At 63.3% G+C, this 86,522-nt stretch carries 84 protein-coding genes and 1 pseudogene; 46 read left to right on the plus strand and 39 right to left on the minus strand.

The genetic code is table 11. The features are described 5' to 3' along the window. Positions 1-156 precede the first annotated feature (156 nt). The 6 genes from recC to F6X59_RS15655 all read left to right on the plus strand — a co-directional run bounded on the left by recC (position 157) and on the right by F6X59_RS15655 (position 11,766). Positions 157-3,621: an exodeoxyribonuclease V subunit gamma gene (recC, locus tag F6X59_RS15630; RefSeq protein WP_152956992.1), complete on the plus strand. Its 3,465-nt coding sequence runs from the start codon at positions 157-159 to the stop codon at positions 3,619-3,621. Then, positions 3,618-7,289 (plus strand): exodeoxyribonuclease V subunit beta, encoded by a 3,672-nt coding sequence (gene recB, locus F6X59_RS15635; protein WP_152956993.1) that lies wholly within the window; start codon positions 3,618-3,620, stop codon positions 7,287-7,289. Before recC ends, recB begins: the two co-directional genes overlap by 4 nt. Continuing rightward, complete coding sequence (recD, locus tag F6X59_RS15640; RefSeq protein WP_152956994.1) at positions 7,286-9,361, plus strand: exodeoxyribonuclease V subunit alpha; 2,076 nt, start codon at positions 7,286-7,288, stop codon at positions 9,359-9,361. Before recB ends, recD begins: the two co-directional genes overlap by 4 nt. 72 nt (positions 9,362-9,433) lie before the next feature. Beyond that, entirely contained in the window at positions 9,434-10,000 is a 567-nt protein-coding gene (locus F6X59_RS15645) for a YfiR family protein (protein WP_152956995.1), read from the plus strand. Continuing rightward, entirely contained in the window at positions 9,997-11,271 is a 1,275-nt protein-coding gene (locus tag F6X59_RS15650) for a diguanylate cyclase domain-containing protein (RefSeq protein WP_152956996.1), read from the plus strand. Before F6X59_RS15645 ends, F6X59_RS15650 begins: the two co-directional genes overlap by 4 nt. Before the next feature lie 3 nt (positions 11,272-11,274). After that, a complete protein-coding gene (locus tag F6X59_RS15655; protein WP_372240404.1) occupies positions 11,275-11,766 on the plus strand; it encodes an OmpA family protein in 492 nt (163 codons plus the stop codon). Between the two features lie 141 nt (positions 11,767-11,907). Here the strand turns inward: F6X59_RS15655 and F6X59_RS15660 are convergent, their stop codons facing one another. Beyond that, complete coding sequence (locus F6X59_RS15660) at positions 11,908-12,858, minus strand: LysR family transcriptional regulator (RefSeq protein ID WP_152956997.1); 951 nt, start codon at positions 12,856-12,858, stop codon at positions 11,908-11,910. A gap of 132 nt (positions 12,859-12,990) precedes the next feature. Here F6X59_RS15660 and F6X59_RS15665 point away from each other — a divergent pair, with 132 nt between their 5' ends. Continuing rightward, on the plus strand, positions 12,991-14,517 hold the full coding sequence (locus F6X59_RS15665) for a CoA-acylating methylmalonate-semialdehyde dehydrogenase (RefSeq protein WP_152956998.1): 1,527 nt from the start codon (positions 12,991-12,993) through the stop codon (positions 14,515-14,517). Between the two features lie 10 nt (positions 14,518-14,527). Then, positions 14,528-15,418: a 3-hydroxyisobutyrate dehydrogenase gene (gene mmsB / locus F6X59_RS15670; protein WP_152956999.1), complete on the plus strand. Its 891-nt coding sequence runs from the start codon at positions 14,528-14,530 to the stop codon at positions 15,416-15,418. A 479-nt stretch (positions 15,419-15,897) separates the two neighbouring features. On the opposite strand, the gene F6X59_RS15675 is transcribed toward mmsB, so the two are convergent. The 4 genes from F6X59_RS15675 to dmeF all read right to left on the minus strand — a co-directional run bounded on the left by F6X59_RS15675 (position 15,898) and on the right by dmeF (position 19,067). Further along, entirely contained in the window at positions 15,898-16,875 is a 978-nt protein-coding gene (locus tag F6X59_RS15675) for a hypothetical protein (protein WP_152957000.1), read from the minus strand. A 10-nt stretch (positions 16,876-16,885) separates the two neighbouring features. Beyond that, positions 16,886-17,374: a type VI secretion system tube protein Hcp gene (locus F6X59_RS15680; RefSeq protein WP_152957001.1), complete on the minus strand. Its 489-nt coding sequence runs from the start codon at positions 17,372-17,374 to the stop codon at positions 16,886-16,888. A gap of 295 nt (positions 17,375-17,669) precedes the next feature. Then, positions 17,670-18,014, minus strand: coding sequence for a cupin domain-containing protein (locus tag F6X59_RS15685; RefSeq protein WP_003258412.1), 345 nt, complete (start codon positions 18,012-18,014; stop codon positions 17,670-17,672). Positions 18,015-18,110: 96 nt separating this feature from the next. Continuing rightward, positions 18,111-19,067: a CDF family Co(II)/Ni(II) efflux transporter DmeF gene (dmeF, locus tag F6X59_RS15690; protein WP_152957002.1), complete on the minus strand. Its 957-nt coding sequence runs from the start codon at positions 19,065-19,067 to the stop codon at positions 18,111-18,113. A gap of 71 nt (positions 19,068-19,138) precedes the next feature. Here dmeF and F6X59_RS15695 point away from each other — a divergent pair, with 71 nt between their 5' ends. After that, positions 19,139-19,414: a metal/formaldehyde-sensitive transcriptional repressor gene (locus F6X59_RS15695; protein ID WP_110639471.1), complete on the plus strand. Its 276-nt coding sequence runs from the start codon at positions 19,139-19,141 to the stop codon at positions 19,412-19,414. A gap of 148 nt (positions 19,415-19,562) precedes the next feature. Here F6X59_RS15695 and F6X59_RS15700 read toward each other — a convergent pair whose 3' ends face one another. Beyond that, complete coding sequence (locus F6X59_RS15700; RefSeq protein WP_152957003.1) at positions 19,563-20,477, minus strand: LysR substrate-binding domain-containing protein; 915 nt, start codon at positions 20,475-20,477, stop codon at positions 19,563-19,565. Positions 20,478-20,555: 78 nt separating this feature from the next. Between F6X59_RS15700 and F6X59_RS15705 the strand changes: the two genes are divergently transcribed. Beyond that, positions 20,556-21,320: a sulfite exporter TauE/SafE family protein gene (locus tag F6X59_RS15705; RefSeq protein ID WP_152957004.1), complete on the plus strand. Its 765-nt coding sequence runs from the start codon at positions 20,556-20,558 to the stop codon at positions 21,318-21,320. Here the strand turns inward: F6X59_RS15705 and F6X59_RS15710 are convergent. Beyond that, positions 21,310-21,624 carry a putative quinol monooxygenase gene (locus F6X59_RS15710; protein ID WP_152957005.1) on the minus strand — a complete coding sequence of 105 codons (315 nt, stop codon included), beginning with the start codon at positions 21,622-21,624 and terminating at the stop codon, positions 21,310-21,312. The two genes, F6X59_RS15705 and F6X59_RS15710, sit on opposite strands and share 11 nt — an antisense overlap. A gap of 157 nt (positions 21,625-21,781) precedes the next feature. Between F6X59_RS15710 and F6X59_RS15715 the strand changes: the two genes are divergently transcribed. The 3 genes from F6X59_RS15715 to ggt all read left to right on the plus strand — a co-directional run bounded on the left by F6X59_RS15715 (position 21,782) and on the right by ggt (position 25,084). Continuing rightward, positions 21,782-22,372: an NAD(P)H-dependent oxidoreductase gene (locus F6X59_RS15715; RefSeq protein WP_060508731.1), complete on the plus strand. Its 591-nt coding sequence runs from the start codon at positions 21,782-21,784 to the stop codon at positions 22,370-22,372. A gap of 30 nt (positions 22,373-22,402) precedes the next feature. Further along, positions 22,403-23,299 (plus strand): LysR family transcriptional regulator, encoded by an 897-nt coding sequence (locus F6X59_RS15720; protein ID WP_372240405.1) that lies wholly within the window; start codon positions 22,403-22,405, stop codon positions 23,297-23,299. A 117-nt stretch (positions 23,300-23,416) separates the two neighbouring features. Further along, a complete protein-coding gene (ggt, locus tag F6X59_RS15725) occupies positions 23,417-25,084 on the plus strand; it encodes a gamma-glutamyltransferase (protein WP_152957007.1) in 1,668 nt (555 codons plus the stop codon). A 57-nt stretch (positions 25,085-25,141) separates the two neighbouring features. Here ggt and F6X59_RS28990 read toward each other — a convergent pair whose 3' ends face one another. The 3 genes and pseudogenes from F6X59_RS28990 to F6X59_RS15735 all read right to left on the minus strand — a co-directional run bounded on the left by F6X59_RS28990 (position 25,142) and on the right by F6X59_RS15735 (position 28,151). After that, complete coding sequence (locus F6X59_RS28990) at positions 25,142-26,005, minus strand: methyl-accepting chemotaxis protein (RefSeq protein ID WP_372240407.1); 864 nt, start codon at positions 26,003-26,005, stop codon at positions 25,142-25,144. After that, positions 25,997-27,061: pseudogene (locus tag F6X59_RS28995) on the minus strand (methyl-accepting chemotaxis protein); the annotation flags it as partial. The gene F6X59_RS28990 and the pseudogene F6X59_RS28995, both read right to left, overlap by 9 nt. A gap of 196 nt (positions 27,062-27,257) precedes the next feature. Continuing rightward, complete coding sequence (locus tag F6X59_RS15735; RefSeq protein ID WP_152957009.1) at positions 27,258-28,151, minus strand: neutral zinc metallopeptidase; 894 nt, start codon at positions 28,149-28,151, stop codon at positions 27,258-27,260. 188 nt (positions 28,152-28,339) lie between these two features. On the opposite strand from F6X59_RS15735, the gene pcaH reads away from it, so the two are divergent. Together pcaH and pcaG are read left to right on the plus strand one after the other, a co-directional pair. Next, positions 28,340-29,059 carry a protocatechuate 3,4-dioxygenase subunit beta gene (gene pcaH / locus F6X59_RS15740; protein ID WP_051100860.1) on the plus strand — a complete coding sequence of 240 codons (720 nt, stop codon included), beginning with the start codon at positions 28,340-28,342 and terminating at the stop codon, positions 29,057-29,059. 10 nt (positions 29,060-29,069) lie between these two features. Continuing rightward, positions 29,070-29,675: a protocatechuate 3,4-dioxygenase subunit alpha gene (gene pcaG / locus F6X59_RS15745; RefSeq protein WP_152957010.1), complete on the plus strand. Its 606-nt coding sequence runs from the start codon at positions 29,070-29,072 to the stop codon at positions 29,673-29,675. A gap of 133 nt (positions 29,676-29,808) precedes the next feature. On the opposite strand, the gene trmA is transcribed toward pcaG, so the two are convergent. From trmA to F6X59_RS15760, 3 genes are all read right to left on the minus strand, one after another. Continuing rightward, positions 29,809-30,894 carry a tRNA (uridine(54)-C5)-methyltransferase TrmA gene (trmA, locus tag F6X59_RS15750; protein WP_152957011.1) on the minus strand — a complete coding sequence of 362 codons (1,086 nt, stop codon included), beginning with the start codon at positions 30,892-30,894 and terminating at the stop codon, positions 29,809-29,811. Then, positions 30,891-32,186, minus strand: a complete 1,296-nt coding sequence (locus F6X59_RS15755) for an NCS2 family permease (RefSeq protein WP_110639459.1) — start codon at positions 32,184-32,186, stop codon at positions 30,891-30,893. The genes trmA and F6X59_RS15755 overlap by 4 nt, the downstream gene beginning before the upstream one ends. Positions 32,187-32,345: 159 nt before the next feature. Beyond that, positions 32,346-33,566, minus strand: coding sequence for an MFS transporter (locus tag F6X59_RS15760; protein ID WP_152957012.1), 1,221 nt, complete (start codon positions 33,564-33,566; stop codon positions 32,346-32,348). Positions 33,567-33,944: 378 nt separating this feature from the next. On the opposite strand from F6X59_RS15760, the gene F6X59_RS15765 reads away from it, so the two are divergent. Genes F6X59_RS15765 through F6X59_RS15775 form a run of 3 tightly spaced genes read left to right on the plus strand, consistent with a single transcriptional unit; the run spans position 33,945 to position 36,557 of the window. Next, positions 33,945-35,381 (plus strand): cytochrome ubiquinol oxidase subunit I, encoded by a 1,437-nt coding sequence (locus tag F6X59_RS15765; RefSeq protein WP_152957013.1) that lies wholly within the window; start codon positions 33,945-33,947, stop codon positions 35,379-35,381. A gap of 3 nt (positions 35,382-35,384) precedes the next feature. Then, complete coding sequence (cydB, locus tag F6X59_RS15770; RefSeq protein ID WP_079226526.1) at positions 35,385-36,392, plus strand: cytochrome d ubiquinol oxidase subunit II; 1,008 nt, start codon at positions 35,385-35,387, stop codon at positions 36,390-36,392. A 12-nt stretch (positions 36,393-36,404) separates the two neighbouring features. Next, entirely contained in the window at positions 36,405-36,557 is a 153-nt protein-coding gene (locus tag F6X59_RS15775; protein ID WP_152957014.1) for a DUF2474 domain-containing protein, read from the plus strand. Positions 36,558-36,587: 30 nt separating this feature from the next. On the opposite strand, the gene F6X59_RS15780 is transcribed toward F6X59_RS15775, so the two are convergent. Both F6X59_RS15780 and F6X59_RS15785 read right to left on the minus strand, forming a co-directional pair. Beyond that, positions 36,588-37,712, minus strand: coding sequence for a methyltransferase (locus F6X59_RS15780; RefSeq protein WP_152957061.1), 1,125 nt, complete (start codon positions 37,710-37,712; stop codon positions 36,588-36,590). A 93-nt stretch (positions 37,713-37,805) separates the two neighbouring features. After that, entirely contained in the window at positions 37,806-38,516 is a 711-nt protein-coding gene (locus F6X59_RS15785) for an autoinducer binding domain-containing protein (protein WP_152957015.1), read from the minus strand. A gap of 213 nt (positions 38,517-38,729) precedes the next feature. Between F6X59_RS15785 and F6X59_RS15790 the strand changes: the two genes are divergently transcribed. Then, positions 38,730-39,506, plus strand: a complete 777-nt coding sequence (locus F6X59_RS15790; RefSeq protein ID WP_152957016.1) for a ferredoxin--NADP reductase — start codon at positions 38,730-38,732, stop codon at positions 39,504-39,506. A gap of 32 nt (positions 39,507-39,538) precedes the next feature. Here the strand turns inward: F6X59_RS15790 and mscL are convergent, their stop codons facing one another. After that, complete coding sequence (gene mscL, locus F6X59_RS15795; RefSeq protein ID WP_152957017.1) at positions 39,539-39,958, minus strand: large-conductance mechanosensitive channel protein MscL; 420 nt, start codon at positions 39,956-39,958, stop codon at positions 39,539-39,541. Positions 39,959-40,134: 176 nt separating this feature from the next. Between mscL and radA the strand changes: the two genes are divergently transcribed. Continuing rightward, entirely contained in the window at positions 40,135-41,502 is a 1,368-nt protein-coding gene (radA, locus tag F6X59_RS15800) for a DNA repair protein RadA (RefSeq protein WP_152957018.1), read from the plus strand. A 61-nt stretch (positions 41,503-41,563) separates the two neighbouring features. Here the strand turns inward: radA and F6X59_RS15805 are convergent, their stop codons facing one another. Next, entirely contained in the window at positions 41,564-43,081 is a 1,518-nt protein-coding gene (locus F6X59_RS15805; RefSeq protein WP_152957019.1) for a nucleobase:cation symporter-2 family protein, read from the minus strand. Positions 43,082-43,341: 260 nt separating this feature from the next. Next, complete coding sequence (locus F6X59_RS15810) at positions 43,342-43,707, minus strand: PilZ domain-containing protein (protein ID WP_152957020.1); 366 nt, start codon at positions 43,705-43,707, stop codon at positions 43,342-43,344. Positions 43,708-43,872: 165 nt separating this feature from the next. Here F6X59_RS15810 and F6X59_RS15815 point away from each other — a divergent pair, with 165 nt between their 5' ends. The 3 genes from F6X59_RS15815 to yjiA all read left to right on the plus strand — a co-directional run bounded on the left by F6X59_RS15815 (position 43,873) and on the right by yjiA (position 47,206). Next, positions 43,873-45,939, plus strand: a complete 2,067-nt coding sequence (locus F6X59_RS15815; protein ID WP_060508693.1) for a carbon starvation CstA family protein — start codon at positions 43,873-43,875, stop codon at positions 45,937-45,939. A 13-nt stretch (positions 45,940-45,952) separates the two neighbouring features. Further along, a complete protein-coding gene (locus F6X59_RS15820) occupies positions 45,953-46,150 on the plus strand; it encodes a YbdD/YjiX family protein (protein WP_054887128.1) in 198 nt (65 codons plus the stop codon). A gap of 78 nt (positions 46,151-46,228) precedes the next feature. Continuing rightward, entirely contained in the window at positions 46,229-47,206 is a 978-nt protein-coding gene (gene yjiA, locus F6X59_RS15825) for a GTPase (protein ID WP_346653559.1), read from the plus strand. On the opposite strand, the gene F6X59_RS15830 is transcribed toward yjiA, so the two are convergent. Further along, positions 47,166-48,653, minus strand: a complete 1,488-nt coding sequence (locus tag F6X59_RS15830; protein ID WP_152957021.1) for a methylenetetrahydrofolate reductase C-terminal domain-containing protein — start codon at positions 48,651-48,653, stop codon at positions 47,166-47,168. The genes yjiA and F6X59_RS15830 overlap by 41 nt on opposite strands. 229 nt (positions 48,654-48,882) lie before the next feature. On the opposite strand from F6X59_RS15830, the gene F6X59_RS15835 reads away from it, so the two are divergent. After that, entirely contained in the window at positions 48,883-49,692 is an 810-nt protein-coding gene (locus F6X59_RS15835; RefSeq protein ID WP_152957022.1) for a 5-methyltetrahydropteroyltriglutamate--homocysteine methyltransferase, read from the plus strand. On the opposite strand, the gene F6X59_RS15840 is transcribed toward F6X59_RS15835, so the two are convergent. The 5 genes from F6X59_RS15840 to F6X59_RS15860 all read right to left on the minus strand — a co-directional run bounded on the left by F6X59_RS15840 (position 49,693) and on the right by F6X59_RS15860 (position 55,160). Then, the gene (locus F6X59_RS15840) at positions 49,693-50,871 is read right to left on the minus strand and encodes an acetyl-CoA C-acetyltransferase (protein ID WP_152957023.1); all 1,179 of its coding nucleotides are present in this window, start codon (positions 50,869-50,871) and stop codon (positions 49,693-49,695) included. It abuts the gene before it with no gap. Between the two features lie 154 nt (positions 50,872-51,025). Continuing rightward, the gene (locus F6X59_RS15845; protein ID WP_152957024.1) at positions 51,026-52,135 is read right to left on the minus strand and encodes an agmatine/peptidylarginine deiminase; all 1,110 of its coding nucleotides are present in this window, start codon (positions 52,133-52,135) and stop codon (positions 51,026-51,028) included. Positions 52,136-52,138: 3 nt separating this feature from the next. Beyond that, positions 52,139-53,224, minus strand: coding sequence for an extracellular solute-binding protein (locus F6X59_RS15850; protein ID WP_152957025.1), 1,086 nt, complete (start codon positions 53,222-53,224; stop codon positions 52,139-52,141). A gap of 2 nt (positions 53,225-53,226) precedes the next feature. Further along, positions 53,227-54,123, minus strand: a complete 897-nt coding sequence (gene aguB, locus F6X59_RS15855) for an N-carbamoylputrescine amidase (protein WP_152957026.1) — start codon at positions 54,121-54,123, stop codon at positions 53,227-53,229. Then, positions 54,120-55,160 carry an agmatine/peptidylarginine deiminase gene (locus F6X59_RS15860; RefSeq protein WP_152957027.1) on the minus strand — a complete coding sequence of 347 codons (1,041 nt, stop codon included), beginning with the start codon at positions 55,158-55,160 and terminating at the stop codon, positions 54,120-54,122. The genes aguB and F6X59_RS15860 overlap by 4 nt, the downstream gene beginning before the upstream one ends. Positions 55,161-55,295: 135 nt before the next feature. Here F6X59_RS15860 and F6X59_RS15865 point away from each other — a divergent pair, with 135 nt between their 5' ends. The 3 genes from F6X59_RS15865 to F6X59_RS15875 all read left to right on the plus strand — a co-directional run bounded on the left by F6X59_RS15865 (position 55,296) and on the right by F6X59_RS15875 (position 58,482). Then, entirely contained in the window at positions 55,296-56,153 is an 858-nt protein-coding gene (locus tag F6X59_RS15865; protein WP_152957028.1) for a LysR substrate-binding domain-containing protein, read from the plus strand. A gap of 130 nt (positions 56,154-56,283) precedes the next feature. Further along, a complete protein-coding gene (fabV, locus tag F6X59_RS15870) occupies positions 56,284-57,495 on the plus strand; it encodes an enoyl-ACP reductase FabV (RefSeq protein ID WP_152957029.1) in 1,212 nt (403 codons plus the stop codon). A 78-nt stretch (positions 57,496-57,573) separates the two neighbouring features. Then, positions 57,574-58,482 (plus strand): alpha/beta fold hydrolase, encoded by a 909-nt coding sequence (locus F6X59_RS15875; protein WP_152957030.1) that lies wholly within the window; start codon positions 57,574-57,576, stop codon positions 58,480-58,482. Between the two features lie 31 nt (positions 58,483-58,513). Here F6X59_RS15875 and F6X59_RS15880 read toward each other — a convergent pair whose 3' ends face one another. The 4 genes from F6X59_RS15880 to F6X59_RS15895 form a co-directional block, all read right to left on the minus strand. Beyond that, entirely contained in the window at positions 58,514-58,855 is a 342-nt protein-coding gene (locus F6X59_RS15880; RefSeq protein ID WP_261941555.1) for a HopJ type III effector protein, read from the minus strand. Continuing rightward, positions 58,848-59,144 (minus strand): DUF1244 domain-containing protein, encoded by a 297-nt coding sequence (locus F6X59_RS15885; protein WP_152957032.1) that lies wholly within the window; start codon positions 59,142-59,144, stop codon positions 58,848-58,850. The genes F6X59_RS15880 and F6X59_RS15885 overlap by 8 nt, the downstream gene beginning before the upstream one ends. 9 nt (positions 59,145-59,153) lie before the next feature. Beyond that, a complete protein-coding gene (folM, locus tag F6X59_RS15890) occupies positions 59,154-59,846 on the minus strand; it encodes a dihydromonapterin reductase (protein ID WP_152957033.1) in 693 nt (230 codons plus the stop codon). 76 nt (positions 59,847-59,922) lie between these two features. Continuing rightward, positions 59,923-60,483: an antibiotic biosynthesis monooxygenase gene (locus tag F6X59_RS15895; protein ID WP_152957034.1), complete on the minus strand. Its 561-nt coding sequence runs from the start codon at positions 60,481-60,483 to the stop codon at positions 59,923-59,925. A gap of 219 nt (positions 60,484-60,702) precedes the next feature. Here F6X59_RS15895 and F6X59_RS15900 point away from each other — a divergent pair, with 219 nt between their 5' ends. Continuing rightward, positions 60,703-61,635 carry a MerR family transcriptional regulator gene (locus tag F6X59_RS15900; RefSeq protein ID WP_152957035.1) on the plus strand — a complete coding sequence of 311 codons (933 nt, stop codon included), beginning with the start codon at positions 60,703-60,705 and terminating at the stop codon, positions 61,633-61,635. Here the strand turns inward: F6X59_RS15900 and F6X59_RS15905 are convergent. Together F6X59_RS15905 and F6X59_RS15910 are read right to left on the minus strand one after the other, a co-directional pair. Further along, positions 61,620-62,240, minus strand: a complete 621-nt coding sequence (locus F6X59_RS15905) for a hypothetical protein (protein ID WP_152957036.1) — start codon at positions 62,238-62,240, stop codon at positions 61,620-61,622. The genes F6X59_RS15900 and F6X59_RS15905 overlap by 16 nt on opposite strands. 60 nt (positions 62,241-62,300) lie before the next feature. After that, the gene (locus F6X59_RS15910; protein ID WP_103449064.1) at positions 62,301-62,729 is read right to left on the minus strand and encodes a PAS domain S-box protein; all 429 of its coding nucleotides are present in this window, start codon (positions 62,727-62,729) and stop codon (positions 62,301-62,303) included. A 105-nt stretch (positions 62,730-62,834) separates the two neighbouring features. Between F6X59_RS15910 and F6X59_RS15915 the strand changes: the two genes are divergently transcribed. Further along, positions 62,835-63,290, plus strand: a complete 456-nt coding sequence (locus F6X59_RS15915; protein ID WP_152957037.1) for a flavodoxin — start codon at positions 62,835-62,837, stop codon at positions 63,288-63,290. A gap of 28 nt (positions 63,291-63,318) precedes the next feature. Here F6X59_RS15915 and F6X59_RS15920 read toward each other — a convergent pair whose 3' ends face one another. Further along, positions 63,319-64,197 carry a LysR family transcriptional regulator gene (locus F6X59_RS15920; protein ID WP_152957038.1) on the minus strand — a complete coding sequence of 293 codons (879 nt, stop codon included), beginning with the start codon at positions 64,195-64,197 and terminating at the stop codon, positions 63,319-63,321. A 99-nt stretch (positions 64,198-64,296) separates the two neighbouring features. Between F6X59_RS15920 and F6X59_RS15925 the strand changes: the two genes are divergently transcribed. The 3 genes from F6X59_RS15925 (at position 64,297) to F6X59_RS15935 (ending at position 66,441) form a co-directional block, all read left to right on the plus strand. Continuing rightward, entirely contained in the window at positions 64,297-64,683 is a 387-nt protein-coding gene (locus F6X59_RS15925; protein ID WP_110639429.1) for a CidA/LrgA family protein, read from the plus strand. After that, positions 64,673-65,359 carry an LrgB family protein gene (locus F6X59_RS15930; protein ID WP_152957039.1) on the plus strand — a complete coding sequence of 229 codons (687 nt, stop codon included), beginning with the start codon at positions 64,673-64,675 and terminating at the stop codon, positions 65,357-65,359. Before F6X59_RS15925 ends, F6X59_RS15930 begins: the two co-directional genes overlap by 11 nt. A 176-nt stretch (positions 65,360-65,535) precedes the next feature. Next, complete coding sequence (locus tag F6X59_RS15935) at positions 65,536-66,441, plus strand: alpha/beta fold hydrolase (protein WP_152957040.1); 906 nt, start codon at positions 65,536-65,538, stop codon at positions 66,439-66,441. A 259-nt stretch (positions 66,442-66,700) separates the two neighbouring features. On the opposite strand, the gene F6X59_RS15940 is transcribed toward F6X59_RS15935, so the two are convergent. Then, a complete protein-coding gene (locus F6X59_RS15940) occupies positions 66,701-67,483 on the minus strand; it encodes an IclR family transcriptional regulator (RefSeq protein WP_152957041.1) in 783 nt (260 codons plus the stop codon). A gap of 114 nt (positions 67,484-67,597) precedes the next feature. Here F6X59_RS15940 and hmgA point away from each other — a divergent pair, with 114 nt between their 5' ends. Genes hmgA through maiA form a run of 3 tightly spaced genes read left to right on the plus strand, consistent with a single transcriptional unit; the run spans position 67,598 to position 70,839 of the window. Further along, positions 67,598-68,899 carry a homogentisate 1,2-dioxygenase gene (gene hmgA / locus F6X59_RS15945; protein ID WP_152957042.1) on the plus strand — a complete coding sequence of 434 codons (1,302 nt, stop codon included), beginning with the start codon at positions 67,598-67,600 and terminating at the stop codon, positions 68,897-68,899. 3 nt (positions 68,900-68,902) lie between these two features. Continuing rightward, complete coding sequence (gene fahA / locus F6X59_RS15950) at positions 68,903-70,195, plus strand: fumarylacetoacetase (RefSeq protein WP_152957043.1); 1,293 nt, start codon at positions 68,903-68,905, stop codon at positions 70,193-70,195. 11 nt (positions 70,196-70,206) lie between these two features. After that, positions 70,207-70,839 (plus strand): maleylacetoacetate isomerase, encoded by a 633-nt coding sequence (maiA, locus tag F6X59_RS15955; RefSeq protein ID WP_152957044.1) that lies wholly within the window; start codon positions 70,207-70,209, stop codon positions 70,837-70,839. Here the strand turns inward: maiA and F6X59_RS15960 are convergent. Beyond that, positions 70,833-71,639 carry a SirB1 family protein gene (locus F6X59_RS15960; RefSeq protein ID WP_152957045.1) on the minus strand — a complete coding sequence of 269 codons (807 nt, stop codon included), beginning with the start codon at positions 71,637-71,639 and terminating at the stop codon, positions 70,833-70,835. The genes maiA and F6X59_RS15960 overlap by 7 nt on opposite strands. A gap of 123 nt (positions 71,640-71,762) precedes the next feature. Between F6X59_RS15960 and F6X59_RS15965 the strand changes: the two genes are divergently transcribed. After that, the gene (locus F6X59_RS15965) at positions 71,763-72,782 is read left to right on the plus strand and encodes a Glu/Leu/Phe/Val dehydrogenase dimerization domain-containing protein (RefSeq protein ID WP_085675006.1); all 1,020 of its coding nucleotides are present in this window, start codon (positions 71,763-71,765) and stop codon (positions 72,780-72,782) included. Between the two features lie 20 nt (positions 72,783-72,802). On the opposite strand, the gene F6X59_RS15970 is transcribed toward F6X59_RS15965, so the two are convergent. Then, entirely contained in the window at positions 72,803-73,678 is an 876-nt protein-coding gene (locus F6X59_RS15970; protein ID WP_152957046.1) for a WYL domain-containing protein, read from the minus strand. 349 nt (positions 73,679-74,027) lie between these two features. Between F6X59_RS15970 and F6X59_RS15975 the strand changes: the two genes are divergently transcribed. Continuing rightward, a complete protein-coding gene (locus F6X59_RS15975) occupies positions 74,028-74,285 on the plus strand; it encodes a hypothetical protein (protein ID WP_152957047.1) in 258 nt (85 codons plus the stop codon). A gap of 129 nt (positions 74,286-74,414) precedes the next feature. On the opposite strand, the gene F6X59_RS15980 is transcribed toward F6X59_RS15975, so the two are convergent. Then, positions 74,415-74,681, minus strand: coding sequence for a YebG family protein (locus tag F6X59_RS15980; RefSeq protein ID WP_152957048.1), 267 nt, complete (start codon positions 74,679-74,681; stop codon positions 74,415-74,417). Between the two features lie 297 nt (positions 74,682-74,978). Between F6X59_RS15980 and F6X59_RS15985 the strand changes: the two genes are divergently transcribed. Beyond that, positions 74,979-75,449: a phosphate-starvation-inducible PsiE family protein gene (locus F6X59_RS15985; RefSeq protein WP_346653576.1), complete on the plus strand. Its 471-nt coding sequence runs from the start codon at positions 74,979-74,981 to the stop codon at positions 75,447-75,449. Positions 75,450-75,452: 3 nt separating this feature from the next. Here F6X59_RS15985 and F6X59_RS15990 read toward each other — a convergent pair whose 3' ends face one another. Then, positions 75,453-75,755 (minus strand): DUF3509 domain-containing protein, encoded by a 303-nt coding sequence (locus tag F6X59_RS15990; protein ID WP_152957049.1) that lies wholly within the window; start codon positions 75,753-75,755, stop codon positions 75,453-75,455. Between the two features lie 125 nt (positions 75,756-75,880). Then, positions 75,881-76,228, minus strand: a complete 348-nt coding sequence (locus F6X59_RS15995) for an HPF/RaiA family ribosome-associated protein (protein WP_152957050.1) — start codon at positions 76,226-76,228, stop codon at positions 75,881-75,883. Between the two features lie 270 nt (positions 76,229-76,498). Between F6X59_RS15995 and F6X59_RS16000 the strand changes: the two genes are divergently transcribed. The 6 genes from F6X59_RS16000 (at position 76,499) to F6X59_RS16025 (ending at position 82,725) form a co-directional block, all read left to right on the plus strand. Then, entirely contained in the window at positions 76,499-76,804 is a 306-nt protein-coding gene (locus F6X59_RS16000) for a DUF3649 domain-containing protein (protein ID WP_152957051.1), read from the plus strand. After that, positions 76,801-78,378 carry a PepSY domain-containing protein gene (locus F6X59_RS16005; RefSeq protein WP_152957052.1) on the plus strand — a complete coding sequence of 526 codons (1,578 nt, stop codon included), beginning with the start codon at positions 76,801-76,803 and terminating at the stop codon, positions 78,376-78,378. The genes F6X59_RS16000 and F6X59_RS16005 overlap by 4 nt, the downstream gene beginning before the upstream one ends. Next, positions 78,372-78,698 (plus strand): DUF3325 domain-containing protein, encoded by a 327-nt coding sequence (locus F6X59_RS16010; RefSeq protein ID WP_152957053.1) that lies wholly within the window; start codon positions 78,372-78,374, stop codon positions 78,696-78,698. Before F6X59_RS16005 ends, F6X59_RS16010 begins: the two co-directional genes overlap by 7 nt. Before the next feature lie 4 nt (positions 78,699-78,702). Then, on the plus strand, positions 78,703-79,254 hold the full coding sequence (locus tag F6X59_RS16015) for an RNA polymerase sigma factor (protein WP_152957054.1): 552 nt from the start codon (positions 78,703-78,705) through the stop codon (positions 79,252-79,254). Then, positions 79,251-80,231, plus strand: coding sequence for a FecR domain-containing protein (locus tag F6X59_RS16020; protein WP_152957055.1), 981 nt, complete (start codon positions 79,251-79,253; stop codon positions 80,229-80,231). Before F6X59_RS16015 ends, F6X59_RS16020 begins: the two co-directional genes overlap by 4 nt. 103 nt (positions 80,232-80,334) lie before the next feature. Continuing rightward, positions 80,335-82,725 (plus strand): TonB-dependent receptor, encoded by a 2,391-nt coding sequence (locus F6X59_RS16025; RefSeq protein ID WP_152957056.1) that lies wholly within the window; start codon positions 80,335-80,337, stop codon positions 82,723-82,725. 15 nt (positions 82,726-82,740) lie between these two features. Here F6X59_RS16025 and F6X59_RS16030 read toward each other — a convergent pair whose 3' ends face one another. Continuing rightward, positions 82,741-83,616: an AraC family transcriptional regulator gene (locus tag F6X59_RS16030; protein ID WP_152957057.1), complete on the minus strand. Its 876-nt coding sequence runs from the start codon at positions 83,614-83,616 to the stop codon at positions 82,741-82,743. A 147-nt stretch (positions 83,617-83,763) separates the two neighbouring features. Between F6X59_RS16030 and F6X59_RS16035 the strand changes: the two genes are divergently transcribed. Beyond that, complete coding sequence (locus tag F6X59_RS16035; RefSeq protein WP_152957058.1) at positions 83,764-84,666, plus strand: DMT family transporter; 903 nt, start codon at positions 83,764-83,766, stop codon at positions 84,664-84,666. Positions 84,667-84,756: 90 nt separating this feature from the next. Beyond that, positions 84,757-86,304: a glucosyltransferase domain-containing protein gene (locus F6X59_RS16040; RefSeq protein WP_178120096.1), complete on the plus strand. Its 1,548-nt coding sequence runs from the start codon at positions 84,757-84,759 to the stop codon at positions 86,302-86,304. A 6-nt stretch (positions 86,305-86,310) separates the two neighbouring features. On the opposite strand, the gene F6X59_RS16045 is transcribed toward F6X59_RS16040, so the two are convergent. Continuing rightward, positions 86,311-86,522 (minus strand): NAD(P)-dependent oxidoreductase (locus F6X59_RS16045; RefSeq protein WP_306109985.1); only part of this gene is annotated, 212 nt, incomplete at its 5' end.

Genomic DNA, 86,522 nt, shown 5'->3' on the forward strand with positions numbered 1-86,522 from the left:
TTTCCCCATGTGAGAGTAGGTCATCGTCAAGATTCATTTCGCAAAACCCCTATCTGCGCATGCAGGTAGGGGTTTTGTCTTTTCTGGCTTTTACTGGGGCCAGTATCGGCAGCCAGCCGTGATATCGTTCCCCATTCTTCTCCCAGGGACTTTCCCATGCCCAACACCACCTCACTCCAGCCTGGTTTCATGATCGTCCACGGCAACCGCCTGGACGACCTGCGCAGTCTGGTGGTGAGTTGGATGCGCCGCTATCCGCTGGCACCGCTGGAAAACGAAATCGCCCTGGTACAGAGCAACGGCATTGCCCAATGGCTCAAGCTGGCCCTTGCCGAGGACCCACAGGACGATGACATGGGTGGTTGCGGTATTGCTGCTGCCCTCGAAGTGCAACTGCCCGGTAGTTTCATGTGGCAGCTGTACCGCAAGGTGCTCGGGCGCGACGAGATCCCTGAAGTGTCGTTGCTCGACAAGGCACCGCTGACCTGGCGCCTGATGCGCCTGCTGCCAGCACTGATCGAGCGCCCACATTTCGAACCGCTGCGCCGCTTCCTCACTGATGATAATGACCTGCGCAAGCGCTATCAGCTGGCCGAGCGCCTGGCCGACCTGTTCGACCAATACCAGGTCTACCGCGCCGACTGGCTCAAGGACTGGGCAGCCGGCGAGCACATCCTCAATACCGCCCGTGGTGAGCGCAAGCCCCTCGCCCCAGGCAACCGCTGGCAGGCCGAGCTGTGGCGAGCATTGCTCGAGGATGTCGGTGAACAGGGCATGGCGCAAAGCCGGGCAGGGGTGCATCAGCGCTTCATCGAACGCATCAACAGCCTGGACACCGCACCTCACGGGCTCCCTTCGCGGGTCATCGTGTTCGGCATTTCTTCTTTGCCTGCCCAAGCATTAGAGGCACTTGCCGGTTTGTCCCGGTTCAGCCAGGTATTGCTCTGCGTTCACAACCCCTGCCGCCACCATTGGGCGGACATCGTTGCCGACAAGGACCTGCTGCGTCACCAGTACAAGCGCCAGCAGCGCAAGCAAGGCATGCCCATGCAGTTGGATGACGAATCGCTGCATCAGCATGCCCACCCGCTGCTGGCTGCCTGGGGCAAGCAAGGCCGCGATTACATCAACCTGCTGGACAGCTATGACGACCCTGGCAGCTACCAGGGCGTATTCAGCGACGGCCGTATCGACCTGTTCAGCGAAGGCCAGCCCACCACGCTGCTGAACCAGTTGCAGGACGATATTCTAGAATTGCGCCCGCTCGCTGAAACCCGTGAGTTGTGGCCCGAGGTCGACCTGGCCAAGGACCGCTCGGTGCGTTTCCACGTGGCGCACAGCCCGCAGCGCGAGGTGGAAATCCTCCACGATCAGTTACTGGCCCGCTTCAGTGCCGACCCTACGCTACGGCCACGTGACGTCATCGTCATGCTCCCGGCAATCGACACTTACGCGCCGCATATCCGTGCGGTGTTTGGGCAATTGCAGCGCAGCGACCCGCGCTACATCCCGTTCACCCTGACCGACCAAGGCCAGCGGGGCCGCGATCCTCTGCTGATTGCCCTGGAACACCTGCTCAAGCTCCCGGACAGCCGCTTCGCCGTCAGCGAAGTGCTCGACTTGCTCGACGTCCCGGCGGTCCGTGCGCGTTTCGGCATCCGCGAAAGCGACTTGCCCACCCTGCACCGCTGGATCGAAGGCGCGGGTATTCGCTGGGGTTTGAATGCCGACCAGCGTGCCACCCTCGGGTTGCCCCAGGGCCTGGAGCAGAACAGTTGGCGCTTTGGCCTGCGGCGCATGCTGCTGGGGTACGCAGTGGGCGTGGGTGAGGGATGCGACGGCATCGAGCCCTACGATGAAATCGGCGGCCTGGATGCCGCCTTGATTGGGCCCTTGGTAGCGCTGCTCGATGCCCTGGAGGTAGCCAACCAGGCCTTGTCCCAGCCCGCCACTGCCAGCGAGTGGGGCGAACGCCTCAACGCTTTGCTGCAAGTGTTCTTCCTCGCCGAGGAGGAGCACGACGAATATCTCTTGATGCAACTGCAAGAATTGCGCGATCGCTGGCTGGAAGTCTGCGAAACCGTAGGCCTGCAGGACCAACTGCCCCTCACGGTGATCCGCGAGGCCTGGCTGTCGGGCCTCGATGAGGGCAAGCTGTCCCAGCGTTTTCTCGCCGGCTCGGTGAACTTCTGCACCTTGATGCCAATGCGGGCAATTCCTTTCCGCGTCGTCTGCCTGCTGGGCATGAACGATGGCGACTACCCGCGTGCCCAGCCGCCGCTGGACTTCGACCTGATGGCCAGCGACTACCGTCCCGGTGATCGTTCACGTCGCGAGGACGACCGTTACCTGCTGCTCGAAGCGCTGCTGTCGGCACGTGACCAGCTCTATATCAGCTGGGTGGGTCGTAGCATTCGTGATAACAGTGAGCGACCGGCCTCGGTGCTGATCGGCCAGCTGCGCGATCACCTGGCTGCCGGTTGGCGCCTCAAGGGCGATGCTGACGGCGAGCAACTGCTCCAGGCATTGACCCAGGAGCACCCGCTGCAGCCTTTCAGTGCGCGCTATTTCCAGAAGGGCAGTGCGCTGTTCAGCTATGCCCACGAGTGGCAATTGCTGCACCAGCAGACCACTGACGACGAGCAGCCAGACCTTGGCCTGCCACCTTACGTCAGCGATGAAGCGCTGACGCTGAACCAGTTGCAGGACTTCTTGCGTCACCCAGTACGGCATTTCTTCAGCCAGCGCCTGAAAGTGTTCTTCGAAGCTCTGGAAGCGCCCACGCCAGACGAAGAGCCATTCGTCCTCGACGCATTGCAACGCTACAGCGCCAGCGAAAGCCTGCTGGGCGCCGCCCTGAGCGACCCGGACAACGCCGAACGCGCACTGCAGGCCCAGGCCCGCCGCCTGCAAGCCTGCGGCATGCTGCCCCTGGCGGGGTTTGGTGAACTGCTGCAGGCCGAACTGATCCAGCCTTTGCCCGATCTGCTGCAACGTCATCGCCAACTGTTGCAGCGTTGGCCAACGGTGGTCGACGGCGCGCTGCCGATCCATTTCAAACATGCAAACCATCGTCTTGAGGGCTGGCTGGGCCGGGTCTATCAGGCCGACGATCAAAGCCTGTTGAGCATCACCACGGTGCCCAACACCATCAGCGCCGGGCGCAACAACCTCAAGTGGCACCGCCTGATTGCCAGCTGGGTGATGCACCTTGCCGCCTGCGCCGCGGGTTATCCGCTGCACAGCGCACTGCTGGCCAGTGACATCACACTGCTGCTCGCCCCCTTGCCGCAGGCTCAGGCTGCCGAACAACTGGGGCACCTGCTGGTAGCGCGCCAGGCGGCGATGAATGCACCGCTGCCTGTTGCTGCCAAGACCGCCTTTGCCTGGCTGGCTCAGGACGATCCGGACAAGGCCCAGGCCGCCGCTGCCCGTGCCTATGAGGGGGACGGGCGCACCAGTTTCGGCGAGCGTAGCGAAAGCGTTGCGCTGGCCCGGCAGTTCCGCGATTTCGCCGCGCTCAGCGCCGACGAAACCTTCGAAGGCTGGTGTGAAGCCTTGTACCGCCCCCTGTTCAGCGCCGCCTGGCAAGCCCAGGGCAATCCGGAGAGTGAAGCATGACCCAGGCCCGTCCCCTGGCATTGAGTTTTCCCCTGCATGGCAGCCAGCTGATCGAAGCCAGTGCCGGCACGGGCAAGACGTTCACCATTTCTGCGCTGTACCTGCGCCTGATCCTTGGCCACGGCGGTGAGCAAGGCTTTGGCCGCGAACTGCTGCCGCCGCAGATTCTCGTGGTGACCTTCACCGACGCCGCCACCAAGGAGCTGCGCGAGCGTATCCGCGCCCGCCTGGCCGAGGCTGCGCGCTTCTTCCGCGGCGAGCTGGAAGGTGGCGACCCGCTGTTGCACCAGCTGCGCGACGACTATGCCGAAGAATACTGGCCACGCTGCGCCAATCGCCTGGAAGTCGCTGTGCAGTGGATGGATGAAGCAGCGGTATCGACCATCCATGGCTGGTGCCAGCGCATGCTCCGCGAGCATGCCTTCGACAGCGGCAGCCTGTTTACCCAGAGCCTGGAAACCGACCACAGCGACTTGCTCGGCCAGGTCATGCGCGATTACTGGCGGCGCTTTTGCTATGGCATGCACGGCGAAGCGCTGAACTGGGTGCGCAGCCATTGGGTCAGCCCCGATGCCCTGCTGCCGCGCATCCGCCCGCTGTTCGGCCGTGTGCGTGCACAGCAGGACGAAGCCGAACCGCAAGCGCTGATCGATGGCGCGCTGCAACAGCGGGTCGAGCAGTTGCGCCAACTCAAGGCGCCTTGGGCGCAATGGGCGCATGAGCTGCAGCAGATCTGCCGCGACGCCGTGGCCGCGAAACAGGCCGATGGCCGCAAACTGCAGGCGCGCTTCTTCGAGCCCTGGTTCGAGAAACTGCGCACCTGGGCCGGTGATGAACAAGAGGTGGAGCTCGACCTGGGTACCGGCTTTACCCGCCTGACCCCGGCCGGGATGGCCGAAGCCTGGAAAGCCGGTGATCCGCCCGACCATCCGGGGCTGCAGGCCATGCAGAACCTGCCGCAACAGCTGCAAGCCCTGGTCAGCCCGGAAGCGCGTTTGCTCGAACACGCAGCGGCCTGGGTTGCGGCGCGCTTCGAAGTGGAAAAACGCCGCCGTGCCGAAATGGGCTTTGACGATATGCTGCTACGCCTGCAGCAGGCGTTGGGCACGGAGTCGGGCGAACGCCTGGCGGCGCTGATCCGCGAGCAGTTCCCGGTGGCGTTGATCGACGAGTTCCAGGACACCGACCCGGTCCAGTACGGCATCTTCGAAAGCATCTATCGCATCAGCGAGAACAACCCGGAAACTGGCCTGTTCATGATCGGCGACCCCAAGCAGGCGATCTACGCCTTCCGTGGCGCCGATATCTACACCTATCTGTCGGCCCGGCGCGCCACCGCCGGCCGGCTGCATAGCCTGGATACCAACTACCGTTCCAGCCAGGCGATGGTCGCGGCGGTCAACCAGGTGTTCCTGCAGGCCGAAGCCCGCGAGTTGGGCAAGGGCGCCTTCCTGTTCCGCGAAGCCGACGACAACCCGTTGCCGTTCGTCGAGGTTCGCGCCAAGGGCCGCAGCGAACGCCTGCTGATCGACGGCGAGGCGTGTGCGGCACTGCAATGCTGGCAGCTGGAGAGCGAAGAGCCGGTTTCCAGCACGCTCTACCGTCAGCAGCTCGCCGCCAGCTGCGCGAGCCATATCGTTAGCGTATTGAATGGCGGCCAGCGCGGGGTAACCGGCTTCAGCGATGACCAGGGCGGGCTGCGCCCGTGCCAGCCTTCGGACATCGCCATCCTGGTGCGTGATGGCCATGAAGCGCAACTGGTGCGCAGCGAACTTGCCGCCCGCGATGTGCGCAGCGTGTACCTTTCCGACAAGGATTCGGTATTCGCCGCCCAGGAGGCCCATGACTTGCTGGCCTGGCTCAAGGCCTGTGCCGAGCCGGACTCCGAACGCCTGCTCAAGGCCGCACTGGCCAGCCTGACCCTGGAGCTGTCGCTGGCTGAACTTGATCAGCTGAACCAGGACGAGCGGGTATGGGAAGGCTGGGTCATGCGTTTCCGTCGCTACCGTGAGATCTGGCAGCGCCAGGGAGTGCTGCCCATGCTGCGGCACCTGCTGCACGACTTCGAACTGCCGCGCATGCTGATCGGCCGCACGGATGGCGAACGGGTGCTGACCAACCTGCTGCACCTGGCCGAATTGCTGCAGCAGGCGGCCGGCGAGCTCGACGGTGAACAGGCGCTGATCCGTCACCTGGCCGAGCACCTGGCCAACTCCGGCCAAGCTGGCGAAGAACAGATCCTGCGCCTGGAGAGCGACGAGCAATTGGTCAAGGTGGTGACCATCCACAAGTCCAAGGGCCTGGAATACCCGCTGGTCTACCTGCCGTTCATCTGTACCAGCAAGCCGGTGGACGGCAGCCGCCTGCCGCTGTCCTGGCACGACAGCCTGGGTAATGCACAGTTGACGCTGACGCCCGATGCAGCGCAGATCGCCCTGGCCGACGAAGAACGCCTGGCCGAAGACCTGCGCCTGCTCTATGTAGCCCTGACACGTGCCCAGCACGCCTGCTGGCTGGGGGTCGCCGACCTCAAACGCGGTAACCAGAAGAGCTCGCAGCTGCACCGCTCGGCGCTCGGTTACCTGCTCGGTGGCGGCCAGGCACTGCCTGGCTCGGAGCAACTCAAGACGTGGCTGCAGCACTTGCTGGCAGGCTGCGAGACTATTGCCTGCCCGGCACTGCCGGAGGCTGGCGATGAGCGCTACCGTGGGTCCCAGGCCGAGCACGAGCTGTTACCCGCGCGCAAGCCACGGCGGGCTGCCGCCGAGCATTGGTGGATCGCGTCCTACAGTGCCTTGCGCGTTGGCGAACAGACCCTCGGCGCCGACAGCTCGCAGGCCCAGCAACTGCTCGATGACGAAGTTGCCGATACCCAGCTGATTCGCGAAGTGCCTGCCGAGGGTGGCGACATCCATCGCTTCCCTCGCGGCCCCAACCCGGGCACCTTCCTCCATGGGCTGCTGGAGTGGGCCGGCCGTGAAGGCTTTGCTGAAGTCGCCGGTAACCCCAAGCTCATCGAGCGTACGGTTGGCCAGCGTTGCAACCGCCGCGACTGGGCCGGCTGGATCCCGACACTCAGCCAATGGCTGCAGCGCCTGCTCAACGAGCCCATGCCGGCCGGCCCTTCGCAGCTGAAGCTGGCGCAATTGCAGCATTACCAGATCGAGATGGAGTTCTGGTTCGCCAGCCACAACGTCGACGCCGAGCAGCTCGACCGCCTGGTAGCCCGGCATACCCACCCCGGCGCAGCTCGCCCGGCTGCGCAGCCGACGGTGCTCAACGGCATGTTCAAAGGCTTCATCGACCTGGCCTACGAGCTCGACGGGCGCTACTACGTGGCGGACTACAAGTCCAACTGGCTCGGCCCGGACATCCAGGCCTACGACACCCAGGCGATGGAAAAAGCCATCCTCGAACATCGCTATGACCTGCAGTACGTGCTTTACCTGCTGGCCCTGCATCGCCAGCTGCGGGCACGGCTACCTGATTACGATTACGACCGCCATGTCGGCGGTGCCCTGTTCATCTTCCTGCGCGGCGCCAGCAGCAGTGGCCACGGTGTATATTTCGCCAAACCGCCACGCGAGCTGATCGAGGCCCTCGACGCGCTGTTCCGTGGCGTGCACGCGCCCGAACAACAGGACCTGTTTGCCGGAGCCGCGCCATGAGCCGAACCCTCGACGATCTCTTGCCTACGCCACTGCACGCTGAGCACCTGCTGGCCCTGGCCCCCCAGCACAACAGTGCGGACCTGTTGCAGTTGCTCGATCGCTGGGTAGAGCGGGGCTGGCTGCGTGCGCTCGACCGGGCGTTCGTCAGCTTTCTTGAAGAGCGTGCCCCGGGCAGCGACCCGTTGCTCTTGCTGGCGGCAGCACTGGCCAGCCACCAACTAGGCCACGGGCATGTCTGCCTCGACCTGCAACAGACCCTCGCCGAGCCGGATTTCGCCCTGTCGCTACCGCCGGAAGGCGATGCCCTGACCGGCCCGTTGCTGTTGCCCTCGCAACTGCTGGCCAACCTCGGCCTGCCCACCTGGCTGCAACGCATTGCCGCCAGCCAGCTGGTGGCGGCTGGCGATACGCCGGGCCAGCATGCGCGCCCGCTGGTGCTCAGCGGTCAACGCCTGTACCTGCGCCGCTACTGGAGCTATGAGCGGCAGATCGACCAGACCCTGCGCCAACGCCTGAGCCAGGACGAAGCGGCCCCGGCCGACCTGCCTGCGCGCCTGGCGCAGTTGTTCGACGAAGGCGCCCTGGCTGGCCAGGTGGACTGGCAGAAGCTCGCCTGCGCGCTGGCTACCCGTGCAGGCTTCAGCATCATCACCGGCGGCCCCGGCACCGGCAAGACCACCACGGTGGTGCGCTTGCTGGCACTGCTGCAGGCGCCTGCGGTGGAGCAGGGCAGGCCGTTGCGCATTCGCCTTGCCGCGCCGACCGGCAAGGCCGCCGCACGCTTGACCGAGTCCATCGGCCAGCAGGTTGAAAGGTTGCAGGTCAGCGCCGAGGTGCGCGGGCAGATCCCCACCGACGTCAGCACCGTGCACCGCCTGCTCGGCAGCCGCCCAGGCTCGCGGCACTTCCGTCACCATGCCGGCAACCCGCTGCCGCTGGATGTGCTGGTGGTCGACGAAGCGTCGATGATCGACCTGGAGATGATGGCCAACCTGCTGGAGGCATTGCCGCCCAAAGCACGGTTGATTCTGCTGGGGGACAAGGACCAGCTGGCCTCGGTCGAGGCGGGCGCCGTGCTCGGCGACCTGTGCCGGGATGCCGAAGAGGGCTGTTATTCGCCCGCGACCCAGGCCTGGCTGGAGCAGATTGGTGGTCAATCGCTGGCCGCCAGTGGCCTGAAAGCCGGCGATGCGCAACGCAATCCTTTAGCCCAGCAGGTGGTGATGCTGCGCTTCTCGCGACGTTTTGGTGAAGGCAGTGGTATCGGCCAGCTGGCGCGCCTGGTCAACCGCCAGGAGGCCCTGGCGGCACGCGACCTGCTGAGCATGCCGCCAGCAGACGTGTTCGGCCTGGCGCTGCGCGGCGAGCAGGATCGGGCCTTCGACCGCCTGATTCTCGACGGCCTCAACCGCGGTATCGAAGGGCCTCAGGGCTATCGCAGCTACCTGCGCGCCATTGGCCGCTATCGCCCGGCACCGGGCAGCGCATTCGATGATCCGCGCTGGGAGCAGTGGGCCGCCAAGGTGCTGCACAGTTTCGAAGACTTCCAGCTGCTGTGCGCCGTGCGCAAGGGCGCCTGGGGTGTCGAAGGCCTCAACGAGCGGGTGGCGCGGGTGCTGCACAACGCCGGGCTGATCGACAGCCAGCAGCCCTGGTATGAAGGCCGCCCGGTGCTGGTGACGCGCAACGACTATGGCTTGGGCTTGATGAACGGTGACATCGGCATCGCCCTGCGCCTGCCGGATGAGCACGGTGAAGCGCTGCTGCGAGTGGCTTTCCCGCGCAACGACGGCAGTGGTGGGGTGCGCTTCGTCCTGCCCAGCCGTCTCAACGAGGTGGAAACCGTTTACGCCATGACCGTGCACAAGTCCCAGGGCTCGGAGTTCAGCCACACCGCGCTGGTACTGCCGGATGCGCTCAACCCGGTGCTGACCAAGGAGCTGGTGTATACCGGTATCACCCGGGCCAAGCATTGCTTCAGTTTGATCGAACCGCGCCAGGGCATTTTCGAGGAAGCGGTGCTGCGCAAGGTACGGCGTATTTCCGGCCTCATGCTCGAACAGGTCTGACGCTCCTACGGATAGCTAGCGTTGTGCTATCGTTGCGCCGACTTCAGACAGGATTTTTGAGAGAATTCTCACATGACAGGCGCCAGGGAGTGGTTGACAGGCTGTGCGCTTTCGCTGCTGCTAGTTGCCCTGTCGCTTTCGGCCGGTCCCGTCCAGGCGGACGGTTCGGCCACCTCCGCTCAGGCCCAGCAACGTGCCAGGGCGGTAACCCAGGTGGTCCTGGGTATCCTCAGCTATGCGCGCTGGCCGACCGAGCCAGTGCCCCTGCGCCTGTGCCTGGTCGGCCCCACCGAATATGCCGACGACCTGATCAAAGGCAACGTGCAGAATTCTGGCCAACCCTTGCAGGTACGCCGCCTGCTGGCCGACGACCGGCAGGTCGCCCAGGCCTGTGACGCCGTGTACATCGGCAAGCTTGACGATGCCCAGCGCGACCGCCTGTTCCAGGCCGTCAGTGGCCACCCGGTACTGAGCATCAGCGAAGCCGACGACCCGTGCACGGTGGGTAGCCTGTTCTGCCTGCGCGTCGGCGATCAGCAGGTCGCTTTCGAGGTCAACCTCGACTCCGTGGCACGTTCCGGTGTGCGCATCCATCCCAGCGTGTTGCAGCTGTCACGGCGTCGCGGAGCTGTGCCATGAAGCGCTCGGCCAGGAAGGCTGGCGTGCGTCCAACCTTGCGCTCGGTACTCGGCCGTGGCCACCTCAGCGTGGCCCTCATGGCGGTGGGCCTTGCTGGTATCTCGCTGACCCTGCTCGGCGTGCTGGCCCTGCGAGCCTACGCCAACCACAACCTGCACCTGATTGCCCGCTCGATCAACTACACCGTCGAAGCCGCCGTGGTGTTCGACGACAGCGCAGCGGCTAACGAGGCGCTGGAACTGATTGCCAAAACCGAAGAAGTGGCGGACGCCAAGGTATTCAACAACGATGGGGAGCAGCTGGCGCACTGGCAGCGCCGCGAAGAAGGCGTGCTCGGGCACCTTGAGGCGCAAGTGGCGACGGCCTTGCTGGATGAGCCGATCAACCTGCCGATCCTGCACCAGCAACAGAAAGTCGGGCATATCGAACTGGTCGGCCAGGGTCGCAGCCTGCTGCTGTTCCTGCTCAGCGGCCTGGGCGGCATCCTGTTTTGTACGATCCTCAGTGCCTTCGTTGCCTTGTACCTGTCGCGGCGCCTGCTCGGCGACATCGTCCGCCCCCTGCGCGCCCTGGCCAGCGTCGCCCACGCTGCCCGTCGCGAGCGCAGCTTCGACCGCCGTGTGCCAGAAGCGCCCATTGCCGAGCTCAACGAGCTGGGCAACGACTTCAATGCCTTGCTTGATGAACTGGAGGTCTGGCACAGCCACCTGCAGAACGAGAACGCCACCCTGGCCCACCAGGCCAGCCACGACAGCCTGACCGGCCTGCCCAACCGCGCGTTCTTCGAGGGCCGCCTCAGCCGCAGCCTGCGCAACGCCGCACGGCAGCAAGACCACCTGGCGTTGCTGTTCCTCGACAGTGACCACTTCAAGCAGATCAACGACAGCCGCGGCCATGCCGTGGGCGACGAAGTGCTGATCAACGTCGCCGACCGCGTGCGTGCGCAACTGCGCGAGCACGACCTGGTGGCCCGCCTGGGCGGTGACGAGTTCGCCGTGCTGCTGACCCCACTTCATTCGCGCGAAGACGCCGAACGCATCGCCGAGAAGATCATCGCCAGCATGCAACTGCCGATGCTGCTCGATGGCGGCGAAAGCCTCACCACGTCGCTCAGTGTCGGCATCGCGTATTACCCGGATGATGGCAGTGACCCTGCCAGCCTCCTCAATGCCGCAGATGCGGCGATGTACCAGGCCAAGCGCAAGCGCCGTGGCCAGTGGCAAGCGGCGCAGACGGAACGGTCCGCCGCCGATTTCCGGAACAGGAGTTGAACCGTGATACAGCGTTTGCGTTTTTCTTTCGCCGTGATGTTGCTGGCCTTGCTGGTATTGGCAGGGTGCCAGAGCACGCCCCCCAAAGGGCTGACCGCCGAGCAGATTGCCGTGCTCAAGCGTGAAGGTTTTGCCCCCACCGACGAGGGCTGGGCGTTCGACCTGTCGGGCAAGGTGCTGTTCGGTAGCGACCTGGACAGCCTCAACGGCGCGAGCCAGGCGATCGTCGAGCGGATCGGCAAGGCCTTGCTGGGCGTGGGCATTGAGCGTGTGCGGGTCGATGGCCATGCCGATGCCTCGGGCAAGGCGGCGTACAACCAGCAGCTGTCCGAGCGGCGTGCGCAGAGTGTGGCCAAGGCGTTGATTGACGTTGGCATGCTGGCGCAGAACATTCATACCCGCGGGCTGGGTAGCACGCAGCCGGTGGCGGACAACCGCACCAGTGCCGGGCGGACCGAGAACCGACGGGTGTCGATTGTGGTGGCGTCTTATTGACATAGCTGCAAAGAATGCAGCGCGGTGTAGCTGACAGGTGCCTGCCTTGAGGCTTTCGGCGCCTATGAGACCGAGCGCCGCCCGCGCGGCGCTCGGTCTCATAGGCGCTGAAATGCTCTGGCGAACCCCCAGAGGCCCCCATCAATCCTGAGCGAAGCGCATTTCTCGGGTCTCACCCATCAACAACGGCGCATTCGCCTCGGTCACCCCGCGAATGTAGTCCCACAACAAGGTAATCCGCTTCAACTTCCTCAAATCCTCCCGGCAATACATCCAGAACTGCCGCGTCACCTCGATCTCCTCCGGCAACACCGTCACCAGCCGCGCATCCTGCGCCGCCAGGAAGCACGGCAATATCGCCAACCCACGTCCCTGCAACGCCGCCGTGTACTGGGCAATCACACTGGTACTGCGCAAATGTGCATTGGCATTGGGAATCAGGTTGGCCAGGTACAGCAACTCCGAACTGAACGCCAGGTCGTCCACATAGCTGATGAACGGGTGGCTAACCAGGTCGCTGACCTGGCGGATCGGCGCATGGCTGTCGAGGTAGTCCTGGGTCGCATACAGCCGTAGCCGGTAGTCGCACAGCTTGCAGCACACATAAGGCCCATGCTCCGGTCGCTCCAGCGCGATGACGATGTCCGCTTCGCGCTTGGACAGGCTGATGAAGTGCGGCAGCGGCAGGATATCCACCGAGATCGCCGGGTAGGCATCGACGAAATGGCTCAGCTGCGGGGTGATGAAAAAGCTACCGAAGCCCTCGGTGCACCCCATGCGCACATGCCCCGACAGCGCCACGCCCGAGCCGGAAACCTGCTCGCAGGCCATGTGCAAGGTGCTCTCGATCGACTCCGCGTAGCCCAGCAGGCGTTGCCCCTCGGCGGTCAGGACGAAGCCGTTGGTGCGTGACTTCTCGAACAGCAGCGTACCCAACGCCCCCTCCAGCGAGCTGATGCGCCGCGACACCGTGGTGTAGTCGACGGCCAGGCGTTTGGCCGCGCTGCTGGCTTTGCGCGTGCGCGCGACTTCAAGGAAGAACTTCAGGTCGTCCCAGTTCAGCGAACTGAGGGAGGTCAGATCTTTTTGCATGTTGATCCGGTTTTTTTGTGCGTTCTTGTTGGATGTTTGCACATCTATACTCGAAAAAAGCCCCAAGGCGCCACCTCGCGTTTGCCCGGCGCTGGCGATCTCGTCCTGACAATAATTCCAAGGAGAACGCAGATGAACGCACCACAATCCCCTGACAAGACCAAGGTCGAGCAGGTCAAGCTGCTGATCGACGGCCAGTGGGTCGAGTCGAAAACCAGCGAATGGCGCGATATCGTCAACCCGGCCACCCAAGAGGTGCTGGCGCGGGTACCGTTCGCCACTGTCGAAGAAGTGGATGCCGCCGTGGCTGCGGGCCAGCGCGCCTTCAAGACCTGGCGTGACACCCCGATCGGCGCACGCATGCGCATCATGCTCAAGCTGCAGGCGCTGATCCGCGAACACACCAAGCGCATCGCCCAGGTGCTCAGTGCCGAACAGGGCAAGACCCTCGCCGACGCCGAAGGCGACATTTTCCGCGGCCTGGAAGTGGTCGAGCACGCGGCCTCCATCGGCACCCTGCAGATGGGCGAGTTCGCCGAGAACGTCGCCAGTGGCGTGGACACCTACACCCTGCGCCAGCCGATCGGCGTCTGCGCCGGCATCACTCCGTTCAACTTCCCGGGGATGATCCCGCTGTGGATGTTCCCGATGGCCATCGTCTGCGGCAACACCTTCGTCCTCAAGCCTTCCGAGCAGGACCCGCTGTCGACCATGCTGCTGGTCGAGCTGGCGCTGGAAGCTGGTGTACCGGCGGGCGTGCTCAACGTGGTGCACGGCGGCAAGCAAGTGGTGGATGCGATCTGCACCCACCAGGACATCAAGGCGATTTCCTTCGTCGGCTCGACCGAAGTCGGTACCCATGTGTACAACCTGGCCAGCCAGCACGGCAAGCGTGTGCAGTCGATGATGGGCGCGAAGAACCACGCCGTGGTGCTGCCAGACGCCAACCGCACGCAAACCGTCAATGCCTTGGTCGGTGCTGCCTTCGGCGCGGCAGGCCAGCGCTGCATGGCCACCTCGGTGGCGGTGCTGGTAGGCAAGGCGCGTGAGTGGCTGCCGGACATCAAGGACGCGGCCAGCAAACTCAAGGTCAACGCCGGTTGCGAGCCGGGCACCGATGTCGGCCCGGTGGTTTCCAAGCGCGCCAAGGAGCGTGTGCTGGGCCTGATCGAAAGCGGTATCAAGGAAGGCGCCAAGCTTGAACTCGATGGCCGTGGCGTGACGGTGCCAGGCTACGAGCAAGGCAACTTCGTCGGCCCGACCCTGTTCTCCGGGGTGAAGACCGACATGCAGGTGTACACCCAGGAAATCTTCGGCCCGGTGCTGGTGACCCTGGAAGTCGACACCCTCGACGAAGCCATCGCCCTGGTCAACGCCAACCCGTTCGGCAACGGCACTGGCCTGTTCACCCAGAGCGGCGCGGCGGCGCGCAAGTTCCAGAGCGAGATCGACATCGGCCAGGTCGGTATCAACATCCCGATTCCGGTACCGGTACCGTACTTCAGCTTCACCGGCTCGCGCGGCTCCAAGCTCGGCGACCTGGGCCCATACGGCAAGCAAGTGGTGCAGTTCTACACTCAGACCAAGACCGTCACCGCCCGCTGGTTCGATGACGACAGCGTCAATGACGGTGTGAACACCACCATCAGCCTGCGCTAAGGAGCACGCCATGCGTATCGCATTCATCGGCCTGGGCAACATGGGCGCGCCCATGGCCCGCAACCTGATCAAGGCCGGGCACCAGCTGAACCTGTTTGACCTGAACAAGACCGTGCTGGCCGAGCTCGCCGAACTCGGCGGCCAGGTCAGCGCCTCGCCGAAGGACGCGGCGGCCAGCAGCGAGCTGGTGATCACCATGCTGCCGGCGGCGGCCCATGTGCGCGCTGTGTACCTCAACGAAGACGACGGTGTGCTGGCCGGTATTCGCCCAGGCACGCCGACCCTGGATTGCAGCACCATCGACCCACAGACCGCGCGTGAGGTGTCCAAGGCGGCCGCCGCCAAAGGTGTGGACATGGGCGATGCGCCGGTGTCCGGAGGTACCGGCGGCGCCGCGGCGGGCACACTGACCTTCATGGTCGGCGCCAGCAATGAGCTGTTCGCCACCTTCAAGCCGGTGCTGGAGCAGATGGGCCGCAACATCGTGCACTGCGGTGAAGTGGGTACCGGGCAGATCGCCAAGATCTGCAACAACCTGCTGCTGGGCATCTCGATGATTGGCGTGTCCGAGGCCATGGCCCTGGGCAATGCGCTGGGCATCGACACCAAGGTGCTGGCGGGGATCATCAACAGCTCGACCGGGCGTTGCTGGAGTTCCGATACCTACAACCCGTGGCCGGGCATCATCGAGACTGCGCCCGCATCGCGGGGGTATACCGGTGGGTTTGGCGCCGAGCTGATGCTCAAGGACCTGGGGCTGGCCACCGAGGCAGCGCGCCAGGCGCACCAGCCGGTGATTTTGGGCGCCGTGGCCCAGCAGTTGTATCAGGCCATGAGCCTGCGCGGTGAAGGCGGCAAGGACTTCTCGGCGATCGTCGAGGGCTACCGCAAGAAGGATTGACGAGCGAGGCTTCATCGCGGGCCGGGCGGCCTTCCCTCTGTAACTGCGCACCAGAGGGAAGGGCACCCGCCCCGCGATGTTTTTTGAGTATTATTTAGGTAAGGGGGGTAAGTAATGCATGAAAACTCCCAAACCAAAAAATGCGATAGTCAATATCAAAAGCGAGGAGCCCAAGAAGATTAGAAGGGTCTTGATTTTTGAAGGGAGATTATTTATTTCCTTGACGTCAATGAGGTTTTTTCGTGCATAGAATTTAGGAATGAGCAGGATGAATGATATATTCGTTAGTCGAAAGAATCTTCCCATCAAGCCAGCATGTAGCCAGAGTTTTTTTTCGCCGGTTATTGCGTTGCAATTTAATAAAAATCCTTCAATGTAATCAATTTTGCGATGGGCGATATATATTGTTAATGCTAGGTTCAAGAAAAGTAAAGTTGTGACTGTCATGCTGTAGACTAAAAAAATCCAGTGCATGATCGTCATTTTGCTACTGCCTCGTATAGAAGTTCTCCAGCCCAGGCGCCTGCTTCATTCCCAAATTTTCCGCCTGCCATTCCCCCCACTGTACCGCCGAATATCCCACAAGCGAGTGCTCCGGTTCCACCTGTCGCTACGCCAAACACCACGCTGCAAGCAGCACCAAGAAGAAGCTTGCCACTGGCTGCCCCAGCAGTAGTACCCAACAAGCCCACGGTTAAAGAGCTAATCTCGACATAATGCGCCTTTTTGCATTCCTCCTCGCGTCCGAGCGTACAGGCTTTATGTATCTCCAGTCCGGTAGCAGCGACATCTAACGCAATCCCGACATACGTTCCTTTCTTTATCAAGTTAGCAGCTGTCGCCACGCCTGATACTTTGTTGGCATATCCTGCAATCTCGCCTGTATGTAAATAACTCTTTGTGGATATCCCTAGCGTCCTTTTGATCGAGCTTTTGTTCCTTAGGCCGGAACCGTAAGCAGCCAGCTTATTCAACTGCTGATCCAACTTCATGAACAAGGCCGAACGCTTTGCATAGAACTGATCGCGAGCCGCCATCGTTCCTGACCCGAGATGCCGTTGATGCAACTTCTCGATTTCCATCAAGGTGGCTTCGATAGCTTTCAGGTGCTTGCTCCACCCTTCACTGACTACTCCGGCGCCCACAGAAGCATGCGCAATGAGGCTCTTCAATGTCTCGAAATTGTCCAGGAAAAAGTTATCCACACCCTGGCCGTTGCGCATCAACCCCAGGTGCGCAATTGTCGCCTGCCTCATCATCCAGGCTTCCTGACTGGTGCAGGAGGCCGTGGTAGGGTCGCCGATGATGATAAGTTCACCGCTACGGACCACCGTATTGGCAATGTGTGAATTCAGGACATCAAACTTTTCCAGGGAATGACCGGTCAGCGCCAGGTCGGATTTCAGCCTGTGATAGTTTTGCAGCTTGAGGTTGAGGTACGCGCGAGCTTCAGACATGGCAGCACCCTCACGCGTATTTTCTGTTGCCGATTCGGTCCCAGCCCCCGGCGATATTGCCGCCGCCACTGCCATCGTGGCGGCGTTGCTGGGTGTAAGTGGTCTTGATACGCCCGTAATTGATCTGCACCACTTCCAATGGCACTCCAGTGTCCACGGCCTGCGAATACTCGGCGATGATCACTTCTTCGAGGATGATTTCGAAGTACCTGAGCTTGTCACCACCAGCACGGCAGAGGGCAAGCTTCACCTCTTTCAGATGCTGGCCCGTGCAACTGGCTTCCATCAGTTTGCAACTGGCACTGTCGAGGTATTTGGTGAAAGTGAAGTTGGTAACGGAAGTCCTGCCCGATGTTGCGCCACCTGCAGAACTGGCAGTGGCAGAGGTACTTTGGCTGACGCCAAAGTCGTAGCCCAGCACTTCAATCCATTTGCTGTATTTTTCGTCCAGTGCTTCGCCTGGAATACTGTCGATCTGAATGTAGGCGTCGAAGGCCATGATTACTCTCCTTGACATTGTTTTGGATGGGCAATGCTGCCCGGCGATTCGGGCGACCTGTGCAGGCTAGGTCTGGGAGAGAGCGAGGGCAATACGCTATGGGGCGGTGTGGCGCAATTCAGAAAAGGACTACAAGCAGGGGGATTCAAGCTGAGGGTAAATGTCAGAAGATGTTGCTGAAGTTCAATGGGTTTATGGCTGTTTTGCTATTTCTGCTCCCGATGTTCAACAGAGTGATGGCCCTGTAGGAAGTTTCGCGCTTTCCACAGGGCCTACATCGAGTTGGCAAAAAAAATCAGGCGAAGACGAAGTACTTGCGCACAGTCTCGACCACTTCCCAGGTGCCTTTCATCCCTGGCTCGATCACGAACACATCACCCGCTTTCAGGTGCTTCGGCTCTTCGCCTTCCGGGGTGATGATGCAGTAGCCATCGAGGAAGTGGCAGAACTCCCACTTCTCGTAGTTGACCTCGAACTTGCCCGGGGTGCAGATCCAGGTGCCCATGATCTTGCTGCCGTCGGCCGACAGGTAGGCGTTGAGGTTGACGGTGTGCGGATCGCCGCCGATGCGCTTCCACTTGGTGGCGTCCACGACCGGCGTCGGGCAGGTTTCGCGCAGGACGGTGATGAAATCGGACATGGCACAACTCCTGGTGACTGGCTGAATGACCCGTCACCATAGGGCCATTGGCCGAGCCGCAGTTGCCTGGGCTCGACGTCCAGCTGCCTGCCCGCGCTATGCCAGGGCATTGACCTCGACGGTGATGTGGGCCAGCTCCTCGTGCACGCTCAACGCCTGGCGCACGCTGTCGGCGCTCAGTGCGGCCTGGGTGGCCAGGCTGAGGATGCAGGCGTACTGGTCCTTGCCCACGCGCCACACGTGCAGGTCGGTGATGGTGGCGGGCACCGGCAGTTCGGCGACCACTTCGCGAATTTCCTCGACCACCGGCGCATCCATCTCGGCATCCAGCAAAACGCGGCCGGTATCGCGCAGCAGGCCGCGAGCCCAGAGCGCCACCAGCACCGCACCGACCAGGCCCATCACCGGGTCGAGCCAGCTGGCGCCCCAGAACTTGCCGGCCAGCAGGGCGACGATCGCCAGCACCGACGTGGCGGCGTCGGCGATCACGTGCAGGTAGGCCGAGCGCAGGTTCAGGTCGTGGTGATGATGGCCGTGGTGGTGGTGATGGTCATGGCCATGGCCATGGCCATGGCCATGGTCATGGTGGTGATGATCGTGGTCGTCGCGCAGCAGCCAGGCGCAGATCAGGTTCACGGCCAGGCCGATCACCGCGATGAAGATCGCCTCGTCATAGTGGATCGGCCCTGGCGTCAGCAGGCGCTCGGCCGACTGGAAGGCCATCAGCCCGGCCACACCGAGCAGCAGCAGGGCGCTGGAGTAGCCGCCGAGGATCTCGATCTTCCAGGTGCCAAAAGCGAAGCGTTGGTCCTTGGCATAACGACGCGCGGCAGCGTAGGCCAGCAGCGACAACCCCAGGGCCAGGGCGTGCGAGCTCATGTGCCAGCCGTCGGCGAGCAGGGCCATGGAGTTGAAGAACCAGCCCCCGGCGATTTCCGCCACCATCATGATCGCCGTCAGCCACACGGCCAGGCGTGTCTTGCGCTCGGCGCCGAGGTTGCTGGTGTGGAACTGGTGGCTGTGCTGCCAGCGGCCTGAGGTTTGTGTCGCCATGGTTTATCATGCTCCCGGAAAGTCGAGAAATATACTATACCCCAGTATACCTATCATCTTGTGAGTGAGAAATGGCACATACGATCAAGAGCAAGAAGCAGCTGCTGACCCGCGTGCGCAAGATCAAAGGCCAGGCCGCTGCCCTGGAGACCGCACTGGAGCAGGACAAGGACTGCCTGGCGATCCTCCAGCAGATCGCTGCCGTGCGCGGCGCGGTGAACGGGCTGATGACCGAAGTCATGGAAGGGCACATCCGCGAACACCTGGTGGCGGAAGGGCTGAGCGCCGAGGAACGGCAGGAAGAGGCGGACAAGGTGGCGGCGTTGTTGCGGTCTTATCTGAAGTGATACCCCCTGGGGGTATATGGCAGGAGGTCCATTTTCCCACGAGACGATCAGTTGAGAGCTACAACACAGTCCTAACCAGCTCATATGGCCAATCCCGATTACGTTGGCGGGGTTCGGGCTGTTGTGGACTGCAAGGACTTCGCCTGCCTTAGCGGCGGTTCGACGCCTCGATAAACGTTTGGGCCTGGATCAATCGTTCAACCAGCCCCGCCGAATAGCCTGGCAACCCGGCAAAATCCCGCGCGCACAACAGCAACCGTCGGTTGGCCCAATCCTCTCGCAGCGCCACCCAGTGCATCGGCAACACCCCCTTCCAGCGCTGCACCGATGCCAGCGGCACCACGCCGATACCGGCACCACCGGCGACCATGCGAATCACCCCGTCAAACCCTTCGGCCCGCACCCGTACTTGCATGCGGTGGCCTTCGCGCAGGGCCTGTTCCTCCAGGTACAGCGCCAGGGCGCTGTTCGCCCCCAGCCCGACATGGCCGTGGGCAAGGCAATCGACGAAGCTCGGGGCGGGCGCTGCGGCGAGGGGATGATCCAGCGGAGTCACCAGCACCAGCGGATCATCGCGAAACGGCAAGGTCTGCAGATGGGTGCTGGGCGCTGCGGTGGAAATGATGCCCAGATCCGCCATGCCCTGAGTGATCGCCTGCACGATGCGCAGGCTGGGCAGCTCCTGCACCTCGACGCTGATCCCAGGGTTGTCGGCGAGGTAGCTGGCCAGCAGTTCCGGTAGGTATTCGGTCAGCGCCGCCGTGTTGCACAGCAGCCGCACCTGCCCTTGCTGGCCCTTGGCATAGTGAGCCAGGTCGAACTGCAGACGCTCGACTTGCTGGCCGATCAGTCGCGCATGCTGCAGCAGCGCCTGCCCGGCGGGTGTCGGCTGCACGCCACGGCGATTGCGCTCGAGCAAAGGTGTGCCAAGCGAGGCCTCCATCGCGCGGATACGTGCACTGGCCGCTGGCAGCGACAGATGGCTGCGGCGGGCGCCAGCGGTGATGTTGCCGCATTCGGCAGTGTGCTGGAAAAGCCGAAGGTCGATCAGGTCGAAATGCATCTGCCTCTGTCCTGGCAAGAGTCTGGCTGAGTATATGGCAGATTTTCACACCATCCGCTGCGCGCCATCATGGCGGCCATGGATACCTTGATCGCTTTCTACCAGAACATCGGCCCGGCACTGACGCTGCTGGTGGTCATCACCTTCCTGCTGGCCGGTGCTGTCAAAGGTGTGATCGGCCTCGGCCTGCCGACCATCGCCATGGGCTTGCTGGGGCTGGCTATGCCACCGGCGCAGGCTGCGGCGCTTCTGATCGTTCCGTCGACGCTGACCAACCTTTGGCAACTCGCAGCCGGAGGGCATCTGCCGGCGCTGCTGCGCAGGCTTGGGCCGATGCTGGCGATGATCTTCGTCGGTACCTTGCTGGGCAGTGCCTGGCTGGGTATCAACAGCGGGCCCTGGGCGGTGCATGCGTTGGGGGCGGCGCTGGTGATCTACGCGCTGTACGGGCTGGCAGGCCCGGCGTTGCGGCTGGCGCCGAAGCGGGAAGGCTGGCTGGGGCCGGTCTGTGGGCTGGTGACCGGTGTGGTCACTGCGGCCACTGGCGTTTTCGTAATGCCTGCGGTGCCTTACCTGCAGAGCCTGGGCCTGAGCCGCGACGAGATGATCCAGGCGCTGGGCCTGTCGTTCACGGTCTCGACCCTGGCGTTGGCCTTCGGCCTGGCGGGGCAGGATGCCCTGGGTGGGCAAGCGCTGGGTGCTTCGTTGCTGATGCTGGCGCCGGCGTTGCTGGGCATGCTCGCGGGGCAGTGGCTGCGCCAGCGCATCAGCGCAGCGCTGTTCAAGCGCTGCTTCTTCATAGGCCTGGCCGCACTGGGCGGCCACCTGCTGATCAACGGTTAGCGGACGAGGCGCTGGGCATGACGATCGGCTGGATGTCGAAATCGCGCTCCAGGTAGTCCATGCGCTTTTCGAAGAACTCGACCATGTGCGGCAGTGCCGAGTGCTCGTCCAGCGCGGCCTTGTTTGCCCACACCTCATAGAAGACGAACAGGCTCGGGTCCTGCTGGTCGCGCAGCATGTGGTATTCGATGCAGCCCGGCTCCTGGCGGCTTGGCTCGACATAGGCGCGGAACAGGGTTTCGAACGCTTCGGCCATTTCCGGACGGGTCTTGGCCTTGAGGATGAATGCGTGCTGCTGGCTCATTGATCGTACTCACTGAAGAAGGGTGAATCGATTTTACGGCAATAATTAAGTCTGTATTCGTGACTTCAGGTCAATTGTATTTTGCCCTGTACCCGCTGTATCCCACGCCCGCGAGCCATTACTGTGCCGGTCATCCATTTATGACGCGAGGCCCAGCATGAAAAAGATCCTTCTGCTCAATGGCGGCAAACAGTTCGCTCACTCCGACGGCCGCCTCAACCAGACCCTGCACGACGCCGCCCTGGCGCATCTGGACCGTGCCGGTTTCGATGTGCAGCAAACCTTCATCGACGGTGGCTACGACGCCCAGGCCGAGGTCGAGAAATTCCTCTGGGCCGATGTGATCATCTACCAGATGCCAGGCTGGTGGATGGGCGCGCCGTGGACCGTGAAGAAGTACATCGACGATGTCTTCACCGCCGGCCACGGCAGCCTCTATGCCAACGACGGCCGCACCCGCTCCGATCACTCGCAGAAGTACGGCAGCGGTGGCCTGGTGCACGGCAAGCAGTACATGCTGTCATTGACCTGGAACGCGCCACAGCAAGCGTTCGATGACCCGAGCGACTTCTTCGAGGGCAAGGGTGTGGATGCGGTGTATTTCCCGTTCCACAAGGCCAACCAGTTCCTCGGCATGACCGGCCTGCCAACCTTCCTTGCGGTGGATGTGATGAAACGCCCGGATGTGCCGGCAGCCCTGGCGGCCTATGAAGCTCATCTGGACAAGGTGTTCGGCAAGGCTATCTAATCCCTGCACGGACCCAGCACAGGCGCTCAAGTGAAAACCCGATCCGAAGAACTCCTGGTATTTGTCGCCGTCATCGACTGCGGCTCGATTTCTGCCGCTGCCGAGCAGATGGGCCAGACCCCATCCGCTGTCAGCCGCACGCTGTCACGCCTGGAAGCCAAGCTCGGCACCACCTTGGTCAACCGCACCACCCGGCGCATGGACCTCACCGAAGAAGGCCGCTTCTTCCTTGAGCGTTCGCGCCGGGTGCTGGAGCAGATGGACGAGATGGAGGAGCGCCTGTCGATGAACCGCCAGACCCCGTCCGGGCGCCTGCGCATCAACGCCGCGGCGCCGTTCATGCTGCACGCCATCCTGCCGTGGATCGGCGAGTTCCGCCGCCAGTACCCCGGCATCGAACTGGAGCTCAACACCGACGACCTGATCATCGACCTGCTGGAACAGAGCACCGACGTGGCCATCCGCATCGGCGATCTCGCCGACTCCAGCCTGCATGCCCGCTCCCTCGGCTGCAGCCCGGTACAGGTGCTGGCGAGCCCGGAGTACCTGGCACAGCACGGTACACCGGAAAAGGTCGAAGACCTGAACAATCACTGCCTGCTCGGCTTCAGCCAACCGGAGTCGCTCAACCAGTGGCCGTTGCGCCACGCCCAGGGCGACCGCTGGGGCATCCGCCCGGCATTGATCGCGTCCAGTGGCGAGACCCTGCGCCAGCTGGCGCTGGCCGGGGAGGGCATCGTCGCCCTGTCGCACTTCATGACCCACGAAGACATCCGCGCCGGCCGCCTCAAGGTGCTGCTGAGCGAGGCCAGCAACGGCTACCGCCAGCCGATTCACGCGGTGTACTACCGCAACACGCAGCTGGCCTTGCGCATTCAGTGCTTCCTCGACTTCATCCAGCGCAAGCTGGCCATGTACGCCTGCTGAGTTGCCTGAACGCGACAGATTCTGTCCCCAGGCGGCGAAACTTCCTACGTTTGATTGCACAGTCAGAGCGCTTCGGCCTTACTGACTGCTCAACAAAAACAACACCAAGGAAGTGTCATGCGTATTGTCCCGTTCCACTACCTGGCTCTGGCAGCCGCGATCCTGAGCTGTTCCTCGACTTATGCTGCCACGTTGGACGGCGGCGCGGTGGCCGCGCCCGATCAATATGGTGCACAGGTAGCCGCCGATATTCTCAAGAAGGGCGGCAACGCGGTGGATGCTGCGGTAGCGACAGCCTTCACCCTGGCGGTGACCTACCCCGAGGCGGGTAACATCGGCGGCGGTGGCTTCATGACCCTGTTCGTCGACGGCAAGCCGTACTTCCTCGACTATCGCGAAGTGGCGCCCAAGGCCGCCACGCGCAACATGTACCTGGACGACAAGGGCGAGGTGATCGAGAACCTGAGCTTGGTCGGCGTACGCGCCGCAGGCGTGCCCGGTACGGTGATGGGCCTGTGGGAAGCCCACCAGAAATTCGGCAAGCTGCCCTGGAGCGAGCTGCTGACCCCGGCCATCGGCTATGCGAAAAACGGCTTCAAGGTCGCCGAAAAACAGTACCAGTACCGTAACGATGCCCAGGGCATGTTCAAGACCGCGACCAACTTCAACGACTATTTTGGCAACATGAAGGTCGGTGAACTGTTCAAACAGCCGGAAATGGCCCAGACCCTTGAACGCATCGCCGACAAAGGCGTGAGCGAGTTCTACCAGGGCAAGACCGCCGACCTGCTGGTGGCGCAGATGCAGGCCGACAAGGGCCTGATCACCAAGGAAGACCTGAAGGATTACAAGGCCGTGTGGCGTGAGCCGATGGCCCTGAGCTGGCGCGGCAATGTGGTCTACACCGCGCCGCCACCAAGCTCCGGCGGCGTCGCCTTGGCCCAGCTGCTGGGCCTCAAGGAAGACCGGGCGGCGGACTTCAAGGGGGTGGCGCACAACTCGGCGCAGTACATCCATCTGCTGTCGGAGATCGAGAAACGCGTGTTCGCCGACCGCGCCGACTACCTGGGCGACCCGGCGTTCACCAAGGTGCCGGTCGACCAGTTGGTGGCCAAGGACTACCTGGCCAAGCGCGCCGCCCAGGTCAACCCGAAGGCCATCTCCGAAACCGACAAGGTCAAGCCAGGCCTGGAGCCGCACCAGACCACGCACTTCTCGATCGTCGACAAGCAGGGCAACGCGGTCAGCAACACCTACACCCTCAACCTCGATTATGGCAGCGGCGTGGTGGTCAAGGGTGCGGGCTTCCTGCTCAACGACGAGATGGACGACTTCAGCGCCAAGCCTGGCGCCGCAAATGCCTTTGGCGTGGTCGGCGGTGACGCCAACGCCATCGAACCGGGCAAGCGCATGCTGTCGTCGATGAGCCCGAGCCTGATGACTCGCGATGGCAAGGTCGAGCTGGTGATCGGGACGCCAGGTGGTTCGCGGATCTTTACCTCGATCTTCCAGGTGATGAACAACCTGTACGACTACGGCATGCCGCTGGAGAAGGCCGTGGCGGCGCAGCGTGTGCACCACCAGTTGCTGCCCAAGGACACCATCTACTTTGACAGCTATGCGCCGTTGACTGGCCCGGTGGCCGATGAGCTGAAGAAGATGGGCTATGTACTGGAGGATCAGGGCTGGGAGATGGGGGATATCCAGGCGATCCGGGTGAACGGGGCACAGCTTGAGACTGCGTCCGATCCGCGCGGGCGCGGGGTGGGGATGATCGTCAAGTAACGCTGCATAGGCAGTGCTGACGCATTCGCGGGTTTACCCGCGAATGCGATCTGAAGGTCAGACGCGGAACTGGCTGACCAGCATCTGCAAGTGACCACCCAGGCGCGCCAGTTCTACGCTGGACGCCGCCGTCTCATCACTGGCCGCCGCGGTCTGCTCCGACACATCCCGTACATTCAGGATGCTGCGGCTGATTTCTTCAGCCACCGCACTCTGCTGCTCGGCCGCTGCCGCGATCTGCTGGTTCATCGACTGGATGCTCGACACCGTGCTGGTGATGTTCTCCAGCGAAGCACCAGCCTTGCGCGCCAGCTCCACACTGCTGTCGGTCAAGGTGCGGCTGCCCTGCATGGCATTGGCCACCTGCAGAGTGCCGTGCTGCAGGCTGGCCACCAGTTCTTCGATCTCTTCGGTGGACTTCTGCGTACGCTGGGCCAGGCCACGTACTTCGTCGGCGACCACGGCAAAACCACGGCCGGCTTCACCGGCACGGGCCGCTTCGATCGCGGCGTTGAGCGCCAGCAGGTTGGTCTGCTCGGCCACCGACTTGATCACGTCCATCACGCTGCCGATCTTCTGGCTTTCCTGCTGCAGCAGGTTCATGGCCTCGGTGGAGCGGTGCACTTCCTCGGCCAGGCGTTCGATCTGGCTGATTGCCTCGCCAACCACGCGGTCACCGGCACGGGCCTCGTCGTCGGCACCGGTGGCGGCATGGGAAGCCTGCTCGGCGTTGCGCGCCACTTCCTGAACGGTAGCGGCCATTTCATGCATGGCGGTGGCCACCTGGTCGGTTTCGACCTTCTGGCTGTTGGCACCGGCGCTGGTCTGTTCGGTCACCGCCGACAGCTCTTCGGCGGCGCTGGCGATCTGGGTGACGCCGTCACGGATGCCGCTGATCAGCTCGCGCAGGGTCGTGCCCATGCGTGCGATGCCTTGTTGCAGCACGCCGATTTCGTCGCGGCGGGTGACGCGCAGGTCGTGGGTCAGGTCGCCACCGGCGATGCGTTCCACCGCTTGCAGGGTATCGCGCAGCGGGCGGGTGATCTGGCGGGTGATGACCACGGCGGCGATGACACCAGCCAGCAGGGCCAGCAGCGTGGCAATGGCCTGCAGGCTGCGGGCCTGGGCGCTCTCGGCATCGCGGCGTTCCAGCTGGATGCTGTACAGCGCGTCGCTGCGCTTGACGATATCGGCACCCTGCACGGTCATTTCTGCGCGGGCGACGGTGATTTCGGCGACCGCATCGCGGAACTGGCGCACGGCATCGCGGTAGGCCTGCACCGATTGCTCGAACTGCTGCACGCGGGTGGCTTCAGCTGGCAGCTGGCGCTTGAGGTTGTCGATATCGGCCAGCGCACCTTCCAGCTGGCGCAGGGCGGCCTGCTCGTTGGCGGTGGTGTTGTCGGCGATGTAGCCGCGCACGTCGACGCGCACTTGCAGCAATTGCTGGCGTGCCTTGCTGATCAGCTGGTACTGGGCCAGGCGCACGCTGTCAGCCTCGGGGCGGGACATGACGTCCTGGCTGAGCGATTCCATGGCGTCATCGGCCTTGGCGGCCGACACGTTCATCGCATCCCGGGCAGCCAGCGAGCTCTTGTAGCCGGCGCGCATCTTGTTCAGCGACACCTTGTACTCGCTGATGGTTTGCCCCAGATCCTTGAGCAGCGCGACGTTGGCCGGGCTGGTGAAAGTGGTGACCAGGTATTGCTGCTGCTTGCTGAAGGCGTCGAGCTTGGCCTGGGTGTTGGCAGCGGCGGCGTCATCCCCATTGGCGATCATGTATTGCAGGCGCGCAATGCGCAGGTCGGTCAGGTCCTTGTTGAGCTGGCCGATGTCGCCCATCCAGTTGCTGCGGTCAATCAGGCTGCCCAGGCTGGTCCAGCCAGTCAGGGCCAGCAGGCCGGTTAGAAACAGCACCAGGCCGAAGCCCAGGCCAAGTTTGAGGTTGACGCTGATGTTGGCAAACCAGCAGTTCATGCACGCTCTCCAGAAAATTCATTCGCTCACTTGATCATCAATCGCAGGGCGTTGTTGTTCTGGGGCCCGCTGATTCGTGCAGGTGTTATCGGCACGGCACAGCGAAAGCTGAATCGCTTTTTCAGCTGATTTGCAATGTTGTGAAAACGTTTGCGTTTTGGAGATCGCTGAGGGCCGCAAAGCGGACCCCAGGATTTCAAAGGCTACGCGCGCCGAAGGTATCGCAGCTGTTCACATTCCCTTGGGCAAACCCGGCCTTGAACCAGCGCACCCGCTGCGCCGAGGTGCCATGGGTGAACGAATCGGGCACCACGCGCCCTTGACCCTGCTGCTGCAGGCGGTCATCACCAATGGCATTGGCCGCATTCAGCGCCTCTTCAACATCACCCGGCTCCAGCCAGTTCAGCCGCTTCTGCGCCTGATACGCCCACACGCCGGCCAGGCAGTCAGCCTGCAGTTCCTGGCGCACCAGCAGGCCATTGTCGCCTTCCATGCGCTGGCCGTTGCGCCGTGCGGCATCGACCTTGGCCGATAAACCCAGCAAGGTCTGCACGTGGTGGCCGATCTCGTGGGCGATCACGTAGGCCTGGGCGAAGTCGCCGGCCGCAGCGAAGCGGGTTTCCATTTCGCGGAAGAACGACATGTCCAGGTAGACCCGCTGATCGGCCGGGCAATAGAACGGCCCGACTGCTGCGGAAGCAAAGCCGCAGGCCGAATTCACCTGGCCGCTGAACAGCACCAGCTTGGGGTCGCGGTACTGCTTGCCGGCCTGGGCAAACAGGGCCTTCCAGGTGTCTTCCGTGTCGCCGAGGATCGAGGCGACGAACTGCGCTTGTTCGTCGTTGGCCGGCGGTGCCTTGCCGCCAGCACCGCTCGGCGCTGCTTGCTGTTGCTGTTGATCCATCTGCCCGGCGAGCTGGCCAAGGATCTGCAAGGGGTCCTGGCCGGTCAGCCAGCCGATGCCGACGATCAGCAGCACTGCGCCGAGCCCCAACCCCTTGCCGCCGCCAAAGCGCATGCCACCGCCACCGCCACCTTCGCCGCGAGCATCGACCACGTTGTCGCTGCGCCGGCCTTTTCGCCATTCCATGAGGTGCTCTCCAGAGCGTGAAACATGGGGATAAAGATTAGATCACCCCAGGCAAAGCCACTAATACATAACCATTCGGTTATGTAATTGGCGGCTGATTTCAATATTCATCCCGCGCGACCTATCTGAAACTGCAAGTCCGCCTGCCGTGTACAGGCGTTTTCATAATTCCAAGAGAGGAATCCGGCATGCCCGCCCAGGACAACAGCCGCTTTGTGATCCGTGATCGCAACTGGCACCCCAAGGCCCTGACGCCCGACTACAAGACTTCCATTGCCCGCTCGCCGCGCCAGGCACTGGTCAGCATCCCGCAGTCGATCAGCGAAACCACCGGCCCGGACTTTTCCCACCTGGGCTTCGGTGCCCATGACCATGACCTGCTGCTGAACTTCAATAACGGTGGCCTGCCGATCGGCGAGCGCATCATCGTTGCCGGCCGCGTCGTCGACCAGTACGGCAAGCCTGTGCCGAATACCCTGGTGGAGATGTGGCAAGCCAACGCCGGTGGCCGCTATCGCCACAAGAACGACCGCTACCTGGCGCCGCTGGACCCGAACTTCGGTGGCGTCGGACGTTGCCTGACCGACCGCGACGGCTACTACAGCTTCCGCACCATCAAGCCGGGCCCGTACCCATGGCGCAACGGCCCGAACGACTGGCGCCCGGCGCACATCCACTTCGCCATCAGCGGCCCGTCGATCGCCACCAAGCTGATCACCCAGTTGTATTTCGAAGGTGACCCGCTGATCCCGATGTGCCCGATCGTCAAGTCGATCGCCAACCCTGAAGCCGTCCAGCAGTTGATCGCCAAGCTCGACATGAGCAACGCCAACCCGATGGACTGCCTGGCGTACCGCTTCGACATCGTGCTGCGCGGCCAGCGCAAGACCCACTTCGAAAACTGCTGAGGACCCCGCCATGCCAATCGAACTGCTGCCGGAAACCCCCTCGCAGACCGCCGGCCCCTACGTGCACATCGGCCTGGCCCTGGAAGCGGCCGGTAACCCGACCCGTGATCAGGAAATCTGGAACCGCCTGGCCAAACCAGACGCCCCGGGTGAGCACATCCTGTTGATCGGCCAGGTGTATGACGGCAATGGCCACCTGGTGCGTGATTCGTTCCTGGAACTGTGGCAGGCCGACGCCAATGGCCAGTACCAGGATGCCTACAACCTGGAAAACGCCTTCAACAGCTTTGGCCGCACCGCCACCACCTTCGATGCCGGTGAGTGGACTGTGCACACGGTCAAGCCAGGTGTGGTGAACAATGCTGCGGGCGTGCCAATGGCGCCGCACATCAACATCAGCCTGTTTGCCCGGGGGATCAACATCCATCTGCACACGCGCCTGTATTTCGATGATGAGGCCCAGGCCAATGCCAAGTGCCCGGTGCTCAACCTGATCGAGCAGCCGCAGCGCCGCGAGACCTTGATTGCCAAGCGTTGCGAGGTAGATGGGAAGACGGCGTATCGCTTCGATATCCGTATTCAGGGGGAAGGGGAGACGGTCTTCTTCGACTTCTGATTCAAGATTTTTGGGGCCGCTTTGCGGCCCATCGCCGGCAAGCGCGGCTCCCACATTGGCCGGTGTACGCCGATCAAGGTGGGAGCCGCGCTTGCCGGCGATGGGCTGCAAGGCAGCCCCGGCGATCTGAAAGTCAGCGCCGAACCAGCAGGACGCCACTTTCCATATGGTGGGTGTAGGGGAACTGGTCAAACAACGCACAACGCTCAATGCGGTGCGTGTCCTGCAACTGGGCAATGTTCGCCGCCAGCGTCTCCGGATTGCACGAGATGTACAGAATCCTTTCAAAACGCCGGGTCAGTTCGCAGGTGTCCGGGTCCATCCCTGCCCGCGGCGGGTCGACGAACACGGTGCCGAACTCGTAGCTTTTCAGGTCGATCCCTTCCAGCCGGCGGAACGGCCGCACCTCGTTCAGCGCCTGGGTCAGCTCTTCCGCCGACAGGCGCACCAGCCGCACGTTATCCACAGCGTTCTCGTCAAGGTTGCTCAGCGCGGCATTGACCGAGGTCTTGCTGATCTCGGTGGCCAGCACCTGGCGCACGCGGGTGGCCAGCGGCAGGGTGAAGTTGCCGTTGCCGCAATACAGCTCCAGCAAGTCGTCCTCACGCTCGCCGATAGCCTCGAACGCCCAGCTCAGCATCTTCTGGTTCACCGCGCCGTTGGGCTGGGTGAACGCGCCTTCTGGCTGGCGGTAGCTGAATACGCGACCGGCGACATCGAGCTTTTCCACAGCATAGTCGCGGCCGATCACCAGGCGCTTGCCCTTCGAACGGCCGATCACGCTCACGCCGAGGTCTTCGGCCAGCTGACGGGCAGCCACTTCCCAAGCTTCGTCCAGCGGGCGGTGGTAGCACATCGTGACCATGGCGTCGCCGGCCAGGGTGGTGAGGAACTCCACCTGGAACAGGCGATTGCCCAGTTCCTCGCTGGCCTGCCAAGCGGCTTTCAGGCGCGGCATCAGCTCATTGATGCGTTGGCTGGCGATGGGGAAGTCGTCGATCAGGATCGCCTTGTGCTTGTCGCCCGGGGCGAACATCGCGTAGTGGCGCTGGCCATCCTCGCGCCACAGGCGGAACTCGGCGCGCAGGCGGTAATGCTCGCGCGGTGAGTCGAAAACGGCCGGTTCCGGCGCGCCGAAGGGCGCCAGCAGCTCGCGCAGGCGGGCGACTTTGCCTTCCAGCTGGGTGTCGTAGGCGGTGGGATCGAAGACAGCACTCATGCGTTGAACCAGCCCAGCTTGATGACGAACAGAATGGAAAGGATCACCAGGGCCGGGTTCAGGTCGCGGTGACGGCCAGAGATCAGCTTGACGGCGGTCCAGGAAATGAAACCGAAGGCGATGCCGTTGGCGATCGAGTAAGTCAGCGGCATGGCCAAGGCGGTCACCACCACCGGCGCGGCCTCGGTGACGTCGTCCCAGTTGATTTCCGCCAGGCCCGAAGCCATCAGCACGGCGACGAACAGCAGCGCCGGGGCCGTGGCAAAGGCCGGCACGCTACCGGCCAGCGGGGCGAAGAACAGCGCCAGCAGGAACAGGATGGCGACCACGATGGCGGTCAGGCCGGTGCGGCCCCCGGCGCTTACGCCAGCTGCGGATTCGATATAGCTGGTGGTGGTCGAGGTGCCCAGCAGCGAACCTGCCATGGCGGCGGTGCTGTCGGCGATCAGGGCACGGCCCATCTTCGGCATGTGGCCGTCCTTGCCCATCAGGCCGGCGCGCTTGGCCACACCGATCAGGGTGCCGGAGTTGTCGAACAGGTCGACGAACAGGAAGGCGAAGATCACGCTGACCAGGCCCACGTCGAGGGCGCCCTTGATGTCCAGCTGGAGGAAGGTCGGTGCCAGCGATGGCGGCATCGAGACCACGCCACCGAACGGCGTCACGCCCATCAGGATCGAGGCGATGGTCACGGCCAGAATGCCGATCAGCACGGCGCCACGGACCTTCAGCGACTCGAGGCCGACGATCAGGAAGAAGCCCAGCGTGGCGAGGATTGGCGCCGGTTGCTTGAGGTCGCCCAGGCCCACCAGGGTCGCCGGGTTATCGACGACGATGCCGGCGTTATGCAGGGCGATGAACGCCAGGAACAGGCCGATACCTGCAGCAATCGCCGAACGCAGCGGCAGCGGGATGCTGTTCACGATCCACTCGCGGATACGGAAGATCGACAGCAGGAAGAACATCACCGCCGAGAGGAACACCGCGCCCAGTGCCACCTGCCAGGTGTGGCCCATGTGCAGGACCACCGTGTAGGTGAAGAATGCGTTCAGGCCCATGCCCGGCGCCAGGGCGATCGGGTAGTTGGCGATCAGGCCCATGGTGGTCGAGCCGATGGCGGCAGCCAGGCAGGTGGCGACGAAGATCGCGCCTTTGTCCATGCCGGTCTCGCCGAGGATACTCGGGTTGACGAACAGGATGTAGGCCATGGCCAGGAAGGTGGTGACGCCCGCAAGAATCTCGGTGCGCACATTGGTGTTGTGTGCTTTTAGTTGAAACAGCCTTTCCAGCATGCCCGCTCCCCAGGGCGCCCTCGCGCCGTGAATGTATCGACCCCATCAGCAAAGCACAGACCGTAGCCGATGCCGTGGTTTTGTGTGGGGCGGAAAAAAGCCGCGCATCATACCAGCATGCTCGGCGGGGGCCTATCGCCGTTGGGAGCAGGCAAGCGATCAGCCGTTGTGCAAGCGATCGCGCTTGGCCAGCGAGGGGAACAGTTTTATCCACACCCCGGTCACCACCAGGGTGCCGACCCCGCCCAGCACCACCGCCGGCACCGTGCCGAACCAGTGCGCCGTCACCCCGGATTCGAACTCACCCAGCTGGTTCGAAGCGCCGATGAACAACCCGTTCACCGCGCTCACCCGCCCACGCATCTCGTCAGGTGTCTCCAGCTGCACGAAGGCGCCGCGGATCACCATGCTGATCATGTCCGCCGCGCCCAGCACCACCAGCACCGCCAGCGAGAACCAGAACGAGGTCGACAGGCCAAAGGCGATGGTTGCCACGCCGAACAGCCCGACCGCAGTGAACATGGTGCGGCCGACCTTGCGTTCGACCGGGAACCGCGCCAGCCACAGCGACATCAGCAGTGCCCCCACCGCTGGCGCCGAGCGCAGCAGGCCCAGGCCCCACGGGCCGGTAAGCAGGATGTCCTTGGCAAACACCGGCAGCAGGGCGGTGGCGCCACCGAGCAGCACCGCGAACAGGTCCAGCGAGATGGCCCCGAGGATGTCGGGCCGGCTGCGGATGAAGCGGATTCCGGCCATCAGTGATTCGATACTGGCGCGGCCACGCTGCGGCACCTGCTGGCGTGAGTCGAGGCTGAGCATCAGCAGGCAGGCGATGGCGTACAGGGCGACAGTCGGGCCGTACACCCAGATGCTGCCGAAGGCGTACAGCAAGCCACCCACGGCCGGGGCGACGATGGTGGCCGCCTGGGTCGCCGAGGCCGAGGCCGCCACCGCCCGCGGAAACAGCCCCGGCGGCACCACGTTGGGCAGCAGCGCCTGGGTCGCCGGCATCTCGAACGAGCGGGTGGCACCGAGCAGGAAGGCCAGAACGAAGATCAGCTCACGGCTGACGTTGTCGGTGGCGCTGCCCACCGCCAGTGCCAGTGCAATCAGCCCTTGCAAGGTCTGGCACAGCGCCGCGACCTTGCGCCGGTCATAGCGGTCGGCGACGTGCCCGGTGTGCAGCATGAACAGCACCCGCGGGGCGAATTCGACCAGGCCGACCAAGCCCAGGTCGAGCACATTGCCGGTCAGCTGGTAGAGGTGCCAGCCAATGGCCACTGTCAGCATCTGGAAGCCGCTGGCGGTGAACACCCGGGCCAGCCAGAAGGCGATGAAAGGGCGGTGATGACGCAACAACTGCGGTGCGGAATCGGACATCGGAAACCTGTTGGCCTCGGCGCAGTAGAGGGGCCCGCAGCGTATCATCTGTTTGTAACAAGCGGTTACTGTTTACCGTGATCGGCACTTTTTCAAGTCGCGCGAAAGGGGGTGGGGCAACCGGTCACGCGGCAAACCACCACACGGCCCTGCGGGCCATTCGGGACTATGCTTCCTAGCAGTCGTTGATCTGGATCAATCGTTGCTCTTGCAACAAACGGGCAACAAACGGGCAACAAACGGACAACGAATTGGCCTTTGGGCCGGAATCCCTGCGATCGAACAGAACAATTCCAACGTGCCGCACTCGACTACCGTGGGGGCAGTGGGCGACGGGGCCACAGGCCCGGACGCCGGATTATCTGAAGAGGAAGCACCATGTTCGGAATAGAGGCCTTAGAGCTCGCCCGAATGCAGTTTGCCTTTACCGTGTCGTTCCACATCCTGTTCCCGGCCATCACCATCGGCCTGGCGAGCTACCTGGCAGTCCTCGAAGGCCTATGGCTGCGGACCCACAACCAGGTCTACCGTGACCTCTACCACTTCTGGTCGAAGATCTTCGCCGTCAACTTCGGCATGGGCGTGGTCTCCGGCCTGGTCATGGCCTACCAGTTCGGCACCAACTGGAGCCGTTTCTCCGACTTCGCAGGCGCCATTACCGGCCCGTTGCTCACCTATGAAGTGCTCACCGCCTTCTTCCTGGAGGCAGGTTTCCTTGGCGTCATGCTGTTCGGCTGGAACCGTGTTGGCCGTGGCCTGCACTTCTTTTCCACGGTGATGGTCGCGCTCGGCACCCTGGTCTCGACCTTCTGGATTCTCGCCTCCAACAGCTGGATGCAGACCCCGCAGGGCCACGAGATCATTGATGGCCGGGTGGTGCCGGTGGACTGGCTAGCGGTAGTGTTCAACCCGTCGTTCCCCTATCGGCTGATGCACATGGCCACCGCCGCGTTCGTTTCCACGGCGTTCTTCGTCGGTGCTTCGGCGGCCTGGCACCTGCTGCGCGGGCGTGACAACCCGGCCGTGCGCAAGATGCTGTCGATGGCCATGTGGATGGCCCTGATCGTGGCCCCCATCCAGGCGGTGATCGGTGACTTCCATGGGCTCAACACCCTCAAGCACCAGCCGGTGAAGATCGCCGCGATCGAGGGCCACTGGGAGAACGTGCCCGGTGAGCCGACCCCGCTGATCCTGTTCGGCATCCCCGACATGAAGGCCGAAACCACCCGCTTCAAAGTCGAGATCCCGGCGCTCGGCAGCCTGATCCTGACCCACAGCCTGGACAAGCAGGTGCCGGCGATGAAGGAGTTCCCGCCTGAGGACCGGCCCAACTCGACCATTGTGTTCTGGTCGTTCCGGGTCATGGTCGGGCTCGGCTTCCTGATGATCTTCGTCGGGCTGTGGAGCCTCTGGCTGCGCAAACGCGGCACCCTCTATACCTCGCGGCCGTTCCTGTACCTGGCCCTGTGGATGGGCCCGTCCGGGCTGATCGCGCTGCTCGCCGGCTGGTTCACCACCGAAATCGGCCGCCAGCCGTGGGTGGTGTATGGCCTGATGCGCACCGCCGACGGTGTGTCCAACCACAGTTATGCACAGCTCGGCTTCACCCTGGTGGCGTTCGTGGTGGTGTACTTCGCCCTGTTCGGCACTGGCCTGGGCTACATGATGCGCCTGGTGCGCAAAGGTCCGCAGACCGGCGAGGGTGATGAACACAACCCCGGGGGGCCTGGCACCCAACGTACGCCGGCGCGGCCGCTGTCCGCCGCCGATGAGGGCCATGAGGCCGAGTCCGCCAGCCTGAGCAAGGGGAACTGAGCCATGGGTATCGACCTTCCGCTGATCTGGGCCGTGATCATCATCTTCGGCGTCATGATGTACGTGGTGATGGATGGTTTCGACCTGGGGATCGGCATGCTCTTCCCTTTTGTCAAAGGCGAGCGTGACCGCGATGTGATGATGAATACCGTCGCCCCCGTCTGGGACGGCAACGAAACCTGGTTGGTGCTGGGCGGCGCCGGGCTGTTCGGGGCGTTCCCGATGGCCTATGCCGTGGTACTCGAAGCGCTGTACCTGCCGCTGATCCTGATGCTGATCGGCCTGATCTTCCGTGGCGTGGCCTTCGAGTTCCGCTTCAAGGCCAAGGCCGACAAGCGTCATGTATGGGACAAGGCGTTCATCGGCGGCTCGCTGGTCGCCACCTTCTTCCAGGGCGTGGCGCTGGGCGCCTTCCTCGAAGGCTTCAAGGTGGTCGACCGGCACTTCGCCGGTGGCACCCTCGACTGGCTGACACCGTTCAGCCTGTTCTGCGGCCTTGGCCTGATCGTCGCCTACACCTTGCTGGGCTGTACCTGGCTGATCATGAAGACCGAGGGCGATCTGCAACTGAAGATGCATGACCTCGCCCGGCCGCTGGCGCTGGTGCTGCTGGCGGTGATCGGCATCGTCAGCCTGTGGACCCCGATCGCGTATCCACAGATTGCCGACCGCTGGTTCAGCATGCCCAACCTGTTCTGGTTCATGCCGGTGCCGCTGCTGGTGCTGGTGACCTTCTACGGCTTGCTCAAGGCGGTGGCGCGCAATGCGCACTACACGCCGTTCCTGCTGACCCTGGTGCTGATCTTCCTGGGTTACAGCGGGCTGGGCATCAGCCTGTGGCCGAACATCATCCCGCCGTCGATCTCGATCTGGGATGCCGCCGCGCCGCCGCAGAGCCAGGGCTTCATGCTGGTGGGCACGCTGTTCATCCTGCCGTTCATCCTCATGTACACCTTCTGGAGCTACTACGTGTTCCGTGGCAAGGTGACCCATGAAGATGGCTATCACTAGGAGGGCCACAGGATGACCGGTAAACATGGCCTGGAAGACAAGAAACCGCTGTGGCAGCGGCTGGGTTGGCTGGTGCTGATCTGGGCGATGAGCGTGGCGGCCCTGGGCGTGGCCGCCTGGGTGATGCGGCTGTTCATGGGGGCAGCAGGCCTCACCACCCATTGAGTGAAAGGGGGGCGCCTGGCGCCCCCTGCCTTATTTGCGGGCCTTGAGGATCACGAACTTCGGCGTCGCAGCGACTTGCTCCACGCCACGGAACAGCCGCGCCAGCTTGCTGTGATAGCCCAGGTGGCGGTTGCCGACGATATACAGCGCGCCGCCCACCACCAGCGCCTCGCGTGCCTGCTGGAACATGCGCCAGGCGAGGAAGTCACCCACCACCTGCTGTTGATGGAAAGGTGGGTTGCACAGCACCACGTCCAGCGACTGTTTTTCCACCCCGGCCAGGCCATCCCCCGGCATGACCGTGACTGGCCGCTCACCCAAGGCAGCTTGCCAGTTCTCCAGCGCCGACTGCACCGCCATGTACGATTCATCGACCAGGGTGAACTGCGCATCCGGGTTGGCCAGCGCGCTGGCAATGGCCAGCACGCCGTTGCCGCAGCCCAGGTCGGCTACGCGGGCGTTGCCCAGGTCGCGCGGCAGGTGGGGCAGAAAGGCACGGGTGCCGATATCCAGGCCTTCGCGGCAGAACACGTTGGCATGGTTGAGCAGTTCCAGTGCCGGCGTGTCGAGCCGGTAGCAAGTGGGGTAGGGCGACTTTGCAGCGGGGCGTTCGGCAACCGTGGCGGTCAGCAGGCGGGCCTTTTTCTGCGCCAGCGAAGCCTGCACCGGGCCGATGTACTTTTCCATCAGGTCGCCGGCCGCACGCGGCAGGTGCTTGATCATGGCTCCGGCAATCACCTGGGCGCCGGGTGCCAGGTGGCCTTGCAGGCGGATCAGTTGTTCTTCGAGCAGGGCCAGGGTCTTCGGCACGCGCACCAGCACACGGTCAAACGGTCCTTGCCAGTGCTCGCTGGCCGGCACGAAGGGTACGCTGTCGAACGCCTTGCCATTGCGCGCCAGGTTTTTCTCCAGCGCCATGTGCGCCAGGTGCGAGTCGCCGCTGCTGACTACCTGCAGATGATCGACCAGGCTGGCGGCCAAGGCGCCGAAGCTGTCGTTGAGCACCAGTACCCGGCTGGCAGTGCCCAGGCCCTGGGCATGCAACTGCTCGAGCAGGTATTCATCGGCGGCATCGAAGGCCTGCAGCGGGTCGTTGGCCTGGTCCGGCTGGCGGATCAGGTCGAGTTCGGCGTAGGAGGTGGTCAACAGGGGCATGGCGTCTGGCTCGGGTACGGATCTGCCCATGGCGGTTCGCCACGAGCTTTGCTGCGCGATTCTACAGGGCTTTGCCCGAGGCCGCAGGCCTGGCTACTGTTCGATCAGGCCGCGCATCATGGCGATGGCGATGGCGCCGGCCTTGTTGGCGGCGTTGGTCTTGGTGATGACGCTGCGGATATGGAAGTTCACCGTGCTTTGCGACAGTGACAGGATGCAGGTGACGTCGGCGGCGGTCTTGCCGGCGGCCGACCACTTGAGCACTTCGATTTCGCGCTCGCTCATTTTCAGCGGCGCGCTGAGCTTGGACAGGTGATATTCGCTGATGATCGCGTGCAGGGTGTGGCACAGCCACTGCACCTTGCCGGCTTTGTCGTACAGCTCGGCGATGTTCACTGCGTTGCTTGGCCGGCAAATGCTGACCTGGCTCTCATTATGCTGAAGGTCATGCAAGGACTGCGTCCAGCCATGGCGCAGCCCGTGTGCGCAAGCTTGCTCGCGGAAGTCGGGTACTTCGCGGTACAGGTCGTCGGTCCATACTACCGGCATGGTCGAGGAGTGGCTTCGGGCCGCCGCTGCGTCCCGTTTGTAGAAGTCGTCACGCTGGTAGCGCTCGATCCATGCGACTGGATAGTTGCTGTAGAGGTACAGCCGTGGCGATTGCGCTGCCAGTTGAATGCGGACTTTCAGCCCCAGAAACATCATGTCCAGGTCTTGCGCCAGGTGCACAGCGAGGTCAAAAACCTTTTGCGGTGTGCTTTCGCTGATCAGCTGATGGAGATGCTCGTGATTCCATTGAAGCATCTGTCTCACTCCCTCGACGGTTACTGTTCCAATCCGTTTGCATACCGGGAGGATTGTAGGAAAAGTCCGAGCGTTGTGTTGGGATTTTTTGTTATAGAAGCCGCATCTTTCATTAAACCTGACGCGATCACCGTGTTGTGGCCCTACATTCCAGCGGTTTTTATCCGGGCCGCTTTGCGCGACACTGGGCGCACGCCTTACACGGAGCCCGACATGACCGCCAGTGCCGACAAATTTACCCGCCAGACCCTGCTCGACGTCCAGCCGCTGACGCCGAACCTGTTCAGCCTGCGGGTTACGCGCGATCCAGGGTTTCGCTTCCGGGCCGGCCAGTTCGCTCGGCTGGGCGTGACCAAGGCCGATGGCAGCGTGGTCTGGCGTGCCTATTCGATGGTCAGTGCCCCCCATGATGAATACCTCGATTTCTTTTCAATCGTGGTGCCGGGTGGCGAATTCACCAGCGAGCTGAGCCGCCTGGGCGAGGGCGATACCTTGTTGATCGACCGTCAGGCGTTCGGCTACCTGACCCTTGATCGCTTTGTCGGTGGCCGAGACCTGTGGCTGCTGGCGACCGGCACCGGCATCGCGCCCTTCATGTCGATCCTGCAGGACTTTGAAGCCTGGGAGCGTTTCGACGCCATCAAGCTGGTGTATTCGGTGCGCGAGGCGAAAGAGCTGGCGTATGTAGACGACATCGCCGGGTTGGAGCAGCGTGATTACCTGGCCGAATTCGCTGGCAAGCTGCAGTTCATTCCAGTGGTGACCCGTGAGCAGCACCCAGGGGCATTGAATGCGCGTATCACCACGCTGATCGAGAATGGCGAGCTGGAAAAGGCAGCGGGCCTGGCGCTGTCGCCCGAGCATTCGCGGATCATGCTGTGTGGCAACCCTGAGATGATCGACGAGACGCGCAAGGTGCTCAAGGCGCGTGACCTGCAACTGAGCCTGAGCAAGCGGCCGGGGCAGGTGGCGGTGGAAAACTACTGGTGATGCAAAGGGGCCGCCATGCGGCCCCCGCTATTTCAAGGCAAGCGATTCTGATTCTGCGCCTTGAGCAGGTCGCGAATCTCGGTCAGCAAGGTTTCCTGCGGCGTCGGTACCGGCGGTGCGGACGGCGCTGCGGCTTCTTCACGCTTGAGCTGGTTGATCGCTTTCACGCCCATGAAGATGGCGAAGGCAACGATGATGAAGTCGATCACGGTCTGGATGAACTTGCCATAGGCCAGGACCACGGCCGGTACATCACCTTCGGCAGCCTTCAGGGTGATTGCCAGGTCGCTGAAGTCGACGCCGCCGATCAGCAGCCCCAGTGGTGGCATCACCACGTCTCCGACGAACGAGGAGACGATCTTGCCAAAGGCCGCGCCGATGATGATACCGACCGCCATGTCGACGACATTACCTTTGACCGCGAAGGCCTTGAACTCACTGAGCATGCCCATGTTTGATTCCTTGTAACAAATGGTGAGGTTAACGCAGTGTAAGCCACTTGAACGCTTCATGCGTTGGCATCAGGGGTACTGACTGCGGTTAGAACGAATAGTTTTGTCGCATCTCGACCGGTTCGAGACACGTCGGCCTCGGCTATCATGGCGGTTTTTTCCAGGAGACCCTGCCCATGGCCAAGGCCAAGCGCTTGTATGGCTGCACCGAGTGCGGCGCGACCTTCCCCAAATGGGCCGGCCAGTGTGCCGACTGCGGGGCCTGGAACACCCTGGTCGAAACCATGATCGAGAGCGGCGGTGCGGCGGCCCCCAGCGGACGCGCCGGCTGGACCGGGCAGCAGGCGCAGATCAAGACCCTGGCCGAAGTCAGCGTCGAAGAGATCCCGCGCTTCACCACCAGCAGCACCGAACTCGACCGCGTGCTCGGCGGTGGCCTGGTCGATGGTTCGGTGGTGCTGATCGGCGGTGACCCGGGGATCGGCAAGTCGACCATCCTGCTGCAAACCCTGTGCAACATCGCCACAGCAATGCCCGCGTTGTACGTCACCGGTGAAGAGTCGCAGCAACAGGTGGCCATGCGCTCGCGGCGCCTGGGCCTGCCTCAGGAGCAGCTCAAGGTGATGACCGAGACCTGCATCGAAACCATCATCGCCACCGCGCGGGTGGAAAAGCCCCGGGTCATGGTGATCGACTCGATCCAGACCATCTTTACCGAGCAGTTGCAGTCCGCCCCCGGCGGCGTGGCCCAGGTCCGCGAGAGCACGGCGTTGCTGGTGCGTTATGCCAAGCAGAGCGGCACGGCAATCTTCCTGGTCGGCCACGTCACCAAGGAAGGCTCGCTGGCCGGGCCGCGCGTGCTGGAACACATGGTCGATACCGTGCTGTATTTCGAGGGCGAGTCCGACGGCCGCCTGCGCCTGTTGCGGGCTGTGAAGAACCGCTTTGGCGCGGTCAACGAACTGGGTGTGTTCGGCATGACCGACCGTGGCTTGAAAGAGGTGTCCAACCCGTCGGCAATCTTCCTCAACCGTACCCAGGAAGAAGTGCCCGGTAGCGTGGTCATGGCCACCTGGGAAGGTACCCGGCCGATGCTGGTCGAGGTGCAGGCGCTGGTCGATGACAGCCACCTGGCCAACCCGCGGCGGGTCACCTTGGGCCTGGACCAGAACCGCCTGGCCATGCTGCTGGCGGTATTGCACCGGCATGGTGGCATTCCCACCCACGACCAGGACGTGTTCCTCAACGTGGTCGGTGGGGTGAAGGTGCTGGAAACGGCCTCGGACCTGGCGTTGCTGGCAGCGGTGATGTCCAGCCTGCGCAACCGGCCGTTGGCCCATGGGCTGCTGGTGTTTGGCGAGATCGGCTTGTCTGGCGAGGTGCGGCCTGTGCCCAGTGGCCAGGAGCGCCTGAAAGAAGCGGCCAAGCATGGCTTCAAGCGTGCCATCGTGCCCAAGGGCAATGCGCCGAAGGAGCCGCCGGCGGGGTTGCAGGTGATTGCCGTGACCCGCCTGGAGCAGGCGCTGGATGCGTTGTTCGAATAAATGAAAAAGGGGGAGCCGATGATGCGCATCGGCTCCCCCTACCTCACCGCTCAGTCAGCGATCAATGTTCGGCAACCGCACTGCGCCTGGGCGCCTGGTTGCCGTGCTCGTCAAGCTCCATCACTGGCACTTCGTTGCCATCGGCATCAAACAGCTTGCCATCCTTGAAGTAGTCGCCATCACGCAGGCACGAGATGTCCGAGTACTGGATGGTGCGCTCGTAGGCCGCAGCGAATACCGACTGGTTCTCCGAGTTGCCCGTCTTGAAGTGGTTGAACAGCAGGTTCAGCAGGATGGCCATGATTGCCGCCGAGCTGATACCCGAGTGGAAGATGGTCTCGAACCAGTTCGGGAAGTTGTGGTAGAAGGTCGGCGCGGCGATCGGGATCATGCCGAAGCCCAGCGAGGCAGCGACGATGATCAAGTTGACGTTGTTCTTGTAGTTGACCTTCGACAGGGTGCGGATGCCGCTGGCGGCCACGGTGCCGAACAGCACGATGCCCGCGCCACCCAGTACCGGAGTCGGTACGGCGGCAATCACCCGGCCCATCACCGGCAGCAGGCCAAGCACCACCAGGATCACGCCACCGGTGGCCACCACGTAGCGGCTCTTGACCCCGGTCACGGCCACCAGGCCGACGTTCTGGGCAAAGGCGCTCTGGGTGAATGAACCGAAGATCGGCGCCAGGATGCTCGATGCCATGTCGGCACGCAGGCCGTTGCCCAGGCGCTTGGAGTCGACCTTGGTGTCGATGATTTCGCCCACGGCGAGGATGTCGGCCGAGGTTTCCACCAAGGTCACCATGATCACGATGCACATCGACAGGATCGCGGCGATGTGGAATTCCGGCATGCCGAAATGGAACGGGGTGGGGAAGGCGAACATCGGGCCCTGGCTGACCTTGCTGAAATCGGTCATGCCCAGCGCCCAGGCGATCAGCGTGCCGACCACCATGGCCATCAGGATCGACAGCCGCGAGATGGTTGCGCTGCCCAGCTTGCTCAGCACCAGCACGATAGCGAAGGTCAGGCCGGCCAGGCCGATGTTGGCCACGCTGCCGAACTCCGGTGAGGCGCTATTGCCGCCCATCACCCAGCGCGCGGCAACCGGCATCAGGGTCAGGCCGATGGTGGTGATGACGATACCGGTCACCAGCGGCGGGAAGAACTTGGTAATGCGCGAGAACACCGGGGTGATCAGGAAACCGATCACCGAAGCTGCCATGACCGCGCCGAGCACGCCCGGCAGGCCACCACCGCCCTCGCTGCTGAGGATGGCGCCCATGGTCGCCACGCCAGCGAACGACACGCCCTGCACCAGCGGCAACTGGCAACCGAAGAATGGGATGCCCAGCGTTTGCAGCAAGGTCGCCAGGCCCCCGGCAAACAGCGAAGCGGCGATCAACATGCCGATCTCGGCACCGTTGAGGCCGGCTGCCTGACCCAGGATCAGGGGTACCGCGACGATCCCGCCATACATGGTCAGCACATGCTGCAGACCATAGGCCAGGTTGGCACCCAACCCGAGGTTTTCGTCCTCGGGGCGCTGGGCGGGAGACGTGCTAGGGGACGTAGTCATGGAGCAGGCTCTCTGTTTATTGTTGTGGCGCTACTGTAGACACTTCCTACAAATCATTGCTACATAAATTGTATACAATATTTTGATTGGAGCGCGAACAGCTGGCCTTGCAATGTGTGCAGAACCTCAATGCAGAAGGCGTACCAAGTTATTCAATGCGGTGCTAGAGGGGTGTGTACAAAGCACTGCTACCCAGGCAGAAAGCTGTCTGGGTAGACAAGAAACAGAAGGTGGGAAGGCTGTTAGCCAGCTAACAGATTCTATTCTTCGATGAGTTCGCGCAGCTCGCGCATCATTTCGGTGCCATCGGCCAGGTTCAATTCCACAAGACGGTGCAAATGGGACATTGAGTCGACGTCGATGTACAGGCAGATGAAGCCCAGGCGGGTGGGCTCCTCATGGCGCAGTTCCACCTGCATTTGTACCCGCACCTCGGGGTTCAGGTGGATGACCGCATCGAAGTCCTGGGTCAGGTCGGCGTCCCAGGGTTCGGGGCATTTGACCAGCATGCCCTTGAGCGACACATCCAACAGTTTTACCGGCCAGCGGCGGTCGCCCTGGCGCAGTTCGGTGGGGGCATCGAAATCGATGCGCTGGAAGCGGCGGCGTTCGTCGTGATCGCTCATGGGCAGGTCCTCGGGTGACATCCTGACTATAGTTAGTTGGATATGTGCATCAGGTACCGCAATCTGGCCGCAGAGGCTCTAGACCAAAGCAAGTGTGGCAATGCGCGATGACACGCCCTAGACTCGATGGGCGGTCTTTTCCAATCCACCAGCTGGAAGCAAACCATGAACAACAATAATAGCCTGCTACGCCACATTCCGTGGCTGGCGCTGGCAGTCATAGGAGCCTGCGCGCTGGGTGTGGTTGCCCTGCGTCGCGGCGAGGCGATCAATGCCTTGTGGATCGTGGTCGCCGCGGTGGCCATCTACCTGGTCGCCTACCGTTACTACAGCCTGTTCATCGCCACCAAGGTGATGCAACTCGACCCTCGCCGAGCCACCCCGGCGGTGCTCAACAACGACGGTCTGGACTACGTTCCGACCAACAAGCACATTCTTTTCGGTCACCACTTCGCCGCCATCGCTGGCGCCGGCCCCCTGGTCGGCCCGGTGCTCGCCGCGCAGATGGGCTACCTGCCCGGCACGCTGTGGCTGATCGCCGGCGTGGTGCTGGCCGGTGCGGTGCAGGACTTCATGGTCCTGTTCCTCTCCACCCGCCGCAACGGCCGCTCGCTGGGCGACATGGTGCGTGAGGAGATGGGCCGCATCCCGGGGACCATCGCCCTGTTCGGCTGCTTCCTGATCATGATCATCATCCTCGCGGTGCTGGCGCTGATCGTGGTCAAGGCCCTGGCCGAGAGCCCATGGGGCATGTTCACGGTGATGGCGACCATCCCGATCGCGATGTTCATGGGCGTCTACATGCGTTACATCCGCCCGGGCCGCATCGGCGAGATCTCGGTGGTCGGTGTGGTACTGCTGCTGGCGTCGATCTGGCTGGGTGGCCAGATTGCAGCCGATCCGGTCTGGGGCCCGGCGTTCACCTTCACGGGCGTGCAGATCACCTGGATGCTGGTCGGCTACGGCTTCGTTGCCGCTGTGTTGCCGGTATGGCTGGTACTGGCACCGCGTGACTACCTGTCGACCTTCCTCAAGATCGGTACCATCATCGCCCTGGCCATCGGCATCCTGGTGACCATGCCCGAGCTGAAAATGCCGGCGCTGACCCAGTTCACCGACGGCACCGGCCCGGTGTGGAAGGGCACTCTGTTCCCGTTCCTGTTCATCACCATCGCCTGCGGCGCGGTGTCTGGCTTCCATGCGCTGATCTCCTCGGGGACCACGCCGAAGCTGCTGGACAACGAAGCCAACGCCCGTTACATCGGCTACGGCGGCATGCTGATGGAATCGTTCGTCGCCATCATGGCCATGGTTGCCGCCTCGGTGATCGAGCCGGGCGTGTACTTCGCCATGAACAGCCCGGCCGCGGTGGTTGGCGCCGACGTGGCTTCGGTGGCGCAAACGGTCAGCAGCTGGGGCTTCATGATTACCCCTGAGCAGCTCGAAGCGGTGGCCCGAGACATCGGCGAGCACACGGTTCTCGCCCGTGCCGGTGGCGCACCGACCCTGGCGGTGGGTATCGCGCAGATCCTGCACCAGGTGCTGCCGGGTGAAAACACCATGGCCTTCTGGTACCACTTCGCGATCCTGTTCGAGGCGCTGTTCATCCTCACCGCAGTGGATGCCGGTACCCGTGCCGGTCGCTTCATGCTGCAAGACCTGCTGGGCAGCTTCGTGCCGGCCCTCAAGCGTACCGAGTCGTGGACTGCCAACCTGATCGGCACCGCCGGTTGCGTGGCGCTGTGGGGCTACCTGCTGTACCAGGGCGTGATCGACCCGCTGGGCGGCATCAACACCCTGTGGCCGCTGTTCGGTATCTCCAACCAGATGCTGGCCGGTATCGCCCTGATGCTCGGCACCGTGGTGCTGATCAAGATGAAGCGCGAGCGCTATATCTGGGTCACCCTGCTGCCGGCTGCCTGGCTGCTGATCTGCACCACCGCCGCAGGCCTGATCAAGCTGTTCGACCCGAACCCGGCTGTCGGCTTCCTGGCCCTGGCCAAGAAGTACAGCACTGCGCTGGACGCAGGCCAGGTACTGGCCCCGGCCAAGAACATCGATCAGATGCAGCACGTGATCTTCAACGCCTACACCAACGCCGGCCTGACCATTCTGTTCCTGCTGGTGGTGTTCAGTGTGCTGTTCTTCGCGCTCAAGGTCGGCTACGCCGCCCTCGGCCGCAAAGAGCGCACCGACAAGGAAACCCCGTTCCAGGCCCTGCCTGACGCTTGAGAGGACTGCAGTGATGTTCAACGACCTGGGTCGACTGGGTAAGTACCTGGGGCAGGCAGCCCGCCTGATGGTCGGCATGCCCGACTACGACAACTACGTCGAGCACATGCGCAACAAGCACCCGGACAAACCGGTGATGACGTACGAGGCGTTCTTCCGCGAACGCCAGGAAGCACGATACGGTGGCAAGTCCGGGCCCAAGTGCTGTTGAACCTGCAACTTGCGTGAACCTGTGGGAGGCCGGGCAACCGGCCTCCCACAATCATTTTCTGCTTCAGGAGATTTCTGCGTGCAGACGCCCATTCCCGTTACTGTTCTCACCGGCTTTCTCGGTGCTGGCAAGACCACGCTGCTCAAGCACATGCTCAAGGCCGAACACGGCCTGAAGATCGCCGTGATCGAGAATGAGTTCAGCGAGGCCGGTATCGACAGCCAGTTGCTGGGCGACGAGCCGGTACAGGTCATGACCCTGGCCAACGGCTGTGTGTGCTGCAGCATCCACGGCGACCTGACCCGTGCCCTGTACCTGCTGCTCGAACGCCTGGATGCCGGCGAGATAGCCTTCGACCGCCTGGTGATCGAATGCACCGGCCTGGCCGACCCGGCACCGGTGGCGCAGACCTTCTTCATCGAAGAAGAACTGCGCGATCGCTACATCCTCGACGGCATCATCACCTTGGTCGATGCTGCCCACGCCGAGGTGCACCTGACCCAGACCATCGCCCAGGCCCAGGTCGGTTTTGCCGATCGCCTGCTGCTGAGCAAGACCGACCTGGTCGAACCGGCTGCACTGGAGGCCCTGCGTGAGCGCCTGGCACGGATCAATGGCCGGGCGGCGATCCGCGTGGTTGAACATGGCCGCATCGACCTGGCCGAGCTGCTCGATGTGCGCGGCTTCAACCTGAATCCGGACCTGGGCGCCAACCTCAAGCCGAGCCTGCGCCCGCTGCTCAAGCCGGCCACGCCGGACCGGATTTCCACCTTGGTGCTGCGCACCGAGACCGCCCTGGACATCGACCGCCTCAGCGATTTCATGAACGAACTGCTGGAGGAGCACGGCAAGCAGTTGCTGCGCTACAAGGGCGTGCTGAACATTGCCGGCGAGGACCGTCGCCTGGTGTTCCAGGGGGTGCTCAAGCTCTACGGCTTCGACTGGGATGCCGAATGGGCAGCCGACGAGAACCGCGAGAGCGTGATGGTGTTCATCGCCGATGAACTGCCCGAAGCTAAGATTCGGGCTGGGTTCGAGGCGCTGGCTGCGGGCTGAGCGGGCGCGGCGGCTGAGCCTCGAACCACTGCGGCCACGAGCTGCGGTGGCGTGTCTGGACCTCGATGCACGGGATCAGCCGCTCGGTGAGCACGGCGGTTTGCCGCACGGCCTTGGCGGTGCGGTACTTGACGCTGTGGATGCACTCGCGGTCGCCAAACTCGCAGCGGTTCAGCGCCGTACCACCGCAAGGGCCGTTGGCCAGGCCTTTGGGGCAGGTTTCCGGGCACGTATAGAGGGTGTCCTCCAGGCGGCAGCGGCCGCAGGTATCGCAGCCGGTCAGCGGGCGTTTGACCGCCCGTTCCAGCCCGTGCAGCACCCGGGCCCCACGTCTGGTTGCCCAGAGTGGCTGGCGCACGGCCCAACCGAACGCTTTGCTGAGCCAGTTGGCGCGGCTGAACAGCAGCGAATGGGCGGCGTGCAACACGTGATAACGGGCTTTCTCTTTACTTGAGGCAGTGACGGTCGATTCGCCCCGGCGCCAGTTGCCCTGTGGCGGGTGGAAGGTGACGATGGGCAGGCCGGGCATCTGCCAACTGTCGGCCCAGGCCGGCGCCCAGTGTTCCAGGGAGTGGATCTGCGCCTGCCAGTGTTCCAGGCGCTCCTCCAGTGCCCGCAGTTGCTTGAGCTCGTGAATCCCCGACAGGTGCACGCCGGCATAGCCCATCAGCTTCACGCCGATGATCTGCAAGGCCAGGCGATCGACGCTGCGCGCCTGGGCAAAGGCCTTGGACACCTGGCTTTCGGCTTCGAGCAGGTCGTTCATCGAAGGGGTGACGGTCACGCCCGCCACATGCTCGAGCATGGCGGCGCGGCCGTGGGTCAGGCTCATCAGGCAGGCCAGCATCGGTTTGGGCGCGGCCTGGCGTTGCATCCAGTGGATGGCTTCCTGGTGCTTGCTGGCGTCGAAGCCCAGTTGCAGGGTGAGGAAGTCGGCGCCGGCGGCGAGCTTCTTCTCGGCCTTGAAGTACTGTGCACCACCTTCTTCCTCGTGGTACTTGAACGGGTTCAGTGCCGCGCCGAGCAACCAGTGCGGGCAGGCCTGGCGCGCAATCAGCAAGGCCGCGACCGACTCCAGGTAGCGTACCGGGCGTTCACCAGGCTGGTGGCCGGGCAGGCGGTCGCCGGTCAGCAGCAACAACTGATCGAGGCCGGCGGCGTCCATGCGCTGCAGCTGAGCCAAAAGATGATGGCGTTCGCGGTCTTTGCCAGAGAAGTGCGGCAAGGCGGGGAGCGGGGTGTTGAACGAGGCGAGGGCATCCAGTGGCGACATGTCCAGCGGGCTGCCCACGCGGTCGCCGATGGCGACGGTCATCGGCCAGCCGCACAACTGCCCGCGGGCCATGATCGCTTCCATCGCGGCGAAGCGTTCCGCCGAGGGCTTGGGGACGAATTCCATGACGCAGACGAAGTGGTTATCGCGCAGCGCGGCTTTCAGCAGGCTCATGGCTCGAGGGCACCTGGAGTATTCAGGTTGGCATTGTGCGGCAGGTTGTCGGTCGGGCTCATGTCTGAATACGTAGGGTGCTGCTCTGAACAAGACATTCAGGTTCGTCGGCATCATGAGCAATTCTTGAGTTCATCTCAAATTTAATGAGTTTGTCTCAGCCGCTCGCGGGTCGGAAAATGCCCTCATTCATTTCGGTACTTTTTTTCGGATCTCTGAGGGACAAGACATGGCACTGGCGCATAACCTGGGCTTTCCACGCTTTGGCAGTGACCGCGAGCTGCGTGCCCGCCACTGGCAAGTGCAGAAGGACGCCGGCATCGAACTGCTGCCAGTTGGCGATTTCGCCTGGTGCGATCAGCCGTTTGCCCAACGCTGGGAGCAGCTGTTCGACGAAGTGACCGAAGCCAAGGCTTTGGGCCATGCAGTCAAACCGGTGGTGATCGGCCCTTTGACCTACCTGTGGCAGGCCAGCAAAGACAACGCCGACCTCGACGCGCTGGAACACCTGCTGCCGCTGTATGACCTGGGCCTGAACCGCCTGGCTGCCCTGGGGGCCGAATGGGTGCAGATCGATGAGCCGATCCTGGCCCAGGAACTGCCGCAGGAATGGAAAAACGCTTTCGAACGTGTCTACAACATCCTACAGCGTGCTCCGCTGAAGAAGCTGATCGCCACCTACTTCGGTGGCCTGGAAGGCAACCTCGGCCTGGCCGTCAACCTGCCGGTCGATGGCCTGCACGTCGACTTGGTGCAGGCCCCCGACCAGTACCAGACTCTCCTCGACCGGCTGCCGGCCTACAAGGTGCTGTCGCTCGGCCTGGTCGACGGCTGCAACGCCTCGCCATGCGACCTGGAAAATACCCTGCATCTGCTGCGCGATGCCCACGACCGCCTGGGTGAGCGGCTGTGGGTGGCCACAGCCTGCCCATTGCTGCACAGCCCGGTGGAGCAGGCCGTGCACACGTGCCAGGAAGTCGCGCTGCTGGCCAGGGCCGTCAATGAAGCGGCTGCCCGCGAGTTGCGCGCTACTGCCTGATCATCGCTCGATCGCCAGGGCGACACCCTGGCCACCACCAATGCACAGGGTGGCCAGCCCTTTCCTGGCATCACGCTTGATCATTTCATGCAGCAAGGTCACCAGCACCCGGCACCCGGAAGCACCAATCGGATGCCCCAGGGCAATCGCCCCGCCATTGACGTTGACCTTGCTCGCCTCCCATTCCAGCGCCTTGCCCACCGCCAGTGCCTGTGCGGCAAAGGCCTCGTTGGCTTCGATCAGGTCAAGGTCGGCCAGCTGCCAGCCAGCCTTGTCCAGGCAGCGCTGGGTCGCCGACACCGGGCCGATGCCCATGATCGCCGGGTCCACGCCCGCGCTGGCATAACTGGCAATCTTCGCCAGCACCGGCAGCCCCAGGGCCTGGGCCTTGCTGGCGCTCATCAGCAGCACCGCAGCGGCGCCGTCGTTGAGGCTGGAGGCATTGCCGGCGGTGACGCTGCCGTCCTTCTTGAAGGCCGGGCGCAGCTTGGCCAGCGATTCGGCGGTGGTGTCTGGACGCGGTTGTTCGTCACGGTCGAAGACTTTCGGCTCGCCTTTTTTCTGCGGCATCACGATCGGCGTGATCTCGTCCTTGAAGCGGCCCGCTTCGATCGCCGCCACGGCCTTGCGCTGCGACTCGGCGGCGAAGGCGTCCTGCTGCTCACGGCTGAGGCCGTATTTTTCCACCAGGTTCTCGGCGGTGATGCCCATGTGGTAGTCGTTGAAGGCATCCCACAGGCCGTCGCTGATCATGCTGTCGATCAGCTGGCCATGGCCCATGCGCTGGCCGGTCCGTGCCGATGGCATCACATACGGCGCCAGGCTCATGTTCTCCTGGCCACCGGCAATCACCACCTCGGCGTCACCACAACGGATCGCCTGCGCCGCCAGGTGCAGGGCCTTCAGGCCCGAGCCGCAGACCTTGTTCAGCGTCAGTGCTGGCACGCTGTAGGGCAGGCCGGCCTTGATCGCGGCCTGGCGCGCCGGGTTTTGCCCGGCACCGGCGGTGAGCACCTGACCGAGGATCACTTCATCGACCTGGGCCGGGTCCAGCCGGGTCTGCTCCAGCAGCTGCTTGATCACTGCTGCACCGAGGTCGACGGCCGGCACATTGGCCAGGGCACCCTGGAAGCTGCCGATGGCGGTACGGGTTGCGGCGACGATGACCACGTCGTTCATGTTGTTGTTCTCCGGGCAATGGGCGTAGTGCTGCCAGCATCGGCGGGTTTGGTTGATTTGTTAAGTTTGATTTTCTTTGTGATTGATGTGAAAAGCCAATCAATGAGGGCTGGGCTCGTCGCGGGACATTCAGGCCCCCCGCAGCCAGCGAAGATCAGGCAGCCGGACACTGATGTGTCACACAATGAATCCCCCCGCCACCCGCCGCAATCGCGTCGATATCCAGCTGCACGATATCCCGCCCTGGATACAGTACGGCGAGTAACGCCCGGGCTTTCTCATCGGCCTGCACATCGCCGAACTGCGGAGCGATGATCGCGCCGTTGATCACGAAGTAGTTGATATACCCCGCCGCAAAATCATTGTTGCCCTGGCTGAACCTGTTGCGCCGCCCGCGCATGGGCGGCGATACCACATGCACCTGCAAGCGCCTGCCTTCGGCATCGGTGGCTCTCTTGAGGATCTCAAGATGCTTGCGGGTCACCGCGTGGTCATAGGAGGCCGGGTCGTTGTCCAGGTTGGCGATCACCACCCCCGGGCGCACAAAGCGGGCATAGAAGTCCACATGCCCGTCGGTGATGTCTTCGCCGGCGATACCCGGCAGCCAGATGACCTTGCTCAACCCCAGGCGCGCCTTGAGCTCGGCCTCGACGTCGGCCTTGCTCCAGCCCGGGTTGCGGTTGGCGTTGATCCAGCTGCTCTCGGTCATGATGCCGGTGCCGTGGCCGTCCACCTCGATGGCGCCGCCTTCGCCCACCAGCTCGCTGCGCTGGTAGCGGGCGTCGGCCAGGGTGGCCACGCGCCTGGCCAGCTGCGCGTCGTTCTGGTGGCGCTGCTTGTTGCCCCAGCCGTTGAAGTTGAAATCCACCGCGGCGACGGCGCCGTCATCGTCGACGACGAAGTTGGCGCCGATGTCGCGCATCCAGATGTCGTCCAGACTGCATTCGACAAAGCGTGTGTTGTGGCTGGCGCAGTGCCGCTCGGCCAGTCCGCGTTCGCTGGGGCGGCAGAACACGGTCACTGGCTGGTAGCGGGCGATGGCCTGGGCGATGCGGCCCAGGGCGGCTTGCACGTCGGCGGTGAAGTCTTCCCAGATGGCCTCCTGGGCACCAAAGGCGATGAATGCACGCTGCTGCGGCTCGCCCTCGTCGGGCATGAACCAGCGCCCGGGTTGCTCGGCGCGGGCCAGGCCCAGCGGCAGGCCGAGGCCGGCTCCCAGGCCTGCGGCCAGCGACAGTTGCAGGAAGGTTCTACGGCTGGGCATGGGTCAGTCCTGTGCAGTCTTGAAGCGGGTCCACACACGCATGCGTGCACGCATGTCGGCCTGTGGAATATCCCGGCCCGGAATCAGCCGGGCGTAGGTGGCTTCGTCGAGGTAGATGTCGGGGTTGTCGCGCATGCGCGGGTCCACCGCCTGGCGTGCCTTGGCGCTGGCCGTGGGGTAGCCGGTGAAGTTGCTGATGGCGGCCATGTTCGCCGGGCGCATGACGAAGTTGATGAAACGATAGGCGTATCCCGGGTGCTGGGCATCCGCCGGAATGGCCATGGTGTCCATCCACACCGTGGTGCCCTGGCGCGGTACGCGGTACTGGAAGTCGAGGTGCTTGCCGGCAGAGTCGGCGGCGCGCTGGGCCTGGATCACGTCGCCGCTGTAACCCAGCGACAGGCACAGGTTCTCGTTGACCAGTTCGGTCACCGGTTGCGACTGGAACTTGCGTATGTACGGGCGCACCGCCTTGAGCAGTTCGCTGGCGGCGGCCAGGTCTTCACGCTTGGCGCTGCGCGGTTCGCGGCCCAGGTAATTGAGCACCACGGCCAGCACTTCATCGGGCGAGTCGATGATCGAGATGCCGCAATCGGCGAACTTGGCGGCCAGCTCTGGTTTGAACAGCAGGTCGAGGTTGTCCAGCGGCGCATCGGGCATGCGCTGGCGGACTTTCTCGGCATTCGCGGTCAGGCCGATGGTGCCCCAGGTGTAGGGCACCGTCGCCTGGCTGGCTTTCGGGTACTGGGCATGCAGCTTGCGCAGGCCGGGCTCGATATCGTCCAGGGCTTCCAGGCGGCTGTGGTCGAGTGGCTGCAGGCTGCCGGCACGCATCAGGCGCTCAGCCACGGTATCGCCGGGGAATACCAGGTCGTAGCCACTGCGCCCGGACATCAGTTTGGCTTCGAGTACCTCGCTGCCGTCCATCACGTCGTAGATCACCTGGATGCCGGTTTCGGCGGTGAATTGCTTGAGGGTGTCCCCGGCGAAGTAATCGGCCCAGTTGTACAGGCGCAGGGTGGGCTGGTCGGCCTGGGCCTGGCTGGCGCAGATCGCCAGGGCCAGTGCTGCGAAAACGTGGCGTTTCATGCTCAGGGCCTCAGGCTGTGTGGGTGCTTGCCGTCCAGGGTCAGCAGCGGCGCGTACATGTCCGGGCGACGGTCGCGGTAGATGCCCCAGCTCAATCGGTCTTCGCGCATGCGTGCCAGGTCCAGGTCGTGCAGCCAGATGCCGCTGCTGTCGCGGTCGGCTTCGGCGAGCATGGCGCCTTTGTGGTCACAGATGAACGACGAGCCGTAGAAACGCATGCGCAGTGATTCATCGCTATCGGCCACTTCCACACCGACGCGGTTGGCGGCCACCACGGGCAACAGATTGGCGGCGGCATGGCCGCGCATGGCGACCTGCCAGTGGTCGCGTGAGTCCAGCTCGGCGCAGCCGGGCTCGGAGCCGATGGCAGTGGGGAACAGCAGCACTTCGGCGCCCATCAGTGCCAGGCAGCGGGCCGTTTCGGGGAACCACTGGTCCCAGCAGATACCGATGCCCAGGCGGCCGAAGGCGGTGTCCCAAATCTTGAAACCGGTGTCGCCGGGGCTGAAGTACTCCTTCTCCTGGTAGCCGATGGCGTTGGGGATATGGGTCTTGCGGTACACACCCAGCAGTTGGCCGTCGGTATCGGCCACGGTCAGCGAGTTGAAGAAGGCATTGCCGGCCCGTTCATACCAGCTCAGCGGCAGCACCACACCCAGCTCGCCGGCCAGGGCGGCGAAACGCTGAAGGATCGGGCTGCTCGGGTAGGGCTCGGCCAGTGCCTGGTGCTTGTGGTCCTGCTCGATGCAGAAGTAGGTCGTGGCGAACAGCTCTTGCAGCAGGATCACCTGAGCGCCCTCGGCGGCAGCCTGGCGTACCAGTTGCTCGGCGCGGTCGAGGTTGTCGGGCAGGTTCCAACTGCAGGGCATCTGGGTGGTGGCGATACGCAGAAGGCTCATGGCTGCACCTCTGGCTGCTGTTGGGTGATGCAGTGGATACCGCCGCCGCCGTGGGCGATGGCATCGATGCGCACCGGCACGATTTCACGGCCCGGGAAGGCGTGTGCGAGTTGCTCGGCGGCGTCCTGGTCGGCGGCGATGCCGTAGGCCGGCATGATGATCGCGCCGTTGGCGATGTAGAAGTTGGTGTAGGACGCGCAGAACACTTCGGCGTCCTGGTCGACTGCGGCGCTGGCTTCATAGAGGTCGAGCAGTTCGAAATGGCGGCCCTGTGCATCGGTAGCGAGTTCCAGGGCGCGGCGGTTTTCGCGGACCACGTCGGCATAGACCGAGCCGTGATCGTGGGTGGCATCGACCAGCAGCACACCTGGGCGGGCGAAGGCACACACGCCATCGACATGGCCGTCGGTCATGTCGCCGGTGACGTACTGCGGGTCGCCGGGCAGCCAGATGGTCTTGCGGATGCCCAGGTAACGGGCGAAACAGGCCTCGAATTCGGCCTTGTCGATACCGGGGTTGCGGTTGCGGTTGAGCAGCACCGATTCGGTGGTGATCAGCGTGCCTTCACCGTCGACATGAATCGCGCCGCCTTCGTTGCACAGGAAGGTGCTGAAACCGTCCAGGCCCAGCTGATCGAGGATGCGGCGGCCGAGGCTGCGGTCCTGTTCGTGCCGGGACTTGCCGCCCCAGGCATTGAAGCGCCAGCTCAGCCCGGCCAGGCCGTGCTGTGGGTGGCAGACGAAACTCGGGCCGCTGTCACGGCACCAACTGTCGTCCACCGCCAGTTCGATCAGTTCGATGTTGGCACCGCACAGGGTGCGGGCACTTTGCAGGGCAGAAGGGTCGACGACCATCTTCACCGGCTCGAAGCGGGCAATGGCTGCCGCTACACGGGCGTAGTCGCGCTGTACGTCGGCCAGACTGACGCGCCAGCCGCTTTCCCATAGCGCCTGGTTGTGTGGCCAGACCATCCAGGTCGCCGCGTGGCGGGCCCATTCGGCAGGCATGCGCCAGCCGCTGTCGAGGGACAGATGCATAGTGAACTCCGATCTATTAAGGATTTTTATCAACGAAGCCCGCCGTCGCGGGTGTTGGTGTCCATGCTATGGCTATGAAGACACGGCGACAAACGATAGATTTAGCCGATATCTGATTAGCAGGGCTTATCGATCATGCTCAAACACTGGCCACCGCTCAATGCACTCAGGGGCTTTGAAGCGGCCGCACGGCTTGGTAGTTTCCACAAGGCTGCCGAAGCCCTGAACCTCACCCAGTCGGCGATCAGCCAGCAGATCCGCAGCCTGGAAACCTACCTGGAACAGCCACTGTTCTACCGCAGTGGCCGCAGCGTCAGCCTGACCGATGCCGGGCATGACCTGCTCAGCACCACCCAGTCCATGTTGCAGCACCTGGCCGTGGGCATTCGCCGCCTGGAGCAGTACCGCAAGCCCAATCAACTGGTGGTCAACACCAGCCCGGCCTTCGCCCGGCACTGGCTGTTGCCGCGCCTGGCCGATTTCCATCAGCGTTGCCCGCAGGTCGATCTGTGGCTGTTTACCAGCTTCGAGGTGCCGGACATGGCCAGCGAAACCATCGACCTGGCCATTCGCGACGACCTTAGTGCCCAGGCCGAGTGCAGCTTTACCGTGCTGCATCACGACCAGCTGTATCCCGCCTGCCACCCTGGGTTGCTGCAAACCCCTGCGCAGCAGCGCACCACCCTGCATGGCGAGCGCGAAATGGACTGGAGCCATTGGCAGCTGGAAGGCGGCGAGGAGGTTGGGCAGCAGGGCAAGGGGTTGAATTTTTCCGACCCTGGATTGCTGCTGGATGCTGCGAGCGAAGGGCTGGGTGTTGCCCTGGTCAGCCAGTTGCTGGCGCAGCGGGCGGTGGGCGAGGGGCGCCTGCAGGCGCTGTCTGCGCAGCGGGTGCGCGGGCCGACCTGGGCCTGCCTGGTGCACCGGGACAGCCAGGACGATCCGCTGGCCCGGCAGTTTCTGGGTTGGCTACGCGCTGAGTTGCAGGCATGACCGGCGTTTGAATCCCCTCAAACACCCCGTAATATGTGTCGGATAACCTGCGGGGGTAGTCTCACCCTCTGATCAATCGGAATCGCCCTTGTGGCGCTTTCCCCGGCATAAACCTGACGAGGTACAGACATTGGCCATCATTCATCCTAAGGTTCGCGGTTTCATCTGCACCACGACTCACCCGAAGGGCTGCGAGCTCAACGTCCGTGACCAGATCGAAGCCACCCGCAAGCTGGGCGTGCGCGAGGATGGCCCGAAGAAGGTCCTGGTCATCGGTGCCTCCAGCGGCTACGGCCTGGCTGCCCGCATCACTGCGGCCTTCGGCTTCAAGGCCGACACCCTGGGCGTGTTCTTCGAAAAGCCAGGTACCGAGACCAAGGCCGGTACCGCTGGCTGGTACAACGCCGCTGCCTTCGACAAGTTCGCCAAGGCCGAGGGCCTGTACAGCAAGTCGATCAATGGTGACGCCTTCTCCGATGAAGCCCGTGCCAAGGTCATCGAGCTGATCAAGAACGAAATGGGTGGCAAGGTCGACCTGGTCATCTACTCGCTGGCTTCGCCCGTGCGCAAGCTGCCGCAAACCGGTGAAGTGATCCGTTCCGCGCTGAAGCCGATCGGCCAGCCGTACAAGTCGACCGCCATCGACACCAACAAGGACGCCATCATCGAGGCCAGCATCGAGCCGGCCTCCGAGCAGGAAATCGCCGACACCGTTACCGTCATGGGCGGCCAGGACTGGCAGCTGTGGATCGACGCCCTGGCGGGCGCTGAGGTGCTGGCCGAAGGCGCGCGCACCGTAGCCTTCAGCTACATCGGCACCGAAATCACCTGGCCGATCTACTGGCACGGCGCCCTGGGCCAGGCCAAGCAGGACCTGGACGAAACCGCACTGCGCCTGGACAAGAAGCTGGCCGCTGAAGTCAAGGGCGGCGCCAACGTGGCGGTGCTCAAGTCGGTGGTCACCCAGGCCAGCTCGGCCATCCCGGTGATGCCGCTGTACCTGTCTATGGTGTTCAAGATCATGCAGGAAAAGGGTGTGCACGAAGGCACCCAGGACCAGCTGGATCGCATGTTCCGCGATCGCCTGTACCGCGCCGATGGCGCCCCGGCCGAAGTGGACGAAAAAGCCCGCCTGCGCCTGGACGACTGGGAACTGCGCGACGACGTGCAGGACGCGTGCAAGGCCATGTGGCCACAAGTGACCACCGAGAACCTGTTCGAGCTGACCGACTACGCCGGTTACAAGAAGCAGTTCCTCAACCTGTTCGGCTTCGAGCGCGCTGACGTCAACTACGACGAAGACGTGGCCACCGATGTGAAGTTCGACTGCATCGAGCTGTAAGTCGATGTAAAAGATGGGGGCCGATACAGGCCCCCATTTTTTTTGCTAGTTTTGGCGCACAACAACAGGAAGTGCGCCATGAGCAGCCTCACCCAACCCGCCACTGCCTTTCGCCAGGCCACGGCTGACGGCTACAGCCTCGGCGGCTTTTGCTGGCGCCACGCCCAGGCAGATGCCCAGCGCCCGCTGGTGATCATCAACGCGGCCACCTCGGTGCGCTGCCGCTATTATTCGCGCTTTGCCGACTACCTGTTCGCCCAAGGCTGCGATGTGCTGACCTACGACTATCGCGGTATCGGTGAATCACGCCCGGACTCGCTGCGCGGCTTCCAGGCGTCGTGGAGCGATTGGGGCCGGCTGGATTTCGAAGCTATGCTGGCGCACGCCGCCGAGCATTTTCCCGGCCAGCCGGTGGATGTGGTGGGCCACAGTTTCGGTGGCTGCGCCGTGGGCCTGGCGCCGTCGGCCGGGCAGGTGCGGCGGGTGGTGATGGTCGGCGCGCAATTCGCCTACTGGCGCGACTATGCCGCCGACCAGCGCTGGCGGCTGTTTGGCAAATGGCATGTGGTGATGCCGTTGCTGACCCGTGCGTTCGGTTACTTTCCCGGCAAGCGCCTGGGGTGGCTGGAGGACACCCCGGCGGGTGTCGTGCATGACTGGGCCACGCGCACACCGCGTTATGAGCAGCGCCCGAGCGGGCGCGGCCTGGCCATGCTGCCTTTCGCCCAAGTGCAGGCCGCAACGCTGGCCATCAGCCTGACGGACGATCCGTTTGGCACGGTAGCGGCGACCGAGCGGTTATTGGCGTACCTGCCAGCGGCGCAGCGGCTGCATTTGCGGATTGCGCCTGTGGATATCTCGGTCGATGAGATTGGCCATTTCGCGTTCTTCCATGACCGGTTTCGCGAAAACCTGTGGCCGATTGCGTTGCAGTGGTTGCAGCAGGGCGGGCTGGCAGATGGCGTGCCGGGGACGAATATCAGTTGAAATGCTGGGCCGCAAAGCGGCCCTCGCCATCTCAAGCTTTGCGCGAAAGCGGCAGCTCGGCGAACTTCACACCGGCCAGCCCGTGCTTGATCAGCGCACGGATGTTGCCATGGTCACTGCCCTCAGGGGTGGCCAGCACGTCGCGGTAGTGCTCGCCGAAGGCCAGCAGCGCTTCCTGGTCGCTCAGGCCTTCCAGCAGGGCCAGGCCCAGGGTCTTGCACGAACCTTCGTTCTGCCCGGCAGCATTCTCCACGCCACCGTTGTTGAAGGCCTGGGGCTGGTAGCTGTAGTTGCCGGCGATGAACGCCAAGGTATCGGCGAAGACGTGTTGGCCGCTGGCCAGGCTGCTGCGCAGGGTGTTCAGATCAGTCACGAGGTTTTCCTTGTTCAAACGCCGCTTGCTGCTCGGCGCTGGCTTCTTCCTGGTATTGGGCTTTCCACTCGGCGTAGGGCATGCCGTATACCGCTTCGCGGGCGTCATCCAGGCTGATGTCGACCTGGCGCTCGTCAGCGGCGGCCTTGTACCACTTGGACAGGCAGTTGCGGCAGAAACCGGAAAGGTTCATCAGGTCGATGTTCTGCACGTCGGTGCGTTTCTGCAGGTGTTCGACCAGGCGCCGGAACGCGGCGGCTTCGAGTTCGAGCTGTTGTTGCTCAGTCATGGCAGTCTCTCAGATCATGCGGTTCTTCAGGTGGCGGCCACCGTTGATGACCACCTGGCTACCGGTACTGTACTGGCTGGCGAGCAGGTATTTCACCGTCTCGATCAGTGGCCCGGCGCCGGGTTCGAATTCCAGCAGGGCCTTTTTCAGGGTCTGCTGGCGGTAGGCCTCGTCACCGCCTTCCTTGAGGATCAGCAGGCCGGGGAGGATACCGTTGACGTGCACCTTGGGCGCGTATTTTTCGGCGAACGACAGCACCATGTTCTGCAGTGCAGCCTTGGTCGCGGCGTAGCCGATGTGGCCTTTGCTGCCGCGTGAGGAGGTTTCGTCGCAGATGTGGATGATATCGGCCTTGTCGACCTTGTTCAGCAGCTCGCCGAGCGCCAGGTTCAGGTGGTACGGCGCTTCGACGTGCAGGCGGAACATGGTGTCGAGGTTGTCGAGGCCGTCGTCGAGCCACAGCGAGGCGTTGTGGATGATTGCACGCAGGCCGTCGTAGTTGCGCTGCAGGTGGTCGATCAACGCTTCACGGTCGGCCCTGACGCAGAGGTCGGCCTGGAACTGCACGATGTTCGGGTGCGCGGACTGCGGCTGGAGGCTGCGGCTGGCACTGACCACCGTATGGCCGGCCTGAGCCAGCTCGAGGGCCAGGGCCAGCCCGACGCGCTGGCTGGCGCCGGTAACGAGAATAGGGCTGTTCATGTGCGGGCGGTCAACTTGTCTGTCCTGTCGTTGCCGCCCAGCATACCCGAACTGTTCGCGCTTGTATGACCTCGCCTCAGCGGCTGCGCAGCGCCGGGCTGGCGGTTGGCGTGGCGTGCAGCCAGTTGGCCAGCAGGCGGGTAGACAAGGGGATGAAGAAGTAGACCATGACCGGCGTCAGGGCCAGCGTGCTGAGCATGACCCGGGGTAGCAGCTCGAACGTTGCGAGCCAATGGCCGAACAGGACGTTGAACAGCAGCGAGACCGGGAAGAAGGCCAGCCAGATGGCCACGGCCTGCTTCCAGCGCGGTGGTTTTTGCACCGTATTAGTGCCGAACCAGTCGTCAATGCCGCTGACGCGCCTCTCTTTGGGGCGTTCGAACAGGCCGTTACCGCGAGCCAGCCAGGCCCGGCGCGATGCGGAGTGCTCCCAGGCGTGCAGGGTAGGCTCGTCGCTAAAGCGGAAAATGATCTGGAATTCGTCGTTGTCGCGGGGTGGGGCGAGGATGCCCGAGCCGAGGTAACCGGGGAAGTCGGTGGCCAGCTGCTCGCCTTCGTGCAGCCAGGCCAGCAGGTCCTGGTAGCGGCCATGGGCGGCGCGGCGCGACACCATCAGGGTGACGGGTGGGGTAGACATCGTGTATCTCCTGGCGACGGGGCTGGCGGGTAGCCGGCCCCTTGGCTGCGTGGCCCGGGGTGGTGGGCAACGTCAGCCTGCATGCAAGAATCGGGCGCGAAGCATCCTGCTGGTGACAATACGGCCTTAACAATTGTTCGCAAACGGTTGCTGGCTCGCACTGCATGATGTCGTAGTAGAATGCCCGTTCAACTTCCGCACACAGGTTACTCAGTGCAGATGAACAGACAGGGACGTAGCTCGGAAATCGAGGCAGGCCTGCACCACCAGGACCTGTTCCCCATTCGTGAGGTTTCCCGCCTGACCGGCGTCAACGCCGTGACCCTGCGTGCATGGGAGCGCCGCTACGGGCTGATCCAGCCGACACGCACCGAAAGTGGTCACCGGTTGTATTCCCAGGCGGATATCGAACAGGTCCGGAGCATCCTGGGTTGGCTCGAACGTGGCGTTGCAGTCAGCAAGGTTGGCGGCATTCTGGCCCGCGGCCAGGCCGTCGCCCAGGGCGTGATTTCGCCTGACAGCAGGGCACAGTGGCAGGCTCAGGTGCGCAAGGCTGTGAATCGCTTCGACGCGTCGAGCCTGGACCTGCTGTTCGACCAGGTGTTCGCGACAATCGCCCTGGACCAGGTGTTCAGCGAAGTGTTCTTGCCCGTCTGGCATGATCTGGCGGCGGGGCAGGGGGCATTCGGCCAGGCCAGCGAGTGGCTGTTCCTCGACCAGTTCCTGCGTGGCCGGGTGTTCTCCCGTTTGCAGCTTTCTCGTCAGCCGCGCGTCCGCCATGTGCTGCTGGCCCCGCTTCCCGGGCTGTGCCATGAACTGGAACTGCTGGTGACCGGCTTGCTTCTGGGCAGTGAGGACATCGGCGTGAGTCTGCTCATGCCCGGCCAGTCGCTGGAAGAATTGCCGCTGGTGTGTGAGCGCCTGCGGCCGGATGCCCTGGTGCTGTTTGCCAACCATTCGCCCACAGTCGAATTGAACAAGCGCCTGAGGCGCCTGGCAGCAGGCCTGGAATGCCCATTGCTGTTAGCTGGCGAGGCGGCAGAAAACGCCCAGGACAGTCTCGCCGGCAGCCCGGTTGCGTGCCTGGGTGCGCAAAGCGAGTTGATGCGGCGCCGCTTGCGGCAGTATCTGGCCGGTCAGCTCGATACCTGATCGTGCAGTTCTGGATGGGCCTGGCGATGGGCCTGCAGGATGTACTCACGCAGCCGGTCGATTTCTTCGGCGGGGCTGCGGCTGAGGTCGTAGGCGGCCAGGTCCGGGCCGATACGCCGGCGCAGCCTGCCATGCAGGCCGATCGGGCTGATGCCATGCGGGGCAAAATGCAGGTCGAAACGTGATGGGGCTTTGGCCAGGCCACGCACCTCGAGCAACGCACCCTTGAATGAAATATCCCGGACCAGCAGGCCACTGGCCTTGCCCTTGGCATCCAGCAGTGCGCTGGGCTGCTCCATCGACAGGCGCCAGGGGCGCAGCATCGGGCCGTCGTCTTCGTAGATTTCCGGTGAGCCGATCTGCAGGTGAACGGCATGGAACTCGTCTTCCACCAGCTGCAGCGGGAAGCTGATCTGCTGGTTGTTGAATTGCGCCTGCAGGGTCACCTGCTCGTTGGCCACCAGGCGGGCGAGCAGGGACTGGATATGGCGGTCGCCATTGACCAGCAGGCTCGACACCGGGTCGGCCAGGTTCAATTGCGGGGAATGCTGCATGTCCTGGATGAAATCCAGTTCGTCCTGAGTCAGGAGCGTTTCTGCTTGCATGATCGAACTCGGTGATGACGATTTCTTCAACGGGAATTGACCGTGCTCAAAGCGCTTGGTTCAGCCGCGTTCGTCGGAATTCCGACGAGCGTGCATTTCGGCCAGTTCGCGCTCAAGTTCTACCTGGCGGCTGACGTCTTTCTGGATACCGATGAAGTAGGTGCGCTGATCGGCATCGTGCCTCACCGGGGTGATCGACAGCTCGTTCCAGAACGCGCTGCCATCCTTGCGGTAGTTGCGCAGTATTTCACGGCAGGGACGGCCTTCGGCCAAGGCCTTGCGAATGCGTGCCCGGCCCAGTTGATCGCGATCATCGGCCTGCAGGAAGCGGCAATCCTGGTAGAGGATTTCGTCACGGCTATAGCCGGTCAGGCGTTCGAAGGCCGCATTCACGTAGATCAGGATGGTGTCGTCGCCTTCCTGTTCGGCGACCACGATCCCGTCGTTGGATGCGTCGACCATCGATTGCAGCAGCTGCGCGTTGATCATGTCCGGACCATGGGGCAATGAAGGGGACTTTGGTAGAGCCGGCCTTTTGCCAGCGCCGAATGCTAGTATCCTACGTTTTCACTCAGTTTCGGAATCCTCTTCCTGATGAAAGTCGCCATTATTTCCGGCTCGGTGTACGGCACCGCCGAAGAAGTTGCCCGCCACGCCGAGTCGTTGCTCAAGGCTGCAGGCTTTGAAGCCTGGCATGCTGCCCGTGCTACCCAGCAGGATCTCGAGGGTTTTGCCCCTGAAGCGTTGCTCGCGGTGACTTCGACCACTGGCATGGGTGAATTGCCGGATAACCTGATGCCGCTGTTCAGCAGCATTCGCGACACCCTGCCCGCGGCCTGGCGGGGGCTGCCGGGCGCGGTGATTGCCCTGGGTGATTCGAGCTATGGCGATACCTACTGCGGCGGTGGCGAGCAGCTGCGCGAACTGTTTGCCGAGCTGGGGGTACGGGAAGTGCTGCCGATGCTCAAGCTCGATGCCAGCGAGACCGTGACTCCAGAAGCTGATGCCGAGCCATGGCTGGCAGCGCTTGCTCAAGCACTGAAAGCCTGAGGTATTTCGTCAGCCTGCGCTGGCCGGCTCATGCTTGCTCCCGCAGCAATGCGAGCCAGGCCTGTGCCGCGCGCGACAGGTAGGCTCCACGCCGCCAGATGAAAGCGATATCCCAGCGCAGATCTGTCGGCGCCCTCAGCGGCAAGCGCACCACCCCGGGGCGCTCCAGCGCTTTTGCTACCACACGGGGCAGCAGCACCACGCCCTGGCCCGCCGCGACCAGCGCCACCAGGAAGTCCGCCTGGCCGCTGCGGCCACCTTCCTTCGGGGTGAAGCCTTGCTGCTGGCAAGCCTTGAGCAAGCGATCGTTGAGCACGAAGCTGCGCTGGTAGAGCAGGAAGGGTGTATCCGCCAACTGCTTCAGGCTCACCTGGTCCAGCCCGGCCAGCGCATGCCCGGTTGGTAACAGGGCATCCAATGGTTCATTGCAAAACGGCTGGTACTCGAACGCCGGGTCGCTCGGGGTGAGGCTGCCGCCCAGCTCCAGTTCGCCATTCCTCACCGCCTGTTCGATGCTAAGGCTGCCGCCTTCAAGCAACTGAATGGCGATGTTCGGATGGCGCCTGCGGTATTCGGCGAACAACCCGGCGAACAAGGTATCGCTGCCCAGCATCGGCAAGCCCAGGCGCAACTCGCCGCGCGCCATCTGGCTGAGATCGTCCAGCTCACTGAGCAGCTCCTGACGCTGGCGCAGCAGCGCTTCGCCGCGCTCCAGCACGATGCGCCCGGCGGCCGTCAGATGCAGCTGCGAGGCCTGGCGCTCAAGCAGCGGCTGGCCCACATCTTGCTCCAGCTGGGCGACCTGCTTGCTCACGGCGGACTGGCTGATATGCAAGGTCTGGGCGGCTTGGGTAAAGCCGCCGCGATGGACCACTTCGATGAAACTGCGCAGCTGTTTGAATTCCATGCTCGTGATTCCATTGTGGAATGGCTGCAAGTCTAACAATTCGCTTTTGGCCTAGGCAGCCAAATCTTAAAATGAGGGCCTGTCGAGGAACCGCTGCCCATGAAACCCGCATTATTGAAAAAGCCCCTGCGCCTGCTCGCCGAGCTGGCGGTCCTGCTGGCCTTGTTCCTGTTCGGTGGCCAACTGGCCGCCTGGCTGGGTTGGCCGATCCCTGGCGGGGTGATGGGCCTGGGCCTGCTGTTGCTGCTGTTCGCCTGCGGCGTGCTCAAGCCGGCCACCTTGCAACTGGGGGCTGGCTGGCTGATGGCGGAAATGCTGCTGTTCTTCATCCCGGCCCTGATGAGCCTGCTCGATTACGGCAGCCTGGTGCGCAGCGAAGGTTGGCGCATCCTGCTGGTCATCGCTGTGAGTACCCTGATGGTCATGGTGGTGACTGCCGTGACCGTGGAACTGGTCTGCCGCTGGAGGCTGCGCCATGAGCCTTGAACCCATGCCGCTGTTCTGGCTGGCACTGACCTTGGTGGCCTACCTGGCCAGCCGCTGGCTCTATCGGCGCACCGGGCGCTACCTGATGTCGCCACTGATCCTGGTCCCGGCCTTGCTGTTGGCGGTGGCCGTGCCGCTGCACACGGCCTACGCCGAATATTCGCGCAACACCCATTGGCTGATGAGTGTGCTGGGCCCGGTGACCGTCGCCTTTGCCGTGCCGATCTGGCAACAGCGAGCGATGCTGGCGCGGCATTGGCCGGCGCTGCTGGTGGGCATGGTGGCGGGCAGCGCGGCGTCGATCGCCAGTTCGTGGAGCCTGGCGCACCTGTTGGCACTGGATGATGCGATCAGCCTGTCGCTGGTGCCGCGTTCGATCACCACGCCTTTTGCCATGCCGCTGGCCCATGACCTGGGCGGCGTGCCAGAGCTGACAGCGGTATTCGTGATGTTCACCGGGGTGCTCGGTGCGATGTTCGGCGGCGTGCTGCTGCGCTGGTTGCCGCTGCGTACACCGCTGGCGCGGGGTGCACTGTTCGGTGTGGGCGCGCATGGTGCCGGGGTCAGTCGGGCTCAGGAAGTGGGCCGTGAAGAGGGTTCGGTGGCCGGCCTGGTCATGGTCCTCACCGGGCTGCTCAACCTGTTCGCCGCACCGCTGCTGGTGATCCTGCTGTGACCGTTCGTGCCACTGACCCGCTCGGTCATCAAGCTGGCTGGTAACGCAAGTTTCATCTGCTGGGCTGCTGATTACACTCAACCTCGACATAGAGAGCACATGAAAGTGCCGAGGTGACATGCAATGACCGCAGCCTTGCCCTATTCCGACACCACCACTCCACCGGGACAACTCTGATGCCTATGGCCGAGATTCCATTGCGCGTCTGGCGTACCCGGGGACAAAGTTTTTCATTCCGGGGCCAGAGCATCCGCTACTGGACCGCAGGGCAAGGAGAGCCCCTGCTTCTGTTGCATGGATTTCCCACCGCGAGCTGGGATTGGCATTACCTGTGGGCTCCGCTGAGCCAGCGCTTCCGGGTGATTGCCTGCGACATGCTCGGCTTTGGCGATTCCGCCAAGCCACTCAACCACTACTACAGCCTGATGGAGCAAGCGGACCTGCAGCAGGCTCTGCTGACGCATCTGGACATTGACCAGCCGATGCACCTGCTGGCGCACGACTACGGTGGCAGCGTGGCTCAGGAACTGCTGTCGCGCCACCACGAACAGCGCGCCGACATCGCCAGCTGCGTGTTCCTCAACAGTGGGCTGTTCCCGGAAAGCTGTCAGATACCACGGGTCCAGAAGCTGCTGCTCAGCCGCCTGGGCTGGCTGGTGGGGCGTTCGTTCGGGCGCGACGACCTGGTGCGCAACGTGACCCAGATCTACGGCCCGTGCACCCACCCCAGTGAAAGCGCGCTGGACGATTGCTGGAGCCTGATTGCCGCCAACAACGGCACGCGCATCCTCCACAAGCTGGTGGGCTACCAGCCTGAGCGCAGGCAGCATCGCGAGCGCTGGGTCGGGGCATTGCAGCGCGAGGGTGTACCGCTGCGGTTCATAAACGGCATCGCCGACCCGTTGTCCGGCGCGGATATGGTCGAGCGCTATCGGCAGCTGGTGCCTAACCCCGATATCGTGCAACTGCAAGGGATCGGCCATTACCCGCACACCGAAGCGCCAGCGCAGGTGCTGCGCCATTACCTGGCCTTTCGCGAACAGTTGCTGAGCTACCTGCCGCAGAAAGTTGCTTGGTCCTGAACCCGCTATCTCACAGGCGCTACACCTATCAAGCCATGCACACGCCCATAAAAAAGGCCGCTGCAAACGCAGCGGCCAATCGAGACGTTAGATCAAGGAGCTTCAAAATCAACGTCGGTGAACCTCGCGGGCCTGAAAGGCGGGGGGAGAGCCCTTCATGCCGGCCAGTGAGGTAAGAATAAGCGCTTGATCCTGTGGGAAAAATAGCGGCTTGTGACATTCACCTTTACGTTTCGGGCAACAGTGCCGGGCGGGTGTTTCAGGCCGCTGGCGAGTAGCCCATGCGCCAACTGGTGTCCCGCGCTGCCGCCAGCAGGCGCTGTGCTGCCGGGCCGTGTTCATCGGCATGGAAGATCGAGGTCGGGCCGACTACCGTCATCACCGCCGCGATCTGCCCCATGGCGTTGAACACCGGCGCAGACAACGCATCCACACCTGGCATCAACAGGCCGTGCACGTGGTGCAAGCCCCGTTCGCGGATCTCTGCCAGCAAGCCTTGGTAATCGCTGGCGCTTTGCTGCAGCACTGCCAGTTCGCGGTCACGCAACTCCACGGTCTCCCGCTCGGGCAGATGGGCGGCAAACACCAGGCCGGTGGAGGAACTGAGCAGGGGCAGCACCGAGCCTATCTGGGTCACCACCGTGACCGCACGCACGGCGGGCTCGATGCTCACCACCGTAGCGCCCTGGTTGCCCCATACCGCGATGAAGCAACTCTCGTTCAGCTCATCGCGCAGTTGCGACAGCGGCAGCGCCGCCACTTTCAGCACATCGATGCTGCCCAGTGCCGCCAGCCCCACGCGCAACGCCTCACGCCCCAGGCCATAGTGGTTGGTGGCGGCATCCTGCTCGGCAAAACCACTGGCGATCAGCGCCTGCAGGTAGCGGTGCACCTTGCTTGCCGGCATCTGCACATGCTCGGCCAGGCGCGACAGCGAGGTGGACGGGGACAGTTCGGCGAGGGCCTTGAGGATGTCGGTGCCGACTTCCGCCGAGCGGACTTTCTGCTTGCCGTTGTCGGCGGGGGAGCTGGCTTTGGCCATGGGTAGGAAGCTTCCGGATTTTTCGCGTCGCGCCTTTATAGCTTGACGCCTGGCGGGGAGCAAATTACGTTATTCGTAATCAGATTACGATAAAAACAAAATCCGGAGGCTTCGATGAACCGCGACACGTCCCCCGATCTTCAGTACCTGAGCGGTTTCGGCAACGAATTCGCCAGCGAAGCCCTGCCTGGCGCCCTGCCGGTCGGGCAAAACTCGCCACAGAAGGCTCCCTACGGCTTGTATGCCGAGCTGCTGTCGGGCACTGCGTTCACCATGGCCCGCAGTGAACTGCGCCGTACCTGGCTGTACCGCATCCGCCCCTCGGCCTTGCACCCGCGCTTCGAGCGCCTGCAGCGCCAGCCATTGGGCGGCCCGCTGGGCGCGGTCACGCCCAACCGCCTGCGCTGGAACCCGCAGCCCATCCCCAGCGAGCCAACCGATTTCATCGAAGGCTGGCTGCCAATGGTGGCCAACTCGGCCGCCGAAAAGCCGGCTGGGGTCAGCATCTACATCTACCGCGCCAACCGCTCCATGCAGCGGGTGTTCTTCAACGCCGACGGCGAACTGCTGCTGGTGCCGGAACAGGGCCGCCTGCGCATCGCCACCGAACTGGGCGTGATGGATGTCGAGCCTCAGGAAATCGCCGTGATTCCGCGGGGCATGAAGTTCCGTGTCGAATTGCCCGATGGCCAGGCCCGCGGCTACATTGCCGAAAACCACGGCGCGCCGCTGCGCCTGCCTGACCTGGGGCCGATCGGCAGCAATGGCTTGGCCAACCCGCGTGATTTCCTCACCCCGGTGGCGCACTACGAAGAAGGTGATGGCCCGGTGCAGCTGGTGCAGAAGTTCCTGGGTGAGCATTGGGCCTGTCAGCTGCAGCACTCGCCGCTGGACGTGGTCGCCTGGCATGGCAGCAACGTGCCCTACAAGTATGACCTGCGCCGTTTCAACACCCTCGGCACGGTCAGCTTCGATCATCCGGACCCGTCGATCTTCACCGTGCTGACTTCCCCGACCAGTGTGCACGGCATGGCCAACATGGATTTCGTGATTTTCCCGCCGCGCTGGATGGTGGCCGAGAACACCTTCCGTCCACCGTGGTTCCACCGCAACCTGATGAACGAATTCATGGGCCTGATCAACGGTGCCTACGACGCCAAGGCCGAAGGTTTCCTGCCGGGCGGTGCCTCGCTGCATGGGGTGATGAGCGCCCACGGGCCGGATGCCGAAACCTGCGAAAAGGCCATCGCCGCCGAGCTGGCACCGCACAAGATCGACAACACCATGGCTTTCATGTTCGAGACCAGCCAGGTGCTGCGCCCGAGCCTGCAGGCACTCGACAGCCCGCAGTTGCAGGCCGACTACGATAGTTGCTGGGCCACCTTGCCGAGCACCTTCAACCCGAACCGGAGATAACCCATGAACCAGACCGCCATTGCCCGTAGCTGGGTCGAGCACGCCAACGGGCACAGCGACTTCCCGCTGCAGAACCTGCCGCTGGGCATCTTCAGTCGCCCAGGTGAAGCGCTGCGCTGTGGCGTCGCTATCGGCGATGCCATCCTTGACCTGGAAGCCGCGTTGGCTGCGTGCCTGTTCGATGGCCAGGCCAAAGCAGCAGTGCAAGCCACCCGCGGCGGTGCGCTGAACGCGTTCTTCGCGCTGGGGCGGGATGCCCGGGTGGCGCTGCGTGAGCGTCTGCTGGTGCTGCTGGGCGAACACAGCGAACATCAGGCAGCGCTCAAGGCTGCGCTGTATCCGGCCAGTGAGTGCCAGCTGCACCTGCCGGCCAAGGTCGGCGACTACACCGACTTCTACGTCGGTATCCAGCACGCCACCAACGTTGGCAAGCTGTTCCGCCCCGACAACCCGCTGCTGCCCAACTACAAGTACGTACCGATCGGCTACCATGGCCGCGCTTCGACCTTGCGCCCATCGGGTACCGAGGTCCGGCGCCCGAAAGGCCAGACTCTGCCGGCCGGCCACACCGAGCCGAGCTTCGGCCCCTGCGCGCGGCTGGACTACGAACTGGAGCTGGGCATCTGGATCGGCCAGGGCAACGACATGGGCCAGGCCATTCCTATCGCCGAAGCTGATCAGCACCTTGCCGGCCTGTGCCTGCTCAACGACTGGTCGGCGCGGGATATCCAGGCCTGGGAATACCAGCCACTGGGCCCGTTCCTGTCGAAGAGTTTCATCACCACGATTTCGCCGTGGGTAGTCACCGCCGAGGCCCTGGAGCCCTTCCGCTGTGCTCAGCCGGCCCGTCCGGAAGGCGACCCGCAGCCGCTGCCTTACTTGCTCGATCAGCGTGACCAGGCCAATGGCGCCTTCGATATCGAACTGGAAGTGCTGCTGCTCACCGAGCGCATGCGCGAGCAGGGTATGCCGGCTCAGCGCCTGGCCTTGAGCAACACCTTGAACATGTACTGGACCGTGGCCCAGCTGATCGCCCATCACAGTGTCAACGGCTGCCAGCTGCAGCCTGGCGACCTGTTCGGTTCCGGCACGCTGTCGGGTGCCTCTCCTGATTCGTACGGCAGCCTGCTGGAGACCACCGTGGGCGGCAAACAGCCGGTGGAGCTGGCCAGTGGTGAAATCCGCAAGTTCCTCGAAGACGGTGACGAAATCATCCTGCGTGCCCGCTGCAAGCGTGATGGCGTGGCCAGCATCGGCTTCGGCGAATGCCGCGGCAAGGTCATCGCGGCCAACTGAGGGAGCAGGCCATGGAGCTGTATACCTATTACCGTTCCACCTCTTCCTACCGGGTGCGCATTGCCCTGGCGTTGAAGGGCCTGGCGTACCAGGCCCTGCCGGTCAACCTGCTCAAGGGCGACCAGCGCGGTGATGCTTACGTCGCGGTGAACCCGCAAGGCCGGGTGCCGGCCTTGCGCACCGACGACGGTGAACTGCTGGTGCAGTCGCCTGCGATCATCGAGTACCTGGAAGAGGTTTATCCACAGCCGGCGTTGCTGCCGGCTGGCGCTGCAATACGTGCCAAGGTGCGTGGTGTGGCGGCGATCATCGGCTGCGATGTGCATCCATTGCACAACGTGAGTGTGCTCAACCAACTGCGCCAGCTGGGCCATGACGAGGCACAGGTCAATCAGTGGATTGCACACTGGATAGGCCAGGGGCTGGGCGCCGTGGAGCAGTTGATTGGCGATCATGGTTATTGCTTTGGTGATGAGCCGGGGCTGGCGGATGTGTACCTGATTCCGCAGTTGTACGCGGCCGAGCGCTTCAATATCGACCTCAGCCGCTATCCACGCATCGCCCGGGTCGCGGCACTGGCCAAGGGGCATCCGGCGTTCGCCAAGGCGCATCCGTCCTGTCAGGTGGACACGCCGGCTCAGTGAAGCGAACGGTTCACCGTCGGTAGTTTGCCGATACGTTCGGAGAGCTTCAGGCGCTGGACCGGATCGTCGGTCAGCAGCAAGGCATGCTCCAGGTCGAAACGTTCGGCCTGGGGGCAGTCCAGGTGTTGATACAGCGTTGCGCGGGTCATGTAGTCACTGACCTGGGCCGGGCCCAGTTGCATGACCCGTTCGGCGTCGATCAGCGCGGCCAGGTGATTGTCGTTGCTGATATGCAACTGGCGCAGGTTGCGCGACAGGCGCTGCAGCATCTGCGTGGCGCTGGCGCTGCGCAGGTGTTCGGCCGTCAGCGGCACATGCGGGCCGAACTGGCGCGCCAGCAACTCGCGGCAATCATTGGGGTACAGGCGGCGGCCCCCGCAAGGGTCGAGCAGGTGATCGGCACCGGGCACGCGCAACAGGAAGTGCCCAGGGAACGCCACGCCTTCCAGTGGTATCGACAGGCGCCGGGCCAGTTCCAGGGTAAGGATGGCCAGGGCCAGGGGCTGGCCGCGTCGGCGTTGCAGTACCTTGTCCAGCAACGCTGCTTGCGGGCGCAGGGGGTGGTATTCGTCCTGCTGAAAACCCAGTGCATTGAGCTGGCGCAGCAGCGGCTGGGCCAGTTCGGACAACGGCAGCATGGGCAGGCAGGCACTGATCTGCCCTTGCAGGTTTTGCAGTGTGGCAAGGCTGGCCGCAGGCTCGACCTTTCGATCATGCTCGACGGCGATCCACAACGCAGCTTCCAGCAGGGCGACCGGCTCGCGCTCCAGGCAGGCCAGGCAGGCTTGACGTGGCTTCATGGGGTTCTCCACACACGCTTGAGTATTAGCTGCGGGGCGTGGATTCGTCCAGTGGTCCGCCCGCAGTGTCGGCATCTGGCGCGTGCCTATACTGGTAGGAGCACCTCGTTGGGGAGCCCGTCGATGTTCGCGCTGATGCAAAGCACCCGTACCCAGTCGCTGCACCTGTTCATTGACCCGCCCACTGGCCTCAAGGCCGTCGTGGCGATTCACAGCGAGAAATTGGGCCCGGCGGTGGGTGGTTGCCGCTACCTACCCTATGCCGATGACGAGAGCGCCATGACCGACGCCATTCGCCTGGCCCAGGGCATGAGCTACAAGGCCGCACTGGCGGGCTTGCCGTTGGGTGGCGGCAAGGCGGTGATCATGCGCAACCCGCATGTGGAAAACCGCGCGGCACTGTTCGAGGCGTTCGGCCGTTTCATCGATACCCTGCAGGGGCGATTCATCATTGCCGTGGACAGCGGTACTTCGACCCTGGACATGGACTGCATCGCCCAGAGCACACCGCATGTCACCAGTACCACGGCTTCCGGCGACCCGTCACCGCATGCCGCCATGGGCGTGTTCGCTGGCATCCGTGCCACCTCTCAGGCACGCCTGGGCAGCAGCAACCTCGAAGGCCTGCGCGTGGCCGTGCAGGGGCTTGGGAATGTTGGTTATGCACTGGCCGAGCAGCTGCATGCGGCGGGCGCGGAGTTGCTGGTCAGCGACCTGGACCCTGGCCGGGTGCGCCTGGCGGTGGAGCAGTTCAATGCTCATCCGGTAACCAATGACGCCCTGATCAGCACCCCCTGCGATATTTTCGCGCCCTGTGGCGTTGGGCCGGTGCTCAATGGCCAGACGGTGATGCAACTGCGTTGTGCGGCGGTGGCGGGGGCGGCAAACAATCAGCTGACCACCTTGCAGGTGGCTGATCAGTTGGAGGCGCGCGGCATCTTGTATGCCCCCGACTATGTGATCAATGCCGGCGGCCTGATCTACGTGGCGCTGAAGCATCGCGGAGGTGACCTGGGCACCATCACCGCGCACCTGGCGCGGATACCGACGCGGCTGACCGAGGTGTTCGGCCATGCCCAGGCGGAAAAGCGCTCGCCGGCCAGGGTGGCGCAGATGCTGGCCGAGCGCTTGCTGTACGGTTGAGGGCCCGGCTGCAGGGTGCCTCAATCATGCATCAGCCATGGCCTCAGGTCCTTGAGGTTGGCGACCACGATCTGTTGCGCTTCAGGGCTGGTCGCCACATTGCGTGGGTCGATCTGATAACGCTGCAGCACATACTTCACCAGAGCCCTGCGGCTAGGCACGACCAGCTGCCCTTCAATCATGCCGAAGTCGGCTTCGATGATCGCCTTCTGCGCCTCGCTCAAACGCCCATCGGGCTCGAAGATCACCGGAATCTCGGCATTCCAGTCTTCGTCCTGTGCCCGGGTGTTGGGTGACTCATCCAGCAGGTCCGGCTGCCCGCGCAAACGGCTGAGTACGAAGTCGCGATATTGGCCGTTCTTTTCACAGTACGCCCGCACATGCCAGCGCATGCCGGTGTAGACCAACGTGTGCGGCGCGATGAGGCGCACCTCGACATTTGGCGTGTTGAGTGACACGTACTCGGTTTCCAGGCGCAGGCCTTCACGGCAGGCCTTGAGCAGGGGGCGCAGAACCTCCGGCCGAATGGGCCGGTCCGGCACCTCCAGCACCTTGGTGTGGGCATAGGCCAGTGCCAGGCCGTCAATGTGCGGGGCGCGTTCACCGTTCTGATACAGCAGGTGCAAGTAAGCGCTTGCGCTGTCCTCGATGAACTTGGGCTTGAACTGCTTGCTGGGTACATAACCCTTGAGCTGTTTGTCATACGCCAGATTCTTCGGCGCATGCTCGGTGATGTAGGTATTGATGTCCTTGGATGCCTGCTGCCGGCTGATGCCGAAACTCTGCATCAGATGGCCGGTGGTCAGGCGGCCTTCCCACCAGGCGACGGTCTCGATCAGCTTGTAGCGCAGTGCCAGGTCCCAGCGTACCTGCTCGACGGTTTGCTTGCGTTTCATGGCCTCTCCTGAGAAAGCATGCCGGGCGGCATATCGAAAGCGTGATTATGTGTAAAGTTTAAGGTCACGTCTATCGTATGGTCTTGTCATGATCTTGACCTTACGTGTTTTTGGGTCGCGCCCGGTGCATTGGCCCATCACATGCCTTTGCTGCTTGGACGGCTCCCTTTGGTGGTGATGTCAAAAAGCTACTTTTGCTCCGGATGCCCTACCCGAAAACCGCTTCCTTGAAGCCTCCCAACGTGCATGAGTAGTTTACCTGTATAAGTCTACATTCTAGATCTGTCTTCAAACTCTACATATATTCTCCTCGTCTTCAGGGCACATCGGCTCACTCAAGGAAAAGGAAATGGGTATGTGGGAAGTGATTGCGACAGGTGCAGTTGTGGTGATGGGCATCATTCTGCTGGTGCTGCTGTATCAGAGTTTGAGGCTGCACGAACTGTGGAAGATGGGGCTTGCCTGCCAGAAGAACGCGCGTTGGGCGCAGATCTGGGAGGCAGAGAACCGCGAGCTGCGCTCGGCGCTGCGCGCAGAGCAGGCACAGATCGAGCAACTGCAGAGGAAGGTGGTGCTTTTGCAGGAGTTGATCCCGGCCCAAGGGTAAGGAAGGGGCATGAAAAGACGTGAGCGGATCAAGGTTTGCTGCGGGCATACGTGCCGTGAGCCGAGCGAAGGTGGCCGGTGTCTAGCCCCTCGCCTCGAATCGCACGGTTGCAACGCTTTCGAGGGGGGCTTACTCGCCCCCTTTTTCCGCTGTATCCAGGTCAGCCAACGCCGCCGCATTGCTCTTGAACGCCGCAGCAAACACCGCTCGGTTCTTGGCCATGAAGATGCTTGCCTCTTCGGCAATGTTTTCATCCAGCCCAGGTACATGTTTCACCAGAACCTGAGTAAGCACCTCGGCCAGTTCCAGCATCTGGTCATGGGCGTCTGCGAGTTTGCGGTCCAAGAACGTGGTCTCCAAATCGCGCGTGCTGCGGTAAAGAATCTCAACAGCCATACGAGGCCTCTCGGTCAGTGGTAGCAGGGGGCGCTTTCGTGCGCCTGCTGCTTTGCGGTTCAGTTGCTATCCAGGCAGTCGGGCAGAATGCCATTACCTGATACTGTATCGATATACAGTAATGGCAAGGCAGTCATTTCGCAACCAGAAATTGTAGCTGTGCTGAATTCGCACGCCGCCCGTGCCTTGCGGCAATCGGTCGCCTTCCAAGGCAGGGGCCTGGCCCTTTAACTGCATGGCACAAGCGTCACAGGCGTGACGCATCATCCTTCATGTCGTATCGGGGAATCGCACATCGTGGATATCAAATGGGCTGAAAAACTGCGCAAGGGCCTGCACGGCTCGGCCGACGCGCTGGGCAACCTGTGTGTGGAAGCGTTCCACTACCTGGCGCTGTTCGGCATTGGCGCGATTACCGCCTACGCGGCGGTTGTGACCTTCCTGGACATGCTCGGCAAGGGTGGGGTCAGCGTCGATGACATCCTGCTGCTGTTCATCTACCTGGAGCTCGGGGCGATGGTCGGTATCTACTTCAAGACCAACCACATGCCGATCCGCTTCCTGCTGTATGTGGCGATCACCGCGCTGACGCGCCTGCTGATCGGCGATGTGTCGCACCACAAGGCGCCGGACGAAGGGCTGCTGTACGTGTGCGGGGGCATCTTGCTGCTGGCGTTCTCGATCCTGGTGGTGCGCTACGCCTCGTACCGCTACCCCTCGACCAAGGTGCTGGACGCCAGCGGCAATGAGGTGGAGGAGGGCAAGTAGCCCTCAGTTGGCCAGGCCGACGGCCGTCAGGTGACAAGGCTCGTGGTGGCTGCCACGGGTCAGCGCGGCGAGGACCTGCAACGGGTTCTGCCCCAGTTCGATCGCAAGGCCCAGGCGGATGCTGTCGATGACCCGTTGCAGGCGCACCGGGTCGTTGCGCTGGGCCTGGCTGATCAGGCGCTTGGCGACCACGCCGGCGTCGTCGGAAAGGGTCAGCATGATGCTGCCGTCCAGCCGTTCGATACTCAGGTTGACCCGGTATTCCGGGGCGAAGGCGGCGCTGATCTGTTCGAATGGGTTGTTCATGGTCGGGGTCTGCAATGAATGACTGCAGAAATTGACCGGAAAACCCGCAGGTTGGTTCACGCCCATTGATCGCTGCAAACGAAAACGCCCGGCACAGGCCGGGCGTTGTTGGTTCTTGCAGATGGTCAGGCCTCGGGGTCACTCAGTTCCAGTGCACCGCGCTTGCTGCGCAGCTTGCCGTAGAAGTGTTCCAGCGCATTGTTCAGCTTGCTGGCGGCACCGTCGACCGCCAGGTCCAGTGAGGTGGCGGTATGGGTCACGGAAATCGGCTGATGGCCTTTCGGGCGAGCCTCCAACTGGCAGCGTTTGTCATGTAGGCCGGGCTTGGCGCCGTTCTCGTCGCGCAGATGCACCTCGATGCGGGTGAGGTCGTCGTCATAGCGTTCGAGGGTGGCTTCCAGCGTACTGCGGACCCACTCGTTGAGACGGATGTTGCCTTCGATATGGTTGCTGCTGTTGACCTGGATTTGCATGATTCCAATCCTTATTCAGCTTGCTCGCATGGAGGCGTGCCTAGGCCATTGAGGGCCTTGGTATTTCTGCGCCTCTTGACTCTAAGGTCAGGCAACGGCGAGACGAATACAACCCCTTTTTGAAAATAAATTTGTTGTTGCAAATTCAGTAGAGGGGTTCGCCGCGACCCTTGCAGCGCCTGTCGGCGAACACCCGACAGCCCCCATAGAGATTTTGCTTATGAGAATTAAACTCATTACTATTGCATCCCCACTCCCCGGACCCTCGCCATGAAACGCTCCGCCGCCGGACCCCCTCTCAGCTATCGCCTGGCCGTGGTTTCACGCAGCCTGGCGGCGGTGCTGGGCGGCTATCTGCTGGCGTCGTCGATCAGTGTCTGCCTGGCCCTGCTGCTGCCATTGCCCCAGGTCGACGCCACGCTGACCGGCCTGATGCTCTCGTTCGTGTTCTACCTGCTGGCCTTCATCTGGTGCTTCGCCTGCCGCAGCGCCTTGCGTGCCTGGCTTGGCGTGCTACTGCCGAGCCTGGTGCTGGGGCTGCTCGGTGGGTTCGCCTACTGGATGAAAAACCCATGAAGGAAGGCTTCCGCCAGGCCATGGCCTGGCTGCACACCTGGACCGGCCTGATCTTCGGCTGGCTGCTGTTCGCCATCTTTCTCACTGGCACCTTGTCGTATTTCAAGCAGGAGGTCAGCCACTGGGCGCAGCCGGAAGTGCGCCGCCATGCGCTCGACCCGGTCGCCAGCCTGGGCCTGGCCCAGCGCTATCTGGAGAGCAACGCCGCGCACTCGGGCAGCTGGATGATCCGCCTGCCGAGCGAGCGCGACGCCGCCTTGAGCGTGGGCTGGCGTGACCCCGAGGGCGGGCGCCGGGGCTTTGTCAGGAAGGCTCTGGACGCACAGAACGGGCAGCCGGTCGCGGCGCGTGACAGCCGTGGCGGCGAGTTCTTCTACCGCTTCCATTTCGAACTGCAGATGCCGTATCCGTGGGGCCGCTGGCTGTCGACACTGTGCGCCTTCATCATGCTGCTGGGGCTGGTCACCGGGATCATCACCCACAAGAAGCTCTTCAAGGAGTTCTTCACTTTCCGCCCTGGCAAGGGCCAGCGCTCGTGGCTGGATGGCCACAACGCCATCGGCGTGCTGGTGCTGCCGTTCCACCTGATGATCAGCTACAGCAGCCTGGTGCTGTTCATGTACATGGTCATGCCGGCCAGCATCATGGCCAGCTATGGCAATACCAGCGGTTATTTCAATGACCTGTTCGGCCGCGACGAGGCGCCGAAGGTGGCCAATGTCGCCACGCCATTGGTGCCGCTGGCGAACCTCTATGCCAAGGTCCAGGCGCAAGTGCCGGGGGCGCGCATGGGCTTCATCCAGGTACAGAACGCGGGTGATCGCAACGCACGGGTTACCTTTACCCAGTCGTCGGCGGACAACGTCCCCTATAAGCGCAGTGCCAGCTGGACCTTCGATGGTGCCACCGGCGAACTGCTGCAACAGGGCGCACCGGAAAGCGCCACGATGTTGACCTCTTTCAGTTTCGCGGGCCTGCACATGGGCAATTACGCCGGGCCCTGGCTGCGCTGGTTGTACTTCGCCTTCGGGCTCGCCGGCACGGCGGTGATCGGCACCGGCCTGGTGATGTGGCTGGGCAAGCGCCAGCTCAAGCATGCCAAGAGTGAACGCCTGCCGGGCGAACTGCGCCTGGTCGAAGTGCTCAACATCGCCAGCATGAGCGGCCTGGTCCTGGCCGTGGCCGGCTTCTTCTGGTCCAACCGGTTGCTGCCGGTGGCACTGCAAGGACGGGCCGACTGGGAGGTGAACACGTTCTTCCTGGTCTGGCTGGCGTCGCTGCTGCATGCCGTGCTGCGCCCGGGGCGCAAGGCCTGGGCCGAGCAACTGGCACTGGGCGCACTGGCTTTCGCCCTGTTGCCCTTGCTCAACGCCCTGAGCACCGGTCAAGGCTTGAACGTCTCTGTGCCAGCTGGCGACTGGGCCATGGCCGGGTTCGACCTTGCCGCCCTGGCGTGTGGGCTGTTCCTGGCCTGGGTTGCGAGCAAGATGCTGCGCCCACCGAAGCCCGTCGCAAAATGTGCGCCGAAGGCGGCCAAGGTTTCGCCCGAAAGGGTCGAGGTGCAGCGATGCTGAGCATTGCCCTGATCGGTTTCGCCGGTTTCGCCGCGCTGTGCCTGGCGATGGAAAAGCACTTCAGCGAGCTGCTCAAGCGCAAGCCTGGCCACGGTCAGTTGCGTGCATTGCGCGTTGGCGGCTGGCTGCTGCTGATGCTGTCGCTGGTCCTCTGCGTTCAATGGCGTGGTTGGGCTCATGGTCTGGTGGAGTGGTTCGCGCTGTTGATGGCCGGCGTCACTCTTTGGGTGTTCGGCTTGCCCTATTTGCCACGTGTGCTGCTGGGCCTGGCTGCTGTCAGCCTGGTGCTGGGCCCACTGTTGGCCGTGTTTGCCGGGTGATGCCATGAGCGAAACCGACAGCGAAAGCACCCGCGCGCGTTTCGTCGAGGTGTTCCAGGCCCAGCGTGCGCGCATGGAGGCGCTGGTCAGCCGCCGGGTCGGCTGCCGTGCCACCGCGTCCGACCTGGTCCAGGAGCTGTTCCTGCGCTTCTGGCGCCGCCCCGAGGTCAAGGTCGAGGCGCTCGACACTTACCTGTTGCGCTGTGCCGGTAACCTGGCCATCGATCACCTGCGCAGTGAGGGCAGCCGAGAACGCGTCGCTGAAGCCTTGCTACCGCTGGGTGAAGCGGGCCAGGCCCAGGCGCCGGAGCAGGCCGTCGAGGTCGATCATGACCTGCAGCGTGTGGAAGCCGCCCTGCGAGCGCTGCCTGAGCGCACCCGGCAGATCTTTTTGCTCAACCGCGTCCACGGCTGCAAGTACGGTGAAATCGCCAACGCCATGCAGCTTTCCCAGAGCAGCGTGGAGAAGCATATGATGCGCGCCCTCGAAGCGTGCAAGGCGAGTGTTGCCGAGCCCGCGACCTTCACTCGCAGGCCTGGGAGCGCCCGCCGATGAGCCATCCAGACCCGATCACCGCTGCGCAGTCCGCGGCGGCCTTGCAGTGGCTGATGCGGATCAACCAACAGCCAGCGGCTTCGCACAGCGCAGCGTTCAAACGCTGGTTGCTGGAGGACCCGAAGCATCGCGAAGCCTATACCGAGGCCCAGTTGCTGTGGCAGCTCAGCGAAGCACCGGCAGCGCGTCTGGCCGAGGAACAACACGCAGACCTGCAACACTACTTGCGGGCCATGGCCAAGCCGCCTGGCAAAGGCCATTGGCGGCGCGCCGGTATGGCGTTGGCTGCGGCGTGCCTGGTGCTGGCTGTGACTATGGCGGGTGGCTGGCGGCCGAGTGACTGGTTGCTGAACCTGCAGGCCGATTTCAGCAGCAGTGATGCGATTCGCCAGGTGACCCTGGCGGACCAGTCGCAGGTGACCCTGGATGCGGGCAGCGCCATCGCCGTCGACTTCCAGCAGGGTGAACGCCGCGTGCGCCTGTTGCATGGCGCAGCGTTCTTCCAGGTTACCCACACCGGTCAGCCATTCGTGGTAGAGGCCGCTGGCGGCGAGGTAAGGGTGCTGGGGACGCAGTTCGAAGTGCGTGACCAGGGGCAGGGTGCGCAGGTCATCGTGCGTAGCGGGCGTGTGGCAGTTATCCCGGCGGCTGGGCAGGCCGGTCAGGTACTGACGGCCAACCAGCAACTGGCCTTTGCCGACGGGCATGCAGGCGAATTGGCGAGCGTGGACAGCGACAGCCGCCTGGCCTGGCGCCAAGGCTGGCTGAACTACTACCAGGTGCCGCTGGCGCAGGTGGTGGCAGACCTGGGCCGCTACTACCCCGGCCGCATCGTGTTGCTCGACGGCGAGTTGGCGCAGCGCAAGGTCAGCGGCAGCTTCCCGGTGGATGAGCCTCTGGCGGCACTGGACTCGCTGGGCAAGGTGCTGGGTTTCTCGCGGCAAACCTTGTTGGGGCGGCTGACCGTTATCCGCTGACAAAAAAACTTCACAAGTGGGTGAGGTAACTGGAGTTGGCATCCGTGTAATGAGTGGAAGTGCGATTCATTCGCAGTAATAGCCCTCTCACAGGTCAGCGTCCATGAAGTTCACCCCGCGTTGCGTTCCCCTCTGGCTCGGCCTTTCTGCATGCTCGGCCATCACCGCTGCCCCTGGCCTCATGGCCGCCGAGCAACGCCAGCTGCACAGCTTCGCCATGGCCAGCCAGCCGCTGGCCCAAGCCCTCAACGCTTTCAGCCGTGCCACTGGCCAGAGTGTGGTCTACACCCTCGAATTGCCCGGCGTGCAGGCCCCGGCCGTCAACGGCGCGTTCAGCGCCGAAGAGGCCCTGCAACAGTTGCTGGGCAACAGCGGCCTGACCTGGCGCCGCCTCGACGCACGCACCCTGACGCTCGAACCTGTGGATACCTCCGGCGCCCTCAACCTGCAGGCCACCACCGTGACCTCGCAGATGGACAGTTACAGTTATCAGCCGCCCGCCAGTGCCTCGATCATGCGCGGCCAGGGCCCGTCCCAGGACATCCCCCAAGCGATCAACGTTGTGCCGGCCCAGGTCATCCGCGACCAGGCCCCACGCAACCTCGACGACGCCCTGGCCAACGTCAGCGGCATCACCCAAGGCAACAACTTCGGTGGCACCTCCGACACGGTGATGAAGCGCGGCTTCGGTGACAACCGCGATGGCTCGATCATGCGTGACGGCATGCCGCTGGTGCAGGGCCGCAACCTCAGTGCCAGCACCGAGCGGGTCGAAGTGCTCAAGGGCCCGGCCTCGCTGCTGTATGGCATCCAGGACCCGGGCGGGGTGATCAACGTGGTCAGCAAGCGCCCGCAACTGCAGCAGTACAACGCCCTGACGGTACGCGGTTCCACCTACGGCAGCGGCAAGAACGGCAGCGGCGGTGGTTTCGACAGCACCGGCGCGCTGGGCGACAGCAACTTCGCCTACCGCCTGATCGTCGATCACGAGGATGAGGACTACTGGCGCAACTTCGGCGTGCACCGCGAGTCGTTGGTAGCACCGTCGCTGGCCTGGCTCGGCGACGACACTCAGGTGGTGCTGGCCTACGAGCACCGTGAATTCCTCTACCCGTTCGACCGCGGTACGGCATTCGGCAGCAACGGCCACCCGCTGGACATTCCGGCTACCCGCCGCCTGGACGAACCGTTCAACGACATGGAGGGGCGCTCCGACCTGTACCGCCTGGAGGTCGACCACCAACTGGCCGACGACTGGAAACTGCACTTGGGCTACAGCTTCAACCGCGAGACCTACGATGCCAGCCAGGTTCGCGTTACCGCTGTGAACGAGGCCAAGGGCACGCTGACGCGCAGCATCGACGGCACCCACAACGCCATGAGCCGCGACCAGTTCGTCACCCTCAGCCTCAATGGCAATGTCGAACTGGCCGGCATGCAGAATGACCTGCTGTTTGGCATCGACCACGAAGACCGCAAGATCTTTCGTGGCGACCTGATCCGTCAGACCGCTCGATCTACCTTCAGCTACGTAAACCCGGTCTACGGCCAGGAAGTGGAGGGCACCACGGTGCGTGCAAGCGACAGCGACCAGACCGACAAGCTGCGCACCGACGCCTTGTTCGTGCAGGACGCACTGCACCTGGACGAGCACTGGATTCTGGTGGCAGGGGCGCGTTACCAGCAGTACGACCAGTACGCCGGCCGTGGCCGCCCGTTCAAGGCCAATACCGACAGCAACGGCCAAGCCTGGGTGCCGCACGCGGGCATCGTCTACAAGGTCGATGAGCAGCTGTCGTTGTATGGCAGCTACAGCGAGTCATTCAAGCCCAACTCCAGCATCGCCCCGCTGACCGGTGGCGTGGTGCTGGATTCGTCGGTGGCGCCGGAGGAGGGCAAGTCCTGGGAGCTGGGCGCCAAGCTGGACATGCCGGGCAGCCTCACCGGGACCCTGGCGCTGTTCGATATCACCAAGCGCAACGTGCTGGTTTCCAACTTCGACAGTGGCACCGGCGAGACGGTCTACAGCAGCGCCGGGGAAGTCAGCTCACGCGGCGTGGAACTTGACTTGACCGGGCAGCTCAGCGAGCGCTGGAGCCTGATCGGCAGTTACGCCTATACCGATGCCAAGGTGACCAAGGACCCCGACCTTGAGGGCAACCGCCTGCAGAACGTGGCCCGGCATAGCGGTTCGCTGTCGGCGGTGTATGACTTCGGCAGCCTGTTTGGCGGCGATCGCCTGCGTGTGGGGGCCGGGGCGCGTTATGTGGGCGAGCGGCCAGGGAACTCGACCAATACCTTCGACCTGCCGAGCTACACCGTGGCTGACGCGTTCGCCAGCTACGAGACCAAGCTTGACGAGCACAATGTGCGGCTGCAACTGAACATGAAGAACCTGTTCGACAAGGTCTACTACAGCTCGGCGGTGAACCAGTATTTCGTCGCCATTGGCGATGCGCGGCAGGTGAGCCTGTCCAGCACCTTCGAGTTCTGACCTGCGGGAGCGGCTTTAGCCGCGAATGGCCATACGATACTCGCCAGGGGTTGCACCGAACGCCTGGCGAAAGCGATTGCTGAAATGGCTGGCACTGGCAAACCCGCACAGCAGTGCCACCTGGCCCAACGGCACCTCACCCAGGCGCAACAACTGGCAGGCCCGGTGCAACCGTCGCGCCAGCAGGTACTGATGCGGCGGCAAGCCGAAACTGGTGCGGAACATCCGCGCAAAGTGATACTCGGACAGGTTGCAGCGCAGTGCCAGTTCACCCAGGGTAATCGGCTGGTCGAGGTGCGCCTCGATGTACTCCACCAGTTGCCGGCGCAGGCTCGGCGCCAACCCGCCTTTCAGGCGCAACCCCTGGCGCAGGCCAACCTGGCTGAGCACGGCATGGTCGACGATCTCGTGGGCCAGGCTGCTGGCCAGCAACCGTTCGGCGGGCTCATCCCAGTCCAGGGTGATCAACTGGCGAAAACGCACGGCTTGCTGCGGGTCATCGAGGAAGGTCGCTTCCTGCAGCTGCAGTTCACGTGGCTCACGGTCGAGCAGGCGCACACAGCCCAGGGCGAACTGCGCTTCGCTGATGTACAAATGGGCCAGGCGAATCGCACCGTTCACCACCCAGTTCGACTCTTGCCCCGCCGGCATGATGCACAGCTTGTTTGGCGCGCCCTTGTCGGCCGGGCGCTGGCGGCGAAAGGTGCCGGTGCCGTCGGCGATGTAGCACGACAGCGTGTGATGGCTCGGTGCCTGGTAGTCGCGCGCGTCGTCGCGGTTGCTCCACAACGCTGCCGCCAGCCCGTCGCCCAAGTGCGCGCTCAGCTCCAGCCGGGCGTTGGGCGAGGCGTGCATGGCGTTGAACACTTGCAGCTGGGTGAGCGGGGTCATGGGCGGTTCCTCTGGGCTCATCCTACTGCGCCAATCTGTCGCTGACAGCCACCTGTGAGCGAAAAGCGCAAGTTTGTGCAAGCGCATGGCGGTGGGCAGGGAGAACACTGATGGCGTTGAATCTGAAAGGCCCAAGGAACCGCCGCCATGAACCTGTCCCTGTACCTGCTCACCGTCCTGATCTGGGGCACCACCTGGATTGCCTTGAAACTGCAACTGGGCGTAGTCGCCATCCCGGTGTCGATCGTCTACCGCTTCGCCCTGGCCGGCCTGATCCTGTTCGCCATTCTTCTGCTCAGCCGCCGCTTGCAGTCGATGAACCGGCGTGGCCACCTGATCTGCCTGGCGCAGGGCTTGTGCCTGTTCTGTGTCAACTTCATGTGCTTCCTCACCGCCAGCCAATGGGTCGCCAGCGGCCTGATCGCCGTGGTGTTCTCCACCGCCACCTTGTGGAATGCCCTCAATGCCCGGATCTTCTTTGGCCAGAAGATCGCCAGCAATGTCCTCGCGGGCGGTGCGCTTGGCTTGCTCGGCCTGGGCCTGCTGTTCTGGCCCGAGCTGTCGCACCACGCGGCCAGCCGTGAAACCCTCTACGGTCTTGGCCTGGCACTGCTTGGCACGCTGTGTTTCTCGGCTGGCAACATGCTTTCCAGCATGCAGCAGAAGGCCGGGCTCAAGCCCATGACCACCAATGCCTGGGGCATGCTCTATGGCGCGGCAATGCTGGCGGTGTATTGCCTCGTCAGCGGCATCCCTTTCGCCATGGAATGGAACACCCGCTACATCGGTTCGCTGCTGTATCTGGTCATCCCCGGCTCGGTGATCGGCTTCACCGCCTACCTGACCCTGGTCGGGCGCATGGGGCCGGAGCGGGCGGCCTACTGCACCGTGCTGTTCCCGCTGGTGGCGCTGAACGTATCGGCATTTGCCGAGGGCTATCAGTGGACGACACCGGCGCTATTGGGGCTGGTGGCGGTGATGGCGGGCAATGTGCTGGTCTTTCGTAAAGTCAGGGTCAGACCTTCGGTTGTGATCGAGGCCACACGCTGAATGCACGTTTGACAACTGGTAGAAATGACAGGTGTGTGTCCGAGTATCCCGATTCAGAATTGTCGAGCGCAGTTCATTTGGGATCAGCCCATGTCATCTACACAGGCAGGAAGCCAATCTCTTGCATTCAACCAGGTATGGCTGATCATCTCGCTGGCGTTGGCGTTTCATATCGTGCCGCTGCTCATGGCCGATCACTTGTATCTGGACGATTACTGGCGCACCGTTCTTGCTGAAAATGACTGGACCAGCCAAGGACGACCATTGACCGCTGCCCTGTTGGCCTTTCTGGGGTTTGCCAATGGTGCGCCAAACATCGATCCGCTGCCATTGCTACTCGCACTGCCAATCGTTGCCTACTCGCTCGCCCGGCTTGGTCGGCATTGGTACTCGACACCGTCTGTTGCCCACGTACTGGTGTTACTGCCCTTGTGGTACCAGCCTTTTTTCCTGCAGAACCTGTCCTATCAGTTTGACGGCGCCGCCATGGCGCTGGCGCTGATGGCGAGTATCCTGGCCATCACGGTAACTACCGAAGCCATGAAGTCCTGGTTTCTGGGATGCCTGCTGGTGGCCACGGCGGTGGCTTTCTATCAGGTCGCCGTCAATGTGTTCATTGGCTTGTGCTGCCTGGACATCATGCGTCAAGTAATGGATGGGGCGTCGTTCAGTTGCATCAGGCGTCAGGCAGCGCAGCGACTGACACAGCTGATGGCGGGTTGCTTGCTCTATTACGTGGCCTGCTCAAGGATGATCACGGTGCCGCGAGGTAGCTTGCTTACTTTCGATGGGCACTGGCCGGAGCTGATCAGAGGACGTTTGTCAGATGTTTGCGCTGACCTACGTCTGCTGGCCACGCCCCAGACAACCTTGTTCATGGAAGCTTTGCTGGTATTGGCAGGCGTTGCCCTCGTGACAGAGTTGGCATGCCTTTGGCGGCGGCCGTGTTCACGATGGGAGCAGTTGGGGTTGACGGTGGCTCTCTTGTTGCCGGTACCTGTGATCTATGTTTCGATCACAGGCGTCATGCTTCTATTTGCCGATTATGATCACGCTGCCCGGACGTTGATGGGGTTCGGGGTCGCTTGCGTGATGGTGCTGTTACTGGTGCAACGCGCATTGATGCGATTGCCGCGCATCCAGATAGCAATTTTGCTGATCCCCAGTTTGTTCATGCTGTCGATCGCGTTCGCGTACGGGCGGGTGCAGTCGATGCAGAAGGAATTGAACCAGGCCCTGGCTCATTCGATTGCTCAGGATCTGTTTTCAAGGAGCGAGCTGGGCTCATTGGACCGCTACTACCTGGACGGGCAATGGATCAGCCAACGCTGGTTGCCAAGTGCACAAGGCTTGTTCCGGACGCTACCGGTGCTGACCCATGTACAGGGTGTCAATGGTTACGTGATGGTGCTGCCCGAGATGTTGACCTTTGCCGGCGTTGCCAATGTCGGACCGGCACTGGGCGGATCTGCGCCGATGAGCCGTCGACAAGTACTGGACCTCAGCCCGATCCCTGTGGTCGAGCGAGCGCTTTACGAGATTCACAGAGTGGGCAACACAGGATATGTGCTGATGAAGGCGCCGCCGGTCAACTCAGCGGCTCCTTCTCATGCACTTCCAGGCCTGCGCCACGAATAGTGCGGTTCAGCAGCCCTTCCACACTTGCGGATTCACCAGATCGCGCGGCCGCTCGCCGAGCAGCGCCGCACGCAGGTTGTCCATCGCCCGGTTGGCCATGGCCTCACGGGTTTCGGCAGTCGCCGAACCGATGTGCGGCAAGGTCAGCGCATTGGGCAGCTGGAACAGTGGCGACTCGCTCAGCGGCTCCTTCTCGTACACATCCAGGCCGGCGCCAC

The sequence above is a fragment of the Pseudomonas sp. MN1F genome (genome assembly GCF_009391885.1).
GTDB lineage: Bacteria > Pseudomonadota > Gammaproteobacteria > Pseudomonadales > Pseudomonadaceae > Aquipseudomonas.

Coding starts and splice junctions, on each gene's coding strand:
- F6X59_RS15700 (WP_152957003.1), bottom strand. CDS start 20,477: ATGCATTTCGACCTGATCGACCTTCGGCTTTTCCAGCACACTGCCGAA.
- F6X59_RS15845 (WP_152957024.1), bottom strand. CDS start 52,135: ATGCCCAGCCGTAGAACCTTCCTGCAACTGTCGCTGGCCGCAGGCCTG.
- cydB (WP_079226526.1), top strand. CDS start 35,385: ATGGGTATCGACCTTCCGCTGATCTGGGCCGTGATCATCATCTTCGGC.
- F6X59_RS15910 (WP_103449064.1), bottom strand. CDS start 62,729: ATGATCAACGCGCAGCTGCTGCAATCGATGGTCGACGCATCCAACGAC.
- F6X59_RS15650 (WP_152956996.1), top strand. CDS start 9,997: ATGAAGCGCTCGGCCAGGAAGGCTGGCGTGCGTCCAACCTTGCGCTCG.
- F6X59_RS15820 (WP_054887128.1), top strand. CDS start 45,953: ATGTTCAACGACCTGGGTCGACTGGGTAAGTACCTGGGGCAGGCAGCC.
- F6X59_RS15840 (WP_152957023.1), bottom strand. CDS start 50,871: ATGAACGACGTGGTCATCGTCGCCGCAACCCGTACCGCCATCGGCAGC.
- F6X59_RS15915 (WP_152957037.1), top strand. CDS start 62,835: ATGAAAGTCGCCATTATTTCCGGCTCGGTGTACGGCACCGCCGAAGAA.
- F6X59_RS16020 (WP_152957055.1), top strand. CDS start 79,251: ATGAGCCATCCAGACCCGATCACCGCTGCGCAGTCCGCGGCGGCCTTG.
- F6X59_RS16010 (WP_152957053.1), top strand. CDS start 78,372: ATGCTGAGCATTGCCCTGATCGGTTTCGCCGGTTTCGCCGCGCTGTGC.
- aguB (WP_152957026.1), bottom strand. CDS start 54,123: ATGAGCCTTCTGCGTATCGCCACCACCCAGATGCCCTGCAGTTGGAAC.
- recB (WP_152956993.1), top strand. CDS start 3,618: ATGACCCAGGCCCGTCCCCTGGCATTGAGTTTTCCCCTGCATGGCAGC.
- F6X59_RS16035 (WP_152957058.1), top strand. CDS start 83,764: ATGAACCTGTCCCTGTACCTGCTCACCGTCCTGATCTGGGGCACCACC.
- F6X59_RS15900 (WP_152957035.1), top strand. CDS start 60,703: ATGAACAGACAGGGACGTAGCTCGGAAATCGAGGCAGGCCTGCACCAC.
- dmeF (WP_152957002.1), bottom strand. CDS start 19,067: ATGGCGACACAAACCTCAGGCCGCTGGCAGCACAGCCACCAGTTCCAC.
- trmA (WP_152957011.1), bottom strand. CDS start 30,894: ATGAGTGCTGTCTTCGATCCCACCGCCTACGACACCCAGCTGGAAGGC.
- F6X59_RS16015 (WP_152957054.1), top strand. CDS start 78,703: ATGAGCGAAACCGACAGCGAAAGCACCCGCGCGCGTTTCGTCGAGGTG.
- radA (WP_152957018.1), top strand. CDS start 40,135: ATGGCCAAGGCCAAGCGCTTGTATGGCTGCACCGAGTGCGGCGCGACC.
- fahA (WP_152957043.1), top strand. CDS start 68,903: ATGAACCAGACCGCCATTGCCCGTAGCTGGGTCGAGCACGCCAACGGG.
- recC (WP_152956992.1), top strand. CDS start 157: ATGCCCAACACCACCTCACTCCAGCCTGGTTTCATGATCGTCCACGGC.
- F6X59_RS15960 (WP_152957045.1), bottom strand. CDS start 71,639: ATGAAGCCACGTCAAGCCTGCCTGGCCTGCCTGGAGCGCGAGCCGGTC.
- F6X59_RS15865 (WP_152957028.1), top strand. CDS start 55,296: ATGCTCAAACACTGGCCACCGCTCAATGCACTCAGGGGCTTTGAAGCG.
- F6X59_RS15680 (WP_152957001.1), bottom strand. CDS start 17,374: ATGGCCTTCGACGCCTACATTCAGATCGACAGTATTCCAGGCGAAGCA.
- F6X59_RS16005 (WP_152957052.1), top strand. CDS start 76,801: ATGAAGGAAGGCTTCCGCCAGGCCATGGCCTGGCTGCACACCTGGACC.
- F6X59_RS16040 (WP_178120096.1), top strand. CDS start 84,757: ATGTCATCTACACAGGCAGGAAGCCAATCTCTTGCATTCAACCAGGTA.
- F6X59_RS15895 (WP_152957034.1), bottom strand. CDS start 60,483: ATGTCTACCCCACCCGTCACCCTGATGGTGTCGCGCCGCGCCGCCCAT.
- F6X59_RS15965 (WP_085675006.1), top strand. CDS start 71,763: ATGTTCGCGCTGATGCAAAGCACCCGTACCCAGTCGCTGCACCTGTTC.
- F6X59_RS15935 (WP_152957040.1), top strand. CDS start 65,536: ATGCCTATGGCCGAGATTCCATTGCGCGTCTGGCGTACCCGGGGACAA.
- F6X59_RS15970 (WP_152957046.1), bottom strand. CDS start 73,678: ATGAAACGCAAGCAAACCGTCGAGCAGGTACGCTGGGACCTGGCACTG.
- F6X59_RS15920 (WP_152957038.1), bottom strand. CDS start 64,197: ATGGAATTCAAACAGCTGCGCAGTTTCATCGAAGTGGTCCATCGCGGC.
- F6X59_RS15940 (WP_152957041.1), bottom strand. CDS start 67,483: ATGGCCAAAGCCAGCTCCCCCGCCGACAACGGCAAGCAGAAAGTCCGC.
- F6X59_RS15975 (WP_152957047.1), top strand. CDS start 74,028: ATGGGTATGTGGGAAGTGATTGCGACAGGTGCAGTTGTGGTGATGGGC.
- F6X59_RS15705 (WP_152957004.1), top strand. CDS start 20,556: ATGGATACCTTGATCGCTTTCTACCAGAACATCGGCCCGGCACTGACG.
- F6X59_RS15990 (WP_152957049.1), bottom strand. CDS start 75,755: ATGAACAACCCATTCGAACAGATCAGCGCCGCCTTCGCCCCGGAATAC.
- F6X59_RS15805 (WP_152957019.1), bottom strand. CDS start 43,081: ATGACTACGTCCCCTAGCACGTCTCCCGCCCAGCGCCCCGAGGACGAA.
- F6X59_RS15835 (WP_152957022.1), top strand. CDS start 48,883: ATGGCACTGGCGCATAACCTGGGCTTTCCACGCTTTGGCAGTGACCGC.
- F6X59_RS15830 (WP_152957021.1), bottom strand. CDS start 48,653: ATGAGCCTGCTGAAAGCCGCGCTGCGCGATAACCACTTCGTCTGCGTC.
- recD (WP_152956994.1), top strand. CDS start 7,286: ATGAGCCGAACCCTCGACGATCTCTTGCCTACGCCACTGCACGCTGAG.
- F6X59_RS15860 (WP_152957027.1), bottom strand. CDS start 55,160: ATGCATCTGTCCCTCGACAGCGGCTGGCGCATGCCTGCCGAATGGGCC.
- ggt (WP_152957007.1), top strand. CDS start 23,417: ATGCGTATTGTCCCGTTCCACTACCTGGCTCTGGCAGCCGCGATCCTG.
- F6X59_RS15925 (WP_110639429.1), top strand. CDS start 64,297: ATGAAACCCGCATTATTGAAAAAGCCCCTGCGCCTGCTCGCCGAGCTG.
- maiA (WP_152957044.1), top strand. CDS start 70,207: ATGGAGCTGTATACCTATTACCGTTCCACCTCTTCCTACCGGGTGCGC.
- pcaH (WP_051100860.1), top strand. CDS start 28,340: ATGCCCGCCCAGGACAACAGCCGCTTTGTGATCCGTGATCGCAACTGG.
- F6X59_RS15875 (WP_152957030.1), top strand. CDS start 57,574: ATGAGCAGCCTCACCCAACCCGCCACTGCCTTTCGCCAGGCCACGGCT.
- F6X59_RS15995 (WP_152957050.1), bottom strand. CDS start 76,228: ATGCAAATCCAGGTCAACAGCAGCAACCATATCGAAGGCAACATCCGT.
- F6X59_RS15695 (WP_110639471.1), top strand. CDS start 19,139: ATGGCACATACGATCAAGAGCAAGAAGCAGCTGCTGACCCGCGTGCGC.
- folM (WP_152957033.1), bottom strand. CDS start 59,846: ATGAACAGCCCTATTCTCGTTACCGGCGCCAGCCAGCGCGTCGGGCTG.
- F6X59_RS15905 (WP_152957036.1), bottom strand. CDS start 62,240: ATGCAAGCAGAAACGCTCCTGACTCAGGACGAACTGGATTTCATCCAG.
- F6X59_RS15780 (WP_152957061.1), bottom strand. CDS start 37,712: ATGCCCCTGTTGACCACCTCCTACGCCGAACTCGACCTGATCCGCCAG.
- F6X59_RS15715 (WP_060508731.1), top strand. CDS start 21,782: ATGAAAAAGATCCTTCTGCTCAATGGCGGCAAACAGTTCGCTCACTCC.
- F6X59_RS15735 (WP_152957009.1), bottom strand. CDS start 28,151: ATGGAATGGCGAAAAGGCCGGCGCAGCGACAACGTGGTCGATGCTCGC.
- F6X59_RS15755 (WP_110639459.1), bottom strand. CDS start 32,186: ATGCTGGAAAGGCTGTTTCAACTAAAAGCACACAACACCAATGTGCGC.
- F6X59_RS16025 (WP_152957056.1), top strand. CDS start 80,335: ATGAAGTTCACCCCGCGTTGCGTTCCCCTCTGGCTCGGCCTTTCTGCA.
- F6X59_RS15790 (WP_152957016.1), top strand. CDS start 38,730: ATGACCGCCAGTGCCGACAAATTTACCCGCCAGACCCTGCTCGACGTC.
- F6X59_RS15850 (WP_152957025.1), bottom strand. CDS start 53,224: ATGAAACGCCACGTTTTCGCAGCACTGGCCCTGGCGATCTGCGCCAGC.
- F6X59_RS15810 (WP_152957020.1), bottom strand. CDS start 43,707: ATGAGCGATCACGACGAACGCCGCCGCTTCCAGCGCATCGATTTCGAT.
- F6X59_RS15685 (WP_003258412.1), bottom strand. CDS start 18,014: ATGTCCGATTTCATCACCGTCCTGCGCGAAACCTGCCCGACGCCGGTC.
- F6X59_RS15675 (WP_152957000.1), bottom strand. CDS start 16,875: ATGTCTGAAGCTCGCGCGTACCTCAACCTCAAGCTGCAAAACTATCAC.
- F6X59_RS15930 (WP_152957039.1), top strand. CDS start 64,673: ATGAGCCTTGAACCCATGCCGCTGTTCTGGCTGGCACTGACCTTGGTG.
- F6X59_RS15765 (WP_152957013.1), top strand. CDS start 33,945: ATGTTCGGAATAGAGGCCTTAGAGCTCGCCCGAATGCAGTTTGCCTTT.
- F6X59_RS15660 (WP_152956997.1), bottom strand. CDS start 12,858: ATGCAAAAAGATCTGACCTCCCTCAGTTCGCTGAACTGGGACGACCTG.
- F6X59_RS15710 (WP_152957005.1), bottom strand. CDS start 21,624: ATGAGCCAGCAGCACGCATTCATCCTCAAGGCCAAGACCCGTCCGGAA.
- F6X59_RS15760 (WP_152957012.1), bottom strand. CDS start 33,566: ATGTCCGATTCCGCACCGCAGTTGTTGCGTCATCACCGCCCTTTCATC.
- F6X59_RS15665 (WP_152956998.1), top strand. CDS start 12,991: ATGAACGCACCACAATCCCCTGACAAGACCAAGGTCGAGCAGGTCAAG.
- F6X59_RS15775 (WP_152957014.1), top strand. CDS start 36,405: ATGACCGGTAAACATGGCCTGGAAGACAAGAAACCGCTGTGGCAGCGG.
- F6X59_RS28990 (WP_372240407.1), bottom strand. CDS start 26,005: ATGGGCACGACCCTGCGCGAGCTGATCAGCGGCATCCGTGACGGCGTC.
- mmsB (WP_152956999.1), top strand. CDS start 14,528: ATGCGTATCGCATTCATCGGCCTGGGCAACATGGGCGCGCCCATGGCC.
- hmgA (WP_152957042.1), top strand. CDS start 67,598: ATGAACCGCGACACGTCCCCCGATCTTCAGTACCTGAGCGGTTTCGGC.
- F6X59_RS15785 (WP_152957015.1), bottom strand. CDS start 38,516: ATGCTTCAATGGAATCACGAGCATCTCCATCAGCTGATCAGCGAAAGC.
- F6X59_RS15885 (WP_152957032.1), bottom strand. CDS start 59,144: ATGACTGAGCAACAACAGCTCGAACTCGAAGCCGCCGCGTTCCGGCGC.
- F6X59_RS16000 (WP_152957051.1), top strand. CDS start 76,499: ATGAAACGCTCCGCCGCCGGACCCCCTCTCAGCTATCGCCTGGCCGTG.
- F6X59_RS15980 (WP_152957048.1), bottom strand. CDS start 74,681: ATGGCTGTTGAGATTCTTTACCGCAGCACGCGCGATTTGGAGACCACG.
- mscL (WP_152957017.1), bottom strand. CDS start 39,958: ATGGGCATGCTCAGTGAGTTCAAGGCCTTCGCGGTCAAAGGTAATGTC.
- F6X59_RS15645 (WP_152956995.1), top strand. CDS start 9,434: ATGACAGGCGCCAGGGAGTGGTTGACAGGCTGTGCGCTTTCGCTGCTG.
- F6X59_RS16030 (WP_152957057.1), bottom strand. CDS start 83,616: ATGACCCCGCTCACCCAGCTGCAAGTGTTCAACGCCATGCACGCCTCG.
- pcaG (WP_152957010.1), top strand. CDS start 29,070: ATGCCAATCGAACTGCTGCCGGAAACCCCCTCGCAGACCGCCGGCCCC.
- F6X59_RS15815 (WP_060508693.1), top strand. CDS start 43,873: ATGAACAACAATAATAGCCTGCTACGCCACATTCCGTGGCTGGCGCTG.